This is a genomic window from Cognataquiflexum nitidum (assembly GCF_022538055.1).
GTDB classification, from domain to species: Bacteria; Bacteroidota; Bacteroidia; order Cytophagales; family Cyclobacteriaceae; genus Cognataquiflexum; species Cognataquiflexum nitidum.
The window spans coordinates 173,015-272,303 of the sequence record NZ_JAKZAM010000002.1; the positions used below are offsets into that span (position 1 = coordinate 173,015).

A 99,289-nucleotide genomic window follows, 5' to 3' on the forward strand; every position below is an offset into this window, starting at 1 on the left:
GATTAGAAGAGGAGCTTAATAAGCTTGTTTTTTTTGTGATTTTAATTTTTTCGATTCAGTTTTTTTTTAAATTAATCACCTCTGTTTTTCAAGCAATTCAAAAACCTGAAGGAGCATCTTTAATCAATACTTTAGGATTAGTATTGGGTTTTCTTACAATTTGGTTTTCAATCAAAATTAATCTTGACCTCGAGTTGTGGGAATTGGGGATTATCATCACAATTTCCCCTTTAATTGTAATGATTGCTGCAAACATTGCAGTCTTCAGAAACAAATACTCCTTTTTAAGACCACGACTAAAGTTTTTTAATAAAGACCTTGTGAAGCCCTTGTTTTCTTTGGGAGGGAGTTTTTTTGTTGTGCAAATAACAGCTCTCTTGTTATTTCAATCAAATAATTTAATCATAGCGCATACTGTAGGGCCATCAGGAGTTACCGAATTCAATATCGCATTTAAATACCTAGGAGTTGTCAGTACAGTATTTTATTTAATAAATATGCCGTTTTGGTCAGCATCTACAGAGGCATTTGCGAAAAAAAACCATAAATGGGTAATGGAAACGATCAAAAAATTGAATAGGATTTGGGCTGGTTTTGTATTTGTAATTATTTTGTTAATTGTCTTAGGGCCTACAGTATATTCAATTTGGCTAGGTGGCAAGATCGAGTTTAACATTATACTAGCCTCCCTTTTATCTGTTTATTACTTACTTTACATGCAATGGTCTGTATATGGGAGCTTTATAAATGGCAGTGGTAAATTGAGAGTTCAAATGATTGCTACGCTTTTGGCTGCAATTATACATATACCTCTTGCCTATTTCCTCGGTAAAAGTTATGGAATTAATGGTGTAGTTATTTCAATGATATTTGTTGCTACAGCAAACGTAATTTGGCCTAGAATCCAAATAAGGAAATTGATTACAGAATCTGCATTAGGCATTTGGAACAAATGACAATTGAATCTCGATTTTTTGAATCCACCAATAGGAGGATGAATATTTTTATTCCATTGGTCATTGCGATTTCAATGTTTGCTAACACTCTGTTTTTTGTGGACACTCCATGGTTTTTAGTCTTGGCCTTTTTATTTTTGGGGTATAAGCATTTTGAGCAAAAATTTGGAAACAGCAGGGTGCTTATTGCTTTTCTTCTCTCATGGGCAATAATTAACTTAGTTGCCTTTGTCTACCATCGAACAGGTTTTAGTGTTATTACATTTTTTGGATATGCAATTAGAATGTCAATTGCTTTCTTTTTAGTCCATGCTTGGAAGAGTCAGTTTTGGAATAAATTTGAAAGTTTAATTTTTATAATGACTATCGTTTCTCTTGGTTTTTATTGTTTAAACCTTATTTTCCCACACCTGTTTAATCAAATTCATGTAATCTTTCAACCTTTCACAAACAATGTGTATTTGCAAAAAGATGCACAACTTTACTATTGGAATAACTTTTTTTACACACATTCTGGGAGGAATGATTTGCGAAATTCTGGTTTTATGTGGGAGCCTGGAGCATTTGCTATGTCATCCGTTTTAATGATTGTGTATAATTGGACAAAAGGTGGTATCAAATATTCCAAAAGATTTTGGGTTTATTCTTTAGCAATAGTAACAACGTTATCTACTGCAGGGTACATATCGTTGATGCTCTTAATCTTTTCCAATTCGTTGAAGAGGTTACAGGGTATAATATTTATTTTCCTTGCAATTACATTGGTTTTATTGAATCCTCAGGTCCTCTATAATGATTTCTTAATTCCAAAAATTGAACAGTTTATAAAAGAAGCTGAAGAAGATACAGTTTACAGCCAAGAATTTTCAGATCGATTTGAGGCAAATAGAATTGCATATTTTGGGATTAATTTTCTGAAATCGATGGATTATCCCTTCGGACATGGAGTTATTGAAGACAGGAGTTCTTCTGCTTCGTCTCTTAAGATCGTTGGAGTTGGGGGATTGGCCGAAGTTCTTTATAAATGGGGATTTGTCGGATTAATTGGGTTTTTATGGGTGATTTTCAAGCTTTTGATAATTTATCTCCCCATTAGCACAAAAAAGATTCAGCATATCTCAATTTTCGGAGCTATTATAATTCCTTTGTTCTCGAACCCAATTGAGAATACTTTGATAGGCTTCATGATTTTATTCTCCTTCTATTTACCTAATAGACATTTTAAATGAAAATTGGGGTTTTTTCATACTTTCCTTTGCCTGTAGGTCTAGCAGCTACCACAAGGATGATGGCATATTCGAGGGGAATGGTAAAATTGGGTGCTGAAGTTCATCTGATCACAATGTATCCCTACGAATCAGAACAATCAGGTAGTGTTGAATTGTACGGAATTAAGTTGTTTAAACTCAGTAAAAGAATAAGACCAAATAACCCTATCATTCGTATTTTAAACTTTCTGGAAGGATTTTTTTTTGCTATGAAAATGATAAGAAATGGAAACAAGAAGAAAAAGTTTGATGGAATAATCATTAGTAATGACAATGTTTTTGTTTTAGGTTTGACTACTGTCTTCTTAAAAACTCTTAAAATCCCTGTTTTTTTTATGTTTGATGAGTTTCCTATACCTATAAGGAAATACTTAAAAGAAAGAGTCGGTTTTCTAAAGGAATTTGGCTACAGGATTTCTTTGTTTAATGTATCAGGGTTGATTTCTATGACCGAAAAGCTCGGTGAGTTTTATGTTCGAATTTCAAAAAGGTCTATAGATAAACTTGTGCTAAGCACAATCACAGATCTTGATAGATTTCCTGTTAAGAAATCAGTAGAAAGAGAAAACTATATTTGCTATATGGGCAATATGGAATTGGCCAAAGATGATGTGTTGTTGATAATTGAAGCTTTTTTTATTCTTTTGAAACGCTATCCCCAATACACCTTAAGATTATATGGAAAGCCTTCGACTTCTGATCTTCAAAAAATTCTTTCAAAAATCAAGTATTTGGATTTAGATAATAATGTTGAAATCCTTTTCGCTGAGTTTAACCAAGTTCCGCATATTCTCCAATCTGCAAAAATCTTGGTTTCCGCCCAACCTAACACAACCCGAGCCTTGGGGGGCTTTCCAACTAAGCTTGGGGAATATCTGGCATCAGGGTCTCCTACTCTTACAACTGAAATTGGGGAAATTGGGAACTATGTGAAAGATGGATATCACCTTTATTTAGCAAAACCTAGCCAAGTTGAGGAATATGCTGGTAAACTTTGTAAAATAGTTGAAGAATATGATATAGCTTTGGAAGTGGCTCAGAATGGATGTCAATTAATCTTCGAAAAATATTCGCACATCCAAGCAGGTAATGAGATATTAAATTTTATCAAATTAGTAAATGGAAAAAATCGAGAATAAAACCCTCCTTATCACCGGTGGCACAGGATCCTTTGGCAACGCGGTACTAAACCGCTTTGTTGACAGTGACGAGTTCAGTGAAATCCGGATTTTCAGCCGAGATGAAAAGAAGCAAGATGACCTAAGAAAAAAGGTCAATAATCCAAAAGTCAAGTTCTATATCGGTGATGTGAGAGACCCAGGTAGTGTTGGTCAGGTTGTCAAAGGCGTGGATTATATTTTCCATGCAGCTGCACTAAAACAGGTTCCCTCCTGTGAGTTCTTTCCTTTGGAGGCAGTAAAGACTAATATTTTTGGGACGGACAATGTGCTTTCTGCGGCCGAGAGGTATGACGTGAAGAGGGTAGTGGTGCTAAGTACTGATAAGGCGGCTTACCCGATTAATGCGATGGGGATGTCAAAGGCCTTGATGGAGAAAGTGATGGTGGCTAAGTCGCGTAATCTGGATGACAACAGGTCTGTTTTTTGCGGTACGCGGTACGGGAATGTTATGGCATCGCGTGGTTCGGTGATCCCTTTGTTCATTGAGCAGATCAAGTCTGGCAATCCCTTGACTATCACTGACCCCAATATGACCCGGTTCATGATGACTCTTGAGGATGCAGTGGACTTGGTTCTGTTTGCATTTGAAAAAGGCAAACAAGGGGACCTTTTTGTGCAAAAATCTCCGGCGGCGACCATAGAGGTGTTGGCAAGAGCCTTGTTGGAGCTTTACAATGCATCTAATGAGATACGTGTCATTGGTACCCGCCATGGTGAGAAGTTGTATGAAACCTTGGTGAATCGAGAAGACATGGTCAAGGCGGTAGACCTTTCGGAATATTACCGAATCCCCGCAGATACAAGGGACCTTAACTATGCCCAATATTTCTCGGAAGGTGAACCCAACATGGCCAAGATAGAGGAATATCATTCGCACAATACCCACCGACTAGATGTGGAGGGTACGAAAAAACTTTTAATGAAGCTTCCTATCATTCGCCGAGATATTTTAGGTGAAACGGACCTTCCACAATACCCCGATTGATTGTATGGAAAAAAGGAAAAAGATCGGAATAACCGGGCAAAACGGTTTCGTAGGTACGCATCTTAAAAATACACTCAGACTGTTTTCTGAAGAATTCGAAACAATCGATTTCAGAAGAGAGTGGTTTGGGGATGAGGTTTATTTGGATTCCTTTGTTAAGCAATGCGATGTGGTCGTGCATCTCGCGGCTTTAAACCGGCACAACGATCCCCAAACAATTTACCAATCAAATGTTGACATGGTCCTTAAGTTGGTGGGGGCTTTCGAGCGGACGACTTCCACACCTCACGTGGTCATATCTTCCTCGACTCAGGAAGAAAAGGACAACATGTATGGCAAGTCCAAGAAGGAGGGTCGGGAATTATTGGAGAAATGGTCAAAGACATCGGGTGCATCATTTACGGGAATGGTAATCCCTAATGTTTTCGGGCCTTTCGGCCATCCTTTTTATAATTCAGTAGTTGCAACTTTTTGCTATCAGATATCTCGGGGAGAAACACCAAGACTGGATGTAGATGGGAACTTGAAGCTGATTTATGTCACCGAACTTGTAGCCGAAATATTGAAAGCAATCAGGCAACAGACAAATGACCCGGCCTATCTTGTGGACCATACTGCTGAGGCAACGGTCTCCGAAATATTGGGGATTTTGAACAGATTCAAGTCGGAGTATCATGACAAGGGTAACATTCCTATATTGAAAAATACCTTCGAATTCAATCTTTTCAATACTTATAGGTGTTTCATGGATCTGGAAAATTATTTTCCGAGAAAATTCAAGAAAAACAGTGATCCAAGGGGCACATTCGTAGAGTTAGCTAGGCTCGGAATAGGTGGACAAGTTTCATTTTCGACAACTGTTCCTGGGATTACAAGAGGGAATCACTTCCATACTAGAAAGATTGAGCGCTTCGCCGTCATTAAAGGAAAGGCCCTTATTCAGTTGAGAAGGGTGGACACCAACACCATACTCGATTTTTTCCTTGATGGAGAGGAGCCGGGATACGTAGATATGCCGGTCTGGTACACGCACAATATCAAAAACATTGGTGAGGAGGAATTGATTACTGTTTTTTGGATCAACGAACCCTATGATCCCAATGATCCCGACACTTACTTTGTCAATGTATAATACCTAAATATTCAATTCAAAAAGAAACCATGAAGAAACTCAAAGTTATGACCGTTGTAGGTACGCGTCCTGAGATCATTCGCCTTTCTAGGGTGATTTCTGCGCTTGATGCCTCACTTGCAGTGGAGCATATCCTTGTGCATACAGGCCAAAACTACGATTACGAGCTTAACCAGATTTTTTTCGACGAACTTCAGATCCGTATGCCTGATCACTTTTTGGACGCGGCAGGGCAAACCGCTACCGAGACGGTAGGGAATATCCTAATCAAGATAGACCCTTTATTGGCGGATATCCGACCCGATGCGTTTTTGGTTTTGGGAGACACGAATAGTTGCCTTTGTGCCATTCCTGCAAAAAAACGGCATATCCCAATTTTCCATATGGAGGCGGGAAATCGCTGTTTTGACCAGCGAGTGCCGGAAGAGACAAACAGGAAGATAGTTGACCATATCTCAGATATCAACCTTACTTACAGCGATATTGCAAGGGAGTATCTCCTACGTGAAGGTTTGCAGGCGGATCGGGTTATCAAAACAGGATCACCGATGTTTGAAGTTCTTCACCACTATTTGAATAGAATCAAGAAATCGGACGTGCTCCGAAAGCTCAGTTTGGTAAAAGGTGAGTTTTTTGTGGTTTCTTCCCATCGCGAGGAAAACATTAACAATGAAAGAAATTTCTTAGGTCTTATAGAAAGCCTAAACCACTTAGCCGAACAGTATGGTTTCCCTGTAATCGTAAGCACCCACCCTCGTACACGCAAAATGATTGAAGCGAAGCAGGTCAGGGTTCATCCTAAGATCCAGTTGCTGAAGCCACTTGGGTTTATAGACTATAACGCCCTACAGATGAATTCATTTGCGGTGCTTTCTGACAGTGGAACTATTTCTGAGGAATCATCGATACTCAACTTCAGGGCCCTCAACATCAGAGAGGCACATGAGCGGCCTGAGGCAATGGAAGAGGCAGCAGTGATGATGGTTGGGATGAATACAGAACGTATCATCCAAGGGATTGCACAGCTTGCTACACAGGAGGTGGGAAAAGAAAGGAACTTTAGGTTAGTGTCCGATTACAGCATGCCCAACGTCTCCGAGAAAGTGGTGAGGATTATTATTTCTTATGTAGATTATGTGGACAGTAAAATATGGGGGAAACAAAACTGAGGATCCTTTATGTGCATAGAGGTGTAGAAGGATCAGATGGGTGGGGACGTTCATTCTTTCTTGCGTCAGGTCTTTCCAAACTAGGTCATGAGGTAACCTTCATGACTATCAAGAAAGGTAGTGGATTAACTATTGAAAAAAAGCTTCTTGAGGGCGTCCATGTAGTCAGTTTCCCTGAATTTATGCCCAATAAGCTGAGGGGATCCGGATTTGGACTTTTTTCATTGATACTTAAGATACCATTTTCTATTTGGAATAAATTTGATCTTGTTATTTCAGATTGTGGCCACAGGCCTTCAGCACTCCCGGCTTTTTTAAATCAATATTTGAGAGGTGCAAACCATTTGTCGGAATGGTGGGATTTGTTTGGGGAAGGAGGGTATTACAAAGAGAAACCTTTCTATTTTCGATTATTCTACGGAAAACTCGAAAAGTGGTTTGAAGTGAAAAGTAAAAGAATGGTAGACGGCGTAATTGTACTTTCAAGTTGGATGTATAATTGGGCAAAGAAAAATGGTATTAAAAATATTGCTATCATTAGAGGTGGAGCCCTTACATCCACGCTTAAATACTCTCCACCAATCAAAAAGTCAAAAGTAGACAAATTAATTGTAGCCTATTTGGGAATGGCTGATACTGAATTGGATTTTATTAGACCAGCTTTTGAGGCATTTTCAGATCCAAATATCAAGCAAAAGGTTGAGTTGTGGGGATTTGGAAAACCTGTTTCGAGGCAAAAAATAAATGAATATAAAATAAATGATATTTTAGTTGAAAAAGGTTGGCTTGACTACTTGAACGATGTTAGTGCTATTTCAGAAGTTGATGTTTTTTTAATGGTCAGAAAAGTTAATCAAAATGCTTTAGCTGGATGGCCAAATAAACTAGGAGATTATCTAGCACTAGGTCGGCCGGTGCTCATTCATCCGTACGGTGATTTGAATGACTTCGTTGCCAAAAATCAAGAAGGATTCATTTTGGTGGATTTCGAAAAGAAGAGCATAGTAAACGCTCTACAAGACATTTTGAATGAGAAGTATGATTTGGAAGCTATGGGGAAAAAGAACAGAATTCTTGCGGAATCAATCTCTTGGGAGAAGAAAAGCAAAGAAATAATTATGTTCTATGATCAAATACAGAAATCAAAAAAGAAATCTTCGTAAAAATTGTAGTTTATTAAATAAGTGAATTGGTCAGATTTCTCTATCAAAACTATTTAAGGTTCAGAGGAGTCAAAATAGGGAAAAATACAATGATTAGTCTGGGAGCAAAAGTAGATACACATAGAGGGAAAGTATCAATTGGAGATAACTGTTTGATAACAAGTGGTGTTAAGATACTTTCCCATGATGGCGCAAGTAGACTTATCAATAAAGATGATTTCGGATATGGGGAAGTCAAAATCGGAAATAATGTATTTTTGGGGGTGAATGCAGTTGTTCTACGAGATGTTACCAAAGGTAATAATTCGGTAGTGGCAGCAGGCGCAATAGTCACGAAAGATGTTCCTCCTCAGAGTGTCGTTGCCGGCAATCCTGCAAAAATCATAAAGACACTAGAAGGACCATTCCCCATCCTAAACGATAGAAAAAAATATTGAATTATTCGTTATGCTACAATTAACACAAAAGCTCGGTTCCGGAGAAATGGAAGTTCAAGAGATACCATATCCTCAATTATCAAATGGTATGGTTCTCATAAAAACTCATTATTCGATAATTAGCGCGGGTACAGAAGGCTCTACAGTTACCGCTGCTAGGAAAAGCTTGCTTGGTAAAGCAAAAGAAAGACCTCAGCAAGTTAGGTTGGTATTGGATACGCTTAAAAAACAAGGTCCAATCCAAACTTATCGGGCAGTGATGAAAAAACTCGATTCATATAGCCCAATGGGATACAGCTGTGCAGGTGAGGTTATTGAGGTAGGGGAAGATGTTACGGAATTTGAAGTGGGAGACTATGTAGCCTGTGGTGGTGTCGGATATGCAAACCATGCCGAAATAAATGCCGTACCCAAAAATTTGTGTGTAAAGATTCCCTCCGACTCCAATCTTCTAAATGCATCTTATAACACTCTCGGTGCCATCTCAATGCAAGGCGTTAGACAGGCTGATTTGCGAGTAGGGGAATCATGTGTTGTTTTAGGATTGGGGCTCTTAGGTCAATTGGCCTGTCTCATACTAAAGGCATCAGGTTTAAAGGTTATTGGAATAGATATTTCAAAAGCTCCAGTAGATTTAGCGATTGCCAACAATGCAGTTGATGTTGGATTTGTAAGAAATGAGCCTGGAATCGAAGAAAAGATCCTCTCTTATACTCAAGGAATTGGGGCTGATGCGGTTATTATTGCTGCAGCTACAAATAGCTTAGACCCCATCAATTTTGCCGGTATAGTTTCTCGAAAACGAGGTCGAGTAGTCATATTAGGTGCTGTCCCCACGGGGTTTGAACGTGACCCACATTGGTATCGCAAGGAGTTGGAGCTTAGAATGGCATGTAGCTACGGACCCGGTAGATATGACTTGAATTATGAGGAAAAAGGGATTGATTATCCGGTTGGATATGTCCGTTGGACAGAAAAAAGAAACATGGAGGCCTTTCAGGATTTGGTTCACCGAAAACTACTAAATATAGGCTACCTTACGACTCATGTTTTTGATTTTGAACAGGCCCAAAAAGCGTTCGATTTGGTGGTTAATAAAAGCGAACCTTATGTGGGTATAGCCCTCAAGTATAAAAACGAAAAAAAACATGTACGCAATAAGTTAAGTATCGGGACATCAAGGAAGACAGAACGAGTAAACGTTTCCTTTATAGGAGCTGGGTCATACGCTCAGGGAAATCTTTTACCTAATTTCACCGGAGTTCCAAATGTAGCAATGAAAGGAGTATTGACAAATACAGGTACTACCTCCAAAAGAGTTGCAGAAAAATTTGGATTTGAATTTGCAGCATCAGACGAAAATCAAATTTTTGATGGAGTTTCAAATACAGTTTTTATCGCGACACGTCACGATAGTCACGCCAAATATGTCAAGAGGGCTTTGAAAAATGGACTCAATGTTTTTGTTGAAAAACCACTTTGTTTGTATGAATCTGAGTTGGAAGAGATAACTGAATTGTATTCAACCACCGGAGGCCGGCTAATGATTGGATTCAATAGAAGATTTTCTCCACTCGCCGTTGAGATGAAAAAGTTAATCGGAAGCGGACAACCTATTTCTATGTCCTATCGCATCAACGCAGGTCAGATTCCATCTGATTCTTGGATCCAGGATTTGGAGATCGGAGGTGGAAGGATTATTGGTGAGGTTTGTCACTTTATTGATTTTCTATCGTTCCTTTCAGGGAGCTTAGTACAATCAGTTTCAGCAGTGGTACTCCCAAGTCCAGCCAATACAAACGATTCGGTGTCAATTCTCCTGAAATTCAAGAATGGTTCTATAGGAACAATTTCCTATTTAGCTAATGGATCAAAAGAATTGCCTAAGGAGTATGTCGAAGTTTTTGCAAGTGGTATTACATGTATCTTGGAAGATTTTAAGGCGTTGAAAGTATTTGGAAAGGGAAAAAAAACCAAGAAGTCACTTTTTAATCAAAATAAAGGGCAAAAAGAAATGATAGTGTCATTTTTGGATTGCCTAGTTAATGGTATTGAAGAACCAATTCCATTTGAAAGTATCTACAATGTTACCAAAACAACCTTTAAAGTTTTGGAATCGATTCAATCTTCTGGTAATAAAGTTTTGGTTTCAAATGATTGATTCATTAAAAAAGTTACAAGAATATTGCGAGTCTGAGGGGTACAAAGGATGGGATCCTTATGATGGACTTAATTCGAAGGTGTTCAAATTGACTCCGCTAAAACATTGGGATTTGGCAAGACTGGCATGGATACAAGGGTTCAAAAGAAGTCCAATAAACTTCAGACCACTCCTTTTGGTACCAAAGGAACATAATCCAAAGGGAATCGGATTATTTCTTAACGGTTATTGTCAATTGTACAAAATTGCAAAAAATGGGCAATTGGCTTTTGGAACTACAGAACAGCTTCTTACTAAAATTCAAGAACTTTCGAAACTACTCCTCAGTCTAAAATCTGCCGGATATAAAAATTCTTGTTGGGGTTACAACTTTGATTGGCAAGCAAGGAGACTATTCCTGTTTCCATCATTCACACCTACTGTAGTAGCCACTTGTTTTTGTGCATCAGCTCTATTTGAAGCATTTGAAATTACCGGTGATGGGTCATTGTTGGAAGAAGCCGTTTCTGCGTGCAAATTTGTCGCAGAGGACCTTAAGCGAACTGATTTCAAAGAAGGAATTATATTCAGTTACAGTCCATTGGAAGGCAATAACACTGTTTACAACGCGAGTCTACTCGGGGCCAAATTACTTTCAATCGGGTTTAAATACACCAAAAATCAAGAGTTTAAGGTTTTAGCTGAGTTAGCGGTGAAAGGGGCGATATCTGGTCAAAATGAAGACGGATCATGGGTTTACGGATTATTACCTGTACAAAACTGGATTGATAGTTTTCACACTGGATATAATCTCGAGGCCCTATATTTCTACCAACAATGTACAGGGGACTACGTGTTTAAAGATAGGATTGAAAAGGCTCTAAATTATTATTATGAAAATTTTTTTCTCAATAATGGTACTCCAAAGTATTATCACGATGAAACCTATCCGATTGATATACATTGTCCTGCCCAACTTTTATTGGTTTTGAAGTATTTTGATACCAAATATGATAAAGATTATGTAGCCCAAAAGGTATTAGGATGGACATTTAAAAATATGCAGGATCGAAATGGATATTTCTACTACCAATTGAAAAAAGGTTTTAGTTCAAAAATATCTTATATGCGGTGGAGCAATGCATTTATGTTTTATGCAATGAGCAACTATATGCACCATTTAACATCAAAATGAAATACGAAATTATTAATAACTTAAAAGTTTTCGCTCCGACCACTCGAAAAGAGCTAATTGACTTTGCATTTTGTGAGAAGAAAATTCTCATTGCCATTAATGCTGAGAAAATTCTTCATGCTACGGAGGTTACAAAAGAAATTATAAATAATAATATTGGATATCCGGACGGAATCGGAGCAGTTTGGGCTCTCCAAAAAAAAGGAGTGAAAGATATCCATAAGATTCCTGGTTGTGAACTTTGGTTAGATATTGTGAAAGAAAGTGTTGGAGAAAAGTCCTTCTATCTTATCGGTGGGTCAGAAGAGGTAATTCAATCAACAGTTACAAAACTCAAGAAAGATTTCCCAAAGATAAAGCTATTGGGATTTCGAAATGGTTATTTACAAAGTGAATTGGAAAAAAATCAACTAATTGATAAAATTTCTGAATCAAAACCAGATGTTGTTTTTGTGGCAATGGGCTCGCCAAAGCAAGAAATCCTGATGCGAGAACTTTGTGAGAGACACCCTGCCTTGTACCAAGGGCTGGGTGGAAGTTTTGATGTATATGTCGGAACTGTCAAAAGGGCACCTGAATGGTGGGTCTCACGTAATTTGGAATGGGCATTTAGACTTTTAAAACAACCAAGAAGAATTATGAGGCAAAAACACCTAATTGTATTTTATTTTAAGTTACTTCTGAACAAATTCTAGTATTGCGAAAATCAAGAATAATTAACGTAATAAAGGTTTTTTTCCTCATTTCCATGAGTGTTATGGTCAGGTATTCTCATGCTCAAATGATTCCGGCCGGAGAACTACAAATCGAAGAATTGATTAGAAGAAAACAGATTTCCGATTCTCTTGCACCGGTTCATTCTATGTTTTTTAGACCATTGTACCAAAACATTAATGATACATTAACTGGTAGTGAATTCATTATCCGTCCAACAAATTTTTTTCAGAGAAATACTTTTAATACTGTTCGTCCGTATGGATGGGGAGATGGACCGATGATTTCTCAAGTGGGTTTTCAGCAATATTTTTCTCTAGGATTGGCAATAGAAAATAAATTCCTTTTCGCACAGTTTCAACCAGAAATTGTCTGGGCTCAAAATAAGCCCTACCTGGGATTTGTAGAAAATGCTTCACCGCAAATTGTCAAGGATCGTTTTTTCTTTTGGAATTTTTCAGATACTCCCGAAATTCTTGGTAGGTCACCATATAAAAATGCTTGGTGGGGTCAGTCGGCGCTTTTAATACATTACCGAGCGTTTGAAATGGGATTTGCAACCCGTAATATTTGGTGGGGGCCAGGACAGTTTAATTCATTATCAATCTCTCGTAATGCACCGGGTTTTTTACATTTCACTTTGAATACGCGAAAGCCTGCTAGGACATTTATTGGCAATTTTGAAGGACAGATTATCATTGGTCGATTGGAAAATTCTAATCGTGCCCCTTCACAGAGCGAAGAATTTAATAATCTATATTTTTTACCATTCGATGGCGATTGGAGATATTTGAATGGGATGACTATTTCTTATCAACCAAAGTGGTTACCTGGACTATTTTTTGGATTTTCCCGGACCTTTCAGCAATACAATCAAAAACGAACTTCCAGCTTTAATGACATTTTGCCGATTCTTTCACCATTTCAGAAGATAAAATATGGTTTCGACAAGGATGGGGATGGTAGAGACCAGCAGGCAGTCGTTTCGGGAAGATATGTCAATATTAGAGGGAATTTTGAGTTTTATTTTGAATATGGCAGGCGAGACCATGCTTTCAACTGGCGGGAGGCGATCATAAATCCAGAGCACGCAAGGGCATTCTTAATGGGATTCAATAAACTGATTAATTTAAATGACACAAGAAAAAAACTGTTCGTTAGGGGCGAAATTACCCATCAACAGGAATCTATAAACAGATACATTAGATACAGAGGGTTGTTAGGTGGAGTATCTTGGCATACTCATAATTCAGGTGCCAGGGGATTTGTTAATTTCGGACAACCGCTAGGTGTTGGAATAGGAACCGGTTCAAATGTACAAACCTTTGAAGTTTCTCTAGTCGAGAATTATAACAAGTTAGGATTAGTCTTTGAGCGACTTGAAAACCACCAAGATTTCTATTATAGGGTCTTTGGACAGCAAACTAAACAACAACCTTGGATTGACTTTAGTGCAGGGCTGATTTTTGATCGAGAATGGAAAAATCTTATTATGAGCTCTCGTTTGCAATTTATCAATGCAAAAAATTACCAGTGGATTGAAAACCCAGCCTCTACAGAAGACTTTCCACAAAATACCAGCCTTTTTTCTACCCATTTTCAATTAAACTTCATCTATAGGTTAAATAGATATTTCATACTTCAATGATTAACATCACCATCGTCGCCGGCGCCCGTCCAAACTTTATGAAAATAGCGCCTATTCTAAAAGCCATCCAGGACAAAAAGGAGACAGGGACAGCAATAAACTTTAGACTAGTTCATACCGGTCAACACTATGACAAGAAAATGTCGGGTGATTTTTTTGAGCAGTTGAATATTCCTGAACCTGATATCAACCTCGAAGCGGGAGGAGGAAGTCAGGCCGAACAAACTGCAGCCATTATGGTAGCATTTGAAAAAGAACTTTTGGCCAATAGGCCTGATTTGGTTATTGTAGTTGGTGATGTAACTTCTACATTGGCCTGTTCTATTGCAGCCAAGAAATTGGTCATCGATGTGGCGCATGTGGAAGGAGGGATCCGTTCTGGAGATATGAGTATGCCGGAAGAAGTGAATAGAATTGTTACGGATAGCATCACGGATCATTTTTTCACTACCTCAGAGGTTGCTAACCAACATCTGAAGTATGTAGGAGTGGCTGAGGATAGAATTCATTTTGTGGGGAATACCATGATAGACACGCTGCTTTCCAATCAGGATAGGTTTATGAGTCCGGTAGGAGAGATGTTTGATGACCTTAAGCCAAAGAACTATTTTGTCATGACCATGCATAGGCCTGCAAATGTAGATGGGGAACATCAGCTTAAAGCCTTGATAGATGCCATTATGATGGGAACAGGTAGTTTTCCTGTGATATTTCCGGTTCATCCCCGAACTGCCAAAAATCTTGAGAAGATTGGTATCAGACATGCAAGATTGAGGATGGTAGAACCGTTGTCTTATCTTGAGTTCAATTATTTGGTTAAAAATGCATTAGGTGTAATTACAGATTCAGGGGGAATTACCGAGGAGGCTTCCGTGATGAATGTTCCTTGCATCACCATGAGAAACAATACCGAACGCCCTGAAACAGTCACCCTTGGCACGAATGAATTAATAGGAATAAATCCGGCAAATCTCAAAGCACCTTTAGAGAAATTACTTAAAGGCAAATGGAAATCTTATAAGGGAATACCACTTTGGGATGGAAAAGCAGCAGAAAGAATTGTGGATAAAATTATTGAAATTTATGAATTATAATGGTTTTCTACTTCTTTCCCAGTAACCCAATATTCTACTTCAGACAGGTAGGAAGTCCGAAGTCGGAAGTCCGATGTAACGGACATTTCAGTTTCCTGCAAGAATTATACAGAATTACAATTTTACCTGCATCATTGTGTAAATAAATATTTCTTATCGACAATAATCCAATATAAATTTATGAAAGGCATAATCCTAGCTGGAGGCTCCGGAACAAGACTTTACCCCATTACCAAAGGTACCTCAAAGCAACTGCTTGCTATCTACGACAAGCCAATGATATACTACCCCATGTCAGTCCTGATGTTAGCAGGTATTAGGGAGATTCTGATCATCAGCACGCCGCATGACCTGCCGAATTTTAAAAAATTGTTTGGAGACGGTTCCGATCTAGGAATTAAGCTTACTTATGCAGAACAACCTTCACCTGACGGATTGGCCCAAGCCTTCATCATCGGAGAGGAATTTATCGGTCACGATTCGGTCTGTCTGGTACTTGGTGACAATATTTTTTATGGGCATGGGTTTACACAGCTTCTCAAAAGTTCGGTCGCTACGGTTGAGAATGAAAATAAAGCAACAGTTTTTGGTTACTACGTTCAAGATCCTCAACGCTATGGAGTTGTTGAATTTACCGAAAAGGGAGATGCAATAAGTATTGAGGAAAAACCTGATGTCCCAAAAAGCAATTATGCGGTTGTGGGTCTTTATTTTTACCCGAATTCAGTCGTTGAAATTGCAAAAAATATAAAACCAAGCCACAGAGGTGAGTTGGAAATCACTACTGTCAACCAAGAATATTTGAAAAACAATGAACTTAAGGTTGAACTTATGGGCAGGGGTTTTGCTTGGTTAGATACAGGTACCCACGAATCAATGCTCGAAGCTTCTAATTTTATCCATACCATTGAAAAGCGGCAAGGACTTAAAGTTGCTTGTTTGGAAGAGATAGCTTTTGATATGGGCTTTATAAATACTGAAAAACTGAAAGAATTGGCTCAAAATTTGAGGAAAAATGAATATGGTGAGTATCTCTTGAGAAAAATTGGATTAAGGTAAATTTGAGTAATGATTCTTAAGATTTAATTTATTATGATTATACAGTTTTATGAATGGAAATTTGAATATTAATAAATTATAATTAAGTTAGCTCAAAAATAATTTTTATGATAATTTTTCTTGCAGTCATCACAGCATTTATGGTAGGTTTTTTACTGACTCCAATAGTGATTTTGCTTTTAAAAAAAATGGAACTTGTCGATAGTCCGGGAGGTAGAAAAATTCATAACGGATTTATTCCTTCTATGGGAGGAATAGCCTTTGTTATTGCAAGTTTTGTAGCAGTTTTAGCCTGGTTGGATTCAGAATATATCATGGAAATCAGGTTTTTACTAGCAGCCTTTGGCTTGATGTTTTTTGTTGGCTTAAGGGATGATATGGTCAATATGAGTGCATTCCAAAAATTGGCGGGGCAATTTATTTCTGCCTATTTAGTCGTGGTTATGGCAGATATTAGGTTGACAGGTCTTTATGGATTTTTCGGTATTTATGAACTTCCACTTTGGATTAGTTACGGGATTTCATTTTTTACCATTCTTGTCTTGACCAATTCCTTTAATCTTATAGATGGTTTAGACGGTTTGGCAGGTTCAATCAGTCTAGTGACTTTTATGTTCCTAGGGTGGTGGTTTTTGGAAGCAGACCTTACTAGCTATTCTGTATTCTCGTTTATTTTGGTTGGTGCGGTTCTTTCTTTTTTGGTCTATAATTGGCATCCCGCTAAGATTTTTATGGGTGATACCGGGTCTTTAAGTTTAGGCTTTGCTTTGGCGGTGTTGACTATATTGTTTATAGATAAGAATGGCACAATGGCAAATTTTGAAGGATGGAAATTTAATGCACCTATTGCCTCTGGCATCGCTTTATTAATAATTCCGATATATGATACTTCTAGGATTTTTATAAAAAGATCCTTAAAGGGTAAATCCCCGATGGCACCTGATAAAAGTCATGTGCACCATTTTCTTTTGAGAATGGGCATGAGGCATGACCAAGTCACCTTGACGTTGGTAGCAGTGAAAGTTGGGTTTATTTCCTTGATTTTTATTGGTTCTGATTTCAGCGACTATGTGATGTTGCCTGTGGTAACCCTTACGGCTATAGTTCTTGGGTTAAAAATGGATTCACTGACATTAAAAAGAGTTAAAAAATTAAATAAAAATTCGCCACCCATATTGTCTAAGAGAACAAAAAGGAAAAGTCATCAAAAACCAAGTATTCAAGGTGATGTCCTGGAAAAAGTCAATATTAGCGACAATTAAAATTTATACTTTTCAATAATCAAAAGCTCCGAAGTTTAGTACTCCGGAGCTTTTTTTATGGGTCCTCTTTATTGCACGTAGCTAAACAATTAATGGCAGAAGAACGATTAGCAGGCTTTGTTGCAGGTACGCTGTTGTCCCAGGACAAGTATACCCAGCCGATATAGTACTTTCAAGCCTAACCTTCAACATTGCGCATACCCAATTTTTTTGTTTAGCCTTAGATTTCAGAATTTGTAGGTGGTTGAAAAAAATCCTAACTTTTTGATTCATCAAACTTTCCTATAGTTTTGTTCTTGGTTTCACTCAATTTTAACATGTTAAAATCTATTCCGCTTTCAACTCCAGTTTTTGATGGAAATGAAAACAGCTTTTTATTGAAGGCTCTAGAATCAAATCAAATTTCGACAGCAGGAAAATTTATTTCGGATTTTGAAGAAGAAATAAAAAAAAGAACAGGAGGATTTGAAGTAGCAGTAACAAATTCTGGAACTTCAGCTATTCATTTGGCATTGAGACTTCTTGGTATTGGCCCTGGGGATGAGGTTTTATGCCAATCCTTTACCTTTTGTGCTTCTGCCAATCCGATTTTGTACCTAGGTGCTCAACCAGTGTTTATTGACAGTGAACCCACTACCTGGAATATTTGTCCTGAAATTTTAGAAGAGGCAATTTTGGATAGGTTAAGAAAGGGCAAAAAACCAAAAGCAATTATTGTGGTGGACCTGTTTGGTATGCCTGCAAAATTTAAACAGATTAATGATATTTCGGCAAAATATGAAATACCTGTTGTCGAAGATGCTGCAGAGGCATTGGGCTCCTCTATTGATGGTATTGCTTGCGGAACTCATGGACAGTATGGGATTTTTTCTTTTAATGGAAATAAAATTATTACCACAGGTTCAGGTGGAGCATTGATTTCCCAAGATTTAAATGCAATGGACAGGGCAAAATACTTGTCTGTTCAGGCTCGAGAAAACTATAAATATTATTTGCATAAGGAAGTTGGATATAATTATAGAATGAATAACGTATCGGCTGGAATAGGCCTTGCTCAGATTTTGGATTTGGATAAAAAGATTTCGTTGCGCAGGAAGAAATTTGAAAATTATCAGAATTTATTTCGTGATATAAAAGGTGTTTCTACTGTACTTGAACTCGATGGTTTTTTTTCTAATAGATGGCTTTCAACTTTTATAGTAAGTAATTCAGAAACAGGACTTTCAATAGAAGAGCTTCGTCTTGCGCTACTAAAAGAAAATATTGAAACTCGATACCTTTGGAACCCTTTGCATCTTCAACCTGTATTCAAAGATGTTCCATTCTATGGCGGAGGCAGCTCTGAAAAACTATTCTCAGAAGGAATTTGCCTTCCAAGCAGTGAAAATCTATCCTATGAAGATCAAGTAAGGATCGTTGACATCATCAAAAATAACCTCATCAGAAAATAACGCGATGTATTCCTTATTCCTCAAAAGATTTATTGATATAATATTTAGCGGTTTTTTAATTTCAATTCTTCTCCCGGTAATAGTTTTAATTGGATTTGTATTAGGAATAAATAATAGGGGAAATCCTTTTTTTACCCAAAAAAGACCGGGTCTTAATGGCAAATTGTTTAGACTAGTAAAGTTTAAAACTATGACAGATGAAGTTGATGACCAAGGACAAATACTACCTGATGAGGATAGATTGAAGGGATTAGGAAAAATCATCCGAAAATTTTCTATGGATGAAATTCCTCAATTATGGAATGTCCTGATAGGTGATATGAGTTTGGTCGGACCAAGGCCATTGTTGGAAGAGTACCTTCCGCTTTATAGTAAGGAACAGGCAAAAAGACATTTGGTTCGTCCGGGTATAACGGGGCTTGCGCAGGTAAATGGAAGAAATGCAATTTCTTGGGAGAAGAAATTTGAGTATGACTTAGTATATGTAAATAATCTATCTTTAAAAATGGATTCGAAAATATTAATTTTGACATTTTTTAAATTTCTCAGGCCTGAGGGTATTCATCAGGAGGGGCATGTGACTATGCCGAAATTTAAGGGCAAAAAAGATCAAGACTTAATTTGATTTTAATTTTCGGAATTTTAGCATTAAGGAGAAATTAAATAAGGCAGTTAAATTTATTTTATGCCATGCTTTTCAATTCATTTCAATTGAATTTTTAGCAATAAAGACAAAGTTTGAATCATTTTTTACACTCTAGATTTTGGTAATAAATTGTCAAAATTATGATTAAGGATGGGGTTTTATATTTTTTTTTCGAAACGTAAATCTGTTTTGGATAGCTAAAAATGAACGCTACATAAAGAAAATTGTATGTTTTTATTTTTGATAAAAATATCACTTCAAATTGTTATTATTTGTAAAAATCAATGATATATTTGAAGGCAATTGTTTATTACTAAAATAAGTAAAAATTGAATAATATATATTTTAATCAATTCTGCAAATGAACTTTTTAAAAGATTTAAGGATCCTTCCAAGATGGATTATTGTCACACTAGATTCTATTATTTTATTTCAGGCGACTTTCTTTGCTTATCTCGTAAGATTTAATTTTGATTTTGAATTAGTGAGTAAAAGCAATGCTGTTTTGGGAAGTGCTATTTTTTCAGTTCTAGTTTTTGGTGTGATGTTGGCCACAAAGAGTTATAAAGGAATTGTACGCCACACAGGATTGAAAGACAGTGTTAATATTTTCAAGACAGTTGTGATAGGTTTCGTTATCTTTTTGATAATCAATTTGGGTTTTGAAAAAATTATTTCCAGCACCTACATCATTCCAAATTCGATTTTGATTATTGCATCCCTTACATCTCTTTTTTTATTGATTTTGTACCGATTCCTTGTTAAAGAATTATTTATTTATCTCAAAAGTGGTTTTGTTGTATCTAATGATGGTAAAGTAGGAGTGATATTTGGTGCTAATGAGGCAGGTATCACGGCCCTAGATGTCATCAAGAGAGATAGCAAGTCCAATCTTGTGATTTCATCTTTTCTCGACGATGATCCGAAAAAGGAAGGGAAAATCATCGGAGGAAAAAAGATTTTCAGAGGTCTTTCTCACCTTAAATCAATGGTAGAAAATCAAAATGTATCTGAATTAATCATAGCAGTAAAGGATTTGTCTGTTCAGAGAAAAAAGGAAATTATTGATGAATGTTATAAATTCAATATTCATGTATCTATTGTCCCACCATTAAATCAATGGATAAACCGAGGCCTCAATACTGAAGCAATTCGGGATTTAAGGATTGAAGACTTACTTGGAAGGGATCAGATTTCTTTAGAAAATCAAAAAATCAAAGAAGAACTTGTCAACAAAGTTGTATTGGTAACAGGTGCAGCAGGTTCGATAGGAAGTGAGCTTTGCAGGCAGATTATGTTTTATAATCCAAAACTCCTAATTCTTTTGGATTTTTCGGAATCGGCTTTGTATGACTTGGATTTTGAATTTAGAGAAACAGGAATGGTAACTCCCCACATTTCTGTTCTGGCGGATATCAGGGATTATAGTACTATGAAGGAGGTTTTTAAAAAGTACAGTCCCGATGTTGTTTTTCATGCAGCAGCATATAAGCATGTGCCAATGATAGAAAATTATCCGGAACAAGCAGTAAAAAGTAACATTCTTGGCACCAAGATTCTTGCTGATTTATCTGTTTTGCATCATGTTGAAAAATTTGTTTTTGTAAGTACAGACAAGGCAGTTAATCCAACGAATGTCATGGGTGCAACAAAAAGAGCTGCCGAGATGTATGTTCAGTCTTTGAATATGTACCTGCAAAATCACCATGTAAATAATTATACAAAATTCATAACCACACGTTTTGGAAATGTTTTGGGCTCAAACGGTTCTGTAGTCCCTCTTTTCAAAAAGCAGATTCAAAAAGGAGGTCCGATAACTGTCACGCATCCTGATGTGACAAGGTATTTTATGACCATCCCTGAGGCTTGTCAGTTGGTACTTGAAGCAGGATGCATGGGAAATGGTGGAGAAATCTATGTTTTTGATATGGGTGAACCAATTAAAATCGTTGACCTTGCTATAAATATGATAAGGTTAAGTGGAAATAAGGAAGGTTCGGATATTAAAATTGTCTACACAGGATTAAGAGAGGGGGAAAAACTTTTTGAAGAACTTTTGAATGATACAGAAGTCATTAAGTTTACCCATCACCCAAAAATCAAAATAGCACAGGTAGCACCTGTGCATTTTTTCAAAATTGAGGCCCAAATACAGATGTTTGAATCATTTATTGGTAAAAATTCCGAAAATGACCTTGTATTCCATCTAAAATCGATGATTCCGGAATACAAAAGTAATTCATCTAGATTTGAGGTGTTGGACCGTCTCAATTAATATTAGTCACACGGGTCTTTTTACCTTTTACTTATCTTGTTTGAGGTTATTGCCCGCTGCAGGTTGCATTTGAATCTATCAGATTCGGTATTATATTTTTTTTGATGTTTAGTCTTTCTTCCACTTACCCTTTTCCTCCAAAGCTGAAAAGAAGTGGGTTTTAGCTCTTCTCTCATCAATTTGATTACTTCCTCCTCCGAAACCCCAAATTGTTTTTTTATTGCCTCAAAAGGAGTCCGATCCTCCCAGGCCATTTCAATTATCCTGTCTATATCAATTGATTCCATTACATTGTTTTGATTCCAAACAATGTTGGGTGTCTAATGTTTTTAGAAAGATGGAAAAAATCAATGTGGTATGGTTAAAGCGTGATATCAGGACAAAAGACCATTTGCCTTTGAAATTAGCAATAGAAAGCGGATTTCCGATTTTGATAGTATATGTTTTTGAACCCTCTTTGCTTGATTCACCCCAATATGACCTCAGACATTGGAGGTTTGTTTACCAAAGCTTGGCGGACTTCGACAAAATCATTGGCGCTTTTCATGCTAAAACTTTAATTCATAATGGTGAAGTCATTGATTTTTTTGAATTTCTTCAATCTTATGTTAGGATAGATTCCGTTTTCTCCCATCTTGAAACAGGGATTTCGATTACCTATAAGAGAGACAAAATTTTAAAGAAATTTTTTGAAGCGAATAAGATAAAATGGAAAGAATTTCCGCAAAATGGAGTCTTAAGAGGTATCAAAAATAGGGATAATTGGGCCAGCAATTGGAAAAAGTTCGTGGATACACCTCTTGAAAACCCAGATTTTTCAAAAGGAAAGTATTTTCAGGTCAATAATGATTTTGGAATATGTAGTGGAAAAATTCCCGAAGAATGGAAATTGAAAGACCCTAAAATGCAAGAAGGGGGAGAAACAATTGCATGGAGATATCTGAATTCCTTTTTTGGGGAAAGGATAACAAATTATAGCAAGCATATCAGTAAACCGGAAGAAAGCCGAAAGTCTTGCAGCCGTTTATCTCCATATATTGCTTGGGGTAACCTGTCCATCAGACAAGTCTATCAAGAGGCCGAAAAATTAAAATATAGGAATCTTTCTAAAGGAAATGTTGAAAATTTTCAATCTAGACTTCAATGGCACTGCCACTTCATTCAAAAATTTGAAATGGATTGCAGGATTGAATTCGAAAATTTGAATAGAGGCTTTGATAAATTCCCAAAGGTAAAAAGTAATGCTAAGCTTAAAGCTTGGATGGAAGGGAAGACAGGTTTCCCTTTGGTAGATGCGTGTATGCGTTGTTTGAAGGAAACCGGTTATCTCAATTTTAGAATGAGAGCTATGTTGGTTTCCTTTTTGACACATCACTTGATGTTGGATTGGAGGGATGGATCCCACCATCTTTCTAGGTATTTTTTAGACTTTGAACCCGGTATCCATTATCCGCAACTTCAGATGCAGGCTGGGGTTACAGGAACCAATACAGTTAGGATTTACAATCCTGTCAAACAGTCCTATGAACATGATCCAACTGCTAATTTTATAAAAAAGTGGGTCCCCGAACTGTCTCAATTACCATCAGGACAAATCCATGAACCTTGGAAAATCACAGGATTAGAACAATTGATTTTCGGATTTGAGTTGGGCAGAGATTATCCTTTTCCTATCGTTGAGCCTGAAATTTCGGGGAAAATTGCCCGTGACCAGTTGTGGGAAGCTCAGAGGGATGAAGAAGTGGTGAAATTCTCCAAAAAGATATTGAAAAAACATACACTACCCTCCCGGAGAATGTAAAATTCAAAAAAAAGCCCACTTGATTATTCAAGTGGGCCTTCCTAGAGTTGAAACTATTATTAATCAGCCAAATATTTTTCTACAGGCACATAATCCATATTGAAGGCCTCTGCAACTGCTTTATAGACAATATCTCCGTTGATAACATTTAATCCTGGAATAAGGTCAGGATTTTGTTGGGCAGCTTTCTTCCATCCCTTATCTGCCAACTGAATTGCGTAGGGAAGTGTAGCATTGGTAAGTGCTAATGTAGAAGTATAAGGAACAGCACCCGGCATATTTGCGACGCAATAATGAACTACGTCGTCTATAATATACGTTGGATTTTCGTGCGTTGTGGGTTTGCATGTTTCAATGCAGCCACCCTGATCTACGGCTACATCCACTAACACAGTACCAGGTTTCATGATTTTAAGCATGTCTTTGGTAATCAGGTGTGGCGCTTTTGCTCCGGGAATCAATACAGCTCCTATAATCAAGTCAGAATGTTTGATCATTTCTCTGATGTTATATTCATTTGACATCATGGTCTTGACATTTGCAGGCATGACATCTGCTAGGTATCGCATTCTGGCAAGTGATACATCCATAATGGTCACATCAGCACCCAAACCTGCTGCCATCCAAGCAGCCTGGGTTCCTACAATGCCACCACCTAATATCAAAACTTTTGCCGGCAATACTCCGGGAACTCCTCCCAAAAGTATACCTCTGCCTTTCAATGGCTTTTCAAGGTAATTTGCACCTTTTTGTATTGCCATTCTTCCTGCTACCTCTGACATAGGAATCAACAAAGGAAGACTTCTATCCACTTTTTCGACGGTCTCATAAGCAAGGCAAATAGCTTTACTTTCAACCATTGCCTTGGTAAGCGGTTCGTATGATGCAAAATGGAAGTAAGTAAACAATAACTGATTTTCTTTAATCAGCTTGTATTCCGGTTCAATCGGTTCTTTAACTTTAATGATCATGTCAGCAATGGCATAGACCTCCTCAATGGAAGGTAAAATAGTTGCTCCTGCAGAAACATATTCTTCATCACTAAACCCACTACCTATTCCTGCTGTTTGCTGTACAAATACCTGATGGCCTCTTTTTACCAACTCTTTTGCGCCGGCAGGGGTTAATGCCACCCTGTTTTCATTATTTTTTATTTCTTTTGGGGTACCAATTATCATATTGTTAAAATTTGGGTTTTCTTATTAGAAGCCCAAAGATAATATGAGGGTATTATTAAAAACCATTTTCCATTCAATTATTTTGAATGCTTTAAGAAAATGAATGAAACTTGAAATATTATTTTTTATTAATTCATTTTTCTAAATAAAATTTCAAAAAAAATATTTTTTGGATCAAAAATTTTGGAGGTTTTATTTTAAATGATTTTGCTGATAATTTAATCTGTGAATTTTGGTTTTTATAAATTATTTTGATTGTTAAATTGTAAAAATAAGAATAAAATTTTGCAAAACGTATTTTTATTATCTTTATTCAAAATTATTTATTGAAATTAATGGAAATTATTCTGTTTTTAAATTTGTAAAAATGTCAAATTTCTTTATTTTTGGAATACTTGCATTAGATTAGAAATAAACCCGACTAGCTTTTAGATTATTAAAAATGAATGAAGTGGTAACATATTCCAAACAGAAAAGCACCACAGTGTTTGACAAAGAGTCCTTGCTTAAAGAATACCGAATTGCTCAAGAAAGCCGTCAAGCGTCTCTTATGGGCAGAAAAGAGGTGTTTATGGGAAAAGCTAAATTTGGGATTTTTGGTGATGGAAAAGAACTTGCCCAGATTGCCATGGCAAGACATTTTCGTAATGGGGATTTTCGCTCGGGTTATTATAGAGATCAGACCTTCATGTTTGCGGTTGGTGAATCTACTGTCAGAGAGTATTTTGCCCAGTTATATGCTCATACCGACGTAGATCTTGAACCGGCTTCTGCAGGAAGACTTATGAATGGACATTTTGCCACTAGGTTCCTTCATCCGGATGGATCTTGGAAGGACCTTACCTCAATGAAAAATTCATCCGCGGACATTTCACCTACAGCAGGTCAAATGCCTAAGCTGCTTGGATTAGCATATGCCTCCAAGTTATTTAGAGAAAGTGAGGTTCTGAATGATTTGCAACAGTTTAGTAATAATGGAAATGAAGTTGCTTGGGGTACTATAGGCAACGCATCCACATCAGAGGGGATGTTTTTCGAAACAGTCAATGCTGCAGGAGTTCTTCAGGTGCCTATGGTCATTTCAATCTGGGATGATGGATATGGTATTTCCGTTCCAAATGAATTTCATACAACAAAAGGAAGTATTTCTGAAGTATTGAGGGGGTTTCAGAGAAATGACGACCAAAAAGGATTTGAGATATTTGTAGTAAAAGGATGGGATTATGAAGCCTTAGACAGGGCTTATGAAAACGCATCCCGAATTGCCAGAGAGGAGCATGTCCCTGTGATTATTCATGTGATTGAGATGACACAGCCTCAGGGTCACTCTACTTCAGGTTCACACGAAAGGTACAAATCAAAAGAGCGTCTTGATTGGGAAAAAGAAAATGATTGTATTCTTAAGTTTAGAGAATATCTGTTGACTAATGGGAGAATAACTGAAGAAGAACTTAATGATATTGAACAGGAAGCCAAATCTTATGTAAAAACCCAAAAAGAAGCTGCTTGGAAAGCATTTTCAGGTGAAATAAAGTCTGAATTACAAGAGGCCTCGACGCTTCTCCAAGAATTGACCAAATCGTCTGTTCAATCAGTATTGCTTGAACAATTAAGTGAGGAATTAAGCAAAGCTTTGAATCCCATCCGAAAAGATGTAATCAGTACAGTCAGAAGGGCACTTTGGGCCACTAAAACTGAAAATTCAGAGGCAAGAAATGCCTTGATTTCTTGGTATTCCGATCAGCAAAAGTTAAATGAAGACAGGTATAATTCTTATTTGTACAGCCATTCTCCCTGGAAAGTAGAAAACATCCAACCTATCAATGCTGAGTATCCCGATGATGCAAATATGGTCGATGGAAGAGAGATTTTGCAGGCATGTTTTGACCATTTACTCAAAAATGAGCCAAGATTTTTTGCGTTTGGTGAAGATGTCGGTAAAATAGGGGATGTCAATCAGGCATTTGCAGGTCTCCAGTCAAAATATGGAGAACACAGGGTTACGGATACCGGAATCAGGGAATGTACAATTATTGGTCAAGGTATAGGTGCTGCTTTGAGGGGGCTGAGACCTATGGCGGAGATTCAATATTTGGATTATATACATTATGCACTGATGACCTTGGCAGATGACTTGGCCTGCCTTCAATACAGGACAAAAGGAGGACAGAAAGCACCATTAATAGTTAGGACTAGAGGACATAGGTTAGAAGGTGTTTGGCATGCAGGCTCTCCAATCGGAATGCTTCTACATTCTTTAAGGGGAATGTTGATCTGCGTACCAAGGAATATGACACAGGCCGCGGGAATGTACAATACATTGATGGTAGCTGATGAACCGGCTTTGGTTATTGAATGCCTTAATGGATATAGGTTGAAGGAAAAAATGCCATCAAATATCAGTGAGTTCAGAGTTCCTTTAGGCCAGCCCGAAGTTATCAGAGAAGGAAAAGACATAACTGTCGTCACTTACGGTTCAATGTGTAGAATAATATCAGATGCAGCAGAAGACCTCATTCAAATGGGTATTGACATTGAGATAATAGATGTACAGACATTGTTGCCTTTTGATGTCAACCATCGAATTGTGGAATCCTTAAAGAAAACCAATAAAATCCTCTTTGCAGATGAAGATGTACCGGGTGGAGCCACTGCATATATGATGCAGCAAGTTGTTGAAGAGCAAAAAGGATATTATTACCTTGATGTTGAACCTGCAACATTAGCAGGTAAAGCACATAGACCGGCCTATTCTTCTGATGGGGATTATTTTTCAAAACCATCAGTAGATGATGTAGTAGAGAAAGTTTACGGAATGATGCATGATACTGATCCGATTCGGTTTCCAAAAATCTATTGATCTTCTGAAACGGTAAACAAAAAAGGCCTTCAAATCAATTTGAAGGCCTTTTTTGATATATAATTTTTTCAATTAATTTCTTCTGATTTGGTTGAGTGTTACTTCAGGACTGGAAACAACATTACTTCTGTTCAATGCCCTATCTTGGATTTCTACGTCAATCCTTAAAGTGTCATTCCTGAAAATTGAATTCCAGCCAAATGAAAGCATAGAATATTGAATACTTCCTTCGACAGGTAGGGCTTCTGTTCCGTTGATTATCCTTGGGAATCTACCATTGAAAGTAGTAAAGAAAGGTGGCGCTTCCCATCTGAATTCTGTAAAAACACCATTCCTCTTGATAAAGAACTTTACAAAGATATTGTTGTGGTCTTCATTTTGCTCAACCCACACAGTATCCCGAACCGGGGCATTATTTACAATTGGATTGATAACCCAATCAATGGGATTAAAAGATGGGGCTTCCGGAGGCCTTACACGATAAACAATTAGGTTTCCTGAATTATCCCTTTTAAATGTTACAGGGTTAAAGGGAGGATTTATATCACTTGGATTAAGTCCAAGATCACCTTCTGCATCTTTAAAATTTATAGACAAAATAAGGGAATCGGCGCCATCAGTTGTTGAAAAATACAAATCTTTGAATGAAATTTCCGGTGTAGAAGGAAAATTGTCCGGGGGTGATATACAACCCCCGACGGCTAAAAGGATGGATAATAAAATCAGATAGTTTTTTACATTGCTCATGCTGATGTAAATTTACGAGAAATTCTACGAGGTCAAAACATCTTTACTTTTGAATGACAAATAATAAAACGATCAATTATTTTAAATGTTTTGCCGAGAAAATTTTGGCTTCCAATTTGGATGATTTTGAAGATTTGGCTTTGGACCTGTACAAATTTCAATTGGAAAACAATGCTGTCTACCGAAATTATGTCAAGGCCAGAGGTTTATACAATAGAGATGTAAAAGAACTTATTGACATTCCCTTCCTGCCAATAGGTTTTTTTAAAAACCACCAGATTGTATCCGGTCCGCTGGCTCATTTTGAAGGTTTTTTTACAAGCAGCGGCACCACAGGAAGTATTACAAGCAAACATTATTATTGGTCTCAGGAATTCTATTTGAGGCATTCTTTTCATCTGTTTGAAAGCGAATACGGGAATATCGCGGATTGGCATGTTTTAGCATTGTTGCCTTCTTACCTCGAAAGGGAGGGTAGTTCTTTGGTAAGTATGGCAGACTATTTCATCTCCCAATCAGGATCAATTCATTCAGGATTTTATCTCTATAATCATGAGGAACTTTTACAAAAACTTAAAGAGCTTGCTTTTTCAAATGAGAAAGTATTGTTGTTGGGAGTTACATTCGCCTTACTGGACTTTCTTGAAGGTGCCGGAGAAATTCCAAAAAACGATAATCTGATCGTGATGGAGACAGGAGGGATGAAAGGACGAAGAAAGGAAATGGTTAGAGAAGAGTTGCATCAAATACTCAAAGCTGGGTTTTTTGTAGACCATATCCATTCAGAATATGGTATGACAGAACTCATGTCTCAGGCATATTCCAAAGGTGATGGGATATACAATTTACCTTTAAGTATGCGCGTTTATCTTAGAGATGTCAATGATCCTTTATCTTGGTCTGAACGTTCCCAAGGTGGCATTAATATTATTGACTTGGCTAATTTTCACTCCTGTGCTTTTATTGAAACTCAGGATTTGGGAAGGAAATTAGGGGAGAGTAAGATAAGTGTTTTGGGTAGATTTGATAACAGCGAAGTCCGTGGCTGTAATTTAATGCTCAATTAATTTTGTATTCCTTTTTTAATTAAACATATTTGAATTTAAAACTCTAACATTTATGAGAAAAGTAGCAATTATTGTAATGGCGGTAGGTCTTTTGGCCCTAGGTTCTTGTGCTTCAAGCAAACCATGCCCTGCTTACGCCAAAGCTTTGGATAGCAAAGAAATTAAAGGATAATAAATATGCTGACCCTTAATAGTCAGCATATTTCTTTATGTCATTCAGACTGATTGTTTTTTCACCCAGGATTATCAATCTTTCAACCACGTTTCTAAGTTCGCGGATGTTTCCTGTCCAAGGGAATTCCTGAAGTTTGGAAAGAGCCTCTTTTGAAATTTCCTTTTTGGCGGTTCCATACTCAGTAGCTACATCTTCTAGGAATTTTTCCACCAAAAGTGGAATGTCATCTTTCCGATCTTTTAATGCCGGTACCTGAATCAGGATTACGCTTAGCCTATGATATAGGTCCTCTCTAAAATTGCCTTCTTCGATGGCTTTTTTAAGGTCTTTATTGGTTGCGGCAAGAACCCTGACATCCACTTTAATATCTTTATCCCCACCCACGCGGGTGATCTTGTGGTCTTGTAATGCCCTCAATACTTTTGACTGGGCTGAAAGACTCATGTCTCCAATTTCGTCTAGAAAAAGGGTTCCACCATCAGCCTGTTCAAATTTCCCTATTCTTTGCTTAACTGCCGAGGTAAAGGATCCTTTTTCATGCCCAAAAAGTTCACTTTCAATTAATTCAGAAGGTATAGCTGCACAATTTACCGCCACAAAGGGGGCGTTTGACCTATTGCTTTTTTGGTGAAGCCAATGGGCCACCAGCTCTTTTCCTGTTCCATTAGGGCCGGTGATCAATACTCTAGCATCTGTCGGGGCGACTTTTTCTATAGTGTCTTTTACATGCATGATCGCCGGGGAGGAACCAACCATATCAAGTTTTTGAGAAAGTTTTTTCTTCAAAACTTTGGTTTCAGATACAAGGTTTTTCTTATCCAAAGCGTTTCGAACTGTCAATAACAGCCGGTTAAGGTCAGGAGGTTTTGGGATAAAATCGAAAGCTCCTTTTTTCGTTGCCTCTACAGCGGTTTCTATTGACCCATGAGCTGATATCATAATAAACTGTGGGGACCTGTCGAGTTCGGCAGCCTTTTCAAGTACCTCTATCCCATCAATTTTTGGCATTTTGATATCGCAAAGAACAAGGTCATAGTCTTCTTCCTGCATCATTTTCAGACCTTGCTCGCCATCCTGGGCCTCAGAAATTTCATATTTTTCATATTCAAGAATTTCTCTTAAAGTGGATCTGATGATTCTTTCATCATCGATGATTAGGATTTTGGACATAATTGATTTTTAAAGGTTTAAAAAAAAGTGCAAGCCTATAAGCCGGGTTCTGTTCAACATCCTTAATGGATGAATCTCTTGCCATCTATCTAGACCGGACTTTGCAGTCAGGCTCAATCGATCTACCCATCCCGCATAAAGACGAGCAACCTTTTATGAAAACGAGTTTCATCGCGGGACCTATTTGATCTTTCAACCCATAAGGTTTGCCATGCCTTTCTCATCACTGAGAAAGCGGTGGTCTCTTACTCCACCTTTTCACCCTTACCCTTATGCCGATAATATCGGTATGAAGGCGGTATATTTTCTGTGGCACTATCTGTTGTCAAGCTGTCTCCGGCTGGACACCTTCCTGTTAGGAAGTATGGTGCTCTGCGTTGCCCGGACTTTCCTCTTATCTGAAGAATTACCTTCAGACCAGCGGCAAGTCGGCTTGCACTTCGCAAATTAAGTTAATTTCTCCAATGTTATCCAACGAAGATTGGTACCCATTAAGTTTTAAAGTTTTTGGAACTTTGGATTTCGGCTATCTAAAAAAACATAGATAAAAGCTATTGAATACCAATAATGATGTTTAAAAAATATTAAGATCACATCTAGTCTTATTTGGATTAAGTTTAAATAGAAGATACTTTTGCAGCATTAAATTATAATAAATCTAAATAGTTATTATAAAAAAATCTTATGAGATTAAGTGTTCTTAGTTTTCAATTCCTTTTACTCTTCTTTATCTTTTTTGGGGTTAAATTTAAAACTTATCCCGGAGTAGAAACCAACACAGGAAAGACTATGGTAGTTTCAGGTAAGGTAAGTTCTGTCGATGGGGAGGCTATTCCATATGCAAATATTTTGATTTTGGGAACTGTTAAGGGAACCTATACTAATCTTGACGGAACTTTTCAGATTTATGATTTGCCGGAAGGCGTTTACACAATTAAGATTTCGGCTATAGGGTATAAGTCTTTCGAAAAACCTATTAAAATAGTTAAGGAGCAGGTAACTCAATTGGAGCTTGCTTTTGAAGAAACAGGAGTGGAAATGCCACAGTTTACAGTGATAGCAGATAAAGATCGGATCTTCAGCAAAGTACCCGGTTCTGTTTCCTACATTGATCAAAAAGAAATAAGAAACCTTAGTCCAATAAGTGGTAATGAAGCCATCAGAAGATCACCCGGTGTACATGTTGTGGATGAAGAGGGTGTTGGGATGAGGGTCAATATCGGAATTAGGGGCTTGGATCCCGACAGAAGCCGATCTGTATTGATGATGGAAGATGGCGTTCCGATCTCTCTTGCACCTTATGGAGAACCTGAAATGTATTACACTCCTGCGATAGACCGCATGTCCGGTGTGGAGATATTGAAAGGTTCTGGTCAAATTTTATATGGCCCCCAAACTATCGGTGGTGTGGTCAATTATATTACTGCTAATCCCCCCCAAGAAGAACAGGGTACTGTAAAAGTCCAAGCAGGGGATGGGGGATTTTTTTCAGGAATGGTTTCATACGGAAATACTTTTGGTAACACAGGTATAACTGTCAATCTGCTCAAAAAACGTGCTGATCAAATAGGATATGTGGGTTTTGACATTACTGATTTCAACACCAAATTGCTATTCGATATCAATTCCAAGTCCAGTCTTGGTGTGAAGATAGGTGTATATGATGAGGTGTCAGATGCAACCTACATTGGATTGACGCAGACTATGTTTGATGCAGGCGGACAAGATTTTACTAGAATGGCTCCGGATGACCGTTTGGACGTGAGGAGGTATTCGTTGAGTTTTTCCCATAAATACCAATTCTCATCAAAAGTCAGACTGAATACTATCGCCTATGGCTATACGACTACAAGAAATTGGAACAGACAGGATTTTTCTAGAAACTCAAGTTCCAATACACCTCCTTCCAATTGGACGGGTGTAACTTGGGGTGATACCAATATTCCCAATGGGGCAGTTTTTATGAGAAATTCTACAGGAAATAGAGACCGTCAATTTGAAGTTGCAGGAATCGAACCCCGTTTGGAAATCGACCATAACCTCTTTTCTAAAAACAACGAACTGATCATCGGGACTAGGTATCTATATGAAAAAGCATACGAGCAACGAGTAAATGGCACAAAAGCAGGGGTTTCGAGTGGGAATTTGGTGGAAGATGAAATTAGATCAGGCCATGCTTTCAGTGCCTATGCACAAAACAAATTAAATCTTAGTGAGCGCTTTTTGCTGAGCGCAGGTGTCAGGTTGGAAAACTTTGATTATGATAGGCAGATAAACAGGCGAAGTTTTCCCGGAGTAGGTATCAGAGATACTTTGTTGGTGGCCAATAATGCAATTACTGAATTAATTCCAGGTATTGGATTCAACTACAAGCCGACTCAGCTTTTTAGCCTGTTCGGTGGAGCTCACAGAGGTTTTGCACCACCCAGGGTGAAAGATGCAATTTCTAACCTTGGGGAACCGTATGAATTAGAAGCTGAAAAAAGCTGGAATTATGAATTGGGATTCAGGACTGATATCAAAAACTGGATATTCCTGGAAGTCACAGGGTTTGTGATGAATTTCTCCAATCAGATTATTCCTGTTTCTGAATCCTCAGGGGGACAAGGTTCAGGGCTAGTAAATGGTGGTGCTACCACACACAGCGGAGTAGAAGCTGCTGTAGTGGTAGAAATAAGCAAGTTTTTCGGATTGGAAAGAAATAAAATAGTATACGATATAAATACCGCATTTATTAATGCTGAATTTTCTAGGGATAGGTTTTTAGGGGATGTTAACATTTCAGGAAACAGAACTCCTTATTCTCCGGGATTTTTCTTCAATTCTGCCATCACATTTGAGTCCCAATCTGGTTTTGGAGCAAGGTTATTAGGAAATTATGTTTCAAGTCAATTTACAGATGAAATAAATTCTTTGGTTCCAAATCCGAATGGAGAAACAGGGCAGATAGCTGCTTACTTTGTAGTAGATACAATGGTGAATTACCATGTTTCTAAATGGAATTCTACATTTAACTTAACAGTAAAAAACCTGACTGATGAGCGTTTTATGGTGTCCCGTAGGCCTCAGGGGATTAGGTTGGGACTTCCAAGAATGATCACCGCAGGATTTGAATTCAGATTTTAAAAGAAATTAAATAAATAATAAAACAATATAGGTTGAGCAGTGTTTGGATAAAAAGGCTTTAATAGCTTTTCTTCATAGTGCTGGGTTGAGCCGTTCCATGAAAATGGAACGGTTCTTTTTTTAACTGTACCCCGATTTAAATTAGGACAATAAAATTTCGATTTTTTAAGTCTTTGAAAATCCTTCTTTGTTTCTTTGTAAGCAAAATAGATTGAAAATGATATTAGTAGGGAATGCCGTGATCAGCGATGATATCAAGGAACAGTTTTTTGTCTGTGATTTGGAAAAATGTAAGGGTGCATGTTGTGTGGAAGGTGATGCAGGAGCTCCATTGGAGGACGAGGAAACAGGTATTTTGGAAGAAATTTATCCCATTGTCAAAAATTATATCACAGCAGAAGGTCGAAAAGCCATTGAATCCCAAGGTACTTGGGTCATTGACAAAGACGGAGACAAAGGTACCCCGACCATTGGCGAAAACAGAGAATGCGCCTACGCCCTTTATGATGACAGGGGGATTTTGAAATGTGGGATTGAACAGGCTTATTTGGATGGGAAAACCAATTTCAAAAAGCCGATCAGTTGCCATCTTTATCCTATCCGGATCAAGAAATATGACGAATTTGAAGCCCTAAATTATGACAGATGGGATATATGCAGCGCAGCATGTACCTTGGGTAGCAGTTTGGGAGTGCCGGTTTACAAATTTCTGAAAGATGCCCTGATAAGGAAATTTGGAACTGAATGGTATGCTGAACTGGTCGCAGAAATAGAAGGTAATGTTTGATTAGAGGTCCAATAGCCTTATGACTTGTGAACATTGTAACCTTCCAATTCCTTTCTCAGACCTTGATATAGATTTTTTTCCTGTCCATCCAATATCCGATTAACCAAATCAATATCATGTATGAGATGGCAAATAGGAGAGAAGCAGTTTTATCAGAAAGCCAACTTGTATATGCCGCTTCATAGACGATACCTTTTAGGCTTTTTTCTCCTATTTTAATGGAGTAAAATATGGTAATCACGACACCGGAAAGGACGTAAAGGATCAATGGGTTTCTGCCAAAAACCTCAAAAGGATATGTCCAGTTTCTTTTTTTCCAAACCTCAATCACCCAAATCAAAAACCCGATAAGGAATAAATCAAGTCCTACAGTCAAAAGTACGTAGGGACTTGTCCATAGTTTTTTATTGATAGGAAAAGCCAAATCCCAAATCAGGCAAACAACTATCAAAATCACCCCTCCCAAAAACAAGGATTTTACAGTTTTGATGTTATTTCCAAATTGTTGGATCAATTTTCCTGCAAAATAACCCGCAATTACATTGACTACAGAGGGAAAAGTACTCAACAATCCTTCAGGTTCGAAGGGAACTCCTTCTCCCATATATAGATTCCGTTCCCCGATGAGCAAAAGGTCGAGTTGGGAACCCGCATTGCCCAACATGGAGTAAGGGTCTGAAGGATCTCCAAAGAAATAAAGGGCTGCCCAATATCCAAATAAGACGATGACACAATAAATGATAGCTCCTTTTTTTCCAAGATAATATAATATCAAAGAGGCAAAAAGATAACAAAGGGCTATTCTTTGAAGAACACCGAGAAGCCTTACCTCTGCCCAATTGATCATTACAATTTCTCCGGATTCATTGTAATCGAAAAAAGGAAAAGCATTCAATCCCCATCCAATCAGAAAAATCAAGGCTGACCTTTTGAAAACCTTCTTCAAAAAAACTCCCTGGTCCATTTTTTCCATTGTCTTCATACTGAAGCTCATGGCATTGCCTACCACAAATAGGAAAGTCGGAAACACAAGGTCAGTAATAGTGAATCCATGCCATTCAGCATGGGCAAAAGGTGCATAAAGATGGCTCCAACTTCCTGGAGTATTGACCACAACCATCAAAGCGATGGTGAGTCCACGTAGGACATCTAAAGCTAAATAGCGTTCCTGAATCGGAATTCCAATCGGTGATGCAGTCATAGATAATGGGTTTTGGGATTTATTCTTCAATCAAAATAAACATAATTCAAATTTTTCAAAAAGCGATACGGCGAAAAGAAAAAAATAAACTCAAAATTTGCAGATTTATTTGGTTTAGTAAAATTTCAGCCATTTAAGGGGTTCATTTATTGGAAGCATCCAAGAATTAGGTGCAAAGCAAGTTATTGGTGATTTCTAGTATGTTTTTAGATTAATGTCTTTTTTGATAAATTGAAAGTGGAATTTCAATGATTTCTTTCCGGCAGGATTTATCAAGTCAAATATACCTAACTACCAATGAACCAAATCATCCAAAAAATTGCGATGGTGCTGTTTGCACTTCTTACTGTCAATTCTTGTCAGCCTAAAAGTAAAAATATCAATAATGATCAAATCAGCATAAGTTGGGAGCTTGAGCAAAATAAAATTTCCCCGAATCAATTTCATCAGGCAAAATTCACCCTTACAAATAACGGCAATCCAGCTTTGAAACCAGGTTGGGAAATTTATTTCAATACCATTTTTCTATCAGTAAATCCTCAGGTTTTGGATTCTTTGGTTTCAATAGAACACCTTTCAGGCGATTTTTTCAGGATCAAACCGAAAGATGGCTTTCCTGTTTTGGAGAAAGGGGAGACTCATTCATTTTCCTATTCTTCTGATAATTTTTTGTTGAAAAACAGCCACACGCCTTCAGGACTTTATATAGTTTTTGGCGATAGTGAAGAAGGCCATCCAATAGAGGATTTTAAAGCTTCAAGAATCGAAATTCAGGACCAATTGACCGCTGTTGCAGGAAGCAATTTTCCGATTCCTGATCCTGCTTATCTATTTGAAAAAAACCAAAACCTAAGCCTACTATCCCAAAAAGACTTCAGTCCCATTATTCCCACTCCTAAATCATACAATTGGGGAGTAGGTGAGGTTGTTTTGTCCGAGACAATCTCCATTTATGCAGATGCCGGTTTTGAAATGGAAGCAAAATTTCTAAAAGAAAGACTTTCAACCAATTTTAAAGGAAAGATTGAAATATCATCCTCAAAAGATGCGTCTTTTTTAATCCTGAAAGATCCATCCAAAGTTTCTTCTGAAGCTTATGCCTTGAATATTGGTGAAAAAATAGAAATCAGATCCGGTAATCCAAAAGGAGCTTTTTATGGAATCCAATCTTTGTTGGCTATGCTACCCTTGTCTTCTTTTACCTCTCCTACGGATAAATTAGAGTTGCCCAAGATATCAATTGAAGACGAACCGCGGTTTGAATACCGTAGTTTTTTCCTTGATGTTGCACGTAATTTCCAATCCAAAAAAGCCATCCTCAAAATACTTGACCTCATGGCTTTTTACAAATTGAATGTGTTTCATTTCAATCTGGCCAATGATGAAGGTTGGAGAATTGAAATTCCCGGTTTGCCGGAGTTGACCGAGGTTGGCAGCAAGCGGGGCCATTCCAAAGATGAATCTCAATTCCTTTGGCCATATTATGCATCTGGTCCTGACAAGGATAAATCACCAAACGGGACCGGATTTTATTCAACAGAGGATTTTAAGGAAATTTTGAGGTATGCAAAAGAACGCCATATTGAAGTCATTCCCGAAATCGGGGCTCCTGGCCATTCCCGTGCTGCAATTATTGCCATGAGAAAAAGATACCATGACAAGATGAAATCCGGTGATAAAGAGGGGGCTTTAGAATATCTTTTGGAAGATTTTGAGGATCAATCTGAATACCTTTCTGCCCAAAATTTCAGAGGCAATACTATCTGTATCTGCCAAGAATCCGCATTTACATTTTATGAGAAAGTGGTGGATGAAATTCTGGCTATGTATGAGGAAGCAGATGTTTGGATCAGCACATTCCATACCGGAGGGGATGAAGTGCCCAAAGGAGCATGGACCAATTCACCGGTTTGCGAAAAATTCATTGCTGAAACAGAAGGGGTAAATACGAGAAATGACCTTCAAAATTACTTTTATACCCGAGTCAGCAAAATGTTTGAAGAAAGAGGAATCCAGACTGCCGGTTGGGAAGAAATCGGTCAAATAGATATCCATGAAAACGGAAAGGAAGTCATCCGACCCAATCCTGTCTTTGCAAATAAAGGATTCAGGGCCTATGCATGGAATGCAGTAGCAGGATGGGGTGGAGAAGATATGGCTTACCAATTGGCCAATGCAGGCTATGAGGTCATCATCTGCAATTCGTCGAATTTCTATTTTGATCTTGCTTACAATGTGGATCCGGATGAACCCGGGCATCAATGGTCTGGATTTGTGGATACAAAGACAGCTTGGAGAACTGTGCCTTTGAACAATTTTATTTCAAATGAAACCGACATGTATGGCAATCCTATTGATGCCGAAAGTCTAGCTAAGGGGAAGGCTAAAATGACTGCGGAAGGAACGAAAAACATCAAGGGCGTTTCCGGTCAGTTGTGGACCGAAACCATCAAAGGTCAAGAAATGATGGAATATTACCTTTTACCAAAAATGTTGGGATATGTAGAAAGGGCATGGTCGCAGGATCCTGAATGGACAGCAATTGCCGACCCTGAAAAAAGGAAAATTGAGATGGAAAAAGAATGGAACAAGTTTGCCAATGCTCTAGGCCAAAAAGAAATCCCAAGGTTGGAATACCTTTTTGGCGGTTTTAATGTGCGTTTGCCAAAAGCCGGAGCAACGGTCAAGGAAGGAAAGATCTTTGCCAATGTGGATACACCCGGCCTCACAATCAGGTATACAGTAAATGGCAGTGAACCGACTATCCAATCGGAAATTTATTCAGAGCCGATTCCATTTAAGGGGAATGTCAAGCTGCAGGTTTTTTCCCCACAAGGAAAAAGCGGAGGTATTTCTGGAATCAAGTAGTGTTTACAATTAATAATTCTGTCTTGCGGATTTTCGCGATGGTTAGATATTGACTTCAAAATCAAGTCTGAATCTCAATATCTTACACAGATGGGATTTGATTCTGACAATCACGATTTATATTTAGAATTGGAAAAATCACCAATAGACAACCGACTTAGCCCAAAATTTCCCCATGAAAATTAATTACTTATTGACCAAAAGCTTCTTGTTTCTATTTGGAATAGGTTTTTTGCATTCCTGTGACTCAAAACCTGAAATTAAAGATTTTGATTTATTGACTGAGGAGGAAAGACACCTTCCCGAGAATGCGCTTTCAGGGATTACTTTTGCGGAAGGGATTGAGGCCAAACTTTTTGCATCGGAACCTACCATAACCAATCCTACAAACATTGACATAGATCATCGGGGGAGAGTGTGGGTATGTGAGGCCTACAATTATCGACCTGCCATCACAGGCAACGATCCCCGTCAGGAGGGAGACCGCATCGTGATATTGGAAGACACTGATGGAGATGGAATCCAAGACAAAAGCACTGTCTTCTACCAAGGACCTGAGATCAATGCGCCTTTAGGCATTTGGGTAATGGGAAACAAAGCCATTGTTTCTCAAAGTCCCTATGTATGGATGTTTACAGATACAGATGGAGATGATAAGGCTGATACCAAAGAAATTATTTTTCAGGGAATTTCCGGAGATCAGCATGACCACGGGATGCATGCTTTTGTTTTTGGACCTGATGGGAAGTTTTATTTCAACTTTGGAAACTCCGGAGCACAGTTGTTGGATAAAGACGGAAATGTCATCGTAGATAAATCCGGGAAGGAAATCAATACCAAGACCTATCAGGAAGGCCTGGTTTTTAGAAGCAATACTGATTTTACAGGTATTGAAGTCCTTGGCCAAAACTTCAGAAACAATTATGAAGTAGCTGTGGATTCCTACGGTACCATGTGGCAATCGGACAATGACGATGATGGCAACCAAGGGGTTCGGGTTAATTTTGTGATGGAATATGGGAATTATGGTTACAAAGATGAGATGACCCGTGCAAGTTGGTCAGCCAACAGAACCAATAAAGAAAAGGAAATCCCACTTCAGCATTGGCACCTCAATGACCCCGGTGTTGTACCAAATCTGTTGCAGACGGGTGCGGGTTCACCTACCGGTATTTTGATTTACGAGGGGAGGTTACTACCGGAAGTTTTTTGGGATCAGATGATCCATTCGGATGCAGGCCCTAATGTTGTCCGGGCATATCCTGTGAAAAATGTCGGAGCAGGATATTCAGCCGAAATGGTCAATATCATGCACGGGGATAAAAATCAATGGTTCAGACCCTCAGATGTTTGCATTGCTCCAGATGGTTCTTTGTTTGTTTCAGATTGGTATGACCCTGGAGTTGGCGGGCATCAAGTTGGAGATTTGAACCGTGGTAGGATTTTTAGGTTGGCTCCTCCAGATAGCGATTATGAAGTCCCTTCCTATGACCTCACCACCGTGGAAGGCGCATTGGAAGCCCTCCAAAACCCAAACCTTTCATGGCGTTACCAGGCATGGCAGGCTTTACAAAAGCAAGGTTCAAGTGCAGAAGATGGCCTAAATAAAATGTTTGAATCACATGAGAATCCCAGAATGCGTGCAAGGGCTTTTTGGGTTTTGGCCAAAATGGATGGGAAAGGCCCAACTTATGTTCAAAAAGCAATTAACGGTCCCAATCCAGATATTCAGATAGCAGGTTTGAGGGCAGCCCGACAATTGGACATGGATTTTATTCCATTTGCCGAGCAATTGGCAAAAAGTCCAAATGCACAGGTTAGGAGGGAAGTGGCCATTGCGCTGAGGCATCATCCCTCACCTGAAGCCCCGGAGATTTGGGCTCAATTGGCAAAGCAACATGATGGACAGGACAGGTGGTATTTGGAGGCCTTGGGAATAGGGGCAGACGGGCAATGGGATACTTATTATGCTGCTTGGGAGAATCTAGTACAGGATCAGGTTTTAGATAATAAATCAAACAAGGACATTGTCTGGAGAGCAAGGACTGGGAAGTCAATTCCCATGCTGGCAACTTTGGCGTCCGATCCTGCTGAATCCATGGACATGCGTTTGAGGTATTTTCGGGCATTTGATTTCAATCCCGATGCTGAAGCCAAGTCAAAGGCTTTGATCGAAATGCTTGAAAAACCAACTCAAGACCAAAAGGAAATAAACAGATTGGTCATTACACATTTGGAACCAAAGTATATCAAAACATCACCGGCTGCGAAGACCGCATTGAACGATGTGTTGAAAGAGTCGGAGGGGAAAATTGAGTTTGTCGAATTGGTACGAAAATTTGAACTGAAAGACAAAAACCCTCAATTGCTAGAGATGGCACTCGCCAATTATGACAACAATGTTGGAAGGTCTGCAGCCACCACCCTGCTCAATCAGGGAGGAGGTCCTTTGGTCCAAAAGGTTTTGAATAGCAAAGACGAAAAGCAGGTTTTTGATATGATCTTGGCACTGCGCGGTATCGGTTCAAACCAATCAATTGCTATTCTGGAAGAGATGGCTTTTGATAGCAAAAGAAATGTAAACGTCAGAAGAGAAGCTGCGGCAGCTATCGGTGGAAGTTATTCCGGGGAAGAACGGGTTTTGGTTTTGTTGAAAGAAGGTAAATTTCCTGACAATCTAAAAGCCTCCGCAGTAAATGGTGTCAGCCGGGCTTGGAGAAAAAGTGTGAGGGCAGAAGCGGCCGCTTATTTGGAAAGTAATGATGCTGCTAATCCTTTGCCTCCGATGAATGAATTGATGGCCATGAAAGGTGTTGTTGATAACGGACTTACTGTATTCAAAAATAACTGTGCTGTATGCCATCAGGTCAATGAAATTGGGATGGACTTTGGTCCTAAGCTCTCAGAAATCGGGAGTAAGCTATCCAAAGAAGCGCAATATATCGCCATCATCCACCCGGATGCTGGAATCAGTTTTGGCTATGAAGGCTACATCCTCAAAACCAAGGAAGGAAGTACCTATGGAGGCGTAATCAGCAGCCGAACTGAGACGGACATCGCTTTGAAAATTCCGGGGGGAACAATGGTTAATCTTAAAACTGCGGATGTCGCTTCCATCGAGCAGATGGAAAATTCTATCATGCCATCCGGTTTGGAAAAGGCCATGAGTACCCAAGAGTTGGTGGATTTGGTGGAGTACTTGATGAGTTTGAAGAAAATGTGATAGTTGATTGCTAAGTATGGCTTAAGCCAAAGAATAAACTTTGAGGGTAATTTAAATCATCCCTAAATTTTAGAATCTAAGCTAAGAATTTTCAATTCCCAAAATCAAAATAGCCACGATGCTTAAGTCATGGCTATTTCTCTTTATTAGGTGCTGGCTACGTTTATCTTTGAATTGAGATCAATGGTGGTTTTTGAAGCAATATCCATAAATATCCAATATCAATAAATATCATCTTAATCCTGATTCTGTATTTTTTCTGTTTCCATTTCATTTAAACCCTACCTTTGTTAAAAAACACATATCCATGGATTTTTCTTCCCTCGGACTTTCGCTTAGCATCCTTGATGCCATCAAAAAGGCAAAATACGAAAGCCCTTATCCGATTCAGATCGAAGCCATTCCTGCTATTTTAAAAGGTAAGGACATTCTTGGGATTGCCCCCACCGGATCCGGGAAAACAGCCGCTTATGTGCTACCTATTTTGCAGCAATTACAGCAGACCGAATATATCAAAACACGGAATATCCCTGTCCTAATTTTGGTTCCTACCAGAGAATTGGCCACCCAAGTGGAGGAAGTAATCAAAGTATTCAGCAATTTTTTACCAAGAAAAGTAAAAACACTTGCGGTTTTTGGCGGAGTTTCTGTCAATCCACAGATGATGAATATCTATGGAACAGAGGTCGTCGTCGCCACTCCAGGAAGGTTATTGGATTTGGTGGATAAAAATTCCATTTCCCTGTCCAGTCTCAAAGTTTTGGTTTTGGATGAGGCAGATAAGATTTTGAATCTGGGTTTCAAAGAAGAAGTGGACGAGATCCTTTCCAAATTACCCAAAAAGAGGCAAAACATACTTTTTTCAGCTACCATGGAAGAAACTGTGGAGGAACTGATTAACCGGATTTTGCATAATCCTGAGAAGATTTCTGTGGAAGTCGAGGGAATTGCTCCTGAACTGATCGCCCAATCCGCCTATCTCGTCCCGATGGAATATAAAGGACCTCTCTTACGCCACCTGATCAAATCAGGCAATTGGAATCAGGTTTTGGTATTTACATCTTCGATCAGAACAGCAGACAATGTCGCAGGGAAGCTCAATAAAAACGGAATTGAGGCTGTGTCTTTTCACGGAGATAAAAGCCAAGGCGCAAGGACAGATGCTTTGACCAAATTCAAAAATGGGAAACTCCGCGTACTCGTCGCTACGGATTTGGCTTCGAGAGGCATCGACATCAAATTTTTGCCTGTAGTGGTGAATTATGAATTGCCAAGATCCCCAAAAGATTATATCCACAGGATAGGAAGGACGGGACGTGCAGGCGCAGAAGGCGAAGCCATTTCTCTGATTTCGGAAGAAGAAGAGCATCACTTCAAGGTGATTCAAAAAAAGATGGGTAGGAGAGTGGAGTTGATTGATGCTAAGAATCTGGATTTTTAATTCAGTCTTTTAACCATTTCATCCTTTTGGCCCAATCCTGCAGAAAATCCTTTCGGTGTCGATTGACAGTTTTGGCGCCTTGGCGGTTATTTTCAATCAGATCAGGATCGGGATTGTCAGTCCAATAATTTGGGCCATGGTCAGTTTTGATAAAAGAACCACCCCAACTTTCCCCTTCGGGATTTTCAATGTCCCCATTTAAAAAATAAAGGACAGAAGGCGTATCACCCATTTTAATGTCCTTTTTCTGCTCCCAAAAGAGCTTTCCCAAATTTCCGTGATCCTTTACAAATGTCTCCACAAAGGTTTGGTTTCCCAAATTTCCACTTTGTTCTCCACCCATATACATGCCCCTAAAGGTTGTATTGTTTTCAATCCACCAAAGATCAGGATGGTTGTTGAAAAGGTAATCCCTTGATTTTGGATCCTGAGCTGTATTCCATGAACCGATTGAATAAACCCTCAGCTTTGATTTGATGGTAGGATCCGAATGGACAGCTTGGGCAACGTCCGTCATTGAGCCCCAAACCAACACGTAAACCGGTCTTTTGCTTTCATTTACCTTTTGGATAATCCATTGAGAACCTTCACTTAGGTTATCAGGTTCATCAGCATGTTGAATTTCCAATGATCCTTGTTTGCTAATGCTTCTGAGGTATTTGGGATCAGGAAATTCTATATTTTTGGCTTTTAATTTTGGAAAATCTTTCTCATACGCTTCTATTGCTTCTAAGATGTTAGATAGCCTTCCTTTTCCGGGTGGTGAACTTATCAGCCCCAACAACTCAAATCGCCCCCCATATACCAGCAGATGGACCATTGATTGGTAATCGTCCGGATCGTCGCCTCCTATATCAGAGGAGATGATAATCTGAGGTTTTTGCCCATTACTTTCCTGTGAATTTTGGCAATAAGAACCAGTTGAAAGAAAAGTCAATACCAGAAGTAGAAATCTTCCAAAACAAGCCACCAACCCAGATTTTCTACACTTTAAAACTTTCATGATCTTATAATTTTTAAGGAGAAGGTCAATCCAATTTTGCTTCATGAATCACATTATGGATAAACCGCAACTTTTCCTTCACATTCAAATTGATCACAAAAGGATACAAATCCTGTAATCCCATGCTTCTGTTGATGCTGTTCATCATAAAAGAAAGAGGAAGCCATTGGTCAAAAATCGTATCAAAGTTTTTGCAATCATATGCATTTTCATTGATTTGGGCGGATTTAACAGAAATATTCTCATGTACTTTGGGATTGATAGACAAGCCGTAGAAGTAGGCTGTTTCCAAAGTATCCACGATATGCATGTAATGTGCCCAAGTTTCCGCCCAACTTTCCCATGGATGCATGGTAGCATAGGCACTGATGAAGTTTTGGTTCCAATCCAATGGCGCGCCGTGTTTGTAATATTGGTTGAGTGCTTCTTGATAGCTGTAGGTTTCATCTCCAAAATTGGCCCTAAATGCATCTAGCCTATCTGTTCCCCAAATCAGCCTTTCCCAATAGTAATGGCCGATTTCGTGCCTAAAATGTCCAAGAACTGTCCTGTACACTTCATCCATGCTGTTTCTAGCCATTTCTCTTTCCACATCATCCGCTTCAGCTATATTCATGGTGATGAGTCCATTTACATGTCCTGTCATCACCCTGAATCCGTCCGTCATTGTAGAATCGGATTTAAAGTTAAATGCAAGGCCTTTTTCATAATCCACTGCTTTGGATATGATGGGTAAATGCCATCTTAGCAGAGCGTAAATCAACCTGTGCTTTGCCGATTCAATTTTTTTCCACCTGTCGTAATATTCTTTTTTTGTGATGTCCGGGATGATCCTATTGAGCGAGCAGGCAATACAATATTGCTCACTTACTTCATCAGAAATTACCCAATTGCATACATCAAGGGCTTGGTTTTTGCAAAAATGATATCCTTTTCCTGTGGTTGTCTCTGTGAATTTTTGATCAGGATTTAACTGAAGAGAAACCATCTTGAGATTTTTGGAATCAAATCCTAGAAGGTTGTGGCATTTCAGACAAACTGTATTGTCAAAATAAACGGAATGTCCGCAGTTGTCGCAAAGAAAAATTTGCATGGCAAAACTCGAAAGCATTAAATAATTTGAACCGGATTTTATTGAAGTGTCATCGGTGCTAATCCACCAAAGTATTTTTGATTACTATTTTCAAAGCTTTTATCTCTGGGAATGTTAAAATACCTAAGGTTTTTAATACCCTTGATTTGTCAATAGTCCTAATTTGATCAACAACAATTGATCCTTTTTTGCCATTATGGCTAACAGAAACACGTGTTGGATACACATTGGTATTGCTTGTCATCGGCGCTATGATCAAGGTATTAAGATGCCTGTTCATTTCATTTGGAGAAATAACAACACAGGGTCTAGTTTTTTGGATTTCCGAACCCACAGTTGGATCTAAATTGACTAAAATGATGGAATATTGATTCATTTCCATTCCTCAAAATTTTCGTCCGGAAAAACATCAGGTATTAAAAGATTATCATCCCCGGATTCATGCATCTTAATAAATGCTTTTTCCCAATATTTTCTTGGTTCTTCTAAAGGCTTAATGACAATTTGTTCTTTTTCCAAAATTATTTCAACTTCATCCCCAATATTATATTTCTCCAAAATTGTTTTTGTAAGCCTAAGTCCTTTGGAATTCCCTATTTTGATGATAGAAGCTTTCATATTTGATTTATAAAATGTTATTACAAAGTTATTACAATTTATTAAAAAATATGGAGATCAATCAAGTTTCACAACCCTTTAATTTTTCCCTTATATTTCCGGATAAGGAGTTCATTGTGTTCTTCCCCCTCATCGGAATTTGAGCTGCTGAAGATTTCCGGGACGATCCCTCTTTGAATCAGGTTTTCAGCAGCCTGAACCATGATACTTTGCAAAATCACCGCACCTGTGGAGGTGGAAGTGGCCCCTACCTTAAAGTCCAAACCTTCCAATGCCACCGAAGCATCACCGATTTCTCCGCCATTGTCAAAATACAAGTCAGCGATTTCAAAAAGCCGTTTCCCGGAAGGATGCCTTGAAGTGACTGATTGGGTATGTTTCAGGTTGGTTATGACGATGACTTTGGCTCCTTTTTCCTTTGCTATCATTGCCATCTCTATACTGACCGTATTTCTTCCGGAGTTTGAGGAAATGATAAAAACATCTTTTTCCGAAAGGGAAAATTCCTCCAAAAGCGTTGCTGCATATCCTTCTTGTCTTTCTACTTCTGTACTGAAGGAAGCATCTTTGTGGAGCATCAGAGCTTCATCCAAAATAGCTACCACACGCGCAAAACCTCCGGCCCGATAGAATATCTCCTCGGCAAAAATATGGGAATGTCCTGTGCCGCTCGTATAGATAAATCCTTCATTTGCCAGGCAATCGGCTACCCAATCAGCTGCCTGTTCGATTTTTTCTTTTTGGCCAAACACGACCTGAAGCTTGGATTGAACCTGCTCAAAATACCGCTGATAAGCTTTCATATCAATTGATCAGAATTTCATCAACGAATACCCAACCTTTGCCACCTGCTCCCGGGTGCCATTTTGGTAAAGGATTGACAGGAGTGAGTTTTGCTTTGATGGCCAAAATACCATTTTGGTTGATTTTGGATTCATACATCTGAAGCATCCTGTCACGGTTTCCTGTAGGTTGCTCCGGTTTTTGTGTATCCACCAACTTCCAATCTGAGTTTTGTGTTTTGATCCAAACTTCCACCTTGGAAGGAGGGAAAATATACGAACCCTCGGCGGCCAAGGTACTGAAGGCAATATTCTGAATATTCTGTGGAGATTTGAAGTCCATTTGAATTTCAAAGGGAGTATCCTGAAAGCCCAACCACTTTCCTGTACCAAAATCTTCATCTCCTTTTTCAAGGTCAAATAAAGTCAAAGCTCCTGACCCTTTGTATGACTTACTGGGTTCAAAGGCAAGTTTGTAACTGTCAGGCTGAATTTTTGACCTGAAAAATACAGCTTGCTTTTCCGTACTTCCCAGCCATCCGTCTGCAAAAGCCCTTGCCCGAAGGGTGGTATTTTTATCCAAACTTATCGGTCCTGAATACACCTGATGGTTGCTGCTGTCAGGCAAAGTATTGTCGAGGGTGTAGAAAATTTTTACCGAACCTATAGGATGCTTGAGAGTAACTTCTGCTTTTTCAGTGAAAATTGAATTTTTATAATGGATTTGAGGACCATTCAATTGATATAAAGTGCCATTATCCTGAAATCCCCCTTCGATTTTTGTATTCGGTAAGTTGGTTTTTAAGGAGGCGATGGCATCCGTGTTTTTATTGGTCCATACATATAGATTCTTCAGCTGACTAAAATCATTAAGGCTTTCAAATGCGGTTTCAGAGAGAGGATTACCACTTAGAGAAAGGTTTTTCAGGTTTTTGAGATTTTTGAGTTCTCCCAAAGTATTCCCTTCAATTCCCGTGAAATTTAGGTTGAGGTCTTCAAGGTTAGGGAAATCAGAAAGTTGTTTGATGTCCCCATCTTTTAATGGCATATTTTGGAAGCTCATTTCTACGACTTGTTCTTTGACTTTTTTCAGGTCGGCGATCGAATTAGGGTCAAACTGGTTTTTTCCAAAAAATGTAACCCTTAGACCTGGAGAATCAGGGTAAGTAGTCACGACTTTTCTGTAATCATTGTTTAGTCCGGCAATGGTTTTGGCACTAGCTGCTTCAAAAGGATAGGATTTGGAGTCCTTACTTGCAAATTTTTCTTTGGCCAAGGCAAAGAATTCAGTTTCAGGATTGTATGCTGTCAGTTTTTTGTCAAAATGAGCGGAATCCAAAATCCAGCTTTGGATCAATGCAAGTTCTGTATCGGTCAATTGCGGCTTTCCCTTGGGAGGCATATGCAGTTCTTCCTCCAAGGGAAGTTGAATATAGACCAAGATATGTGATTTTTGAAAGTCTGTCATATCGATTGCGGGACCTTCTTTTCCTCCTTTCAAAATATATTCGACTTCATCCATTCTTAAGTCACCTTTGACTTTTCCGGCTTTATGGCAACTGATACATTTTTGTTGCAGGATGGGTTTGATGACATGGTCGTAGGCCAGGGCTTCCTCGAAACTTACCTGAGTAACATCAACTTCGCTTTTCAATGGTTCGAAAAGAAAATCCTCTCCATGTGTCAAGGATGCACCAAAATGGCCCGTCGCCAAAACCAAAGCCAACACAACTACTGAAAATCCTTTGGCTAACGATAGTTTGTCTTTCACCCAAAACCAATACCATAAAGTACCTATCCAAAATACCAACAAGCCAGTCCATTGGTGGTTTTCAAAATCTTCTTTGACATAGCCGTCTTCCACACTGAGAAAAAGCCCTGCCAAGACAGTAACTCCTGTAAAGAAAAGTGCAGAAAGCAACAACCATTTCATTGCAAGCTTGGAATTGACTCCCAAGGAATCAGGAAACCAAAAAAGCAAAGCTGCCAAAAACAGCATTACAATGGGGAAATGGAGCAAAAGAGGGTGCATCCTGCCGACAACTTCCAAGAAAGCCGGCAATTGGATGTTGTCTTGTCCAATGACAAGAATAAGAATCAATCCGTGGAGGACAATCAGTGAATTTTCAAGAATTGCAAAGATTTTTTGGCTTTTGGGCATACTGTTAAAACTGTTAAACCAAAATATCTTTTACTACTTTACCGTGTACGTCGGTCAACCTGTACCTTCTTCCCAAGTGTTTGTAGGTAAGCCTTTCGTGGTCTATTCCCATCAGATGCAGGATAGTGGCTTGGAAATCATGGACATGAACCGGATTTTCTACAATGTTGTATCCAAATTCATCTGTTTCTCCATATACCATTCCTGATTTGACACCGCCACCGGCCATCCAAATGGAAAACGCCCTCGGATGGTGGTCGCGGCCATAGTTGTCCACTTGGATTTTACCCTGACAGTAGTTTGTTCTTCCAAATTCCCCACCCCAAATCACCAAAGTCTCATCCAATAAGCCTCTTTGCTTCAGGTCGGTAATCAGCGCTGCTGAAGCCTGATCCACATCCTTTGCCTGTCCGACCATCTGATTGGGCAGGTTGTCATGGGCATCCCATCCCTGATGGTAGAGCTGTACGAAGCGGACGCCGTTTTCAGAAAGTTTTCTCGCCAAAAGGCAGTTGGCAGCGTAAGTTCCGGGAATCAAGCAGTCCGGACCATAAAGTTTGATGATGCTGTCAGGTTCGGATTTGATATCAGTGACTTCCGGTACAGCAGTCTGCATGCGGAAGGCCATTTCATATTGTTGGACTTTGGCTTGGATTTCAGGATCTCCAAAAGTCTCATAATTCATATTGTTCAGTTCGGCCAACTTATCCAACATTCTTCTTCTGTCTTCCCTGTTCATCCCTTTGGGATCTTTGAGATATAGGACGGGATCCTCACTAGCGGAAAATTGAACTCCCTGATGGACTGAATCCAAAAATCCATTGGTCCACAGTTTGGAATATACTCCCTGTCCGTTTCCTTTTCCTCGGCTCAATAGCACACAAAAAGAAGGAAGATTGCTGTTTTCACTTCCAAGTCCATAACTCAGCCAAGCTCCCATACTTGGGCGGTTGCCCACTTGGGCACCCGTCTGGAAAAAGGTCAAAGCCGGGTCATGGTTGATGGCTTCGGTATGCATGGACTTGATGATGCATATGTCATCCACTACTTTGGCCGTATGGGGAAATGCTTCAGAAATCCAGGCCCGGGATTCCCCATATTGGTTGAATTTGAAGAAAGAACCTACCAACGGAAAAGAGCTTTGTCCGGCTGTCATGCCTGTCAGTCTTTGACCTGCCCGGATGGAGTCGGGGAGTTCCTTTCCGATCTGTTGGTTTAGCAAAGGCTTGTAATCAAATGTCTCTAATTGAGAAGGTGCACCGTTTTGAAAAAGGTATATCACTCTTTTTGCCTTCGGAGCAAAATGAGGCAAAGCTTCCATCAAGGCATCTTCACCGCTTTTGCTTTTAAACAAATCAGGAATCAATAGGCTACCTAAAGCAACACTGCCCAAACCCAAACTGACCTTTGAAAGAAACTTCCTTCTGTTCTCGTTTAATCCGTATTCAAATTGTTCTTTTTCCATCTCAAATTCTGGTTATTGCTTCTTCAAGGTTATACATCGCCAATATGACTTGCATCATAGCAGCTGTATTTGGTTTAATTTTTTCTTCATCAATGGGGTATTCTCCTATTCGGAATAGGTCATCGGCTGCTTGTTTGTCTTTGCTGAATCTGGCATATTCTTCTTTGAAATAGCCTGATAAAATATCCAATTCCTTTGAATTTGGAGCCCTGCAAAGGATTCTTTTAAATGCCTCTTCAATTGCATTTTCGGGTTCGGCTTCCTTTTCGGTCAATTGACTTGCCAAAACCCGCGATGCTTCCAATACCAGCGGATCATTCATCATGACCAATGCCTGTAACGGGGTATTTGTTCTTCCACGGTTAACTTCGCACAGATCCCGGTTAGACCCATCAAAAATGATCGGCATCGGAGGTGGAGAAGTGAGCTTGATAAATGTGTAAAGGCCTCTTCTGTAAAGCTTTTCTCCTTTGTCCTGTTTGTAGGTTTTGAGTTCACCTCGACCGGAGGTAGCTGCTTCCCAAAGCCCTTCAGGCTGATAAGGCTTCACGCTTGGCCCACCTATTTCAGGTACTAGTAGGCCCGAACTCGCCAATACCAAATCCCTGATATTCTCTGCAGGCAATCTCAATCTAGGTGACCTAGCCAGATAAATATTGTCAGGATCGGTATTCAAATGCTTCTTGGTAACCTTGGAAGACTGCATGTATGTTGCCGAAGTCATAATTTTTTTGAGCAAGCGCTTTACATCCCAATCATTTTCCATAAAATCAACAGCAAGCCAATCCAAGAGCTCGGGATGGGATGGAAGATCTCCCTGCATGCCGAAATCTCCGGTTGATTTTACAATGCCGACTCCGAAGATTTCCTGCCACATCAGATTGACAAAAACCCTTGCCGTGAGCGGGTTGTTTTTGTCTACAGTCCACTGTGCAAGTCCAAGCCTGTTTTTGGGCAGATCATCAGGAAAGGAGAAAATACTTTCGGGAGTATTAGGACTGACAGGGGTAGTTCGGGCATCATACAAACCACGGTTTAGGATGTATGTCGTTCTCAAAGTATCCAATTCTTCCATCACAGAGACCATTAGTTTACTGGTGTCCTGATGGTTGATAAATGTAAGGAGTTCATTGATATCATCTCTTTCTATCCAAAGGATCGGGGTTTTAGCAGGTTTGGATTGGGAGACGTCACCTTCATATCCCTTTTCGGGAGTATTGTTAAAAAAGGCAAACATCTCATAGAAGTTTTTCTGCGAAATGGGATCGTACTTATGGTCGTGACATTGCGCGCATTCCATGGTGATTCCGAGGATTCCCTTGCTGAATGTGTTGGACTTGTCAAGGACATATTCGACCCTGTATTCCTCAGGAATGACACCGCCTTCTTCTGTGTATTTATGATTTCTGTTGAAAGCTGTGGCTAAGATCTGTTCTTTTGTTGCATTTGGAAGCATATCACCTGCCAACTGCCACGTGATGAATTCGTCATAAGGAATATTTTTGTTAAATGCATGAATGACCCAATCCCTGTAAGGCCATTGGGTTCGGATATTGTCATCCTGATAGCCATAGGAATCGGAGTACCTGGAGATATCCATCCAAAGAACAGCCATTTTCTCCCCAAAGGTGGGCAGGTTCATGATTTTGTCAAGGGCTTTTTCGTAAGCTTCAGGACTGTCGTCTTTTTCAAAGGCATTGATCATTTCAGGGGTTGGAGGCAGACCTGTCAGGTCAAGACTAACCCTTTTCAGCAATTCGTGCTTTTCTGCCTGATCATTCGGATCCAAACCCAATTTGTGCATTTTGGCCAAAATGAAATAATCTATTTCATTCCTAGGCCATTCTTTGTCTTTGATTTTGGGTAATTCAGCTTTTTTGGGACTTACAAAAGCCCAATGCGGTTCATACTGCGCCCCCTGTTCGATCCATCTTTTGATCAGGTCGATCTCACTTTCCGTTAGGGAAAGATTTGACTCAGGAGGAGGCATCAGTTCGTTGGGATCGGTACTTACTATCCTGTGGTAAAGTTCGGACCCGGTAAGGTCATTGGGAATGATAGCAAATTTTCCTGGGCTTTCTTTCAGGGCTGCATAGGCAGTTTCAGGTAGATCCAATCTCAAACCTGCTTCTTGCTTGTTGGCGTCCGGACCATGACAGGCAAAGCACTTGTCTGAAAGTATCGGTCGGATATGAAAGTTATAACTTAATTGCTCACCTTCCCCGAAGCTGAGTTCGGGAGAATTGCTTGGCTTACAAGCTACAAAAAGGTAGAGAAGCAGAAAGAGTAAGGGACTGAAGTACTTCATGGTTATCTTTGGCATTATTCAATTCAAGTCAGTAATTTCGTAAAAAAATTAGTAAACTTCAATTTCTTATTCTAAATTTTTACAAATAGGCAGAATAAATAAATTAAATGGCAATCAGAATGACGGCGTTAAATAAGCTTTCTCTAATATCCTGATTTTTCTCTGATTTTTTCTTCCCTGTTTAAATTCTATCTTTAGCCCGAGAACAAATTTTTAAACATGAGTGAATTACCGGCCATTCCAATGAAAAGTTGGGTACAGATTCCAAAAGATTCAGATTTCAGCATTTATAACCTGCCATTTGGGATATTTCAGACCAAGAGGATTTCTCCGAGGGCAGGCATTGCTATTGGAGACAAGATAGTGGACTTAGCAGTCTTGCATGAGGAAGGTTTTTTCTCCGATATGACGCAAATGCCTCACGGGGTTTTCCAAAAAGATACATTGAATGACTTCATTGCTTTGGGTAAGGCTACTACCAAAAGGGTCAGGGAAAAAGTACAGGAACTGCTCAAAGAAGAAAACGGTGCACTGCGCGACCATCAGAGTCGGGGAAAAGCCATCGTAAGTAGGAGTGAAGCGCAGATGTTGCTTCCTGTCAAAATCGGAGATTATACCGATTTCTATAGCAGCCTCGAGCATGCGACCAATGTTGGAAAGATGTTTCGTGATCCTGAAAATGCGCTTTTGCCCAATTGGAAACACCTGCCCGTTGGATACCATGGAAGAGCGTCCTCTATCGTACCCTCCGGTACACCGGTGATTAGACCCAAAGGTCAGTTTAAAGATTCCGACATGGAAAAACCTGAATTTGGGCCAAGCAAAAGATTGGATTTTGAATTGGAAATGGCTTTTGTCATCGGTAAACCCACTAAAATGGGCGACTGTGTCAATACTGAAGATGCCGAAGATTACATCTTTGGTATGGTGCTGTTTAATGATTGGTCGGCCCGTGATATCCAAGCTTGGGAATATGTGCCGTTGGGACCTTTCCTTGGTAAAAATTTCGCGTCAAGCATTTCTCCTTGGATCGTGACTTTGGAGGCCTTGGAAACCTTCAGGGTTGCAGGACCAAAGCAGGAACCCGAAGTGCTACCATATCTCCAATATAAAACAGACCATGCTTTTGATATCAATCTGGAGGTTTTGATCCAACCTGAGGGCCTCAAAGCCACCAAGGTCTGTACTTCCAATTTCAAGTACATGTATTGGAATATCGCCCAACAGCTTGCCCACCATACTATCAACGGCTGTAATATCAATGTGGGAGACATGATGGCTTCGGGAACGATCTCAGGCCCGACCGAAGACAGCTTTGGTTCCATGCTTGAACTTTCATGGAAAGGAACAAAACCGGTATTATTGGAAGAAGGAGGCGAACGCAAATTTATCCAAGACGGAGATTCCGTTATCATGAAAGGCTATGCCGAAAAAAATGGAATCCGGATTGGTTTTGGTGAAGTAGAGGGAAAGGTTTTGTCTTCAAAGTAGAAAATAGGATTTTTTATAAAGTAACAAAGCCTTCTGATTTATTGGGAGGCTTTTGTTTTGATTCAAATTGCTGCTTTCTTCTTGTTTTATTTCTGAGATTTTTTGTAGCATCTTAAGAAATGAAAAAGTGTTATTTCAAAAATTTAGAACTTGATTTCAGCTTCACCAAAACTTCATTTCATCCCCTCATATTAAATCTTATTTTTGCAGCGAATATCTATTAAAACCTACCTGAGATGAATCACATCAATCCCACCACCACACAAGCTTGGTCCAAACTCCAACAATTGGCTGATGCCAATAAGGATACCCATATCAAAAATCTATTTGCTGACAGTTCCCGATTCGAAAAATTCTCCATTAAGCTCGAAGACATTCTTGTTGATTATTCCAAAAACCGCTTCGATGAAAACATTTTTTCAGCTTTGCTTGGGCTTGCAAAAGAAACAGGACTGAAAGAAGCGATCGAGGCGATGTACTCAGGTGAAAAAATCAACGGCACTGAAGGACGCGCTGTCCTACATACCGCTTTGAGAAACCGATCCAATACTCCTGTCTATTTTGAAGGAAAGGATGTAATGCCTGACATCAATGCTGTTTTGGCACAGATGAAAGGTTTTGCAGATCAGGTTTCAAATGGAACTTGGTTAGGATATACCGGAAAGCCTATCAAATCCCTGGTCAATATCGGAATCGGTGGCTCCGATTTGGGTCCTGTGATGGTGACTGAAGCTTTGAAACCTTATCAAAATCCCAACTTGGAGATTTTCTTTGTTTCCAATGTGGACGGAACACATATCGCGGAGACATTGAAGAAAGTGGACGCAGAGACAACCTTGTTTTTTATCGCATCCAAAACTTTCACTACTCAGGAAACCATGACCAATGCCCATTCAGCTAGGAATTGGTTTTTGGAACATGCCAAAGCTGAAAGTGCAGTTGCCAAGCATTTTGTGGCCTTGTCCACCAATGCCAAAGCCGTTACTGAATTCGGCATTGATCCTAATAATATGTTTGCTTTTTGGGATTGGGTAGGAGGAAGGTATTCCCTTTGGTCGGCTATCGGGTTGCCCATAGCCTGTGCGATTGGATTTGACAATTTCGAGAAATTGCTTTCCGGTGCACACAGCATGGACCTGCATTTTAGAAATGCTGATTTTGATAAAAATATTCCGGTGATTTTGGCTTTGATCGGATTATGGAATACCAATTTCTTGGGTGCGACTTCTGAAGCCATCCTGCCTTATGACCAATATATGCACCGATTTGCTGCTTATTTCCAACAAGGAAATATGGAATCCAATGGGAAATATGTGACTCGGGAGGGCCAAAAGGTCAATTACAGTACCGGACCGGTGATTTGGGGAGAACCAGGAACCAACGGTCAACACGCTTTTTACCAGCTAATCCATCAGGGAACTCATATGATTCCCTGTGATTTTATCGCTCCGGCGATTTCCCACAATCCCATTTCGGACCATCATGTGAAGTTGCTCTCCAATTTCTTTGCGCAGACAGAGGCCCTGATGAATGGGAAGACCCTTGAGGAAGTAACTGCCGAAATGAGCAAAGCAGGAAAATCGGAAGCGGAAATTGCAAAAATCGCTCCCCACAGGGTTTTTGAAGGAAACCGTCCTACCAATTCTATTTTGGTAAAACAGCTTAGTCCATACACTTTGGGACAATTGGTGGCGATGTATGAGCACAAGATTTTTGTGTTGGGAGTGATTTGGAATATTTACAGCTTTGACCAATGGGGTGTGGAGTTGGGGAAAGTTCTGGCCAATGCCATCCTGACCGAACTGGTAAATGAAAATAAAGTAAGCAATCATGATGCATCTACCAACGGGCTGATCAATGCTTACAAGGAAATGAGAGGGTAGGGAAAAAGTAAGAAGTTTGAAGTCGGAATTACGAATTATTTGACCTTTGAGGTTTTCTCAAACCTCGAAGGTCTTTTCAGTTTTTAAATCTAAATCTGCTTTCTCCTTTGAGTTTTTTTGTAACCTCATTGGTCTTTTTTACAAGCAATTCTATAAAAAAAAAGATTGATTCTTTTTTCAAAAAATTGCAGTCCTGATTATTTCAACCTAAGAGAAAATAACCTAATTGTCTGATTTATAATCAATCAGACTTTTGAGATTGGACTGCAGGTCGGGGATATCCTTTGATTGTCCTTCGTATATGACATTATCTATCCTCCATTTGTTATTTTCTTTGATCAGTATTATTTGGTCTGACCAGCTGTGTTTGTAAGCAGTATTTTGAAACATTACTTTGACATGGGCAACTTGTCCTTCCATGGATATTTTTTCGATGCTTACACTGTCCTGACCTTCATAAAGACTTGTAAAAACATCACCTTCGATCATCATGGGTTTGTCGGTGGGATAGTCACTTTCTTTCATTTTTTTAGCTTCAAAAATTTCCTTTTCAACTGCCTTGCTTACCAAATCTTTTAATTTATTTGAAATCATTACAGTATCAGCTGTTCGGAAGTCGCCGTCATAACCTGAATAAAATCCTTCTATGACGCTTTTTATCTCGGCTTCTTGGTTATTGCTACAACCCATCAAAAGGTATATAGAACAAACAAGGTTGAAATATGGAAATTTGAAATTCATAATCCTAAGTGAGAAATCAATTTGGGACTACAAATGAAACTGCCGCCACAGTAGTGGGGTTGATATTGGGAAATACTTCTACGCCAGACGTCGGGTCTTCCCAATTGTTGGAAATAAAGGAATCGCCATACATTCTGACATAAACTGTCTGTCCGGCTGTAAAGCCCATTTCTAATAATTTTTCTTTGGTAAATCCTGTATTGGCACTCAAGCTTGAAAAACTTAAAACCTCACTTCTAGCAGTAAATTTGGTGTTGGAAACATCAGCAAATGGACCCAAAAAGTATCTTACAAAAGCTTTGTTGGATGAGGTTGGTACAGGGGATAAATTATAATCAAAACTTACGCCCACTTCGCCGTTAAGTAAAAACTCACTGAAACTGAATCCAGTCACTGTGGTAGTGGAAGTTTTTCCAAAAGGAATATTTTGTACAACAGTAGAAATTACATCTTTGACGTATACATGAGAAATTCCAAAAACCCTCAAGGTTCCATACCCTGATTTGCTGATTTCAAACTGGTAACTGTCATAGGGGAGGTCATTGAAAGTATATCTTCCGGTATTGTCAGTTGTTGCTGTGAATGTTTGGCCGGTAAGGTTCGAAGCGGTAACATTAACACCTCCTGCGTCATTGGTTGACACCAATTTGTCATCAAAAGTCTGGATATTTCCCAAAAGAGTTCCTTTGGTTGGAAGTGGAGGGGTGGTATTGTCATCAGAACAAGAGGTTAGAAATAGGACTGAGGAAAGGCTTAGAATAAAAAAAAAACATTTAAAATTAGATTAAAACTGCGTTTCATAAATGTAATTTTTGTTTTCTTTGCTTAAATTATTTTAAATTATATAAATATAGTGTTTAAATATATTAACTTTTGTTTAAAAATTTATTCTATCTGATAATATTTTTATAAAAAAAGGTGTAATTATATCATTAAATAGGCTAGTTTTCCAAATTTTATTTTGTTCATAATTTTAATCATTTGATTAATTTCTTTCCTTCCACATCCCTATCAATCCTATCAACGGCCCAAGTCCCAAAACCGGAAATAAATACATGGGATCAATGTGGATGGAAAGGAAGTTGAGGAGCTGAATGCTGATGATCGTGATGCCAAAGCCGACACTGTTGACGATGGTCAGGGAGGTTCCTCGTGTTGCCTCAGGTGCATTTTGGGCGACCATAGTCGAAAACATCGGTGAATCCGCCGTGACCGCCAATCCCCAAACCATCAAAAATACCAACAGCACTCCTGTAGAATCTTGAAAAATAATCAAAGGAGAAAAAAAGCAACAGGTCCCCGATATGGCAAGTGGAAAGGAGGCTATTACTTTTGGAGTGAATTTCCCTGACAATATTCCCGCAACACTGCACGAAACTGCACCGACAGCGATAATCGTAAACGACCAAAACGCAGCATCCAATTCCAAAGCATGGATTGAATTATAATACTGAAGGATGAAGGGCAAAAAAGCCCAAAATGCGTAGAGTTCCCACATATGGCCAAAATAGCCGTAGGCTGCGGACTGGATGGATTTTGCATGGAAAACCTTAAAAAATGAAGTGAAATCAAATCCATAGCTTTTCTTTCTATAGGGTCCGTTTGGTACCAAAGCAACGATCATTAACCCACCGATCAAAGCCAAAACTGAAGTGGCGTCGATCACATATTTCCAGGGAAGCGGGTCAAGCAAGCTTCTCACCAGATGGGGAAAAGCTGTACCCAAAACCAAAGCCCCAATTAAAAACCCCAAAGATTTGCCAAGACCTTTTTGGAAATAATCCGAGGCTATTTTCATTCCTACCGGATAAATCCCTGCAAGGAAAAAACCAGTTCCAAATCTTAAAAACAGAACTTCAAGAGCACTGATGTCCTCGATCCGGATAGCAAAGTTAAATGCAGAGGCTATCACAGAACTCCAAAAAAACACCCAAGAAGGTGAAAATTTATCTGCAATAGTAAGGACTGCAAATACCAACGTTCCTGCAATAAACCCAAACTGCACCGCACTCGTCAAATGCCCCAGGTATTCAGGTGCCAGTTTGATTTCCTTTGCGAGATCAGGCAATACCGCATTTCCTGCAAACCAAAGCGACGTACTCAAAAACTGTGAGAGGACAATCAGCGGCAGGATTTTTTTCATCTACAAGTATAGACTTCTTTTTGAAAATCTTTTCGATTTTCGAATGTCAAAAAGTTAATAATGAATGAAATCTCTGAATTTTAAAAAATCAAGATTGTTTTGGTTTTCGGGCCTATGGTTAATATTTCCTTTGTTTGATGCTGTCTTTTTCGATTACAGTGAATGAATTTTTAAATTTCATTTTTTTGTTTTCGATCAGGTCTATCAAGACAATCCCCGCTTCTTCAGGTCCTTTACCATTAAATCTGAAAAAAATGACGGATATCGGTTGTTCAATTTTTGTCCTAATAATTATTTCACCGTAATTTTTGTCAAAAGTAAGAATGATTTGATTCCTTTTGGAAGCAAATGAAATTACCTCCAAGTCAGAGATTCCGGAAAGCATTTCTGAAACGCTAAAAACTTTATATCCTTTATTTACTAAAAGTTGATTACTTGGTTTTGGGAAATTTTCATTGGCTAAAAATTCCATTAAATAGTTTTCTCTAAAGGAAAGAATAATTCATTTTCCATATATTTCTTTAAATAGGCGAAGATGGCCTTCAAATCAGTTTTATTCAGCTTTGGATAGGATACAAGTAGCATTTCCTCAGTCTATCCTGAGGATAACAATTCCAAAATCAGTTCAACAGATATCCTCATTCCTTTGATGGTGGGTTTTCCCAAAAGAACTCCTTTGTCAGATACGATGTGTTCTCTCCAATCCATTTTCTTTCAATTTGGACTAGAAATATAAAATTAATGAAAGTTGAAAGGCGTGATGATCAGGATTTACAGGCATCAACATGTGTAGGTTATTTTTCAATTTCATGGATAAACTTATGGCAACTTATGAATTTCCGTCTCTTTCAAGAAAATCACTTTCCTTTCATCACTATAGAATTCCATTCCTGATCGTTGAGCGTAAACAGACGGTTGAGCTCTGACGAAAGCAAAGCCTCCTGCATTTCAATTGTTCTTGTCACAAATGAGTACCTTCATTATTGATTTTCAGAAATTTCGAATTTTAGTCTTCAATTAACCCCTTTTGGTACCTTTCCATGATAAGGGTTTTTTTTCTGATAAGCCTCTGCGAGCGCAAGGAGTTTACCTTCCCCAAAATAATTGCCTACCAAAGTAATGCTCGTCGGCCTTCCTTTTTTGTCAAATCCATTGGGTAAACTCAGTGCCGGATGTCCGGTAAGGTTGGTGATGAGCATTTGTCTTCCTCCAAATGTCGGAGAGATAATGACGTCATAATCTTTGATCAGGGCATGCAATTCTTCTATCAATAAGCGCCTGTGACGGTTGGCCTGTAGGTACTCGACGGCAGGAATAAACCTTGACTGACGCAGGGAGTTTGCCCTTGAGCTTTTATCCTGTTCCACCATCAAGCTGTCTCTGCCCGATAAAATCAACTCATCAAAAAAAGCTCCGGACTCAGCCCTGAGGATAATGTCAAATACGCTGAAGGGATAACCTTTCGGCAATTCAACCTTTTGAGGTTCGATTCCTAATTTACCGAATTCCTCCAAAGTACGCTTGTTATGGATATGGTTGGCAGAGGTGTCTGATTCAAATTGGCTGTAGAAATAGCCGACTTTTAACTTTTTGAGTTCGGCTTCACTTACAAGTTCAAATGAGGCATCATGCACGGAGCGATCCATCCCATCCTGTCCCCTGATATAGTCAAATACAACGGCACAATCTGCCGCATACCTGCATATCGGCCCGACTTTGTCCATACTCCATGAGAGTGTCATAAAACCTGTCCTACTGACTGCTCCAAATGTCGGTCTCAATCCCGTCACGCCACATCTCGTAGAGGGAGAAATGATCGAACCGAGGGTTTCTGTTCCGATAGAGAAAGCAACCAAACCTGCTGATGTCGCCGAACCCGAACCTGCTGATGAACCTGTTGCTCCCTGAGTCAAATCCCAAGGATTTTTGGTTTTACCTCCAAACCATACATCTCCTCTTGCCAAGCTACCTGAGACAAGTTTGCCCAAAAGGACGGCTCCTGCTTCCTCCAGTTTTTTGGCTATAGTAGCGGTTTCATCGATTACCTGATCTTTATAGGGTGCTGCGCCCCAAGTTGTCGGGTAATCAGGGACTGCTGCAAGGTCTTTGATCCCATAAGGAATGCCATGCAGCGGCCCTTTGTAATTTCCTGCAGCAATCTCTTCATCAGCTTTTTGGGCCTGAGTCATGGCCAAATCTTCAGTCACTGTGATAAAAGACAGTAGTTTTGGATCATATTTTTTTATTCTTTCAAGGTAAATCTTGGTAAGCTCAACCGAAGAAATCTGCCTTGATTTGATCAGCCCTGCTAATTCCATCACTGACATAAAGGCGATTTCATTCCTGTTTTTAGGCAATTTTACATTTTCATCCACCTGCCAAACATGCAATCCTTTGGAAGGAACAATCTCCAAATCCATGGGATAAGGATCAAAAGAAATAGCAGGTTCAATATCATTGTCCAAAGAAAAATTCCGCATGCTATCATATCCTTTTCGGTTTTCCGTGAGGTAGGAGAGCATGGTGTCTATCTCCCTTTCATTGAATTCCAGGTTGAGAAGTTTTTGGGCGGCTTTGACATCATCTTTACCGATTGCAGAGGTTTTTTTTGCCAGGACAAAGCCAAATATGACGCCAAACAAGACGCCTAATCCAAGCAGCAACCTAAAGTTTTTTATCATGATAGGTATATTAAGTATTTGAAAATCATATAGTAATCAAAGAACCGGTGAAAGTAATCTTGCAATTCTTTCAGGAAATTCAAGATAAAATGGCCGCTTCTCCCAGTCACCTGAATTCAGTTTTTTGGCAAATTCAAGGTCTTTCATAAAAGAGTCAGTCAACTCCTTGGCAATTCCTGAATCGAAAATATTGACATTGACTTCAAAATTGATGTCAAAACTTCTGATATCCATGTTGGCTGTTCCCACCACACCGATCAGGTCATCGATGACCATTGTTTTGGCATGCACAAATCCTTTTTCATAGAGAAAAACCTGAATTCCTGCTTTCAACAATTCCCCATAGTGAGACCTAGCGGCAGCATTTACGGTAAGGGAATCAGAAATTCCTGGTACTAAAATCCTGACATCCACCCCTGAAAGTGCCGCAACTTTCAGGGCATTGACGATACTTTGGTCGGGAATGAAATAGGGCGTCGTGATAAAGAGCTTGTTCCGCGCGAGATTGATGGCCTTCAGCATCGAAAGCATGATGATGGCCCTTGCATTGTCAGGACCTCCGGCTACAATCTGAACAGCCGATCCAGTCAAGGAATCTTCAAACTGATTGTCAAAATAGACAGAGTCAAGTTGGATTTTTTGACCCGAACAAAAATTCCAATCGCTCAAAAATATATGCTGAAGATGAAGGACGGCAGGACCTTCGATTTTCAAATGGGAATCCCTCCAAAAAAGGTTTTTCTGTGACATGCTGTTGATATACTTATCACAGACATTGATTCCTCCTACAAATCCTATTTTTCCATCGATGACCAAAATTTTTCTGTGGTTTCTGTAGTTCATTTTGCTTGCCAACAAAAAAACCTTGATTTTATTGAAGGCAAATACTTCGATGCCTGCATTTCTGAGTTCGTCTGCAAACTTTCCCCTTATATTCTTGCCTCCAAAATCATCGAAAATAAACCTTATTTCAATCCCTTCCTTTGCTTTTTGGATCAACAGGTCTTTGATCTGATTGCCTAAAGTGTCATTTTCAAAGATGTAATATTCGAGATGGATATGGTGTTTGGCTTTTTTGATGGATTCGATTACTTCGGGAAATTTTTCTTCCCCATTGTTCAATAAAGTGACCTGATTTCCGTCGGTAAGTGGATTATGGCTGTCATTGACCAATAGCTTGACCAAACCCGCCCCATATTTGATTTCCTCTTTATTGGCTTCAAGTGTCTTTTGGGCGTGGAGGATGATTTTATGGTTGAGTTCCTTTATTTTGACATTATCAGCCAATAATTTTTTCTTGAAAATGTTTCTTTTTCTAAAATTGATTCCGAAAAACAGGTAGAAAAGTATGCCTAAAAACGGTACAAAAATCGCGAGCATCAGGTAACTCAGCGTTTTTGAGGAATTTTCGGTATCGTAGATTATCCGGAGACAAACCGAAACCAAGAGTATGATATATAGGCTTTGAAAGATAATAATCCAATCCATGGGATACCTGATTGTGGCGCTTATGGGATAATTATCCCCGGCATTGAATATATCATAAAGATTGAAATAATTGGGGATTATCCCTCAAATCCTATTTTTTTTATAGCTTCTGCTGCTGAAAGGTTTGTTGTGGAACTTTCAAAGTAACAACATGCAGTGACATTTTACTTCTTTTAGTTCCTTTCATTTTTGGATTTGACTTAGATGTCTCCATAGGAGCTGATTGTCTGGAGGCAGCTTGAGAATCTATCCAGAATTAGAGTTGTCATTGTCCGGCCTGCACTATTCATTGAAATTAAGACCACTGAGGGGTACTTCTTGATCTTTGAGAAGGGCACCCGGGTATTTGCGCTATTTTTATTGATGCAGGGCTATTTTTCAATATTTATAACTCTCGGAATCATCGTCATGTAGTTTATGAAATGGATGCTTTTGTAAGGTACTTAGATCATGAAAATTTCTTCCTTTGAGTCATCTTACTCAATGATAGTTTTGTGGTATTTGAATAGAACGGTTTACAATTTAAAAAAAATATCAAACAAGGACATCTCTCACATCCTTATTTCTTGCCAACAATCCTCCGGCAAAAGGACAAATAGGAAGAGTTTTGTTATGGGTTTTTAATAGGAATTATACTCTTGTTTAACAAGTTTTTTACCAAGACCGATACCGCGATATACAAGGCCGACTTCGGTAAGGGCGATGATAATTTTGCCTTTACCGGCTATAAGATCGGTCATCAAAACTGCTTGGAATACAATGTAGGTGGCTGTGAATTTAACTTTGTTTCTGAATTCTTTCTATGGTTTATGAATTGAATTTCAGGATGGTCAAAATAATGATTTCGGTTTTTTGACTCACTTGTCATTTCTTTTATAAATACCTGCTTTTTACCACCATTAACTTTTCCCTTGTCATTTCTTTCATCGAATAGGGAATACCTCCAATACCTTCACCGGAAGCATCCCTTCCTCCAAATGGCATCCAATCCACTCTGAATGCCGTGTGGTCATTGACCATCACGGCTGTAGCATTGAGTTTTTGGACGGTATCAAAGGCAATGTCCAAGTCCTTGGTAAATATCGCGGCTTGAAAATGATAAGGAAGGGAATTGGCAAGGTTTATAGCTTCCTCTCTGTCCGAATAAGGATATACGCAGACAACCGGCCCAAATATTTCTTCTTTGGACACTATGGCCTCCTGTGAAGGAGCCCAAATCACTGTCGGTTCAAAACATGTTTCTGAAATCCTCTTGCCACCACAAAGGATTTTGCCACCTAGTTTTATGGCTTCCTGAACCCATTCTTCGACTCTATCCACTTCTTTAGGCAAAATCAATGGACCTACTTGGGTATTTTTGTCCAATGGATCTCCTACAATTAGTTTCTTGGCTGACTTGGAGATTTCATCGGCCAACTTACGCGCAATGATTTCGTGCACAAAGATTCTTTGAACAGAAACACAAACCTGACCGGCATGGTAAAAACCTCCCTTGACCAAGGCTGAAATCATTTCTTGGAAGTCAGCGTCAGGTTCGACGATCACAGGTGCTGCACCTCCATGTTCCAAGGCACAGCGTGTGCCTGGTGGGAGCTTGGATTTTAGGTACCAGCCGACTTTTGCCGAACCTATGAATGACAAATAATTAACCCTTGAATCGGTAACCAATACTTCGGAGTTTTCATTATCAAGGATCAAGGGCTGAACCCATCCTTCGGGAACACCTGCTTCTTCAAGAATTTTGACAAAAGCCAGACAGGACATCGGTGTGGTAGAAGCAGGTTTGATGATGACCGGACAGCCTGCTGCAAATGCAGTCACGGTCTGATGGACAATGAGATTTAAAGGATGGTTGAAGGCCGAAATGGAAACAACCACACCGATCGGTTCACGAAAGGTGAATGCCAGCCTATTGACTGAGGCTTGAGTCAATCCCATCGGGACTTCATGTCCTGTCAATCTGCCGATCTCTTCTGAAGCTATTTTTATGCCATTGATCGCACGGAGTATTTCCACCTTGGAATCCTGATAGGGTTTGCCACCTTCTTTGGCAGCCGTGATTGTCAATTCTTCTATTTTGGATCTCATCAGCTCTCCGACCTTTTCTAAAATCTCTATTCTTTGGTAGGAGGGAAGCCATTTTTTTCTATCCTGAAAAAGTGAATAGGCAGTTTCCAAAGCCTTGTCAACTTCCTTACTTCCATCCATTTGAATTTCACTAAGGAGACTTTGGTCAAATGGGGAATGTACTTTTAATATATTGTGTGTGATCATTATTTCATGACTTGATCTGGCTTTCTTAAGCGGTAAGTATAGGTTTTTTTCTAAACTGATACCTTGAAGTTATTGCCTTTACAAATGTTTTTATGGTTTGCTTGACTTATTAAACTACCACCAAGTTATCGAATAATTATCCCAAAATAGTTTTTTGACAGCTATTTTCTACTTGTAAAAATAGACTAAACTCCTGTTATTTCTCTGAATTTGACACTTTGCCTTTGGCTGAGGTCTATTTTTTGGCCATTCTGCATTTCTATCAAAAGCGTACTGTTGAAATATGGCTCGATGTTTTTGATGAAGTTCAGATTCAGGATATATTGCCTGTTGGCACGGAAAAATACCTCTTCGGCCAACCTGCTTTCCATGTAAGTCAGCGATTTGTGCAGCAGTGGTTTTTTGTTGTCAAAAAATACCCGAACATAGTTCCCCTCACTTTCTATTAAAAAGATGTCTTTGACCGGTACGAAATAACACTTATCACCATCTTTTATAAAGATTTTTTTGTCAAGGCCAAGTTTTTCAGCTTCTAAGGACTTTTCTTTGATGGTCTTCTTTTGGACTTTATTGATAGCGTCTTTTAACCTTTCGGGATTTACGGGTTTGAGGATATAATCCAATGCATTGACTTCAAAAGCCTGAATGGCAAACTCATCATAAGCCGTCACAAAAATTACATCCGGGGCTTCATCAAGTTTTTCGAGCAATTCAAAACCATTCATTCCCGGCATGTTGATATCCAGGAAAATCATATCCGGTTTGAGGGAATTGATCTGCTCTACGGCCTTGGTGGCGCGGTCGCTGCTGCCGATGATTTCCAATTCTGGAAAAGCCTTTAACATGGTTTCCAGTTCCCTGATGGCCAGGATTTCATCATCGACCAAAAAACATTTCTTATTCATGGTTACTGTATTTCAAAGGATATATAATAGAAACAGATACTTTATCCGGAGATTTGGATTTGAGCAGCAGTTCGGCCTTTTCTCCAAAAAGCGTTTGGAGCCTCCTGCTTGAATTTTTCAGGCCGATTCCTTTGGTTTCATTATCTTTCAATTCTCCTGTATTGCATACTTCTACTTTCAAAGTATGGGAATTGGCAGTGGATTTGATTTCTATGGTGCCTCCATCGGGAAGCTGCGTGATTCCGTGTTTGATGGCATTTTCAGCAAAAGTGAGGATCATTGCAGGTGGGACTTTGGCATCCAAGGTTTCTTCCTGCAGGTCAATATTTACCTCCAATCGGTCCCCAAACCTTATTTTTTCAAGTTCCAAATACTTGACGACCTCATCGATTTCATCCGATAGCCTGATCAAAGGGGTTTTCTCATAGTTCAGTGTAAAGCGTAGCAGTTCGCTTAGCTTGATGATAGCTTCTCTGGCTTTTTCGGCATCTATAAGTACAAGTGCCTTGATGCTGTTCAATGCATTGAACAAAAAATGAGGATTGAGTTGGGATTTGAGAAGTTCAAGTTCAGAGGTTTTGGCCAGGTTTTCGACAATCAGCTTTTGTTGGGAAATAATCCTGTTTCTATCCAAAATATGATAGAGGTAATAGATTATGATCCAAACAACCACATACCGTGCAATATTCATCATCTGTCCCAAAAACTGTATCAGAAAATCTGTAGTAGAGAAAAATTCCGGACTATAAAAGATGTATGGAATGAAAAACGTGCACACCATAATCAAGGTGATAAAAAAAGTATCCAAAAGAGCCTTTCCCCAGATTTTGGAAAGGCTCTTTTCGAATGTAGCAGGTTTGATAAATAAGTTTTTATATAAATGGGAAGCAATCAATCCTGACACTGCCAAAAGGCAAAACTGAATGACATATGCCCAAACAAATTCCCTAATAATAAAGAATGTGTAATTGATAGTTTCTACAAAAACAATCGAAAGCCAACCGACTATCTGCAGCAGCCAATATTGTTGTTTTTTATTCAATCTGATTTTTTTCATGAAACCGATTTATCGACGATTGTTCTTTGATCGATAGTACAAATAACAGGAAAAACCTCAAGAAAGGAGTTCTAACAATACAGGATTGCAGGATTCAATGGATGAATGCCTACCTGCCTACGATATTGACCAAAGTCCCTATTTCATCTATTTCGATGCTGATTTTGTCACCGTCATGTAAGGTAAATGAGTCGTCAGGAACGAGACAAGTTCCTGTCATCAGATAAACTCCATCCGGAAATGCCATTTCTCTAAAAAGATATCCAGCCAACTCGCTATGGCTTCTTTTCATTTGGTTGATGGAGATTTCCCCTTCGAATACGGTTTTTCCGTACCGCTCGATTTTCATATGGATTTTGGTGTCGGGATGGATGGGCTTCTCCGGAACAAAGAGGCAAGGACCGATAGCAGCTGCAAAATCATAGCTTTTTGCCTGAGGAAGGTAAAGCGGATTTTCTCCTTCGATATCTCTAGAACTCATATCGTTACCGATCGTATAGCCTGCGATATGACCTGAGGAATTGATAAATAGTGTCAGTTCGGGCTCGGGAACATTCCATTTGGAATCTTTGCGGATGTGGACTTTACCGTTTGGTTGGGCGACGCGATAGTAGGTGGATTTGAAAAACAGTTCCGGCCTTTCGGCTTCATAGACTTTGGAGTAGAATACCGCAGCGCCGCTTTCTTTGGATTCTTCCATTCTTGCCTCTCGGCTTCTGAAGTAAGTGACGCCAGCAGCCCAGATTTCCTGAGTCCCGATCGGTGCAGCAATATCCTTCGGAGTCCAATCGATTTTTTCAGAATTGGAAACGTCTTCCTTTAGTTTTTGGAAAAGATTGTCACTGTTGACCAAAGTGTTCCAGTCATTTACTTTGGATTTGAAAAATCCTGATTCGGATTCGATGATGATGCCTTGAGCGGATTGGTAGATTTTCATGGGTTATGGTTAAAATAGGTTTAATCTGAAAGGTAATTATTTTGTGCTGTTTCACTTGGGTTAAATTGATGAAAACACTTATAAACCCTTTAAACAGATAAATATATATGTAGGATGGTGAATAAAGATGGATATCAAGTAGAATTGCTGAACTCCTAAAACTCTTTTTGGCTCAAAATTGCCATGCATCCACCTCAAAAGTAAAAAGAGCCTATTTCAAAAGCTTCATTTTTTCGTCTTCAAAAACGAAAACTTTCCCGTTGCTCAGTTCGATTTTAAGATCAAAAACCAATTCCAAATTTTCAACCAAAGATGAATTCCATTTTAGAAACAGCCCGTCTCCAAGATAAATCTTAGGCTTTATATTCAAATAATCAGAAATGGTTTCTGCCAAATTTGAAGGATAATTTGAAATCAAAAAATACCCCGAAATGTCAGATCCGATTTCTATGTTTTTTTCCGGTGAAACACCAAATTGTTTTTTGGTCGTAATCATTATTCCTGTGATGCTTTCTTTTGATTCGTTTGGTGCAGGACTACAGGCTTTTGCTATTTGAATAAACCCAGCTCCCAGAATGGAATGCCCAGTTTGTGAAAGAAATTCAAAATCAGATACTTCAATCAACTTGTATAAATCATCCTTTGGATAATAGAAATCAGGGTTGAAAGTTTGGCCCATCAAGAAATCTTTCACCTCAAAATCCTTTATGGAAAAGTCTTTGGGTGGAACATTATTTCCGCAGCCGCAAGAATCGAGGCAAAGGATATCGCAGGAAATAGGTATGGCACCAAACATTAAAAGAAATAAGACAAAGGCTACAAAGTTTTTTTTCATGATTTCAATAGTTAAGCTTATCTATCAACCTGACGATTTTTTCAACTTTGGTGTCCTGCCTCTTAGCCTCTAAGATGGCATCTATCTCATCTTTTTGCTCCCAATCCGCAAGTTCCATGAATCTTTTGTAGGCATTTGGGGCTTCTTTGAGACATTCCAAGATATCGCCGGGAATCACCTCCGGACTTTCTTCCCCAAAAAGTATAATCCTCACCCAGTCCCCTGCCTCTTTTTTGATGGATTTTCTGATTTCAGCTTTGACAGGTAGAAACAATTGTCCGTTGCCAAAGGGCATAAGCGTGCAATTCTCAAGATGGAAATTATCAATGCTGCCGCTCACTTTCTTTAGGCCAAAGGGAAACCGTTTTTCTTTGGAGACTTCCGGTATCAGGGCATAAGTCCATCCTCCTTTGCCTTCAAATTTTTGAAGGAGATAATCATTTGCTATAAATGGTTTTTTATCCATCGGTGGTTGGAAGCCTGATCAAAATCCCTTTAAATTTAAGGAATTTAACAATCAATTTTGAAACCATATGGCTCTAAACTGTAGCGATTTTCCGGCAGGATATGCAAAAAGCATCCTTTCTCTTTGCATGGTGATTTTTTTGATGGTGGCTACAATTTCTTGCACCGAAAATACCGATCAAAAATCAAGGAAGGTTGTTTTGGTGATTTTGGATGGAATTCCTGCTTCAGTAATCGAAAAAGTTTCGACGCCAAATCTCGACAGCATTACTTCTGCCGGTGGATATGCGCGTGCATGGCTTGGTGGAGAAAAGGGCGGATATTCCGAGACACCGACCATTTCTGCAGTCGGGTATAACAGCATGCTGACAGGAACCTGGGTCAACAAACACAATGTCAAGGACAATAACATCCAATTCCCCAATTACCATTATTGGAGTATTTTTAGGCATTTTAAGGAATTTTATCCCCAAAAGACCATAGCCATCTATTCTACCTGGCTAGACAATCGAACCAAATTGCTTGGTGAAGGATTGCTAGAAACTGGTAAGTTGAAATTGGATTTTTACTTTGACGGATTGGAACTGGACACGGTAAGGTTTCCTCACGACACTTTAAGCGGGTATATCCATGAGATAGATAAATTGGTAGCCTCAAAAGCCGCGGAAGATATCAGCACAGAAGCTCCTGATTTGACTTGGGTTTACCTGCAATACACCGACGACATGGGGCATCGCTATGGAAATAGTCCCGAAATGGATGCTGCTGTTCAAGAAGCAGACCGGCAATTGGGGGAAATTTGGAAGGCAATTCAGGAAAGGGAGAAGAACCACCAAGAAGAATACTTGCTGATCGTGACGACAGACCATGGTAGGGCACAGGGGGGATTCCATCATGGTGGGCAGTCTGATGCCGAAAGGGAAATTTGGATCGCAAGCAACTCTAAATTCAATCGGCGTTTTGATCTTAATCCCACGATAGTAGATGTTTTCCCTACGGTGGCAGGGTATCTCAGTATTCCAATTCCAAGAGAACATGCCATGGAGTTGGATGGGGTTTCCTTATTGGGTGAGGTATCGGCTTCAGATCTTTCTGGAAAAATTGAAGGAGGAAGATTGAAAATCAATTGGAAGGATTTGGGTGAAAAACAGGTTGGGAAAGCTTGGATCACCTTTGGAAATCAATTCAGGTATGGGAAGAAGGATGAATATATCCTGCTCGGGGAAGTAAACTTAAAAGATGAATCCGCCGAATTTGACATTTCAAACCACGCATTCCAAAATGCCAAAGTCGTATTGGAAACCCCGACAGGCTTTCTGAATTATTGGGTGAAAAATGCAGATCAATAAGGATTTTGATGATGATAAGTCAATTCTTCTTCTTTATTTGGACCAAAGACACTAGACTGAAGAAGTAATCAAACAAAAGTTTGATCCCTGACACAATATCAACCAATATCCAATATCAATCAATATCATTTTAAACAAATATCAATGTCCGGTTCGCTTAAACACCTTTACAATTGGTCGCAAGACCAAAAATCAACCCATTTGATGCCTGCACTTTTTATTGGGCACGGGTCTCCGATGAATGGTATCGAGGACAATGAATTTTCCCGGCAGTGGTCTGTTTTGGGAAAGGAAATTCCAAAACCTTCAGCTGTTTTGGTGGTTTCTGCGCATTGGTTGACAAGAGGAACTTGGATCACTGCGATGACCCATCCCAAAACCATCCATGATTTTGGGGGATTTCCACAAGAATTATTTGAAGTGCAATATCCCGCCCCAGGCAGTCCGTCAATGGCAAAGGAAACCACAGAACTGATTACAACAGTTCCGGTTGGATTGGACCACGAATGGGGTTTGGACCATGGTACTTGGATGGTTGTGAGGCACATGTATCCTGAGGCCAATATCCCGGTGCTGCAGCTCAGTATTGATTATTATGAAAGCCCGGATTTTCATTACCGTTTGGGAAAGGAGTTGGGAGAATTAAGGAAAAGGGGAGTGCTGATTATCGGTAGTGGGAATATGGTTCATAATCTCCGGATGGTGGCTTGGGACAAATTGAATGAACCTGAGTTTGGCTTTGATTGGGCTTTGGAAATGAATGCCTTATTTAAGTCCAAAATCGAATCAAAGGACCATCGCGATTTGATAGATTATAGAAATCTTGGCCATGCCGGTAAGCTTGCCATTCCCACACCCGACCATTATTTTCCACTTTTGTACCTTTTGGGAATTCAGGGAGAAAAAGAAGAGATCTCATTTTTCAATGACAAAGCGGTGGGAGGTTCCTTGACCATGACTTCAGTCAGGTTTGGTTAAGAAGACGAAATGGAATTAATTTTTGATAATCAAATGTTTTTGGGGAACAGGAACTCGCCAAAATCATATGGGTATCCGCAATGTTGTGACTTAGGCTTACAAGGACTTTTATTGGATGCAGATCCTTGTCCACGAAGGACAGTCCCCTGTTTACATAATAGCTAGTCATTTCCCAATCATTATTTTTTGGCCATGTGCAATTAATGGGATATACACCAAATTATTTTTTTGATCCGAAATACAATATTTTTTCTACCAAAGTCAGATTACTTTTTATCAAAAAGAAATTTTTAATTGGTTATTGCGCTGTATCTGTAAAATATATACTTTTCAGTATAATTGCTTATTCCCCAAGGTAATAAATGCAAATTGAAGAGCTGTTTTTTGACAACTTGTTCATATAAAACAAATATCAAACAAAGGATTCTTTCAAAATATCTCGCTTTTGAAAGTGTTCCGGTCCATGGGAAAATTGCAAGGCAAATCTTTTTTTTAAGTATAACAAGTTCATATGTTTCCAATCAGACCTGGTCAGTATAGACACCTGCAAGCAAAATACCAAAAGGTTACACCTTTGGATTTGACATCAGCATTGAGGACTCCTGCCGATCCCAATGCATATTCCAATGCCAGATTAAAGAATATAGATGCCGGCTTAGAGCCTTTTTCAGGGGAATTGACTGATACACATTTGGTTCATTTTATCAAGAGGACACGGTTTGGAGCCACCTTGGAAGAATTGAAGGGTTTGAGGGGCAAGTCGCTCAACTTTATCGTTTCTGAATCTTTAGCGTCATTTACTCCATTTACTGAGCCGGTCAACAACTACAATGTGGTAAGTGAAAACAAGATTGATCCGGATGTCCCGCTTGGGCAAAGCTTTGTACAGGCGCGATTCAATGAGGACTTTGAAGGAGATAGGATAGTAGCTCTCAAGTCTTGGATGATAGGGAGGATTTTGGGTTCAAGCAATGGCATTCAGGAAAAGATGGTGCTGTTTTGGTGGAATTTTCTTCCTATCAAAATGTGGGATGTATTTGTATCCAAGTCTTGTTTCCGCTATATCAATATGCTTCATAGGCATTCCTTGGGCAATTTCAAGGAATTGATCCGTGACCTTACTGTTGATCCTGCCATGTTGGTTTTTTTAAGTGGGGCGTTCAACAACAAAGAAACTCCTGACGAGAATTTTGCCCGTGAACTTCAAGAACTCTTTTGTATCGGAAAAGGAAAGGATGCGGGATATAATGAACAAGATGTACAATCCGCAGCAAGGGTACTCACAGGTTGGACAGTCGATTGGGACAGTATCCATACAGCCGGTGAACCACAGTCTTACTTTAATCCCGATATGCACCATTTGGGGAATAAGCAGTTTTCGGCTTTTTATGGAAATAAATTAATTTCAGGAAAAGAAGGGGAAGAAGGTGCAGGAGAATTGGATGAAATGCTCGATATGATTTTTGCTACCAATGAATCTGCAAAGCATATCGCGCGGAAGTTATACTCATTTTTTGTGGCTAGTGAAATTACAGAAACGGCTGAATCCGTTGTAATTACTCCATTGGCCAATATCATCAGGCAAAACGATTACGATATTTTGCCGGCTTTGGAAGTGCTGTTTTCTTCGGCCCATTTTTACCATCCCGAAATCATAGGGGCTATGATCAAAAGTCCATTTGATTTTATATTGGGGCTTTGGCGAAATTTTGACATGCCTGTAGCTGAAAGCGCCATGGCAGAAAAGAATTTTTACCAAGCTATTCTGTGGGACATGAGTGGCATGGGCATGGAAGCAGGCGATCCACCCAATGTAGCCGGATGGACTCCATATTACCAGGCGCCTCAATATGACAAAATATGGATCAACACCCATACTATCCTTAAGAGAGCGATAGGGTCAGATTCCATGATATTTTGGGGGTATTGGATTTCCAATTCGGTCAATATTGGAGCAGATCTCCTTTCATATGTTAAAGGTTTTACCACGCCTGAAGATCCAAACTTGCTGATAAAGGAATTTGCGCTAGTCAATCTTGGGTTGGAATTGAGTCAATCGCAGATCGATCAGGTAAAAATGCTTCTGCTGAATGGACAGGATCAGGATTACTATTGGACAGGTGCTTGGCTTACCTATATGGCATCTCCAAATGATCAGGAAAGTGCCATTGTGGTGATCAATAGATTGAAACCTGCTTTCCAGCTTTTATTGCAAATGGGAGAAGCACAACTGATGTAATTTTTATGAAAAGAAGGTCATTTATAAAACACGCCGCTCACAGTCTTGCGATCCCAAGTTTTTTGGGAGCGATGAGCAACAAAAGCTTTGGACAGACTTTAGATAAATTTTTGCATCTGGCAAATGAAACAGACCGTGCTCTGGTTCTGATTTATCTGGAAGGGGGAAATGATGGACTCAATACGGTGATTCCTTTGGCGCACCTCAGTCAGCTCAACAAAGTCAGGCCACATGTGGTGTTGCCCGAAAGTAGTATACTTCCGGTAGACGGAACTGATTTTGGCCTACATCCTTCACTCACCGGATTTCAGTCATTATATGAAGAAGGGCGGCTTCAGGTATTGCATTCAGTAGGTTACCCACAACAGAATTTTTCGCATTTCCGCTCTACCGACATTTGGATGAGTGGTTCTGATGCAGATGAATTGATCAACTCAGGTTGGACAGGAAGGTATTTGGAAGCTAAGCATCCACAATTCCCCGAAGGATATCCAAATGCAGAAAATCCTGACCCTTTGGCCGTGGAGATTGGGTATGGTTCGTCTATGCTTTTTCAGGGAGAAAAGGCCGGTTTTAGCATGATTATCAACAATACCAACCAATTTTATCAATTACTGGACAATGAACAGGAGGAAACCCCTGATACTCCGGCAGGAGATAAACTGAGGTATATCAGGCTTATTGCTGAGCAATCCCAGAAATACGGGGCTGTCGTCAGAAGTGCCGCTCAAAAGGTGACTCAACAAAAAGTCTACCCAAATACCCGTCTTGGCAATCAGCTCAGGATAGTGTCAAGACTTATTGCGGGAGGTTTGAAGACTCCAATGTATTTGGTTAGAATGGGTGGATTTGATACTCATGACAACCAAGTAGATGGAGGAGACCATACCAAAGGTGACCATGCGCGATTGTTAAAAGACCTGAATGATGCTGTGATGGCATTTATGAATGACCTGGAGTTTTTGGGAAGTGCTGACAGGGTGATGGGTATGACTTTTTCCGAGTTTGGAAGAAGAATTGTTTCCAATTCTAGCGGCGGGACCGACCATGGTGCTTCAGCACCCTTGTTCATCTTTGGAAATATGTCTCATGGAGGCTACAAGGGTACCGCGCCACTGATCGATGGGTCAGAGGAATATCGAGACAATGTGCCGATGCAACATGATTTTAGACAAGTTTATAGTTCTTTGCTTACACAATGGTTTGGGTCGGATTCCTCGGTAAATCAAGCAACCTTGATGGGAAACTTTGGAGAAATCCCCGTGGTCAAAAATGCCATTATCACTTCTCTTGAAAAAGAAGCACCAAGCAATTTAAAAGTCTATCCAAATCCTATCAGGGATTTTGCCACAATTAAGTTTGATGTGTTTTCGGGAAGTGTCAAAATCGACATCATCGATAGTCAAGGTAAAGAAGTGAAAAAAATATATGATGGAATTGTCCAAAACAGGCAGTTCAATCAAAATTTTGATTTCTCCGTGTATCCTCCAGGCAGGTATATTCTCCGTGTCATGGATGGTTATAAAAGGTCAACAGCCCATCTGATTAAGTTATAAAAGCCCTTGTCCCTAAAGGATTATAGGGATTATAAAAATAAAGGTTATTTTTTTTGGTTAGTTTTGGTTAGAAGGAGTCAGTTGGGAGGCTGACTCCTTTATTTTTTATAAAATGGTCCATTTTAATTTTTTTGCTTCTCTTGGAAAGAGACTAAACAATTTATTCACCATTTTTTGAAAATTATTGGGTAAATGCATTTTCGAAAATCAGTGGGAAATAGAAAGGTTTTTTAAATTAAAATTAAATTTAGTTCAAATTTTAATTGCTTTTAATTTACAAGATTTCACATTTTTTGAAACCTGAGCCCATAATTTTATCAAATCTTGGTCATTTTATCTAATTATGTAACTTAATTCAAATCAAAATTAGTTTTAGCATTGTTTGGTTAATATTAAATGATTAGTATTAATTAAATAATTTATTGCAATTATTAGTATTATGAAAAAATCAGATTTCAGGAAGGCGTCCGGGTTTGGTATCACCTATAGATTTTTTGAGTTCTTTAGGGTCTCTAGCGAAAAAAGTGTGTTTATATTTTTGATCATGCTTCTCTTGGCAGGAATTGGACTCATGTTTGCAGCCTCATTCCTTTGATCCTAAATTGGGGTCAAATCATTGGATTTTTTCTCAAAGTATATGCCGTACCTAAGCAACAATACGTTTTACTATTTAATTGGAATTTCCAACCTTTCTGCTTTGTGGGTTGTCTTCACTGAATGGTTAAATTAAGGACTTTGTTTTGTATGTTTAAGAAAAAAACGTCAGGAAAATCAGCCTGACGTTTTTATATCTTTAGATGGTATTTAAACTCAAAAAGGACTATTTAAACCCCTTTTTCCAAGTTTGTATCCAATATTTCCCTGATATTTCCTGAGGGTCTCTCCGCAGAAGGATCGATGATTTTTCCTTCTCGGTCCAAAAGGAGAAATCTTGGAATTGCATTTACCATAAAGAATTGGGCAAGTTCAGATTGCCAGGCGTTTGGAGCAAACCATTGAAGACCATCCATTTTTTTGTTCTTCACCATTTTCTCCCAAGGTTCACGCGTCTCATCAATAGAGACTGTCAAAAAAGCCACAGGCTTGTCCTTGTATTCTTCTTTCACTTTATCCCAGTGTGGATGCTCTGCAATACATGGACCACACCATGTCGCCCAAATGTCGATGTAAACCAGATTTCCTTTTAGGTCACTTAATCTTACAGTCTCACCTTTCAAGTCTGAAAATTCAAAATCAGGAACCGTTTTTCCGGGACTGATAGGTTCCCACTTAGCTTTGAGTTTTTCAAGTTTCTCAGCAAATTTAGGAGTCGTATTTTCGGCGAGGAATTTATTATACATTACCTCTGAATTCACCGGTCCACGATATTCAAGGGTAGATTTCAAAGTTTCAAATTTCAATTGGTCTTTGATCGTAGGGTCTTTGATCAATGAATCAATGGCAATCCAACTCACTTTTTCATAATCTAAGGTAGTATCCGCTTTCATCAATTCACCTGCCAATGCTCCGATCCTTTGGTCAATCAGGTTTTTATACGGAGCCACACCAAGGAGTTCTTTTTGGTCTAAAGGCAAACTTTGCAATTTACTTTTGTTTTCATCAACAGGAAAATCCACAGAATCCTGAGGGATTTTGTTGATATAGGCATGGTACATTGGATATAACTGATCCATAAACATGCTTTGATAGATGAAGTAAGACTCTTCCATTTTGGAAAAAACAGGGTCAATATTTTTTCCTGTAATCAGTGAATCATAATTGTTTTTGACAACGGAAATAAGGCTGTCCTTTTTTGAAAAATAGGCTTCCTTTTTCAAGGCCATGATTTCCATAAAGTTTTCCAATCCACTCTCATTGATGGCTTTGAATTTTTTGCGCAAGTAGGTGTTTTCTTTGGATTTATCGCCTGACGCTATGAAAGTCTTTGCAAACTCCTTGACATCGCCATTGACATGTATACTGTCCCCGGGATCTAAATAAAGGCTAAATCTCAAATCTCCATTGGTAAGCATAAACATACCTGATTCTGGGTACTCAAAATTTAATTGAAAAGAACCATCAGATTTCACTGAATCTTTTGCTAAATCTTCATCCAAACTCACGACAATGACCGGAAATTCCGAATTGTCCAGTTTACCATAGATTTTGATACTGTTGTCGATGACTTCAGGTTTTTGGCTACATGCAAACAATAGCATGCTCGCTGCCAATGCGGATAGTGTTAGGTTTTTCATTTGTTTGTGGTTTTGATGAAGGTTGAATTCAGGAAATAAATTGAAACTAATTTTGGATCAATTTAATAAACTTAAAAATACTTTATGATTTCTAGACAAAAAAACAAAACCAAGGGTATAATTTATTGGCTAAGTCGTTTTACGATAATTTAACAAGGCTGAAACAGTTGATTTACTTTATCTGACATTTTGTTGAAATGTAGCATTTTCATCTACGCAGGTATTTTTTAAAAATAGCTAACTAGCATCACTATCTGATTTCGGAACAAAGCATTTGGCCTTCTTAATTATTTCGCAAGGATTCAAATGTCCGTCTATTGCCGCAAGTAGAATGAAACAGTATTGTAAATAATGATACTTTAAATTGGAAGGTGTAATTGTCGATCAAAGTTTGCGGTTTTTTGAGCATTTCTACAAAAGTGTTGGTAGTAAGAGTACCTGATTAAAAAAATTATAATGAGAAAAACTTATAGTAAATACTTTTCTGTTTTTGACCTGCTAAGAAAAATGACAGAAGCCCATAGGTTTTCAAACGAAACAAGCGTATTTATTTTTATGATAATTCTCGTTATGGCAGGAACGGGGTTATTATATGCTTTACCATACCTAATTGGGTAGAAGGCGAAGTTTTTATTTTCGATTATTTGTTACTTTACCATTCTCTCAAAAATTGAAATTCAAGGTTGGGATAATCGGTCCATGGTCTACCGTTGACAGTCATGCCGGTCCGCATTGGTGGAGCAAATACAATGCAACTTCAATCTGGGTTTTATTATGGTTTGTTGCGGTAAAGCCTACATGCAATTTTTCTTTTTATGGATATTACTTTCTTTCACTTAAAATTTAATGGTGTCTGATTGCGATTACTTTTATGTTTTTGGAAAGGATGGCAACTACTAAAAAAATCACCTGAAGACTCATGCAATTGTCCTAAATATCAATTGGTCTTTTGAGACTTTATATACTCAATTTGAACTGGGCGAGCTTTTCTTCCTCGTACTTTTTGAGTATCTGGTTGAGGGAATCAAGGTAATCCGACAGTATTTTGTGATTGACCAAGGCACTTTCAGCATCAGGAATCGTCACTGGCATTTCACCGATAAATTTCTCAAGTTCAGGCGCAAATTCTTTTATTTTTAGGGTTGCTGCCAAGATTTCAGCATTAAGTTGGGTTTCGGTTTTCATAACATGTAGGCGTTTTTATTGAGTGGAATTTTGGTTCATGTTACAAAGGTCGTTCCTTAACAAACAGCAAGCATGACACAAAAAGGAATGTGATTTGTATTTTTTACAGGTTCTACTTCAAATTCCTCATCATTTTTTCCTGCATTAATTGAAAGAAAAAAATGGAATCCAATTCAATGGAGACCCACATTTGTCAAAAATCTTACCTAATGAAAAATACAAACCCCTAAGCCAATTCCCTCAGATCCACCGGAACAACCCTTGAAACGCCCGCTTCGATCATGGTGATGCCGTAGATGATGTCGGTACTAGCCATGGTGCGCTTGTTGTGTGTGACAATGATAAACTGGGACTCTTTCGAAAACGTCTGGATGATATTGTTGAACTTGTCGATGTTGGCATCGTCAAGCGGCGCGTCCACTTCGTCGAAGATACAGAATGGTGCAGGCTTCAGAAGGTAAATCGCAAAAAGCAGGGAAGTGGCGGTCAGGGTTTTTTCCCCGCCGGAAAGTTGGTTGATGGTCAAAGGCCGCTTGCCTTTAGGTTTGGCGATGATCTCGATCGGACTTTCCAATGGATTGCCTGGATCCACCAAGGTCAGGTCGCATTGGTCCTCTTCGGTAAAGAGCGAGCGGAAGACTTTGATAAAGTTCTCTTTGATCTTGCCAAAGGCATCCAAAAAAGTATCCTTGGCTACCTGATCGATTTCCATGATGGTTTCCAACAGGGAGTTTTTGGCTTTGATCAGGTCGTCTCTTTGTCCGGTAATAAAGGTGTGGCGCTCTTTGATTTCATCATAAGCTTCCATCGCCATCGGGTTGATGGGGCCTATTTTTTCCAACCTGTCTTTTGCCTTGCCGACGATTTCGCGGATATCGGACTCGGCCATCTCGGCATACGCTTCATCCAAAGCAGGATTATCGGCCATCAATCCATCCAAATCTATTTCAAATTCCACACTCAGTCTTTCCTTGAGACTTGCAAGTTTTAGCTTGACTTCATTCATGGACTGCTGCATCTCATGGATCAAAGTGTCGAGCGATTCTTTGGATTTTTGGAGTTCACGGATCTGCTTGTCTGTATCGTCGATCTCACCACGTGAGGCATAATAATCCTTCTCTGCTTCATTGACACCTTTTTCTATGCCTTCCTTCTCTGCATAGAGTTCGATGAGCTCGTCGTCTTTGATCTCGTTGTTATCAAGCAAAGAGCGGATCTCTGCGTCAATGGAAGCATGCTCGGTTTGGGATTTTTCGATCCTTTCCTTGCTGCTTTCGAAGGCTGATTGCTTGAATTCGATCTCTTGCCCAAGGCTGTTGACGCGGTTGAGCTGTTGGTGATACAGGATATTCTCCTGGTTAAAAGCCGCAGACTTTTGGCTGAGGCTTTCACTTTCAGTTTGGACCTGAAGGTTTATTCTTTCCAATTCAATTTCCAAAGCCTCAAAAGCAGCTTTTTCATTTTCCAGATCGGGCATGATGGTTTCCAAGCTGAATTGTAGAGATTCGATCCTGTCCAGGATATCTTCGCGTTTGTTTGCATTGGAAGAAAGGAGTTCGGCCAACTGTTCCTTTTTGGTGCGGACAGAGACATACTCCTGATTGGTCTCGTTGATTTCCTGTTGCAGCTTTTCAATGGCCGACTTGAAGCTGACTTCTTTGAGTTTGAGCAGGTCGGTGAGCTTTTCGTCAAGATTGGCGCGGGTCGCGGAAACTTTCTTGTTGAGTTCCTTGATTTCCTTTTCGAGTTTCTCCAGGTTTTTGGCCCGGCCTATTCTTTTTCCTTCAAAAAGTCCCACAGATCCACCTGAAAGGCTGAATTTCCGCTTGGTAAATTTGCCACTTTCGGTGATGAAGATCGAAGATTGGTCAGATGGAAAATCCTGGTATTCACCTTTGACGATATAGACATCATCAAGGATAAATCCGATCAGCTTTGCGTATTTGTCATCGTATTCGATGATCTCCGTTGCCGGAATGGCATTGGCAAATAGCTTGGTTTGTGCCGGATGAAAGCTGCTGAAATGCTCCAGGACAAAGAAATTGGCTTTTCCCTTTGCCGAGTCGCTCAAAAGGTTGACTGCTGCGATCGCCTGTACTTCAGTCTCGACCACATAGTAATTCATGTAGTTTTCGAGGTAATTTTCAATCGTGACCCTGTACTTTTCTTCTGTAGTCAGTATGTCAGATAGGAGGGGAGTGTCTTTTGCCCAATTTGAATTTTTCTTCAGAAATTTAATTGCTTCCGGATATCCCTCAAGGTTTTCGACCAATGATTTGGTCAGGTTGAATTCATTTTGCCTCGCATCCAATTTTCTGGAAGTCTGGGTGACTTCTTCGCGGATCATGTCAATGATGCGGTTGGTTTCTTCTATTTTTTGGATTTGGTCTTCCTCTTTGGTCTTGATCTTGGACAGTTCGGCTGATTTGAGGTCGAGGATATCCTGGAGCAAAACCATCTTGTCTTCAAACTCTGCCAAGTTGGTAACCTGATTGGTATCGTCAGAAGCAGTCTTTTCGAGTTCCTGCTTTAGTGTGGAAAGCTGGATTTGCTTGATTTCTTGGTCTTTGGAAAGCTGGTAAACGCGGTCTTTTTTGTAGGAAAAATTCCTCGTCAGCTCTTTTTGATTTTCTTGGATTTGGGTCTGTTCTCTTTTTTGGGATTCGTAGGCTTCACGCAGTTCCTCGACGATCATTTCTTTTTCGGTAAGCATCTTTTGGGCAGAGTCACTTTCTTGCTCGAGCGATTTGATAGAGAAACCTGCACGGTCGTTGGACTTGCGGTCTGCATCTATCTGTTCACGGAGTTTTTGTGCCCGGTCTTCTAGAAATCTAAGTCTTTCATTTTTGATTTTCTTATCACTTTCAAACTGCCGGATTTTATTGACATGCTCGTTGAGTGTCTTTTGGCGGGAGGAAAGCAGCTTTTCTTTCAGGATCAGATCGGCCTTACTGAATTCCAATAAGGCTTCTTTTTCCGCGACTATGGTATTGACTTGTAGCTTTCGGTTTTGTTCTTGCTGTACTTTTTGATTCAAAGAAATCAGCGAATCGGCATGTTTTTGGACGGATTTTTTGGCGAGGTTGATGCTCGCTTCTTTGTATTCCTGTTTGATTTCAAAATAGCGTGCTGTCTGCTTGGCCTGTTTTTCGAGGCTTTTGAGGTTTTTTTCTATTTCAAAAAGGATGTCTTCCACCCTTGCAAGGTCAGCATCAGTGTCTTCGAGTTTTCGGAGGGTTTCCTTTTTTCTGGATTTGAATTTGGATATTCCTGCAGCTTCCTCGAAAAGTTCGCGGCGTGAATTGTTCTTGTCATTGAGGATTTCATCGATCATTTTCAGCTCGATGATGGCATAGCTGTTGGAATTGATGCCGGTATCCATAAAGAGATTGGTGATGTCCTTCAGCCTGCAGGCGATGCCATTGAGTAGGTATTCACTTTCTCCTGACCGGTAATAGCGCCGGGTGATGGTTACGTGGGTGTATTCTGTAGGCAGGAGATTTTTGGTATTTTCAAAAGTCAGAGAAACCTCTGCGAGATTGCTAGGTTTGCGGTTTTTGGTACCGTTGAAGATCACGTTTTCCATCTTGTCGGAGCGGAGCATCCTTGATTTTTGTTCCCCAAGAACCCATCGGATGGCATCCACTACATTAGATTTTCCACAACCGTTTGGACCGACTACTCCGGTGATTCCCTTGTCAAAATGGATGACCATCCTGTCACCAAAACTCTTAAAACCTTTGATTTCTAGCTTACTCAGCAGCATCCTTTACCTTCTTTGAAAATGATTTCAGACAAAATTACTTGAATTCGGAAATTAACCAAGGCGAATAAAGTATGAAGTAAGAAGTAAGAAGTACGAAGTTGGTGAAGTAAGTAATAAGTACGAAGTATGAGTCACTGTTTTGAGGGGGCTGATGGCAAGAAATGCGATGCTGTTACTTGTCAACTCGATAACCTGATAATCCGCAGCAGACAACAATTACAACAACTAGAACCATCAAAACCAAGAAAGAACAGATTCTTCACTTCATAACCGATGACATCATCAGAACTGCGGACATCTCAATTCTTTCTCAATGTTTTGGCTAAAGCCGATTTTGTTGCTTGGCTTTTATTATTTAATGGGCTAAAGCCACATTCCTATTGAACCTCAATATTCCAAAATGTCATTCCCCTTTCTGAACATTTACAAATGTTGGGGACTCAGAGTGACGGTTTCCTAAAACTTGACAACCCGATAACCTGACAACGCGAAGCAGAAAACCACTACAACCAATACAAACACTACAACCATTTTTCCTAATTTTCGGACTAAGTGATATAAATGCATATATTAGTAACATCAAATTTCGACCTCCATGGATTTAGGAAATATCATATATATCATTGCCATAATCGCATATTTCATTTACACAGCGACAAAGAAGAAAGCAAATCCTGAAGAATTGGAACAACCGGATTTGCCGGATAACCCTCAGGAACAAAGAAAGCCTGTTTCTTTTGAAGATCTCCTGAAGGAAATCAGGCAAGGTCAGGGCCAAAGGGAAAAAGAACTTAAAGATTCAGGTCAGGGTAAATCGGCCGAAACATTTCCAAGAAGGCAGGAAGGTAGGACATTTGAACAGCCCAAGCCGAAGACTGTCCAAGAAGTCAAAAAAATCAAGAGATATGAAAGCTACGAAGGGGTTATTGAAGAAAGAGCCCTGCCTGATAGGATTAAATTAGCAGATCAGGAAAGAATTCACAGCCATGTTGAAGGGATTAAATCTACCATTGCTCTTGAATCTGTAGACGGAAATGAAGAAGAGAATAAATACAAAACAATGCTCAGAAATCCTGAGACAATCAAAGACGCGGTGATTTTGAGTGAAATTTTAAATAGGAAATATTTTTAAAGCCGAGCTTATTTTTTGATTTAAGAATAGACTTAAGTTCTCGGTTTTGGCTTTCATAAGTTTGAAATTTTTGTTTTTACTGATTTTATACTGTTTGATTTGGTTTAGCACCATTTGCCATAATCTTTACTCTATGATTTTCGGAAAAACAATTGTTTGCCTTTGGCGTTATAGCTAAGTATTAATTTTTAATCCCAAACCCAATCCCTAATACCAATATCGAAAATGAAAACATTAACTGAAATCAAAACAGGTGAATTGTCTTCCGCTAGAAGAGATTTTATCAAAAAATCCGGCACTATGGCGGCCATGTCCTTGTTTGGAGTTGCATTTTTTACAGGTTGTTCCTCAGATGATACAGATCCGGGAAACGGCACCAACAATCCTCCCGCTACCGGAAGCGGAATTACCGTTACAAGCACTTCAGTCACAGTCAATCTTGACCTGGCAACAGCTTTGGCAACAGCAGGAGGTTGGGCTTTGGTCATTGAAGCAAAGGTCCTGATCGTCAATCTTGGAAATAATACTTTCAGTGCTTTGACTTCAGTCTGTACCCACACCCAATGCGATAGAAACTGGACTTTTGGAAGCAATGTGTTTACTTGCACCTGCCATGGATCAAGGTTTAATACAGAAGGTGCAGTTCTTACAGGACCCGCAAACAGACCGCTGAGAAGTTACGCTACTAGCCTGAACAACAGGACTCTGACTGTAAATCTCACCTGATGAAAAGGTTTTTGATTTTTCCTTTGGTCTTTTTTCTCCTGTTAAAACCGTATGAAATCAAGGCCCAAGGCTTCAAGACAGAAAGCGGATCCGTTGAATTCCTTTCTAAAGCCTCCTTGAATGAATTCACGGGTGTATCTGGTTCTCTTAATGGATTGGTGGATTTGGAAAAGAACCTCCTTGACTTTTTTGTAGACCTAAATACCGTCAAAACAGGCATAGGATTACGCGATAGACATATGAGGGAAAATTACCTAGAGACAAAGAAATTTCCTTTTGCCGAGTTTACCGGGAAATTAGAGTCCCTGCCAAACATCGTAATAGGACAGTCTAGGGAAGTAATGGCCAAAGGAAAATTTAAAATACATGGTGTAGAGCGTGATATTGAAGTCCCCGGTAAGTTGACATTGGTCTCTGACAATGAACTAAAACTGGAAGCTCAGTTCAAAGTTTTCCTTTCAGATTACAAAATCGACATCCCTACTGTGGTGTTTTATGAACTCTCAGAAGAACAGGTTGTAACCATTAAGGCTACTTTAAAAAAGAATTAGAAACCTAATCCATCATTTTATGAACTTAAAAATCCTCTTCCTTTTGGCAGGGTTGGCTTTAGTATTTCCTTCATTTGGCCAACTCGAGCGAAAGCTAGCTGCTGAAAAACAAAATGTTGATTTGATATTCCATGCACCTAGGCATATCAATTTGCTTACAGTAGAACCAATGGATAAAAAGGAACTTCATTTTGCGATCATGCATACTTTTGGGACTTTGGAAGGTGGTGCACAGGATTTGTGGGGCTTGGACAATGGGGCCAATATACAGTTCAGTTTTGAATATGCCTTGAGTGATAAATTCTCTCTCGGAGCGGCACGTCAAAGCCGGGACAAAGTCTACAACTTTTATGGAAGATACCACCTGCTAAGTCAGACTCAAGACAACAGCATGCCTATTTCTTTGTCTTTGATGGGAGGTGCAGGAGTCAATTCTTCTGATTACCGTTTTTTACAGAGTCAGGCACCTGATTTTATGGAGAGAACATCTTACGCTTTTCAGCTTATGGCAGCCCGCAAGTTTTCGGATAAGTTAAGTGTTCAGGTAACTCCAATGATGGCTTATTTTGTTGACCCAAATCCTATTTTCTTTATTGAAGGGGATCAAAACCTATATCTCGCTTTGGGATTCAGCGGTAAGTATAAAGTGACTGGAAAGTCTTCACTGACACTCCAATGGATTCCAAACCTGAACAACGATCTGAGAAACAACCTTGGTGTAGGAATTGATGTTGAGGCGGGAGGACATGTATTTCAGATGTACTTTGTCACTTCCCAATTTCTGAATGAACAATATTTATTGGCAGGCGGTAATGGGATTCCCGGAGATGAATTCAGAATAGGTTTTAATGTCAACAGGATATTTGCAACAGGAAGAAAGAAATCCAAAAAGTAATTTATGTGTATCTGCTATCTTGCACATAGCCAAACAATAATTTGTTGGAGGAGCCATTAAACACCCGGTGGACAGGGGACTGTCGTATGTAGACGAGTATCCGCATGTGATACTACCTCCTATAGCCCAACGTGCAACATTTCGGATACTCATAAAGTAATTTCTTTTTTAGTCTGATTGAAAAGGTGAAAGTAGCATTCAATAAAATAATCTCCGACATTTTATGTCAATTTCGATTTAGGGATTGACTAAATCGGTATCTTTTGAACATAATTCTACTCCCATGGCTCAAGCGAATACCATAGAACAACAAAAGATTCTTCGTGTTTTTAAACTCATCAACCTTCTGCGGGGAAATATCGGGAAAAATGTACACCGGTTGGCAGAATCCCTCAACACAGACTCAAGGACGATTTACCGTTATTTCAAGTTATTGGAAGCTTTGGGATTTGAAATAGAAAAAAAGCATTCCAAATTCAGGATTGTGGACCGCGTGGAGATTCCTATTGAACAGGTTTTTGGTACTTTCAATGAGGAAGAAATCGGATTCATGAATGAACTGATCAACAAAAGCAGCCAAAAAAATCTACTTAAAGATTCTATCCTTCAAAAAATCAATATCCGATCAGATTTTAGGCAAAGTGTCAACCAGCTTTTCAATGCCAACTTGGGGATTTTTGTGGACCTGATTTCCCATGCGATCAAAGACCAAAACCAGGTAATCTTGAGGGATTATTATTCAATGAGTTCGGATTCCATTACGGACAGGTTGGTCGAACCTGTGTCATTCAATAAAAATTTCGATTCCATCTATGCTTTGGAAGTGGAAACCAAAGAAATGAAAATGTTTAAAATCGAGCGGATAGGGGAGGTTTTGTTGACTTCCAAGGTATTCAGATACCAATCCCTGCATCAGCCCTTGGAGCAGGGATTGTTTGGATTTTCAGGCAAAAGTCAGTTTACAGTCCAACTCAAACTCTCCAAAAAAGCCTATCAATTAATGATTGAGGAGTATCCGGATGCCAAGCCATTTACCTTCACCAAAAACAGGAATCAATATTTTTTTGAAGGGAAAGTGCCTCAGTTGCCGGGATTGGCCCGTTTTATCCTCGGCTTACCGGGAGAAATTAAAGTTGTCGAGGGAGAGGAGCTAAAAATGTATTTGGAAGAGCAGTTGGAGAAGGCTAAATTTTTTTGATTCTTATACTTTTAGCTCTGATAGTGATAAATTGTAAAGACTCTTTGTTAAGGACATTATTTAAAACAGAAAGCAAATTGTTAAAAACCTCTTCAAATTCATTTCTTGAATACCTGAGAAAAATGACTGAGCAATTTTTTAATCCATTTGCGAAAAAAAGTTCTCCGAAATCTTTGTCTTCAGTGATAATAGTTGCCTGCATTTCTTTTGCGAGATGAATAATTTTCTTGTCACTGAGACCTTGATAATTCCCTTTTATTGAAACAAATTCAAACCCCTCATTTTCAATTTTTGATACAAGCCTTTGTTCAATGTTGTCGTCAAAAATAATCACTAGACTTCGATGTTTTCTTCAAGAGATATCATATCAGCCGCAAACTTAAGAGCTGCCAAAATCTGTTCTTTTGAAATATGTGGATAGCTTTCCATTAAATCTTCGATGGAATTTCCGTCCCCTAGTTTTCTTATTACAAGTTCTACAGAAATTCTAGTCCCTTTTATTATCGGTTTTCCCAACAATACATCAGGGTTTCTTTCAATTAGGTTTCGATAAGTCATTGCAGTAATATTTTTATGCCAATTCAATTTAAACAAAAAAGCCACAATTTTCATCATGGCTCTTTCTTTCACTTATTTTTTGAAATACTTTTTTTCTAGAACCTATTTCAAATCTCAAATCTCCCATCTCACATCTCAAGTCTCAAATCTCCAGTCTCATTGATGCTCATCTCTCAACAAATCATTGACAGTCTTCACAGGATTGAAGGTAATCAAGGGAACTTCCACGAATACAGTATTCCAACCTGCCATCGCCCCGTTCCATAATCCCGGCAATTCCAAGGCCTTCAGGTCGCGTCCACTTTTTGATTTTTCGGTGATGAACCCTGTCCGCATATCCCTGAATTTCAACAAGTCAAATTTATTCCCCTTGTAATCCTTTGTGGCACATACCAAATCCACGGGATTGAAGTGGGTAGAGGCAGAGAAAATCTCTTTGTGTTTTGGGTTGGAAAGGTCGATCTGCGCGGTCTCTGCGATCTGTAGGGAAAGCGAACCGTCATCCTCTTTCACCCAAAAAGGTCCACCTCCCGGTTCCCCTGTATTCTTGACCATCCCGCAGACGCGCAAAGGCCTGTTGAGTTTGTGGTGCAGGTATTTTCCTTTTTCAGCAGTATTTTTACCTTGGTAGGAATCAGGTAAAATTCCTCCCAAAGAGTCTGTAACTACTTTCTCGGCAAAAGACACTGCAGATTCATCTATATTCTGATCCAACTTTTTCAAGGCTTCGAAGACTTTCTCCTGTATCTCAAGCAACAATCCCCCGATTGCAATCTTATATTCCTTGGTAGTCTGCTTCAGCCTGTCGGGAACTTCATTGTCAATGTTTTTGATGAAAATCATATCCCCGTCGATGTCATTCAGGTTTTCGAGCAATGCACCGTGTCCTGCCGGTCTGAACAGAACGCTGCCATCTTCCTCTACAAAAGGCTCGTTGTCCATCGTTACCGCTATCGTATCCGTGGATTTCTTTTGTTGCGAATAGGTAATATCGAACTTGACCCCATATTCCTTTTCCAGCTTTGGCTGAACTTCAGCAATCAGGGACTTAAACTTTGGCTCGTGGTCAGGAGAAACCGTAAAATGGAGCCTGATGGTATTGTCTTTTCCCAAACTATACATCCACCCTTCGATCAGGTGTTCGTAAGCCGGAGTTCTGTTGTGGTCAGCATATTTATGGAATTTCAATAATCCTTTGGGGAGATTTCCATATCCCAATCCCGAATCATTGAGCAAGGCTGAAATGATTTTTTTGTATTCCTTGTTTTCCAAAGCTTCGTTGATGCTTGAGCCTTCTTTTTTAAGGGTATTGTCAAGGTCTTCATAGAATGCAAACTTCTCGATCTGACTGATAAATTTGTCTACAAACTTGTTTTTGGAAATATCTCCGTCCCCTTCCACAAAAGAAAAAAGGTCTTTGAACATCCTCGTGGCGGCACCGCTTGCAGGTACAAATTTGACCACCTCTTTTTGCTTTGCTTTTTCCGGATAGGTTTCCTGGAAATGTTCCAATTCGGAATCTGTCAGTAATTTGATCCCGTCACCGATGGTAGCAGCCCTTTCGATTGGTAAAAATGGGAATCCTTCTTTGAAGTTTTTGAGCTGTTCTTTGGCATTTTCAAGGGACATGCCCTGACTCAAAATCTGCTTTTCAAGCTGTAAATTCATGGTTGAATGGTTATTGGTTCAAAAATTATAAAGTGAATTAATATTTTCTTCTTTTGTTAAACTGATGGTTTAGATAGAATAAAGGATCGATAACAAATCAATATCTAAAAATATCCAATTTCTATCAATATCTGATTGAAAAGAATTAAATGGTATTCCAATTTCTATGACTTTACAGATATTGAATATATAGAATGGAAGCTTTTTCTAAATGCTAAAGTTAATTTTATCACCCGGTCTTTTTTGTGAGAGGATGTTGAGGGAATTGTTCTCCACATGCAATATCCTTGGATATCCCCCTGTCACTTGTGCATCCCGCATCAGGATGATGAGGTTGCCGTTTGGAGTCAACTGAACGGTGCCGGGATAGACAGGTGCTGTAAGGATGGGTTCTACCTCATTTTCTATGGTTTCTTCGAGTTGGTACGCCATCCTATTGACCAAAGTGGAAATAGTGAAAGACTTTTTCATGATTCTATTTTGAGTCAACTTGGGCAATTGGTCCCATTCGGGACCTTTATATACCTTAATTTCACCATGTTTGAACCAATTGAGGTTCATTTTGGCATGTGAACTTAGGGCAGGGTAGAAGCGCTCCTCAGAAAGATAACAGACAGAATCACTTTTTTCAATCTTGGATTGAGGCGTAATGTCGGGGTACCAACTCCTGCTTTCGGCTACGATTTCAGACTCAAAACCTCCCTGAATACCCATATAGAGCCATTGGCCTTTCCTGAATTTACGTATATGGATGAGATCATCTTCTTGAATCTCGAGTATTTTTCCTGCCTTGACGGGTTTTTCATTCCAATAGATATCCGCATCCGCCCCCACAAAAACGACCCTTGTCGCCAACTCAAAAACCATCTTGGCACCGGGACCTCCCATTTCCAAAACTGAATCAAAGAATTGGTTTTGAAGTAAATAGTTGGCTTGGGTCATCGAAAACCTGTCCATGACTCCTGAATATGGGACTCCATATACTGCCATACCAAATCTCCCAAGGTCCTGAATGGAGGACAATAACCCCGGCTGGATAAAATGGATATAGGCGGGTGTTTTAATCATGATGCCATGAATAGAGCCCTTGACGGGAGAGTTGTTGGATATCTTCGAAAACTTCCCTTGTGATAGGTTCAAATTTGATTTTGTCACCCACTGCAGGGATTACCGGTCTTTCTTTTGAGATATCAAAAAGCCTGACTGGACATTGGCCTATGGCATGCCATCCACCGGGACTTTCGGCAGGATAGATTCCTGTCTGTTGACCTCCTATGGCTACTGTCCCTCGTGGCATAGATCTATCTGGGGTTTTCTTCCTAGGTGTATACAGTTTTTGATCCAATCCTCCGAGATACATGAATCCTGGCAAAAAACCGTAAAAATGAAGAGTGTAAATGGTTTCGGAATGGAGTTTTTTGATTTCTTCGATGCTGATATCATGGATTTGGGAGAGTTTTTCAAGGTCTCTACCTAATTCTGCGCAGTAGCATACTGGGATTTTCCAGATTTTGGAAGCAAATGTGCCAATGATTTTTGGCAATTGATTGATCTCTTCTAGTATATCACCGCAATCCTCCTCACTAATTTCAATCCTAAGTTTCAATGAAACTGTGTTGAACCCCATCCTTATTTCTCTGATACCCTCAGCGTACTCATTCTCAAAAAAACTCCTAACCTGCAGCTGTTCGTGAAGAATGTCATGGGAAATTTCTTTTGGCCACACCAGTTCTATTAATTTGCTGTGAATCCTAAAAATCCTGATGTTCATATCTTATTGACCAAAATTTGCTCTGATGCCGTTTAAAATTTTCAATGCCGCAGGATTGTCACCGTGAATGCAGATGGTCTCTGCCTCAATGGGAATGAAATTTCCTGTGATGGTTTTGATTTTTTTTTCATTAACCATCCATCCAATATGCTCTATCACTTCTTGAGGGTCAGTAAGCAATGCTTTGGGTTTGCTTCTGTCGACCAAGGTCAGGTCATCGTTATAACTTCTGTCTGCGAAAACTTCCCTTTTGATTTTGATGCCGGATTCTATCGCCATTGCCGCCATCAGGGATTCTGCAGGACAATATAAGAAAGCATCGGGGAAATATTCTTCCATCAAATATATCAGTACATAGGCGGTTAGGTCATTTATTGCAGCAAAATTATACAGAGCACCATGAGGCTTGACATGATGCATAGCTAAACCTTGTCGTTGACATAGTTTTTCAAAAAATTGGATTTGTTTAAAAATGATTGTTCGGAGTAGCTTATGATCGATATTCATGTGCTTTCTCCCAAAATTTTCTCTGTCAGGATAGGAGGGATGTGCACCTACTTTTACCCCAAATTTTTTGGCAAGCTGTAAAGCATCAACAATACTTTTTTCATCTCCTGTATGGCCGCCACAGGCGATACTGGTACTGTCAAGCATTGGCATCAGGAGTCCATCGTTTGGCAATCCTTCTCCAAGGTCACAGTTGATATCTAATGGAAATGGTCTGCTTTTCATCAGGCTAAAATTAGCAAATTACTTGTTGAATTAGGGATTGCAGCTGATTGGTTTTTATTGGATTCAATTATTTTTCCAATTCTCTAAAATACAATACTGCCAACAATTTTGGTTTGATATCACGTTGAACGTTATGCAAATGAATTAGGAATTAAACAAATCTTAAATCCATAAATATTTATTTTTAGTTCAACTCCATTTTCAATTCAAGGAAGTAAATCAATCACATCTGAAGCAAAATCATCCATACTGAATTCTCCTTTCGGGGTAAAACCAAGACGGACGATCACCAAATCTTGTGATGGAATGACCAAAATCCACTGCCCTTCAAATCCCCCTGCATAAAAAGCATCATTGGGTAGACTTGGAAATTTCTTCTCATCAGTAATGCTTGGATTGCCGGCGTTGAGCCACCACTGTGCGCCATATTCTCCCATAGGTGCCGCAGTGGCAGGGGTGGTGGCAAATTTCACCCAATCTTCCGATAGGATCTGCTCGCCAAGCCAGTTGCCTTTGCCCAACATCAGCAAACCCAATCTCGCAAAATCCCTCCCCGGGGCAAATACAAAGGAAGAACCCACGAAGGTGCCGGAGGCATCTTTTTCCATGATGGTATTGTGCATGCCTATTTTGTAAAACATCCCTTCATAAGGCAGACGCTGGTAATTTTCTTCGCCAAGTTGGTTGCGCAGGATCTTGGAAACAATATTCGTGGTGCCGCTGGAATAGTAAAAGTATGTTCCGGGTTCGTATTTGAGCGGTTTGGAGGCAGCGATGGCTGCTGCATCGGGTTTAAGAAAAAGCATATTCGTCGCATCTGAAACACCGCCGTAATCTTCCACCCAATCTAGACCGTTGGTGGCCTGAAGCATGTTTTTGAGGCTTATGGCTTTTCTTTCATCTGACCATTCGGGAAGTAAGCCCTTCTGATCCAAACTTAAGACTCCCCTGTCTACCTGCAAACCCACCAAGTTGCTGATGATACTTTTTCCCATAGACCAACTTGTATGTTTTGTGTTGATATCATGGTCATTGCCGTAGCCTTCAGCTACCAATTGGCCTTTGTGCAGGACTACAATCATGTGGGTCAAATGGCTCTTCTTGACAGAATCTTCAAATTCAATATCAATCAAATCCTGGATCTTCCGGTATTGAGGCAGGTTTAGGATGGAATCGTTGAGCCTGTTGCCGTTTGGCCAACTCACGGTATCCTGATTCCAATTAGGCTTGGGCACTTCATAATATGTCTGGCTTCTGACTTCCGCTTCATCCATTCCGGACAACAAAGTACAGCCCTGTCCTTCTCGGTAGATGGCTACCCTTTTGGCCAGTCCAAATACACTTCCAGTAACTTTTTGTCCTTCCCTGTCCACTTCAAAATCCCCCAAGCTAATCGGGAATGCCTTCAATTCTTGGCTCATCACCGAATTTTCGTCCCGATCGGCAAGGAAAATACAACTGCACATGATCTTGGATCCATAGGAACTGACAAGCGGGAAGGATTTCCAGGCATAGTTGATCCCATAGCCTAAGCCTGCCAAAAGGATCAAAAGGAAGGAATAAAGGATTTTCTTTTTCATTGGGTTGGTTTGGGTCTTTTTTGTTTCCGGAAATTTAAAGGTTTTATTATTTCTGATTGTATTTTTTTTACCCCAATGTCCGCTAAGGTTTCGCAAAGGGGGCAAAGGGTATTGATTTTTTACCACAGGACGCTGAGAGCGCAAAGGAAATGGTCAGGAGGAGGAGGGATTGTTATCCTGCTTCCTTCGCCAATGTTTGTGTCTCCACAAACATTCCATAATCTTTAACTGCAATGCACGCAAAGGTTTCGCAAAGGGGGGCAAAGGGTTTCTATTCTTATACCTTGGAGGAGGCAGAGCACAAGGACGGGAGCATCAAAAACAAGAATGAAAACAGGAAAAAACTTCCCCTTGTCATTTCGAACGTAGAGAGAAATCTTATCATTCTTAATCCTTTGATAGCAATGGTCGCAAAGAATTCAAAATTTTAACTTTTTAATTCAGAATTGTCCTAAGTCTATAATGCCTTTCCACCTTAAAAACTTATCTTAATCCCCTGAAAAAGTAAACATACTTTGTAGATGATTTTAAGAGAATTGAAACCAAAGAAGGCGCTCAACAAAGCTTTTTTGAAAGTAAAACCCAACAGGATTGAAATTGAAGGTTTCAAAGCCAACCTCATTACACTCCTCGACAGGACCAATGACACCGAAACGGAAGAGTTTCACAAGAATCTCGTTTCGGACTTTCTCAAGGATACTTACTACAAGCAAAACCACTTTATCAATACCAAAGGCCGCAATGACCTTGTCATCCACAACGGCAGTCAGGCCAATACCCCTGTGGCCGTGATCATCGAGGCCAAAAAGCCGACCAACAAATCTGAAATGGTGACGACTGAAAAGCTGAACGCAAAAGCATTTCAGGAATTGGTCCTTTACTATCTTAGGGAAAGAATTACCCACAAAAATCTGGAAGTAAAACACCTTGTGGTCACCAATATCAACGAATGGTTCATCTTTGATGCCACGCTTTTCGACAGGCTTTTTGCCCAAAACAAAAGCTTTGTGCAGAGATTCCAGGATTTTGAGGATGGAAGACTGGCAGAAGTAAAGACAGACTTTTTCTACAAAAAGATTGCCGAACCTTACATCGCCGACATCAAATCAGAAATAGAATTTACCTATTTCAATATTCAGGATTACCAAAGACCCCTGAGAAACGAGGACAAACAGGACGACAACAAACTCATCGCGCTCTTCAAACTCCTGTCACCCGAACACCTTCTCAAACTCCCTTTTACCAACGACAGCAACAGCCTTGACAAGCGCTTCTACGCCGAACTGCTCCACATCATCGGACTCACGGAGACCAAAGAAGGAGGCAAAAAACTCATCGGCCGCAACAATGTGGGGGAAAGACACTCTGGCACGATCCTCGAAGATGCCATCATCCAACTCGACAGCCTTGACAAACTGAGCCGGCTTGACAAACCAAGCCAATACGGAAGCACGAGCCAAGAGCGGCTTTTCAATGTCGCCCTCGAGCTCTCCATCACTTGGATCAACAGGATTTTATTCCTGAAACTGCTCGAAGCACAATTGATCACTTACCATAAAGGAGACAAGGCATATTCCTTTCTCAACCTTGACAAGATCAAAAGCTATGACGACCTGAACAGCCTCTTCTTTCAGGTCTTAGCAAGGAAGCATGAGGACCGGAATGAGGATGTCAAAAAGGTCTTTGAGAAATTACCCTACCTCAATTCCTCGCTTTTTGAGCCGACGGACATGGAGCAGGTTACTTTATTTATTTCCAACCTGAAGGACACCAAGTCCATTCCTGTCATCGCCTCTACCGTTCTCAAAGACAAGCAAGGCAAAAAGCGCACAGGAAACATGCCTGTTTTGGAATACCTTTTTGCGTTCTTGGATGCCTATGACTTCAGCAGCGAAGGCTCGGAAGAGATACAGGAGGACAACAAAACGCTTATCAATGCATCGGTGCTCGGTCTGATATTCGAGAAGATCAACGGATACAAGGACGGTTCCTTTTTCACCCCGGGCTTTATCACGATGTACATGTGCCGGGAGACCATCCGAAAGGCTGTCGTGCAGAAGTTTAACGAAGCATTAAATGCCCTCACTCCTGGCCGTAATGTAAAAGATGGGGATTCTTCTAACGCCCTCACCCCTGGCCCCTCTGCAAAAGGAATAGGAGAACTCAACACCCTCACCCCTGGCCCCTCTCCCCGAGGGAGAGGGGTTGGGGATGAACCCAGAATTGAACTTCAGGGGCAAAAGATAAATCCTGAGCTTTTGGAACATGCAAGGGAGATGAGAAAAAATGAAACCCCTGCAGAAGATTTTATGTGGAATCTCCTTCGAAATCGGAGATTTCTTGGATATAAATTCAGAAGACAGCATCCCGTGGCCCAGAAATTTATCCTGGATTTTTTCTGTGATGAATTACGGCTTGGGCTTGAGTTAGACGGCGACTACCATAATTCTCAGGATCAAAAAGAATATGATGAGGGAAGAACATATGAACTGACAGAATTGGGAATAAAAATAATCCGATTCAGCAATCAGGAAGTTCTTTGGGAAACAGAAAAAGTCCTTGAAACCATCCGTGAATTTGCTAACACCAAATCTCTTCCCCCCCTCTCCCTTGGGACAGACGAGGAAGGCGCATCCCCCCTCTCCTTTGGGAGAGGGGCCAGGGGTGAGGGTGATTATAAAGGAAGAGCCGCCAGAGTTGAGGGTATACAATTAAAAAACTTCAACGACCTCTATGACTTCATTGGTCCGGGCGGTGTATTTTCCTACCAAGAAGCCAACAATATCGTCAACAGCATCAAAATCTGTGACCCTGCCGTGGGTTCGGGACACTTCTTGGTATCGGCACTCAATGAAATGATTGCTGTCAAAAACGACCTCAAAATCCTCCTCGACCGGGACGGAAAGCGCCTGAAAGAATACCAAGTCGAAGTCGTCAACGACGAACTGACCGTCACTGACGAGGAAGGGGAGTTATATGAATACAAGCCTAACCACAAGGAAAGCCAACGTATCCAAGAAACCCTCTTCCATGAAAAGCAGACGATCATCGAAAACTGCCTCTTTGGTGTCGATATCAATACCAACTCTGTCAAAATCTGCCGTCTCCGTCTTTGGATAGAACTGCTGAAAAACGCCTACTATAAAAACCCCACCGAACTCGAAACCCTTCCCAACATCGATATCAACATCAAGTGCGGCAACTCCCTCGTCAGCCGCTTTGCGATCGATGCAGACCTGAGGCAGGCACTGAAGAAAAGCAAGTGGTCTATAGACAGCTACCGCATCGCCGTCGATACCTACCGGAACGCCGAAAACAAAGAACAGAAGCGGGAAATGGAAAGGCTGATCGCTGACATCAAGTCAGACTTCCGCTCTGAAATCACCAAAAACGACCCCAAACTCAAGCGCAAAGCACAGATGGCCGGGGAACTCTATAACCTTACCATGCAGCAGGGCCTTTTCGAAGAAAGCCCAAAACAAAAGAAAGAACGCCTTGCTAAAGTAGAGAAACTGGAAGAATCCCTCAACAAACTAGAAACCGAAATCGAAGAGATCAAAGCCAACAAGATCTTTGAAAATGCCTTTGAATGGAGGTTTGAATTCCCTGAGGTATTGAATGAGGAAGGGGACTTTGTGGGGTTTGATGTGGTGATCGGGAATCCGCCATATATCAGGCAAGAAGAGTTTTCTGATATGAAAACATATTTGTTATCCGCGTTTAATGAAACAGGTCAAGGGACTGCAGACCTGTTTGTATATTTTGTTGAACTATCGATGAGGTTATTGAAGCAAGATGGGGAATTTGCTTTCATCATTCCAAATAAATGGATGAGAGCAGGTTATGGAAGAAAGCTTCGAGAGTTCATTGCCAACCAACACATCCATTATTTAATTGACTTTGGGGATTTACCTGTTTTTGAAGAGGCAATAACTTATCCCAATATAATTCAATTAAAAAATGGAGCTCCAATTGATCTCTTTCCAGCCTGCAAAGTTGGCACGTTGAAATTTGAATTTGGTCTTGAAAATTATATCAAGGAGAACAGAATTGAAATAAATATTAAAGAACTTTTACCTGATGGATGGTCACTCTCTAACTCTAAGAATCAATCACTACTTGCAAAAATCAGAAGTAAGGGTGTTCCGTTAAGCCAATACGTTAATGGTAAGATTTTTTATGGGATAAAAACAGGGTATAATGAAGCTTTTGTAATTGATAAAGAAACCAAAGAAAGATTAATTGCAGACCATTCTAAAAGTGCAGAAGTAATCAAACCATTTTTGGCAGGAAGGGATATAAAACGTTATCAGACACCTGAGGCGGATAAGTTTCTGATTCTATTTCCAAAGGGATTTACAATTAAAAGAAACTTACCTCCATCAAGTCCATTTTATGTAAGTGAACCTCCTGCAAGATATGGAGATATGCCTTTTGATGATGCTTGGGAATGGATTAAAAAGACCTATCCTGCAATTGCAAGACACCTTTATCCATTTAAAGCCAATGCTGAAAAAAGGACTGATAAAGGTGATTTTTGGTGGGAACTTAGAGCCTGCGATTATTATAATGAGTTTGAAAAACCCAAAGTAATGTTACCGGATATTTCCCTTAAATGTGAGGCTCTAATGGATGAAACCGAAGGATATTATTCAGTCAATACTGCATATATTATTCCAGGACTATCAAAGTCTGATTTGGGAATTCTTAATTCTCGTTTGACATTATTCTTTTACTCAAACCTAACTCAAACTATCCGTGGCGGGTATTTAAGATTTATTCGTCAATATCTAGCCCAAATACCAATTATCAAAACAGATAGTTTAGAAAGCTTGGTTACAGAAATTATTGAATTGAAAAAACAAAACCCAAACGCCGACACCACCGACTTTGAAAACCAAATCGACCAATTGGTTTATCAGCTTTATGACTTGACGGAAGAGGAGATTAGGATAGTGGAAGGGGGTGAAGGATGAAGATTAATCTAAATGATCTGGAGAAACAATTATTTCCTGAGTACTACCCATTTTTTGATAGACATTTTGATGCTGATTTGGATTACTTGAAGTCTGTAGAAGGTTTTGATGAAATTTCGGTTCAAAATATATCCTTCAAATTGAGATTGGTCAATTCCTGTTTAGCAATAAAGGATCAGAAACTGCGTGAAAGTCTATATTTTGTTTTCCAAAACTTATTTTCCAAAGCATATGATTATGAAAGATTTTATGATTGGAAAGACCTGAAAGTGATCCTTTGCTTTTTTATTTTATATGTGTATCCGCATGAATGCACGTGACAAAATTTGACAATAAGTGTCAATAATTTGTGGTTGAAGTATAGTGGTTGTTTCTTGTACTAAAATATGAAACATTATGACCATACTACAATTCATGCAAAATTTTCCTGATGAATCAAGCTGCGA

The 99,289-nt window shown here is 39.5% G+C and carries 74 protein-coding genes and 1 other RNA gene (1 of these 75 only partly in view); 38 read left to right on the forward strand and 37 right to left on the reverse strand.

Annotated elements, in window-relative coordinates; translation table 11 throughout:
• From MMU07_RS01950 to MMU07_RS02040, 18 genes are all read left to right on the forward strand, one after another.
• Positions 1 to 956, forward strand: the 3' portion of a protein-coding gene (locus MMU07_RS01950) for a lipopolysaccharide biosynthesis protein (RefSeq protein WP_241124147.1). It extends 379 nt beyond the left edge of the window; only the last 956 of its 1,335 coding nucleotides appear in the window; the start codon falls outside the window, past its left edge; the stop codon is at positions 954 to 956.
• Between the two features lie 38 nt (positions 957 to 994).
• Entirely contained in the window at positions 995 to 2,185 is a 1,191-nt protein-coding gene (locus tag MMU07_RS01955; protein ID WP_241124148.1) for a hypothetical protein, read from the forward strand.
• Complete coding sequence (locus MMU07_RS01960; RefSeq protein ID WP_241124149.1) at positions 2,182 to 3,363, forward strand: glycosyltransferase family 4 protein; 1,182 nt, start codon at positions 2,182 to 2,184, stop codon at positions 3,361 to 3,363. Before MMU07_RS01955 ends, MMU07_RS01960 begins: the two co-directional genes overlap by 4 nt.
• On the forward strand, positions 3,344 to 4,390 hold the full coding sequence (locus MMU07_RS01965; protein WP_241124150.1) for a polysaccharide biosynthesis protein: 1,047 nt from the start codon (positions 3,344 to 3,346) through the stop codon (positions 4,388 to 4,390). The genes MMU07_RS01960 and MMU07_RS01965 overlap by 20 nt, the downstream gene beginning before the upstream one ends.
• A 4-nt stretch (positions 4,391 to 4,394) precedes the next feature.
• The gene (locus MMU07_RS01970; RefSeq protein WP_241124151.1) at positions 4,395 to 5,522 is read left to right on the forward strand and encodes a polysaccharide biosynthesis C-terminal domain-containing protein; all 1,128 of its coding nucleotides are present in this window, start codon (positions 4,395 to 4,397) and stop codon (positions 5,520 to 5,522) included.
• Positions 5,523 to 5,551: 29 nt separating this feature from the next.
• Positions 5,552 to 6,691: a non-hydrolyzing UDP-N-acetylglucosamine 2-epimerase gene (gene wecB, locus MMU07_RS01975; RefSeq protein ID WP_241124152.1), complete on the forward strand. Its 1,140-nt coding sequence runs from the start codon at positions 5,552 to 5,554 to the stop codon at positions 6,689 to 6,691.
• Positions 6,673 to 7,854 (forward strand): glycosyltransferase, encoded by a 1,182-nt coding sequence (locus tag MMU07_RS01980; RefSeq protein WP_255737162.1) that lies wholly within the window; start codon positions 6,673 to 6,675, stop codon positions 7,852 to 7,854. The genes wecB (MMU07_RS01975) and MMU07_RS01980 overlap by 19 nt, the downstream gene beginning before the upstream one ends.
• A gap of 26 nt (positions 7,855 to 7,880) precedes the next feature.
• The gene (locus MMU07_RS21770; RefSeq protein WP_272492482.1) at positions 7,881 to 8,291 is read left to right on the forward strand and encodes an acyltransferase; all 411 of its coding nucleotides are present in this window, start codon (positions 7,881 to 7,883) and stop codon (positions 8,289 to 8,291) included.
• Between the two features lie 10 nt (positions 8,292 to 8,301).
• Complete coding sequence (locus MMU07_RS01995; protein ID WP_241124153.1) at positions 8,302 to 10,452, forward strand: bi-domain-containing oxidoreductase; 2,151 nt, start codon at positions 8,302 to 8,304, stop codon at positions 10,450 to 10,452.
• 235 nt (positions 10,453 to 10,687) lie between these two features.
• Entirely contained in the window at positions 10,688 to 11,626 is a 939-nt protein-coding gene (locus MMU07_RS02000; protein ID WP_241124154.1) for a delta-aminolevulinic acid dehydratase, read from the forward strand.
• Positions 11,623 to 12,321 carry a WecB/TagA/CpsF family glycosyltransferase gene (locus MMU07_RS02005; RefSeq protein WP_241124155.1) on the forward strand — a complete coding sequence of 233 codons (699 nt, stop codon included), beginning with the start codon at positions 11,623 to 11,625 and terminating at the stop codon, positions 12,319 to 12,321. The genes MMU07_RS02000 and MMU07_RS02005 overlap by 4 nt, the downstream gene beginning before the upstream one ends.
• 2 nt (positions 12,322 to 12,323) lie before the next feature.
• Positions 12,324 to 13,988 (forward strand): capsule assembly Wzi family protein, encoded by a 1,665-nt coding sequence (locus MMU07_RS02010; RefSeq protein ID WP_241124156.1) that lies wholly within the window; start codon positions 12,324 to 12,326, stop codon positions 13,986 to 13,988.
• Positions 13,985 to 15,082 carry a non-hydrolyzing UDP-N-acetylglucosamine 2-epimerase gene (gene wecB, locus MMU07_RS02015; protein WP_241124157.1) on the forward strand — a complete coding sequence of 366 codons (1,098 nt, stop codon included), beginning with the start codon at positions 13,985 to 13,987 and terminating at the stop codon, positions 15,080 to 15,082. The genes MMU07_RS02010 and wecB (MMU07_RS02015) overlap by 4 nt, the downstream gene beginning before the upstream one ends.
• A gap of 180 nt (positions 15,083 to 15,262) precedes the next feature.
• Positions 15,263 to 16,141: a glucose-1-phosphate thymidylyltransferase RfbA gene (rfbA, locus tag MMU07_RS02020; RefSeq protein ID WP_241124158.1), complete on the forward strand. Its 879-nt coding sequence runs from the start codon at positions 15,263 to 15,265 to the stop codon at positions 16,139 to 16,141.
• Between the two features lie 107 nt (positions 16,142 to 16,248).
• A complete protein-coding gene (locus MMU07_RS02025; RefSeq protein WP_241124159.1) occupies positions 16,249 to 17,403 on the forward strand; it encodes a glycosyltransferase family 4 protein in 1,155 nt (384 codons plus the stop codon).
• A gap of 317 nt (positions 17,404 to 17,720) precedes the next feature.
• Positions 17,721 to 18,854: a DegT/DnrJ/EryC1/StrS family aminotransferase gene (locus MMU07_RS02030; protein ID WP_241124160.1), complete on the forward strand. Its 1,134-nt coding sequence runs from the start codon at positions 17,721 to 17,723 to the stop codon at positions 18,852 to 18,854.
• Positions 18,855 to 18,858: 4 nt separating this feature from the next.
• A complete protein-coding gene (locus MMU07_RS02035; protein WP_241124161.1) occupies positions 18,859 to 19,479 on the forward strand; it encodes a sugar transferase in 621 nt (206 codons plus the stop codon).
• Positions 19,480 to 19,861: 382 nt separating this feature from the next.
• The gene (locus tag MMU07_RS02040; protein WP_241124162.1) at positions 19,862 to 21,775 is read left to right on the forward strand and encodes a polysaccharide biosynthesis protein; all 1,914 of its coding nucleotides are present in this window, start codon (positions 19,862 to 19,864) and stop codon (positions 21,773 to 21,775) included.
• Positions 21,776 to 21,795: 20 nt separating this feature from the next.
• Here MMU07_RS02040 and MMU07_RS02045 read toward each other — a convergent pair whose 3' ends face one another.
• A complete protein-coding gene (locus tag MMU07_RS02045) occupies positions 21,796 to 22,062 on the reverse strand; it encodes a TIGR03643 family protein (RefSeq protein WP_241124163.1) in 267 nt (88 codons plus the stop codon).
• Positions 22,063 to 22,091: 29 nt separating this feature from the next.
• Here MMU07_RS02045 and MMU07_RS02050 point away from each other — a divergent pair, with 29 nt between their 5' ends.
• Positions 22,092 to 23,576: a cryptochrome/deoxyribodipyrimidine photo-lyase family protein gene (locus tag MMU07_RS02050; RefSeq protein ID WP_241124164.1), complete on the forward strand. Its 1,485-nt coding sequence runs from the start codon at positions 22,092 to 22,094 to the stop codon at positions 23,574 to 23,576.
• Between the two features lie 59 nt (positions 23,577 to 23,635).
• On the opposite strand, the gene ald is transcribed toward MMU07_RS02050, so the two are convergent.
• Positions 23,636 to 24,754: an alanine dehydrogenase gene (gene ald / locus MMU07_RS02055; protein WP_241124165.1), complete on the reverse strand. Its 1,119-nt coding sequence runs from the start codon at positions 24,752 to 24,754 to the stop codon at positions 23,636 to 23,638.
• Between the two features lie 442 nt (positions 24,755 to 25,196).
• Here ald and MMU07_RS02060 point away from each other — a divergent pair, with 442 nt between their 5' ends.
• Entirely contained in the window at positions 25,197 to 27,614 is a 2,418-nt protein-coding gene (locus MMU07_RS02060) for an alpha-ketoacid dehydrogenase subunit alpha/beta (RefSeq protein WP_241124166.1), read from the forward strand.
• 72 nt (positions 27,615 to 27,686) lie between these two features.
• Here MMU07_RS02060 and MMU07_RS02065 read toward each other — a convergent pair whose 3' ends face one another.
• A complete protein-coding gene (locus MMU07_RS02065) occupies positions 27,687 to 28,361 on the reverse strand; it encodes a hypothetical protein (protein WP_241124167.1) in 675 nt (224 codons plus the stop codon).
• Positions 28,362 to 28,414: 53 nt separating this feature from the next.
• Between MMU07_RS02065 and MMU07_RS02070 the strand changes: the two genes are divergently transcribed.
• Complete coding sequence (locus MMU07_RS02070) at positions 28,415 to 29,428, forward strand: acyl transferase (protein ID WP_255737163.1); 1,014 nt, start codon at positions 28,415 to 28,417, stop codon at positions 29,426 to 29,428.
• A gap of 187 nt (positions 29,429 to 29,615) precedes the next feature.
• On the opposite strand, the gene MMU07_RS02075 is transcribed toward MMU07_RS02070, so the two are convergent.
• Positions 29,616 to 30,773, reverse strand: a complete 1,158-nt coding sequence (locus MMU07_RS02075; protein ID WP_241124168.1) for a sigma-54-dependent transcriptional regulator — start codon at positions 30,771 to 30,773, stop codon at positions 29,616 to 29,618.
• Between the two features lie 22 nt (positions 30,774 to 30,795).
• Positions 30,796 to 31,213: RNase P RNA component class A (gene rnpB, locus MMU07_RS02080), an RNA gene on the reverse strand.
• A gap of 244 nt (positions 31,214 to 31,457) precedes the next feature.
• Between rnpB and MMU07_RS02085 the strand changes: the two genes are divergently transcribed.
• Together MMU07_RS02085 and MMU07_RS02090 are read left to right on the forward strand one after the other, a co-directional pair.
• Positions 31,458 to 33,899: a TonB-dependent receptor gene (locus MMU07_RS02085; RefSeq protein ID WP_241124169.1), complete on the forward strand. Its 2,442-nt coding sequence runs from the start codon at positions 31,458 to 31,460 to the stop codon at positions 33,897 to 33,899.
• 217 nt (positions 33,900 to 34,116) lie between these two features.
• Positions 34,117 to 34,686, forward strand: a complete 570-nt coding sequence (locus tag MMU07_RS02090) for a DUF3109 family protein (protein WP_241124170.1) — start codon at positions 34,117 to 34,119, stop codon at positions 34,684 to 34,686.
• A gap of 55 nt (positions 34,687 to 34,741) precedes the next feature.
• Here MMU07_RS02090 and MMU07_RS02095 read toward each other — a convergent pair whose 3' ends face one another.
• Positions 34,742 to 35,887: an acyltransferase family protein gene (locus MMU07_RS02095; RefSeq protein ID WP_241124171.1), complete on the reverse strand. Its 1,146-nt coding sequence runs from the start codon at positions 35,885 to 35,887 to the stop codon at positions 34,742 to 34,744.
• A gap of 297 nt (positions 35,888 to 36,184) precedes the next feature.
• Here MMU07_RS02095 and MMU07_RS02100 point away from each other — a divergent pair, with 297 nt between their 5' ends.
• The 3 genes from MMU07_RS02100 to MMU07_RS02110 all read left to right on the forward strand — a co-directional run bounded on the left by MMU07_RS02100 (position 36,185) and on the right by MMU07_RS02110 (position 43,419).
• On the forward strand, positions 36,185 to 38,755 hold the full coding sequence (locus MMU07_RS02100; RefSeq protein WP_241124172.1) for a family 20 glycosylhydrolase: 2,571 nt from the start codon (positions 36,185 to 36,187) through the stop codon (positions 38,753 to 38,755).
• A 175-nt stretch (positions 38,756 to 38,930) separates the two neighbouring features.
• A complete protein-coding gene (locus MMU07_RS02105; RefSeq protein ID WP_241124173.1) occupies positions 38,931 to 41,978 on the forward strand; it encodes a PVC-type heme-binding CxxCH protein in 3,048 nt (1,015 codons plus the stop codon).
• 307 nt (positions 41,979 to 42,285) lie between these two features.
• Positions 42,286 to 43,419, forward strand: a complete 1,134-nt coding sequence (locus MMU07_RS02110; protein WP_241124174.1) for a DEAD/DEAH box helicase — start codon at positions 42,286 to 42,288, stop codon at positions 43,417 to 43,419.
• A 1-nt stretch (position 43,420) separates the two neighbouring features.
• Here the strand turns inward: MMU07_RS02110 and MMU07_RS02115 are convergent, their stop codons facing one another.
• From MMU07_RS02115 to MMU07_RS02150, 8 genes are all read right to left on the reverse strand, one after another.
• Positions 43,421 to 44,422, reverse strand: coding sequence for a DUF1593 domain-containing protein (locus MMU07_RS02115; RefSeq protein ID WP_241124175.1), 1,002 nt, complete (start codon positions 44,420 to 44,422; stop codon positions 43,421 to 43,423).
• A gap of 25 nt (positions 44,423 to 44,447) precedes the next feature.
• Complete coding sequence (locus tag MMU07_RS02120; RefSeq protein WP_241124176.1) at positions 44,448 to 45,533, reverse strand: zinc-binding metallopeptidase family protein; 1,086 nt, start codon at positions 45,531 to 45,533, stop codon at positions 44,448 to 44,450.
• A 40-nt stretch (positions 45,534 to 45,573) separates the two neighbouring features.
• Positions 45,574 to 45,897 (reverse strand): type II toxin-antitoxin system PemK/MazF family toxin, encoded by a 324-nt coding sequence (locus MMU07_RS02125; RefSeq protein WP_241124177.1) that lies wholly within the window; start codon positions 45,895 to 45,897, stop codon positions 45,574 to 45,576.
• Positions 45,888 to 46,073 (reverse strand): AbrB/MazE/SpoVT family DNA-binding domain-containing protein, encoded by a 186-nt coding sequence (locus tag MMU07_RS02130; RefSeq protein ID WP_241124178.1) that lies wholly within the window; start codon positions 46,071 to 46,073, stop codon positions 45,888 to 45,890. Before MMU07_RS02130 ends, MMU07_RS02125 begins: the two co-directional genes overlap by 10 nt.
• A 128-nt stretch (positions 46,074 to 46,201) precedes the next feature.
• Entirely contained in the window at positions 46,202 to 46,936 is a 735-nt protein-coding gene (locus MMU07_RS02135; protein ID WP_241124179.1) for a sugar isomerase domain-containing protein, read from the reverse strand.
• A gap of 1 nt (position 46,937) precedes the next feature.
• On the reverse strand, positions 46,938 to 49,076 hold the full coding sequence (locus tag MMU07_RS02140; RefSeq protein ID WP_241124180.1) for a chitobiase/beta-hexosaminidase C-terminal domain-containing protein: 2,139 nt from the start codon (positions 49,074 to 49,076) through the stop codon (positions 46,938 to 46,940).
• Between the two features lie 13 nt (positions 49,077 to 49,089).
• A complete protein-coding gene (locus MMU07_RS02145; RefSeq protein ID WP_241124181.1) occupies positions 49,090 to 50,541 on the reverse strand; it encodes a DUF1501 domain-containing protein in 1,452 nt (483 codons plus the stop codon).
• 1 nt (position 50,542) lies between these two features.
• Positions 50,543 to 52,849, reverse strand: coding sequence for a PSD1 and planctomycete cytochrome C domain-containing protein (locus tag MMU07_RS02150; RefSeq protein WP_241124182.1), 2,307 nt, complete (start codon positions 52,847 to 52,849; stop codon positions 50,543 to 50,545).
• A gap of 243 nt (positions 52,850 to 53,092) precedes the next feature.
• Between MMU07_RS02150 and fahA the strand changes: the two genes are divergently transcribed.
• Entirely contained in the window at positions 53,093 to 54,340 is a 1,248-nt protein-coding gene (fahA, locus tag MMU07_RS02155; protein WP_241124224.1) for a fumarylacetoacetase, read from the forward strand.
• A gap of 236 nt (positions 54,341 to 54,576) precedes the next feature.
• Complete coding sequence (gene pgi / locus MMU07_RS02160; protein WP_241124183.1) at positions 54,577 to 56,223, forward strand: glucose-6-phosphate isomerase; 1,647 nt, start codon at positions 54,577 to 54,579, stop codon at positions 56,221 to 56,223.
• A 222-nt stretch (positions 56,224 to 56,445) separates the two neighbouring features.
• On the opposite strand, the gene MMU07_RS02165 is transcribed toward pgi, so the two are convergent.
• The 13 genes from MMU07_RS02165 to MMU07_RS02225 form a co-directional block, all read right to left on the reverse strand.
• Positions 56,446 to 56,964, reverse strand: a complete 519-nt coding sequence (locus MMU07_RS02165; protein ID WP_241124184.1) for a nuclear transport factor 2 family protein — start codon at positions 56,962 to 56,964, stop codon at positions 56,446 to 56,448.
• 16 nt (positions 56,965 to 56,980) lie between these two features.
• Positions 56,981 to 57,640: a carboxypeptidase regulatory-like domain-containing protein gene (locus tag MMU07_RS02170; RefSeq protein WP_241124185.1), complete on the reverse strand. Its 660-nt coding sequence runs from the start codon at positions 57,638 to 57,640 to the stop codon at positions 56,981 to 56,983.
• Positions 57,641 to 57,949: 309 nt separating this feature from the next.
• The gene (locus MMU07_RS02175; protein WP_241124186.1) at positions 57,950 to 59,107 is read right to left on the reverse strand and encodes an MFS transporter; all 1,158 of its coding nucleotides are present in this window, start codon (positions 59,105 to 59,107) and stop codon (positions 57,950 to 57,952) included.
• Between the two features lie 118 nt (positions 59,108 to 59,225).
• Positions 59,226 to 59,579 carry a DUF5615 family PIN-like protein gene (locus tag MMU07_RS02180; protein ID WP_241124187.1) on the reverse strand — a complete coding sequence of 118 codons (354 nt, stop codon included), beginning with the start codon at positions 59,577 to 59,579 and terminating at the stop codon, positions 59,226 to 59,228.
• A gap of 122 nt (positions 59,580 to 59,701) precedes the next feature.
• Complete coding sequence (locus MMU07_RS02185) at positions 59,702 to 59,815, reverse strand: DUF433 domain-containing protein (RefSeq protein ID WP_241124188.1); 114 nt, start codon at positions 59,813 to 59,815, stop codon at positions 59,702 to 59,704.
• 305 nt (positions 59,816 to 60,120) lie between these two features.
• Positions 60,121 to 61,788, reverse strand: a complete 1,668-nt coding sequence (locus MMU07_RS02190) for an amidase (RefSeq protein ID WP_241124189.1) — start codon at positions 61,786 to 61,788, stop codon at positions 60,121 to 60,123.
• A gap of 36 nt (positions 61,789 to 61,824) precedes the next feature.
• Positions 61,825 to 63,276 (reverse strand): cardiolipin synthase, encoded by a 1,452-nt coding sequence (gene cls, locus MMU07_RS02195; protein WP_241124190.1) that lies wholly within the window; start codon positions 63,274 to 63,276, stop codon positions 61,825 to 61,827.
• Between the two features lie 873 nt (positions 63,277 to 64,149).
• A complete protein-coding gene (locus tag MMU07_RS02200) occupies positions 64,150 to 65,550 on the reverse strand; it encodes an aldehyde dehydrogenase family protein (protein ID WP_241124191.1) in 1,401 nt (466 codons plus the stop codon).
• Between the two features lie 185 nt (positions 65,551 to 65,735).
• Complete coding sequence (locus tag MMU07_RS02205; protein ID WP_241124192.1) at positions 65,736 to 66,455, reverse strand: LytR/AlgR family response regulator transcription factor; 720 nt, start codon at positions 66,453 to 66,455, stop codon at positions 65,736 to 65,738.
• Positions 66,448 to 67,512 (reverse strand): sensor histidine kinase, encoded by a 1,065-nt coding sequence (locus MMU07_RS02210; RefSeq protein WP_241124193.1) that lies wholly within the window; start codon positions 67,510 to 67,512, stop codon positions 66,448 to 66,450. The genes MMU07_RS02205 and MMU07_RS02210 overlap by 8 nt, the downstream gene beginning before the upstream one ends.
• 109 nt (positions 67,513 to 67,621) lie before the next feature.
• Positions 67,622 to 68,449: a fumarylacetoacetate hydrolase family protein gene (locus MMU07_RS02215; protein ID WP_241124194.1), complete on the reverse strand. Its 828-nt coding sequence runs from the start codon at positions 68,447 to 68,449 to the stop codon at positions 67,622 to 67,624.
• 211 nt (positions 68,450 to 68,660) lie between these two features.
• Positions 68,661 to 69,284, reverse strand: coding sequence for a hypothetical protein (locus MMU07_RS02220; protein ID WP_241124195.1), 624 nt, complete (start codon positions 69,282 to 69,284; stop codon positions 68,661 to 68,663).
• Between the two features lie 4 nt (positions 69,285 to 69,288).
• Positions 69,289 to 69,750, reverse strand: a complete 462-nt coding sequence (locus MMU07_RS02225; RefSeq protein ID WP_241124196.1) for a YdeI/OmpD-associated family protein — start codon at positions 69,748 to 69,750, stop codon at positions 69,289 to 69,291.
• Positions 69,751 to 69,817: 67 nt separating this feature from the next.
• Between MMU07_RS02225 and MMU07_RS02230 the strand changes: the two genes are divergently transcribed.
• The 4 genes from MMU07_RS02230 to MMU07_RS02245 all read left to right on the forward strand — a co-directional run bounded on the left by MMU07_RS02230 (position 69,818) and on the right by MMU07_RS02245 (position 75,871).
• Complete coding sequence (locus MMU07_RS02230; protein WP_241124197.1) at positions 69,818 to 71,098, forward strand: alkaline phosphatase family protein; 1,281 nt, start codon at positions 69,818 to 69,820, stop codon at positions 71,096 to 71,098.
• Positions 71,099 to 71,242: 144 nt separating this feature from the next.
• Positions 71,243 to 72,076 (forward strand): 4,5-DOPA-extradiol-dioxygenase, encoded by an 834-nt coding sequence (gene ygiD, locus MMU07_RS02235; protein WP_241124198.1) that lies wholly within the window; start codon positions 71,243 to 71,245, stop codon positions 72,074 to 72,076.
• Positions 72,077 to 72,587: 511 nt separating this feature from the next.
• Positions 72,588 to 74,315, forward strand: a complete 1,728-nt coding sequence (locus tag MMU07_RS02240) for a DUF1800 domain-containing protein (protein WP_241124199.1) — start codon at positions 72,588 to 72,590, stop codon at positions 74,313 to 74,315.
• 5 nt (positions 74,316 to 74,320) lie between these two features.
• Positions 74,321 to 75,871 (forward strand): DUF1501 domain-containing protein, encoded by a 1,551-nt coding sequence (locus MMU07_RS02245; protein WP_241124200.1) that lies wholly within the window; start codon positions 74,321 to 74,323, stop codon positions 75,869 to 75,871.
• An 824-nt stretch (positions 75,872 to 76,695) separates the two neighbouring features.
• Here MMU07_RS02245 and MMU07_RS02250 read toward each other — a convergent pair.
• From MMU07_RS02250 to smc, 3 genes are all read right to left on the reverse strand, one after another.
• Positions 76,696 to 78,105 (reverse strand): TlpA family protein disulfide reductase, encoded by a 1,410-nt coding sequence (locus MMU07_RS02250; protein WP_241124201.1) that lies wholly within the window; start codon positions 78,103 to 78,105, stop codon positions 76,696 to 76,698.
• A gap of 957 nt (positions 78,106 to 79,062) precedes the next feature.
• Entirely contained in the window at positions 79,063 to 79,290 is a 228-nt protein-coding gene (locus tag MMU07_RS02255) for a hypothetical protein (protein WP_241124202.1), read from the reverse strand.
• Between the two features lie 226 nt (positions 79,291 to 79,516).
• Positions 79,517 to 83,056 carry a chromosome segregation protein SMC gene (gene smc / locus MMU07_RS02260; protein WP_241124203.1) on the reverse strand — a complete coding sequence of 1,180 codons (3,540 nt, stop codon included), beginning with the start codon at positions 83,054 to 83,056 and terminating at the stop codon, positions 79,517 to 79,519.
• Between the two features lie 595 nt (positions 83,057 to 83,651).
• On the opposite strand from smc, the gene MMU07_RS02265 reads away from it, so the two are divergent.
• From MMU07_RS02265 to MMU07_RS02285, 5 genes are all read left to right on the forward strand, one after another.
• Complete coding sequence (locus MMU07_RS02265; RefSeq protein WP_241124204.1) at positions 83,652 to 84,188, forward strand: hypothetical protein; 537 nt, start codon at positions 83,652 to 83,654, stop codon at positions 84,186 to 84,188.
• Between the two features lie 225 nt (positions 84,189 to 84,413).
• The gene (locus MMU07_RS02270; RefSeq protein WP_241124205.1) at positions 84,414 to 84,914 is read left to right on the forward strand and encodes a QcrA and Rieske domain-containing protein; all 501 of its coding nucleotides are present in this window, start codon (positions 84,414 to 84,416) and stop codon (positions 84,912 to 84,914) included.
• Positions 84,914 to 85,465, forward strand: coding sequence for a YceI family protein (locus tag MMU07_RS02275; RefSeq protein ID WP_241124206.1), 552 nt, complete (start codon positions 84,914 to 84,916; stop codon positions 85,463 to 85,465). Before MMU07_RS02270 ends, MMU07_RS02275 begins: the two co-directional genes overlap by 1 nt.
• Positions 85,466 to 85,484: 19 nt before the next feature.
• Entirely contained in the window at positions 85,485 to 86,360 is an 876-nt protein-coding gene (locus MMU07_RS02280; RefSeq protein ID WP_241124207.1) for a DUF5777 family beta-barrel protein, read from the forward strand.
• A gap of 283 nt (positions 86,361 to 86,643) precedes the next feature.
• Positions 86,644 to 87,558 (forward strand): helix-turn-helix transcriptional regulator, encoded by a 915-nt coding sequence (locus tag MMU07_RS02285; protein WP_241124208.1) that lies wholly within the window; start codon positions 86,644 to 86,646, stop codon positions 87,556 to 87,558.
• Here MMU07_RS02285 and MMU07_RS02290 read toward each other — a convergent pair.
• From MMU07_RS02290 to MMU07_RS02320, 7 genes are all read right to left on the reverse strand, one after another.
• Positions 87,545 to 87,892, reverse strand: a complete 348-nt coding sequence (locus MMU07_RS02290) for a DUF5615 family PIN-like protein (RefSeq protein ID WP_241124209.1) — start codon at positions 87,890 to 87,892, stop codon at positions 87,545 to 87,547. The two genes, MMU07_RS02285 and MMU07_RS02290, sit on opposite strands and share 14 nt — an antisense overlap.
• Positions 87,892 to 88,188 (reverse strand): DUF433 domain-containing protein, encoded by a 297-nt coding sequence (locus MMU07_RS02295; protein ID WP_241124210.1) that lies wholly within the window; start codon positions 88,186 to 88,188, stop codon positions 87,892 to 87,894. The genes MMU07_RS02290 and MMU07_RS02295 overlap by 1 nt, the downstream gene beginning before the upstream one ends.
• A gap of 84 nt (positions 88,189 to 88,272) precedes the next feature.
• Positions 88,273 to 89,784 (reverse strand): DUF4301 family protein, encoded by a 1,512-nt coding sequence (locus MMU07_RS02300; protein ID WP_241124211.1) that lies wholly within the window; start codon positions 89,782 to 89,784, stop codon positions 88,273 to 88,275.
• Positions 89,785 to 89,991: 207 nt separating this feature from the next.
• Complete coding sequence (locus tag MMU07_RS02305; RefSeq protein WP_241124212.1) at positions 89,992 to 90,852, reverse strand: 5-oxoprolinase subunit C family protein; 861 nt, start codon at positions 90,850 to 90,852, stop codon at positions 89,992 to 89,994.
• Complete coding sequence (locus tag MMU07_RS02310) at positions 90,845 to 91,555, reverse strand: 5-oxoprolinase subunit B family protein (RefSeq protein ID WP_241124213.1); 711 nt, start codon at positions 91,553 to 91,555, stop codon at positions 90,845 to 90,847. The genes MMU07_RS02305 and MMU07_RS02310 overlap by 8 nt, the downstream gene beginning before the upstream one ends.
• A gap of 3 nt (positions 91,556 to 91,558) precedes the next feature.
• Positions 91,559 to 92,287, reverse strand: coding sequence for a 5-oxoprolinase subunit PxpA (pxpA, locus tag MMU07_RS02315; RefSeq protein WP_241124214.1), 729 nt, complete (start codon positions 92,285 to 92,287; stop codon positions 91,559 to 91,561).
• Between the two features lie 206 nt (positions 92,288 to 92,493).
• Positions 92,494 to 93,867 carry a serine hydrolase domain-containing protein gene (locus MMU07_RS02320; protein ID WP_241124215.1) on the reverse strand — a complete coding sequence of 458 codons (1,374 nt, stop codon included), beginning with the start codon at positions 93,865 to 93,867 and terminating at the stop codon, positions 92,494 to 92,496.
• Positions 93,868 to 94,388: 521 nt separating this feature from the next.
• Here MMU07_RS02320 and MMU07_RS02325 point away from each other — a divergent pair.
• Positions 94,389 to 98,843 carry a DUF7149 domain-containing protein gene (locus MMU07_RS02325; protein WP_241124216.1) on the forward strand — a complete coding sequence of 1,485 codons (4,455 nt, stop codon included), beginning with the start codon at positions 94,389 to 94,391 and terminating at the stop codon, positions 98,841 to 98,843.
• The last annotated feature ends 446 nt before the right edge of the window (positions 98,844 to 99,289 follow it).

Bases quoted from the DNA above. Each gene is read 5' to 3' on its own strand.
- MMU07_RS02245 (WP_241124200.1), top strand. From the start codon at position 74,321: ATGAAAAGAAGGTCATTTATAAAACACGCCGCTCACAGTCTTGCGATC.
- cls (WP_241124190.1), bottom strand. From the start codon at position 63,276: ATGGATTGGATTATTATCTTTCAAAGCCTATATATCATACTCTTGGTT.
- MMU07_RS02065 (WP_241124167.1), bottom strand. From the start codon at position 28,361: ATGAGCAATGTAAAAAACTATCTGATTTTATTATCCATCCTTTTAGCC.
- MMU07_RS02185 (WP_241124188.1), bottom strand. From the start codon at position 59,815: ATGGATTGGAGAGAACACATCGTATCTGACAAAGGAGTTCTTTTGGGA.
- MMU07_RS02120 (WP_241124176.1), bottom strand. From the start codon at position 45,533: ATGCTTTCGAGTTTTGCCATGCAAATTTTTCTTTGCGACAACTGCGGA.
- MMU07_RS02300 (WP_241124211.1), bottom strand. From the start codon at position 89,784: ATGAATTTACAGCTTGAAAAGCAGATTTTGAGTCAGGGCATGTCCCTT.
- MMU07_RS02220 (WP_241124195.1), bottom strand. From the start codon at position 69,284: ATGAAAAAAAACTTTGTAGCCTTTGTCTTATTTCTTTTAATGTTTGGT.
- MMU07_RS02190 (WP_241124189.1), bottom strand. From the start codon at position 61,788: ATGATAAAAAACTTTAGGTTGCTGCTTGGATTAGGCGTCTTGTTTGGC.
- wecB (WP_241124152.1), top strand. From the start codon at position 5,552: ATGAAGAAACTCAAAGTTATGACCGTTGTAGGTACGCGTCCTGAGATC.
- wecB (WP_241124157.1), top strand. From the start codon at position 13,985: ATGATTAACATCACCATCGTCGCCGGCGCCCGTCCAAACTTTATGAAA.
- MMU07_RS02060 (WP_241124166.1), top strand. From the start codon at position 25,197: ATGAATGAAGTGGTAACATATTCCAAACAGAAAAGCACCACAGTGTTT.
- pxpA (WP_241124214.1), bottom strand. From the start codon at position 92,287: ATGAAAAGCAGACCATTTCCATTAGATATCAACTGTGACCTTGGAGAA.
- rfbA (WP_241124158.1), top strand. From the start codon at position 15,263: ATGAAAGGCATAATCCTAGCTGGAGGCTCCGGAACAAGACTTTACCCC.
- fahA (WP_241124224.1), top strand. From the start codon at position 53,093: ATGAAAAGTTGGGTACAGATTCCAAAAGATTCAGATTTCAGCATTTAT.
- MMU07_RS02105 (WP_241124173.1), top strand. From the start codon at position 38,931: ATGAAAATTAATTACTTATTGACCAAAAGCTTCTTGTTTCTATTTGGA.
- pgi (WP_241124183.1), top strand. From the start codon at position 54,577: ATGAATCACATCAATCCCACCACCACACAAGCTTGGTCCAAACTCCAA.
- MMU07_RS02150 (WP_241124182.1), bottom strand. From the start codon at position 52,849: ATGAAGTACTTCAGTCCCTTACTCTTTCTGCTTCTCTACCTTTTTGTA.
- MMU07_RS02115 (WP_241124175.1), bottom strand. From the start codon at position 44,422: ATGAAAGTTTTAAAGTGTAGAAAATCTGGGTTGGTGGCTTGTTTTGGA.
- MMU07_RS02030 (WP_241124160.1), top strand. From the start codon at position 17,721: ATGTTAAAATCTATTCCGCTTTCAACTCCAGTTTTTGATGGAAATGAA.
- MMU07_RS02205 (WP_241124192.1), bottom strand. From the start codon at position 66,455: ATGAATAAGAAATGTTTTTTGGTCGATGATGAAATCCTGGCCATCAGG.
- MMU07_RS02100 (WP_241124172.1), top strand. From the start codon at position 36,185: ATGAACCAAATCATCCAAAAAATTGCGATGGTGCTGTTTGCACTTCTT.
- ald (WP_241124165.1), bottom strand. From the start codon at position 24,754: ATGATAATTGGTACCCCAAAAGAAATAAAAAATAATGAAAACAGGGTG.
- MMU07_RS02285 (WP_241124208.1), top strand. From the start codon at position 86,644: ATGGCTCAAGCGAATACCATAGAACAACAAAAGATTCTTCGTGTTTTT.
- MMU07_RS02005 (WP_241124155.1), top strand. From the start codon at position 11,623: ATGAAATACGAAATTATTAATAACTTAAAAGTTTTCGCTCCGACCACT.
- MMU07_RS01960 (WP_241124149.1), top strand. From the start codon at position 2,182: ATGAAAATTGGGGTTTTTTCATACTTTCCTTTGCCTGTAGGTCTAGCA.
- MMU07_RS02140 (WP_241124180.1), bottom strand. From the start codon at position 49,076: ATGCCCAAAAGCCAAAAAATCTTTGCAATTCTTGAAAATTCACTGATT.
- MMU07_RS02095 (WP_241124171.1), bottom strand. From the start codon at position 35,887: ATGACTGCATCACCGATTGGAATTCCGATTCAGGAACGCTATTTAGCT.
- MMU07_RS02085 (WP_241124169.1), top strand. From the start codon at position 31,458: ATGAGATTAAGTGTTCTTAGTTTTCAATTCCTTTTACTCTTCTTTATC.
- MMU07_RS02215 (WP_241124194.1), bottom strand. From the start codon at position 68,449: ATGAAAATCTACCAATCCGCTCAAGGCATCATCATCGAATCCGAATCA.
- MMU07_RS02090 (WP_241124170.1), top strand. From the start codon at position 34,117: ATGATATTAGTAGGGAATGCCGTGATCAGCGATGATATCAAGGAACAG.
- MMU07_RS02265 (WP_241124204.1), top strand. From the start codon at position 83,652: ATGGATTTAGGAAATATCATATATATCATTGCCATAATCGCATATTTC.
- MMU07_RS02225 (WP_241124196.1), bottom strand. From the start codon at position 69,750: ATGGATAAAAAACCATTTATAGCAAATGATTATCTCCTTCAAAAATTT.
- MMU07_RS02110 (WP_241124174.1), top strand. From the start codon at position 42,286: ATGGATTTTTCTTCCCTCGGACTTTCGCTTAGCATCCTTGATGCCATC.
- MMU07_RS01995 (WP_241124153.1), top strand. From the start codon at position 8,302: ATGCTACAATTAACACAAAAGCTCGGTTCCGGAGAAATGGAAGTTCAA.
- MMU07_RS01970 (WP_241124151.1), top strand. From the start codon at position 4,395: ATGGAAAAAAGGAAAAAGATCGGAATAACCGGGCAAAACGGTTTCGTA.
- MMU07_RS02040 (WP_241124162.1), top strand. From the start codon at position 19,862: ATGAACTTTTTAAAAGATTTAAGGATCCTTCCAAGATGGATTATTGTC.
- MMU07_RS01980 (WP_255737162.1), top strand. From the start codon at position 6,673: ATGGGGGAAACAAAACTGAGGATCCTTTATGTGCATAGAGGTGTAGAA.
- MMU07_RS02145 (WP_241124181.1), bottom strand. From the start codon at position 50,541: ATGGAAAAAGAACAATTTGAATACGGATTAAACGAGAACAGAAGGAAG.
- MMU07_RS02165 (WP_241124184.1), bottom strand. From the start codon at position 56,964: ATGAATTTCAAATTTCCATATTTCAACCTTGTTTGTTCTATATACCTT.
- MMU07_RS02180 (WP_241124187.1), bottom strand. From the start codon at position 59,579: ATGGAATTTTTAGCCAATGAAAATTTCCCAAAACCAAGTAATCAACTT.
- MMU07_RS02075 (WP_241124168.1), bottom strand. From the start codon at position 30,773: ATGTCCAAAATCCTAATCATCGATGATGAAAGAATCATCAGATCCACT.
- MMU07_RS02200 (WP_241124191.1), bottom strand. From the start codon at position 65,550: ATGATCACACACAATATATTAAAAGTACATTCCCCATTTGACCAAAGT.
- MMU07_RS02275 (WP_241124206.1), top strand. From the start codon at position 84,914: ATGAAAAGGTTTTTGATTTTTCCTTTGGTCTTTTTTCTCCTGTTAAAA.
- MMU07_RS02210 (WP_241124193.1), bottom strand. From the start codon at position 67,512: ATGAAAAAAATCAGATTGAATAAAAAACAACAATATTGGCTGCTGCAG.
- MMU07_RS02135 (WP_241124179.1), bottom strand. From the start codon at position 46,936: ATGAAAGCTTATCAGCGGTATTTTGAGCAGGTTCAATCCAAGCTTCAG.
- MMU07_RS02325 (WP_241124216.1), top strand. From the start codon at position 94,389: ATGATTTTAAGAGAATTGAAACCAAAGAAGGCGCTCAACAAAGCTTTT.
- MMU07_RS02035 (WP_241124161.1), top strand. From the start codon at position 18,859: ATGTATTCCTTATTCCTCAAAAGATTTATTGATATAATATTTAGCGGT.
- MMU07_RS02305 (WP_241124212.1), bottom strand. From the start codon at position 90,852: ATGATTAAAACACCCGCCTATATCCATTTTATCCAGCCGGGGTTATTG.
- MMU07_RS02230 (WP_241124197.1), top strand. From the start codon at position 69,818: ATGGCTCTAAACTGTAGCGATTTTCCGGCAGGATATGCAAAAAGCATC.
- MMU07_RS01955 (WP_241124148.1), top strand. From the start codon at position 995: ATGAATATTTTTATTCCATTGGTCATTGCGATTTCAATGTTTGCTAAC.
- MMU07_RS02240 (WP_241124199.1), top strand. From the start codon at position 72,588: ATGTTTCCAATCAGACCTGGTCAGTATAGACACCTGCAAGCAAAATAC.
- MMU07_RS01965 (WP_241124150.1), top strand. From the start codon at position 3,344: ATGGAAAAAATCGAGAATAAAACCCTCCTTATCACCGGTGGCACAGGA.
- smc (WP_241124203.1), bottom strand. From the start codon at position 83,056: ATGCTGCTGAGTAAGCTAGAAATCAAAGGTTTTAAGAGTTTTGGTGAC.
- MMU07_RS02255 (WP_241124202.1), bottom strand. From the start codon at position 79,290: ATGAAAACCGAAACCCAACTTAATGCTGAAATCTTGGCAGCAACCCTA.
- ygiD (WP_241124198.1), top strand. From the start codon at position 71,243: ATGTCCGGTTCGCTTAAACACCTTTACAATTGGTCGCAAGACCAAAAA.
- MMU07_RS02175 (WP_241124186.1), bottom strand. From the start codon at position 59,107: ATGAAAAAAATCCTGCCGCTGATTGTCCTCTCACAGTTTTTGAGTACG.
- MMU07_RS02320 (WP_241124215.1), bottom strand. From the start codon at position 93,867: ATGAAAAAGAAAATCCTTTATTCCTTCCTTTTGATCCTTTTGGCAGGC.
- MMU07_RS02250 (WP_241124201.1), bottom strand. From the start codon at position 78,105: ATGAAAAACCTAACACTATCCGCATTGGCAGCGAGCATGCTATTGTTT.
- MMU07_RS02280 (WP_241124207.1), top strand. From the start codon at position 85,485: ATGAACTTAAAAATCCTCTTCCTTTTGGCAGGGTTGGCTTTAGTATTT.
- MMU07_RS02070 (WP_255737163.1), top strand. From the start codon at position 28,415: ATGACAAATAATAAAACGATCAATTATTTTAAATGTTTTGCCGAGAAA.
- MMU07_RS02025 (WP_241124159.1), top strand. From the start codon at position 16,249: ATGATAATTTTTCTTGCAGTCATCACAGCATTTATGGTAGGTTTTTTA.
- MMU07_RS02310 (WP_241124213.1), bottom strand. From the start codon at position 91,555: ATGAACATCAGGATTTTTAGGATTCACAGCAAATTAATAGAACTGGTG.
- MMU07_RS02045 (WP_241124163.1), bottom strand. From the start codon at position 22,062: ATGGAATCAATTGATATAGACAGGATAATTGAAATGGCCTGGGAGGAT.
- MMU07_RS02125 (WP_241124177.1), bottom strand. From the start codon at position 45,897: ATGGAAATGAATCAATATTCCATCATTTTAGTCAATTTAGATCCAACT.
- MMU07_RS02270 (WP_241124205.1), top strand. From the start codon at position 84,414: ATGAAAACATTAACTGAAATCAAAACAGGTGAATTGTCTTCCGCTAGA.